General features: G+C 39.5%; 94 protein-coding genes, 2 tRNA genes and 1 riboswitch (2 of these 97 cut by a window edge). Of the genes, 45 read left to right on the forward strand and 51 right to left on the reverse strand.

The features are described from left to right. The 3 genes from BCL90_RS19765 to BCL90_RS19775 form a co-directional block, all read right to left on the reverse strand. Positions 1-892, reverse strand: partial view of a RagB/SusD family nutrient uptake outer membrane protein gene (locus BCL90_RS19765; protein WP_121286345.1) — the 5' portion only. Its footprint begins 629 nt before the window's first position; only the first 892 of its 1521 coding nucleotides appear in the window; it begins with the start codon at positions 890-892; the stop codon falls past the left edge of the window. Positions 893-909: 17 nt separating this feature from the next. After that, positions 910-4428, reverse strand: a complete 3519-nt coding sequence (locus BCL90_RS19770; protein WP_244095155.1) for a SusC/RagA family TonB-linked outer membrane protein — start codon at positions 4426-4428, stop codon at positions 910-912. Between the two features lie 226 nt (positions 4429-4654). After that, complete coding sequence (locus tag BCL90_RS19775; protein WP_121286351.1) at positions 4655-5836, reverse strand: FecR family protein; 1182 nt, start codon at positions 5834-5836, stop codon at positions 4655-4657. 153 nt (positions 5837-5989) lie between these two features. On the opposite strand from BCL90_RS19775, the gene BCL90_RS19780 reads away from it, so the two are divergent. Beyond that, on the forward strand, positions 5990-6580 hold the full coding sequence (locus tag BCL90_RS19780; RefSeq protein ID WP_121286354.1) for an RNA polymerase sigma factor: 591 nt from the start codon (positions 5990-5992) through the stop codon (positions 6578-6580). A gap of 10 nt (positions 6581-6590) precedes the next feature. Here the strand turns inward: BCL90_RS19780 and BCL90_RS19785 are convergent, their stop codons facing one another. Next, entirely contained in the window at positions 6591-8462 is a 1872-nt protein-coding gene (locus BCL90_RS19785) for a hypothetical protein (RefSeq protein WP_121286357.1), read from the reverse strand. Positions 8463-8744: 282 nt separating this feature from the next. Next, entirely contained in the window at positions 8745-9365 is a 621-nt protein-coding gene (locus BCL90_RS19790; protein WP_121286361.1) for a hypothetical protein, read from the reverse strand. 414 nt (positions 9366-9779) lie between these two features. Here BCL90_RS19790 and BCL90_RS26045 point away from each other — a divergent pair, with 414 nt between their 5' ends. Both BCL90_RS26045 and BCL90_RS19795 read left to right on the forward strand, forming a co-directional pair. Further along, positions 9780-10022, forward strand: coding sequence for a DUF1275 domain-containing protein (locus BCL90_RS26045; protein ID WP_244095154.1), 243 nt, complete (start codon positions 9780-9782; stop codon positions 10020-10022). 2 nt (positions 10023-10024) lie between these two features. Beyond that, the gene (locus BCL90_RS19795; RefSeq protein WP_244095159.1) at positions 10025-10519 is read left to right on the forward strand and encodes a YoaK family protein; all 495 of its coding nucleotides are present in this window, start codon (positions 10025-10027) and stop codon (positions 10517-10519) included. A gap of 287 nt (positions 10520-10806) precedes the next feature. Here BCL90_RS19795 and BCL90_RS19800 read toward each other — a convergent pair whose 3' ends face one another. From BCL90_RS19800 to fumC, 6 genes are read right to left on the reverse strand one after another with little or no spacing between them, the layout of a single operon-like run. Further along, on the reverse strand, positions 10807-11553 hold the full coding sequence (locus tag BCL90_RS19800) for a succinate dehydrogenase/fumarate reductase iron-sulfur subunit (RefSeq protein WP_121286363.1): 747 nt from the start codon (positions 11551-11553) through the stop codon (positions 10807-10809). A 19-nt stretch (positions 11554-11572) separates the two neighbouring features. After that, positions 11573-13483, reverse strand: a complete 1911-nt coding sequence (locus tag BCL90_RS19805; RefSeq protein ID WP_208529938.1) for a fumarate reductase/succinate dehydrogenase flavoprotein subunit — start codon at positions 13481-13483, stop codon at positions 11573-11575. After that, entirely contained in the window at positions 13483-14148 is a 666-nt protein-coding gene (locus BCL90_RS19810) for a succinate dehydrogenase cytochrome b subunit (RefSeq protein ID WP_208529937.1), read from the reverse strand. Before BCL90_RS19810 ends, BCL90_RS19805 begins: the two co-directional genes overlap by 1 nt. Before the next feature lie 37 nt (positions 14149-14185). Beyond that, complete coding sequence (locus BCL90_RS19815) at positions 14186-15616, reverse strand: anion permease (protein WP_121286372.1); 1431 nt, start codon at positions 15614-15616, stop codon at positions 14186-14188. 11 nt (positions 15617-15627) lie between these two features. Then, positions 15628-16821, reverse strand: coding sequence for a porin (locus tag BCL90_RS19820; protein WP_121286375.1), 1194 nt, complete (start codon positions 16819-16821; stop codon positions 15628-15630). Next, positions 16818-18254, reverse strand: coding sequence for a class II fumarate hydratase (fumC, locus tag BCL90_RS19825; RefSeq protein ID WP_121286377.1), 1437 nt, complete (start codon positions 18252-18254; stop codon positions 16818-16820). The genes BCL90_RS19820 and fumC overlap by 4 nt, the downstream gene beginning before the upstream one ends. A gap of 162 nt (positions 18255-18416) precedes the next feature. Between fumC and BCL90_RS19830 the strand changes: the two genes are divergently transcribed. Continuing rightward, positions 18417-18812, forward strand: a complete 396-nt coding sequence (locus tag BCL90_RS19830; protein WP_121286380.1) for a tautomerase family protein — start codon at positions 18417-18419, stop codon at positions 18810-18812. Here BCL90_RS19830 and BCL90_RS19835 read toward each other — a convergent pair. The 8 genes from BCL90_RS19835 to BCL90_RS19870 form a co-directional block, all read right to left on the reverse strand. Further along, positions 18789-20330: a L,D-transpeptidase scaffold domain-containing protein gene (locus tag BCL90_RS19835; protein WP_121286382.1), complete on the reverse strand. Its 1542-nt coding sequence runs from the start codon at positions 20328-20330 to the stop codon at positions 18789-18791. The genes BCL90_RS19830 and BCL90_RS19835 overlap by 24 nt on opposite strands. A gap of 155 nt (positions 20331-20485) precedes the next feature. Then, positions 20486-20902 carry a hypothetical protein gene (locus BCL90_RS19840; protein WP_121286385.1) on the reverse strand — a complete coding sequence of 139 codons (417 nt, stop codon included), beginning with the start codon at positions 20900-20902 and terminating at the stop codon, positions 20486-20488. A gap of 25 nt (positions 20903-20927) precedes the next feature. Beyond that, positions 20928-21758 (reverse strand): adenine nucleotide alpha hydrolase family protein, encoded by an 831-nt coding sequence (locus BCL90_RS19845; protein WP_121286388.1) that lies wholly within the window; start codon positions 21756-21758, stop codon positions 20928-20930. A gap of 143 nt (positions 21759-21901) precedes the next feature. Continuing rightward, complete coding sequence (gene glgP / locus BCL90_RS19850) at positions 21902-23557, reverse strand: alpha-glucan family phosphorylase (RefSeq protein WP_121286391.1); 1656 nt, start codon at positions 23555-23557, stop codon at positions 21902-21904. A 325-nt stretch (positions 23558-23882) separates the two neighbouring features. After that, on the reverse strand, positions 23883-24251 hold the full coding sequence (locus BCL90_RS19855) for a BON domain-containing protein (RefSeq protein ID WP_121287279.1): 369 nt from the start codon (positions 24249-24251) through the stop codon (positions 23883-23885). A gap of 85 nt (positions 24252-24336) precedes the next feature. Next, positions 24337-26697 carry a phosphoketolase family protein gene (locus tag BCL90_RS19860; protein WP_121286394.1) on the reverse strand — a complete coding sequence of 787 codons (2361 nt, stop codon included), beginning with the start codon at positions 26695-26697 and terminating at the stop codon, positions 24337-24339. Between the two features lie 271 nt (positions 26698-26968). Continuing rightward, positions 26969-27826 (reverse strand): universal stress protein, encoded by an 858-nt coding sequence (locus tag BCL90_RS19865; protein ID WP_121286397.1) that lies wholly within the window; start codon positions 27824-27826, stop codon positions 26969-26971. Positions 27827-27890: 64 nt separating this feature from the next. Beyond that, positions 27891-30581, reverse strand: coding sequence for a cation-translocating P-type ATPase (locus BCL90_RS19870; RefSeq protein ID WP_121287281.1), 2691 nt, complete (start codon positions 30579-30581; stop codon positions 27891-27893). Between the two features lie 255 nt (positions 30582-30836). Here BCL90_RS19870 and BCL90_RS19875 point away from each other — a divergent pair, with 255 nt between their 5' ends. Continuing rightward, the gene (locus BCL90_RS19875) at positions 30837-32033 is read left to right on the forward strand and encodes a PAS domain-containing sensor histidine kinase (RefSeq protein ID WP_121286400.1); all 1197 of its coding nucleotides are present in this window, start codon (positions 30837-30839) and stop codon (positions 32031-32033) included. Then, entirely contained in the window at positions 32030-33082 is a 1053-nt protein-coding gene (locus BCL90_RS19880) for a response regulator (protein ID WP_121286403.1), read from the forward strand. Before BCL90_RS19875 ends, BCL90_RS19880 begins: the two co-directional genes overlap by 4 nt. Positions 33083-33088: 6 nt before the next feature. On the opposite strand, the gene BCL90_RS19885 is transcribed toward BCL90_RS19880, so the two are convergent. The 5 genes from BCL90_RS19885 to BCL90_RS19905 form a co-directional block, all read right to left on the reverse strand. Then, positions 33089-35722 carry a cation-translocating P-type ATPase gene (locus tag BCL90_RS19885; RefSeq protein WP_244095153.1) on the reverse strand — a complete coding sequence of 878 codons (2634 nt, stop codon included), beginning with the start codon at positions 35720-35722 and terminating at the stop codon, positions 33089-33091. 126 nt (positions 35723-35848) lie between these two features. Further along, positions 35849-36118 (reverse strand): BON domain-containing protein, encoded by a 270-nt coding sequence (locus BCL90_RS19890; RefSeq protein ID WP_121286406.1) that lies wholly within the window; start codon positions 36116-36118, stop codon positions 35849-35851. Beyond that, a complete protein-coding gene (locus tag BCL90_RS25780; protein WP_166792286.1) occupies positions 36115-36267 on the reverse strand; it encodes an SHOCT domain-containing protein in 153 nt (50 codons plus the stop codon). Before BCL90_RS25780 ends, BCL90_RS19890 begins: the two co-directional genes overlap by 4 nt. 22 nt (positions 36268-36289) lie before the next feature. After that, the gene (locus BCL90_RS19895; RefSeq protein ID WP_262707554.1) at positions 36290-36439 is read right to left on the reverse strand and encodes an SDR family oxidoreductase; all 150 of its coding nucleotides are present in this window, start codon (positions 36437-36439) and stop codon (positions 36290-36292) included. 281 nt (positions 36440-36720) lie between these two features. Next, a complete protein-coding gene (locus BCL90_RS19905) occupies positions 36721-37593 on the reverse strand; it encodes a universal stress protein (RefSeq protein ID WP_121286412.1) in 873 nt (290 codons plus the stop codon). A 373-nt stretch (positions 37594-37966) separates the two neighbouring features. On the opposite strand from BCL90_RS19905, the gene BCL90_RS19910 reads away from it, so the two are divergent. The 6 genes from BCL90_RS19910 to BCL90_RS19935 all read left to right on the forward strand — a co-directional run bounded on the left by BCL90_RS19910 (position 37967) and on the right by BCL90_RS19935 (position 43557). Continuing rightward, a complete protein-coding gene (locus BCL90_RS19910; RefSeq protein ID WP_121286415.1) occupies positions 37967-38359 on the forward strand; it encodes a L,D-transpeptidase scaffold domain-containing protein in 393 nt (130 codons plus the stop codon). Between the two features lie 210 nt (positions 38360-38569). Beyond that, a complete protein-coding gene (locus BCL90_RS19915; RefSeq protein WP_121286418.1) occupies positions 38570-39340 on the forward strand; it encodes an MlaE family ABC transporter permease in 771 nt (256 codons plus the stop codon). 6 nt (positions 39341-39346) lie between these two features. Beyond that, entirely contained in the window at positions 39347-40090 is a 744-nt protein-coding gene (locus tag BCL90_RS19920) for an ABC transporter ATP-binding protein (RefSeq protein WP_121286421.1), read from the forward strand. A gap of 11 nt (positions 40091-40101) precedes the next feature. Next, positions 40102-41109, forward strand: a complete 1008-nt coding sequence (locus tag BCL90_RS19925) for an MlaD family protein (protein ID WP_121286424.1) — start codon at positions 40102-40104, stop codon at positions 41107-41109. A gap of 459 nt (positions 41110-41568) precedes the next feature. After that, complete coding sequence (locus BCL90_RS19930) at positions 41569-42405, forward strand: universal stress protein (protein WP_121286427.1); 837 nt, start codon at positions 41569-41571, stop codon at positions 42403-42405. A 408-nt stretch (positions 42406-42813) separates the two neighbouring features. Beyond that, positions 42814-43557, forward strand: a complete 744-nt coding sequence (locus BCL90_RS19935; protein ID WP_121286430.1) for a YoaK family protein — start codon at positions 42814-42816, stop codon at positions 43555-43557. 98 nt (positions 43558-43655) lie between these two features. Here the strand turns inward: BCL90_RS19935 and BCL90_RS19940 are convergent, their stop codons facing one another. Further along, positions 43656-45188 (reverse strand): DKNYY domain-containing protein, encoded by a 1533-nt coding sequence (locus BCL90_RS19940; RefSeq protein ID WP_121286433.1) that lies wholly within the window; start codon positions 45186-45188, stop codon positions 43656-43658. A 275-nt stretch (positions 45189-45463) separates the two neighbouring features. Next, the gene (locus BCL90_RS19945; RefSeq protein ID WP_121286436.1) at positions 45464-47611 is read right to left on the reverse strand and encodes a GH92 family glycosyl hydrolase; all 2148 of its coding nucleotides are present in this window, start codon (positions 47609-47611) and stop codon (positions 45464-45466) included. An 819-nt stretch (positions 47612-48430) separates the two neighbouring features. On the opposite strand from BCL90_RS19945, the gene BCL90_RS19950 reads away from it, so the two are divergent. Beyond that, positions 48431-50623 (forward strand): glycoside hydrolase family 95 protein, encoded by a 2193-nt coding sequence (locus BCL90_RS19950; protein ID WP_166792285.1) that lies wholly within the window; start codon positions 48431-48433, stop codon positions 50621-50623. 520 nt (positions 50624-51143) lie between these two features. On the opposite strand, the gene BCL90_RS19955 is transcribed toward BCL90_RS19950, so the two are convergent. The 3 genes from BCL90_RS19955 to BCL90_RS19970 all read right to left on the reverse strand — a co-directional run bounded on the left by BCL90_RS19955 (position 51144) and on the right by BCL90_RS19970 (position 54172). Beyond that, positions 51144-51338, reverse strand: coding sequence for a hypothetical protein (locus tag BCL90_RS19955; RefSeq protein WP_121286442.1), 195 nt, complete (start codon positions 51336-51338; stop codon positions 51144-51146). Then, positions 51335-52522 (reverse strand): GAF domain-containing sensor histidine kinase, encoded by a 1188-nt coding sequence (locus BCL90_RS19960; protein WP_121286445.1) that lies wholly within the window; start codon positions 52520-52522, stop codon positions 51335-51337. The genes BCL90_RS19955 and BCL90_RS19960 overlap by 4 nt, the downstream gene beginning before the upstream one ends. 225 nt (positions 52523-52747) lie before the next feature. Next, entirely contained in the window at positions 52748-54172 is a 1425-nt protein-coding gene (locus tag BCL90_RS19970) for a glycoside hydrolase family 125 protein (protein ID WP_121286451.1), read from the reverse strand. Between the two features lie 286 nt (positions 54173-54458). Between BCL90_RS19970 and BCL90_RS19975 the strand changes: the two genes are divergently transcribed. Next, entirely contained in the window at positions 54459-55646 is a 1188-nt protein-coding gene (locus tag BCL90_RS19975; protein WP_208529936.1) for a DUF1624 domain-containing protein, read from the forward strand. Between the two features lie 184 nt (positions 55647-55830). Here the strand turns inward: BCL90_RS19975 and BCL90_RS19980 are convergent, their stop codons facing one another. Further along, positions 55831-56208: a C40 family peptidase gene (locus BCL90_RS19980; RefSeq protein ID WP_244095152.1), complete on the reverse strand. Its 378-nt coding sequence runs from the start codon at positions 56206-56208 to the stop codon at positions 55831-55833. 224 nt (positions 56209-56432) lie between these two features. Then, complete coding sequence (gene mutS, locus BCL90_RS19985) at positions 56433-59045, reverse strand: DNA mismatch repair protein MutS (RefSeq protein ID WP_121286457.1); 2613 nt, start codon at positions 59043-59045, stop codon at positions 56433-56435. Between the two features lie 363 nt (positions 59046-59408). On the opposite strand from mutS, the gene BCL90_RS19990 reads away from it, so the two are divergent. Further along, positions 59409-59723, forward strand: a complete 315-nt coding sequence (locus BCL90_RS19990) for an HPF/RaiA family ribosome-associated protein (protein WP_121286459.1) — start codon at positions 59409-59411, stop codon at positions 59721-59723. 235 nt (positions 59724-59958) lie between these two features. Here the strand turns inward: BCL90_RS19990 and BCL90_RS19995 are convergent, their stop codons facing one another. The 4 genes from BCL90_RS19995 to BCL90_RS20010 form a co-directional block, all read right to left on the reverse strand. Continuing rightward, positions 59959-60699: a menaquinone biosynthetic enzyme MqnA/MqnD family protein gene (locus tag BCL90_RS19995; protein ID WP_121286462.1), complete on the reverse strand. Its 741-nt coding sequence runs from the start codon at positions 60697-60699 to the stop codon at positions 59959-59961. A 146-nt stretch (positions 60700-60845) separates the two neighbouring features. Then, positions 60846-61475, reverse strand: coding sequence for a histidine phosphatase family protein (locus tag BCL90_RS20000; protein WP_121286465.1), 630 nt, complete (start codon positions 61473-61475; stop codon positions 60846-60848). Between the two features lie 103 nt (positions 61476-61578). Continuing rightward, complete coding sequence (mqnE, locus tag BCL90_RS20005) at positions 61579-62772, reverse strand: aminofutalosine synthase MqnE (protein ID WP_121286468.1); 1194 nt, start codon at positions 62770-62772, stop codon at positions 61579-61581. A gap of 347 nt (positions 62773-63119) precedes the next feature. After that, positions 63120-63614 carry a hypothetical protein gene (locus BCL90_RS20010; protein WP_244095151.1) on the reverse strand — a complete coding sequence of 165 codons (495 nt, stop codon included), beginning with the start codon at positions 63612-63614 and terminating at the stop codon, positions 63120-63122. Between the two features lie 122 nt (positions 63615-63736). Between BCL90_RS20010 and BCL90_RS20015 the strand changes: the two genes are divergently transcribed. Next, entirely contained in the window at positions 63737-64852 is a 1116-nt protein-coding gene (locus tag BCL90_RS20015) for a trans-sulfuration enzyme family protein (RefSeq protein WP_121286474.1), read from the forward strand. Positions 64853-65042: 190 nt separating this feature from the next. Here BCL90_RS20015 and BCL90_RS20020 read toward each other — a convergent pair whose 3' ends face one another. Beyond that, a complete protein-coding gene (locus tag BCL90_RS20020; RefSeq protein ID WP_121286477.1) occupies positions 65043-66056 on the reverse strand; it encodes a hypothetical protein in 1014 nt (337 codons plus the stop codon). Between the two features lie 213 nt (positions 66057-66269). Beyond that, positions 66270-66380: riboswitch (SAM riboswitch) on the forward strand. Between the two features lie 256 nt (positions 66381-66636). Between BCL90_RS20020 and BCL90_RS20030 the strand changes: the two genes are divergently transcribed. The 3 genes from BCL90_RS20030 (at position 66637) to BCL90_RS20040 (ending at position 70423) form a co-directional block, all read left to right on the forward strand. Beyond that, complete coding sequence (locus BCL90_RS20030; RefSeq protein WP_121286481.1) at positions 66637-67968, forward strand: O-acetylhomoserine aminocarboxypropyltransferase/cysteine synthase family protein; 1332 nt, start codon at positions 66637-66639, stop codon at positions 67966-67968. Positions 67969-67998: 30 nt separating this feature from the next. Next, positions 67999-69057 (forward strand): homoserine O-acetyltransferase family protein, encoded by a 1059-nt coding sequence (locus BCL90_RS20035; protein WP_121286484.1) that lies wholly within the window; start codon positions 67999-68001, stop codon positions 69055-69057. Positions 69058-69178: 121 nt separating this feature from the next. After that, positions 69179-70423 carry a homoserine dehydrogenase gene (locus BCL90_RS20040; RefSeq protein WP_121286487.1) on the forward strand — a complete coding sequence of 415 codons (1245 nt, stop codon included), beginning with the start codon at positions 69179-69181 and terminating at the stop codon, positions 70421-70423. A 75-nt stretch (positions 70424-70498) separates the two neighbouring features. Here the strand turns inward: BCL90_RS20040 and BCL90_RS20045 are convergent, their stop codons facing one another. From BCL90_RS20045 to BCL90_RS20060, 4 genes are all read right to left on the reverse strand, one after another. Then, positions 70499-70843, reverse strand: coding sequence for a hypothetical protein (locus tag BCL90_RS20045; protein ID WP_121286489.1), 345 nt, complete (start codon positions 70841-70843; stop codon positions 70499-70501). Positions 70844-70845: 2 nt separating this feature from the next. Further along, positions 70846-71646 carry a type II toxin-antitoxin system antitoxin SocA domain-containing protein gene (locus BCL90_RS20050; RefSeq protein ID WP_121286492.1) on the reverse strand — a complete coding sequence of 267 codons (801 nt, stop codon included), beginning with the start codon at positions 71644-71646 and terminating at the stop codon, positions 70846-70848. A gap of 115 nt (positions 71647-71761) precedes the next feature. Continuing rightward, positions 71762-72205 (reverse strand): hypothetical protein, encoded by a 444-nt coding sequence (locus BCL90_RS20055; RefSeq protein WP_121286495.1) that lies wholly within the window; start codon positions 72203-72205, stop codon positions 71762-71764. A gap of 26 nt (positions 72206-72231) precedes the next feature. Continuing rightward, positions 72232-73002: a queuosine precursor transporter gene (locus BCL90_RS20060; RefSeq protein ID WP_121286498.1), complete on the reverse strand. Its 771-nt coding sequence runs from the start codon at positions 73000-73002 to the stop codon at positions 72232-72234. A gap of 196 nt (positions 73003-73198) precedes the next feature. Between BCL90_RS20060 and BCL90_RS20065 the strand changes: the two genes are divergently transcribed. Next, positions 73199-74425 carry a multidrug effflux MFS transporter gene (locus BCL90_RS20065; protein ID WP_121286501.1) on the forward strand — a complete coding sequence of 409 codons (1227 nt, stop codon included), beginning with the start codon at positions 73199-73201 and terminating at the stop codon, positions 74423-74425. A gap of 650 nt (positions 74426-75075) precedes the next feature. Here the strand turns inward: BCL90_RS20065 and BCL90_RS20070 are convergent. Both BCL90_RS20070 and BCL90_RS20075 read right to left on the reverse strand, forming a co-directional pair. Beyond that, a complete protein-coding gene (locus BCL90_RS20070; RefSeq protein WP_208529935.1) occupies positions 75076-75765 on the reverse strand; it encodes a PepSY-associated TM helix domain-containing protein in 690 nt (229 codons plus the stop codon). Beyond that, positions 75731-77263 carry a DUF2271 domain-containing protein gene (locus BCL90_RS20075; RefSeq protein ID WP_121286504.1) on the reverse strand — a complete coding sequence of 511 codons (1533 nt, stop codon included), beginning with the start codon at positions 77261-77263 and terminating at the stop codon, positions 75731-75733. Before BCL90_RS20075 ends, BCL90_RS20070 begins: the two co-directional genes overlap by 35 nt. Positions 77264-77534: 271 nt before the next feature. Here BCL90_RS20075 and BCL90_RS20080 point away from each other — a divergent pair, with 271 nt between their 5' ends. From BCL90_RS20080 to BCL90_RS20100, 5 genes are all read left to right on the forward strand, one after another. Next, positions 77535-78680 (forward strand): methionine aminotransferase, encoded by a 1146-nt coding sequence (locus BCL90_RS20080; RefSeq protein WP_121286506.1) that lies wholly within the window; start codon positions 77535-77537, stop codon positions 78678-78680. Positions 78681-78700: 20 nt separating this feature from the next. Next, a complete protein-coding gene (locus tag BCL90_RS20085) occupies positions 78701-79504 on the forward strand; it encodes a nitrilase family protein (RefSeq protein WP_208529934.1) in 804 nt (267 codons plus the stop codon). A 251-nt stretch (positions 79505-79755) separates the two neighbouring features. Continuing rightward, positions 79756-80790, forward strand: coding sequence for a N(4)-(beta-N-acetylglucosaminyl)-L-asparaginase (locus BCL90_RS20090; protein WP_121286508.1), 1035 nt, complete (start codon positions 79756-79758; stop codon positions 80788-80790). 36 nt (positions 80791-80826) lie between these two features. Then, entirely contained in the window at positions 80827-81582 is a 756-nt protein-coding gene (locus tag BCL90_RS20095; RefSeq protein ID WP_121286511.1) for a copper homeostasis protein CutC, read from the forward strand. A gap of 142 nt (positions 81583-81724) precedes the next feature. Then, positions 81725-82249, forward strand: a complete 525-nt coding sequence (locus tag BCL90_RS20100) for a hypothetical protein (RefSeq protein ID WP_121286514.1) — start codon at positions 81725-81727, stop codon at positions 82247-82249. 57 nt (positions 82250-82306) lie between these two features. Here BCL90_RS20100 and BCL90_RS20105 read toward each other — a convergent pair whose 3' ends face one another. The 3 genes from BCL90_RS20105 to BCL90_RS20115 all read right to left on the reverse strand — a co-directional run bounded on the left by BCL90_RS20105 (position 82307) and on the right by BCL90_RS20115 (position 84464). Continuing rightward, the gene (locus BCL90_RS20105) at positions 82307-82699 is read right to left on the reverse strand and encodes a DUF983 domain-containing protein (protein WP_121286517.1); all 393 of its coding nucleotides are present in this window, start codon (positions 82697-82699) and stop codon (positions 82307-82309) included. A gap of 132 nt (positions 82700-82831) precedes the next feature. After that, the gene (locus tag BCL90_RS20110; RefSeq protein ID WP_121286520.1) at positions 82832-83413 is read right to left on the reverse strand and encodes a Crp/Fnr family transcriptional regulator; all 582 of its coding nucleotides are present in this window, start codon (positions 83411-83413) and stop codon (positions 82832-82834) included. Positions 83414-83477: 64 nt separating this feature from the next. Continuing rightward, on the reverse strand, positions 83478-84464 hold the full coding sequence (locus BCL90_RS20115; protein WP_121286522.1) for a D-alanine--D-alanine ligase: 987 nt from the start codon (positions 84462-84464) through the stop codon (positions 83478-83480). A 202-nt stretch (positions 84465-84666) separates the two neighbouring features. Between BCL90_RS20115 and BCL90_RS20120 the strand changes: the two genes are divergently transcribed. The 5 genes from BCL90_RS20120 (at position 84667) to BCL90_RS20140 (ending at position 88095) form a co-directional block, all read left to right on the forward strand. Next, positions 84667-85437 carry a PASTA domain-containing protein gene (locus BCL90_RS20120; protein ID WP_121286525.1) on the forward strand — a complete coding sequence of 257 codons (771 nt, stop codon included), beginning with the start codon at positions 84667-84669 and terminating at the stop codon, positions 85435-85437. Between the two features lie 16 nt (positions 85438-85453). Continuing rightward, positions 85454-86509, forward strand: a complete 1056-nt coding sequence (gene mltG / locus BCL90_RS20125; RefSeq protein ID WP_121286528.1) for an endolytic transglycosylase MltG — start codon at positions 85454-85456, stop codon at positions 86507-86509. Further along, positions 86509-86916 (forward strand): acyl-CoA thioesterase, encoded by a 408-nt coding sequence (locus tag BCL90_RS20130; RefSeq protein WP_121286531.1) that lies wholly within the window; start codon positions 86509-86511, stop codon positions 86914-86916. Before mltG ends, BCL90_RS20130 begins: the two co-directional genes overlap by 1 nt. Before the next feature lie 8 nt (positions 86917-86924). After that, complete coding sequence (locus BCL90_RS20135; RefSeq protein WP_121286534.1) at positions 86925-87914, forward strand: YihY/virulence factor BrkB family protein; 990 nt, start codon at positions 86925-86927, stop codon at positions 87912-87914. A 94-nt stretch (positions 87915-88008) separates the two neighbouring features. Next, a tRNA-Ser gene (locus BCL90_RS20140) sits at positions 88009-88095 on the forward strand. Between the two features lie 270 nt (positions 88096-88365). Here BCL90_RS20140 and BCL90_RS20145 read toward each other — a convergent pair. After that, positions 88366-88770 (reverse strand): VOC family protein, encoded by a 405-nt coding sequence (locus BCL90_RS20145; RefSeq protein ID WP_121286537.1) that lies wholly within the window; start codon positions 88768-88770, stop codon positions 88366-88368. Between the two features lie 33 nt (positions 88771-88803). Further along, on the reverse strand, positions 88804-89553 hold the full coding sequence (locus BCL90_RS20150) for a DUF6597 domain-containing transcriptional factor (protein ID WP_121286539.1): 750 nt from the start codon (positions 89551-89553) through the stop codon (positions 88804-88806). 782 nt (positions 89554-90335) lie between these two features. Between BCL90_RS20150 and BCL90_RS20155 the strand changes: the two genes are divergently transcribed. From BCL90_RS20155 to BCL90_RS26055, 10 genes are all read left to right on the forward strand, one after another. After that, positions 90336-91850: a sulfatase-like hydrolase/transferase gene (locus BCL90_RS20155; RefSeq protein WP_208529933.1), complete on the forward strand. Its 1515-nt coding sequence runs from the start codon at positions 90336-90338 to the stop codon at positions 91848-91850. Positions 91851-91926: 76 nt separating this feature from the next. Beyond that, positions 91927-92961, forward strand: a complete 1035-nt coding sequence (locus BCL90_RS20160) for a hypothetical protein (RefSeq protein ID WP_121286542.1) — start codon at positions 91927-91929, stop codon at positions 92959-92961. Positions 92962-93112: 151 nt separating this feature from the next. Then, the gene (locus BCL90_RS20165; protein WP_121286545.1) at positions 93113-96487 is read left to right on the forward strand and encodes a ferritin-like domain-containing protein; all 3375 of its coding nucleotides are present in this window, start codon (positions 93113-93115) and stop codon (positions 96485-96487) included. A gap of 612 nt (positions 96488-97099) precedes the next feature. After that, a complete protein-coding gene (locus BCL90_RS20170) occupies positions 97100-98872 on the forward strand; it encodes an alpha-L-fucosidase (protein WP_208529932.1) in 1773 nt (590 codons plus the stop codon). A 737-nt stretch (positions 98873-99609) separates the two neighbouring features. Then, positions 99610-99918, forward strand: a complete 309-nt coding sequence (locus tag BCL90_RS20175) for an RNA polymerase sigma factor (RefSeq protein ID WP_121286548.1) — start codon at positions 99610-99612, stop codon at positions 99916-99918. Between the two features lie 77 nt (positions 99919-99995). Further along, a complete protein-coding gene (locus BCL90_RS20180; RefSeq protein WP_121286550.1) occupies positions 99996-100262 on the forward strand; it encodes a hypothetical protein in 267 nt (88 codons plus the stop codon). A gap of 59 nt (positions 100263-100321) precedes the next feature. Then, positions 100322-100699, forward strand: coding sequence for a response regulator transcription factor (locus tag BCL90_RS20185; protein WP_121286553.1), 378 nt, complete (start codon positions 100322-100324; stop codon positions 100697-100699). 597 nt (positions 100700-101296) lie between these two features. Further along, the gene (locus BCL90_RS20190; RefSeq protein WP_244095150.1) at positions 101297-101872 is read left to right on the forward strand and encodes a Crp/Fnr family transcriptional regulator; all 576 of its coding nucleotides are present in this window, start codon (positions 101297-101299) and stop codon (positions 101870-101872) included. 82 nt (positions 101873-101954) lie between these two features. Next, a complete protein-coding gene (locus BCL90_RS20195; RefSeq protein ID WP_121286556.1) occupies positions 101955-102344 on the forward strand; it encodes a RidA family protein in 390 nt (129 codons plus the stop codon). A 319-nt stretch (positions 102345-102663) separates the two neighbouring features. After that, positions 102664-103770 (forward strand): hypothetical protein, encoded by a 1107-nt coding sequence (locus BCL90_RS26055; protein ID WP_244095149.1) that lies wholly within the window; start codon positions 102664-102666, stop codon positions 103768-103770. A gap of 468 nt (positions 103771-104238) precedes the next feature. Here BCL90_RS26055 and BCL90_RS20205 read toward each other — a convergent pair. Beyond that, a tRNA-Ile gene (locus BCL90_RS20205) sits at positions 104239-104312 on the reverse strand. Positions 104313-104538: 226 nt separating this feature from the next. Between BCL90_RS20205 and BCL90_RS20210 the strand changes: the two genes are divergently transcribed. Both BCL90_RS20210 and BCL90_RS20215 read left to right on the forward strand, forming a co-directional pair. Continuing rightward, positions 104539-106632 carry an HRDC domain-containing protein gene (locus tag BCL90_RS20210; protein ID WP_121286562.1) on the forward strand — a complete coding sequence of 698 codons (2094 nt, stop codon included), beginning with the start codon at positions 104539-104541 and terminating at the stop codon, positions 106630-106632. Positions 106633-106706: 74 nt separating this feature from the next. Continuing rightward, positions 106707-107975, forward strand: a complete 1269-nt coding sequence (locus tag BCL90_RS20215) for an Hsp70 family protein (protein ID WP_121286565.1) — start codon at positions 106707-106709, stop codon at positions 107973-107975. Positions 107976-109039: 1064 nt separating this feature from the next. Here the strand turns inward: BCL90_RS20215 and BCL90_RS20220 are convergent. The 3 genes from BCL90_RS20220 to BCL90_RS20230 all read right to left on the reverse strand — a co-directional run bounded on the left by BCL90_RS20220 (position 109040) and on the right by BCL90_RS20230 (position 110415). Then, positions 109040-109816, reverse strand: coding sequence for a helix-turn-helix domain-containing protein (locus BCL90_RS20220; protein WP_121286568.1), 777 nt, complete (start codon positions 109814-109816; stop codon positions 109040-109042). Positions 109817-110024: 208 nt separating this feature from the next. Further along, positions 110025-110222 (reverse strand): cold-shock protein, encoded by a 198-nt coding sequence (locus BCL90_RS20225; RefSeq protein ID WP_121286571.1) that lies wholly within the window; start codon positions 110220-110222, stop codon positions 110025-110027. Between the two features lie 4 nt (positions 110223-110226). Next, positions 110227-110415: a cold-shock protein gene (locus tag BCL90_RS20230; RefSeq protein WP_121286574.1), complete on the reverse strand. Its 189-nt coding sequence runs from the start codon at positions 110413-110415 to the stop codon at positions 110227-110229. 781 nt (positions 110416-111196) lie between these two features. Between BCL90_RS20230 and BCL90_RS20235 the strand changes: the two genes are divergently transcribed. The 3 genes from BCL90_RS20235 to BCL90_RS20245 form a co-directional block, all read left to right on the forward strand. Continuing rightward, entirely contained in the window at positions 111197-113908 is a 2712-nt protein-coding gene (locus BCL90_RS20235) for a PQQ-dependent sugar dehydrogenase (protein WP_121286577.1), read from the forward strand. 673 nt (positions 113909-114581) lie between these two features. Continuing rightward, positions 114582-115217 carry an HAD family hydrolase gene (locus BCL90_RS20240; RefSeq protein ID WP_121287295.1) on the forward strand — a complete coding sequence of 212 codons (636 nt, stop codon included), beginning with the start codon at positions 114582-114584 and terminating at the stop codon, positions 115215-115217. 8 nt (positions 115218-115225) lie between these two features. Next, positions 115226-115343: the 5' end (the start) of a DUF962 domain-containing protein gene (locus BCL90_RS20245; RefSeq protein ID WP_121286580.1), read on the forward strand. 203 nt of this gene lie beyond the right edge of the window; the window shows 118 of its 321 coding nt (coding positions 1-118); its start codon is at positions 115226-115228; its stop codon lies off the right edge, out of view.

A 115343-nucleotide genomic window follows, 5' to 3' on the forward strand; every position in this document is an offset into this window, starting at 1 on the left:
ACACCCACACTACCTCCGGACTTACCGTAACATCGTATATTTTTCCGCCTGAAAAACCACCTGCATCAAAAAATGATTTCATCTGTGTTAGAACGGGTCTTTCAGTCAATACCAGATTTGCGTACTGAATTACTTTATCCATATCTTCTGCCCTTCCCATATAAAGATAGAGCCTGGTTAAAAGACTATAAGCAGCGATATGTCCCACACGAAAAGTTGAGGCTTCTGTAAAATTGGCTTTCAGTAAGCCTGCTGCCTCCAGCAGATCTTTTTCAATCTGTCCGTATACTTCTTTTAACGTATTCCGTACTGGGTATTGGTCGGTAACCACACTATTCAAGATCAGAGGAACGCCCAGGCTCACATTAGGATCAATACCTACCCCACTATAAGGTTGTCCATATAACGTTACCAGTTTCAGATAATAGTAAGCACGTAAGAAAAGTACCTGCCCTAACAGCGCGTTCTTTTGCTCAGCTGAGCCGGAAACTTTCCCGAGGTTGTCAATAACCGTATTACAACCTTTGATTTTAGTGTAGTAGATACTCCAGGAATCAGTACCCAACGAAAGTATGGGGTCGCCATCGAACATCCTGGCATCCCATTTAAATACACGTGTACCGTTCTGCAGGTAAGGAAGATAAACATCATCCGGATTCCCATCAAAGGTTCTTCCCAATCCATTTGATTGTATATCATCTGTCAGTAAATCAACATAAGTGTCGGTTACAATCTGATAGGGATAAGCTTCTCCATTCATCAGGGATTGCAGATCGGCAACCGTCTCTGGCTTAATTTCATCCGGGCTTCTTTCTTCCAGAAACTTTTTACAGGAGGAAAAAGTCAGGGTGCTGAGCAAAAGAAGCAATCCATATATCGTATATTTTGTCATGTTTCTATGATTTAAGATTAAAAACTCACGTTAATATTTAGCGTATAAGCCTTTGTGCGTGGCTGCGCGCCCGTTGCTACCTCGGCATCACGTCCTCTAAAACCCTTACTATTGACAGAAAAGATATTGGACGCACTTGCACCGGCGTTAATTGTTCTGCAACCTATTGCTTTAGCCAACTGATCTGGTAAAGAATAATTAACGGAAAGATTGTTCATACGCAACGTTGAGGCACTCACCACCCTGTCACTGCTATAATTGTACATCTCGTAAAGGGATACATAACGTTGGTTACCTGAACTGTTTACATCTGAACTAGGTAATGAGATGACAGGTACCCTGCTATCTGGCAATCCGGGTAATATTGCCCCTGTACTGCCCGGAACCCACCTGTTTAGTAATTCTGCCGACAAATTCTCATACTCGGTAGGCAGGGTAGCAGAAAGCGGATATGCCGGAGACAGGAATTTCTTCCCACCCAATTGCAGGTATACAGAAGTATTCAGGGTTAACTTTTTGTAACGGAAATTCAGCCCGATACTTCCGGTAAAATCCGGATCCAACTTTCCCATATACTTCATATATGCAGTCGGGTCAGCAGATGGGTCTGTTCCTTCAGCCACATTCAGACCAATAACAGGATAGCCATTACTTTGGTTAATTCCCTGAAAATCAAAAGCCCAAAAGGCAGATACAGGGTACCCCGCTTTCGTCAATGTGCCTCCGGCAGCGGTTTGCCAGCTCACATTCTGAATACCTGTCTTAGTTACTTTATTATAGTTCTTCGCTGAACTTAAGGACATAGAAAAAGTAAAATCCTTCGTACGGACAGGTACGAAGCTCGTAGAAATCTCCCATCCATTGTTTCTCATTGATCCGCCATTTACCGGCATAGATGGGATTCCATATTCGGCAGGTACGTCTAATAAGGAAATCAAATCCTTTCCCCGTTTGTCGTAATAATCAACTGAAGCCTGAATTTTTCCGTCAAAAAGACTCATATCAACTCCTGCATTGATACTGGAGTTTTTTTCCCACCTCAAATCTGCATAAGGCAATGAACTGATGGCCAGAATTTCCTCTCCTGTTAACTCATCTACAGACGCTGTTTGTCTTCCTGTCGGTATTTTGAGTATCAGTTCCGGACTTACACTCGTGAGGATGTTACGCTGGTAACCATAAGAAAGCCTGAAACTGATTTCAGACATCCAATAACTTTTTTCAAACCATTTTTCCCTGGCCATATTCCAGCGGAGGCCCCCAGCCCAAACCGGATTGAAACGCTCATTACTGAATTGACCGAACCGGTTGGACGCATCTGTACGAACGCTAAAACTAGCCACATACTTGTTATCGTAAGAATAGCTTCCGGTAAGGTACAAGCCCATGGTATTTGTCGTCCTATCAATAATACTGCGTCTTTGATTCTCCGTTAACAATACGTTTGGAGTAGGAAATTGCGAACCGTAGGTTAGGGGTATTGGGGCGAAAGTATTGCCCCTGCCTTTCATATAACCATAATTAGTAGAAGAGAAACCCACATACTTCGTACTATTCAGATCCTGACCAAACATGGCAGAAATGGCATGCTTATTATTTAGTAAAGTATTGTACGAGATACTATTCCTCCAGCTCCAGTTCTCATTCCTATTGTTGTCTTCATTATATTCTCCACCCAGAGGCAATTTAGCATTCAGGTAAGCAGCTGAATTTGGCTTCGCCGTTCCATATTCGAAAAACCTGAAATTCCGGGTAATGTATTCCGTTTGGTCAGTAGCGTACGAAGTACCCGTAGTACTGCTTGTATTGTAACTGAAAATCGTCTGGAACCTCAGTCCTTTCAGGATATCGTAATTGGCATCAATACTCGTGTTTGCACTAAGTACTTTGCTGATCAAACCCGTCTGGTCACGTTCATTAATCATATTGTACAAATAGCTACTCTTTGGATTTTGATAAAAGAACGGACTTCCATCCGGATTATAGGCAGGAATTACCCTACTCGCAGTTGAAGCATATTCATAAGGATTCACCAGGTAAAAACCATTTGTGGTCTTTTGAGATCCTGAAAGCCTTGCCGAGATACTTAGTTTAGGACCGACTTTGAAGCTCACACTCATATTACCAGTATATCCTTTACCATCATTTCCGATGGCAGTTCCATTAGTAGCATTATAGCCAAAGGAGGCATAATACCTTGTATCTGTATTGCCACCTGATACACTTAAGGCATGATTGGTGCTTAGTGGTTTCCTAAACAAAAGATCGAACCAATCCGTGTTCTGGGTTTCCATAGCATGCACCCTGGAATTAAACGCTTCATAACTAATACTTTTGTTCAGGTATTGTGACAGTGCACCAGCATAACCTATTTCTGAGTTCACATAAGCCCCTGTGAGTCCACGGTTGAAGATTTCTCTTGAAACATCGACCCTTTGACTGGAATTCATCAGTTCTAAGGTTTGATAATCTACGCGGTCAGCGACATTTAAGCCGAATGAATAGCTGATGGTAGCTGGCGCATTTTGTCCTTTCTTGGTCGTGATTACGATTACTCCATTTGCTGCACGTACGCCATAAATAGCCGTTGCAGCCGCATCTTTTAGTACTGTAATGTCTTCAATATCACTCGGGTTTAACCAGGAAATCGAATTTCCAACAAAGTCGCGGATGTAATCGAAATTATCCCTGGTAATTGTACCAGCGCTATTCAGCACATCGGCTTTGAAGGGTAGCGGGTCTTCCTGTATCACGCCATCAACTACCCATACCGGCTCCTGCGTACCCAAAAGCGTAGAAGTACCGCGAACCCTGGTTTTCTGGCGTGCTCCGATCAATCCGCTTGTATTGGTAACAACTACACCAGGCAGTTTGCCTTGAAGCGCCTGTTCTATAGTGGTAAAACCATTCAGGTACAAATCTTTTGCATTTATTGAACTTGATGCCCCGGTCATGCTATTTTTCTTTAAGATCTGGTAACCGGTATTAACTACCACCTCTTGCAACTCCACAGTTTTCTCTTTCATCACAACCTGGACGTTGGTTTTTCCGTTCAATTTTAACTCAAGGGTTTCCTTGGTAAGATAACTGAAAACAAGTGTTGCATTTTCATCCAGGTTGGGCAGGATAAAACTTCCAACCCGGTTGGTACTGGTGGCCTTATCGGTACCCTTTACCCGGACCGTCACACCGGGCAGGACATTTCCGTAAGTGTCGGTTACCTGACCTGTCACTGTAATGGTATTGAAAAAAGCAGCGATCTTATCTATTGCAGATCTCTCTTTTTCCTTCACAATGATGGTCTTTTCATTCAGGGTATATTCAAAAGGCTGATCTGCAAAACAAAGCCTTAGGGTTTGATCTATAGAAGCATTGCTCACGCGAATGTTCACGGGATTTGCCTTCTTCATCAGTTTAATATCGAATACGAAATCGTAGCCACTCTGCTTTCGTATCTCTATAAATACACGTTCGAGAGGAACGTTATTTTGGTTCAGTGTAATCCGTTGGGCGTAGGTAGCTGCGCTAACTTGCATAATGGCAGTGATTAATAATACGGTGGTTATGCGCATAATCAGCAGAAATTTATGTATCCAACCGGAATGCATACCGGTTCGTGTGGTATAAAATTTATACATTTGTTTGTGGTTTGTTCAGTTGATATGTTCAGAAATTTGTTGGCAAAGGCAGACCATAATAATTAAGCCAGAGGTGTTAGCGCACTTCTGGCCTTTTCAATTAAGGCCTGTGAAAGAAGTAGAGTTATCTCATCACAGTTACCCTCCTCCCTTCCACTTTAAAATGGACCTTACCTGTTAATTCCATTACTTTTAAAACTGCTACAAGGCTTTTATCGCGTGATACCAAGCCGCCAAGGGTTAGGTCGCCTGGTGCGGTTTCATCAAAAACAATTTCCACATCATACCAGCGTGCAATTTTTCTCATGGTCGACTGAAAGTCTTCAGCTTTCAAATTTATTTCAGCACGCTGCCAGTCGGTAGCAGCCATAACATCTACTTCCGCCAGTTTCAGCTTCCCCTGATCCAGCTGAGATTGCTGACCAGGTTTTAACACGGCATTGCTGCCTTCTGAATTGCTAACTTCAACTGATCCTTGTAACAAGGTGGTCTTTACCGACTGCTCATCGGGATAAGCTTTGAGGTTAAAATGAGTACCCAATACACGCAACAATTGCTTGCCGCTCTGCACATAAAAAGGCTGCCCATCACGATGGGACACCTCAAAATAGCCTTCACCGGTCAAAGTCACCCGTCGTTCAGCAACACCAGTAAAACTAGTTGGAAAGCGAAGTGATGAAGCCGCATTCAAATAAACATGCGTACCATCGGCAAGGATGACCTCATATTTACCACCTTTAGGTGTAGTAATGGTGTTGTAACCTTTGCCTGAAGCACCTTTAGCCAGTTCATAACGCAATTGACCTTTTGCAGTCTTGCTGATGCGTAATCCTGGCGCCGGAGTGATTGTACCTATCATCGAATCTGTTAATGCAATTCGTTTTCCATCGGCCAGGGTTAAGTAGGCTTTATCGCCTCCAGCCGGGATATCATTTTTATATGTTGAAGTATAAGTACCGAAAATATTCAGGCGCTCCTTGCCGTAATACAACAGTAGCGACAGGAACAGCAAGGCCGCAGCCGACCAATACCGCATGCTGGTTGTAAAGAAAGATCGGCGTTTTGCTATCGGATTGATTACATTTACCTGCATCGATTCATCTAACTTCGAAAGGATGGCCTGTACCTGAGGAAGAGCGACATCACGTTCGTCATCTTTTTCCAGTTCAGTTCTGATCATTTGAACCAATTCCGCATTTGGTTCATCATCCTCAAAATGATGCAACAATTCCTGCAACTCCTGCGGATTACAGGCATTGTTAAGGTATTTTTGATAAAGTTTGGTGATATGGTTAAAGTTTTTCAAGATCTCTTTTTAACCAATACGTCCGAAAAGGAAAAAGTACTTAGTCTGAAATGAAAAAAAATTAATAATTAATTTTTAATCCCTATAATTGAAGAACTATTATCCTCTAAGGTGACTATTCCGGCATCAAAATGATAACCAAAGGCAACTAAAATGAAAAACAATGAGCTTACAGAGGGAGAACTCAGCCTTTTATTAAAGAAAGGAGACAAAAATGCCTTTGCTCAGCTTTATGAATGCTACAAAAAGCCACTCACTGCTAATTTATTCAAATTACTGAAATCAGAAGCACTCACTTTAGATCTGCTTCAGGATCTTTTCCTGAAAATATGGGAAAACCGCGAAAAGATTGATCCGGAAAAATCATTTCGGGCTTATCTCTTCCGTATTGCCGAGCACATGGTGTACGATTATTACCGTAAAGCAGCCCGCGACACCAAAATGCAGCTCAACATCATCCAAACCAGCACAGAACTCTATTCCTATATTGAAGAAGATTTGCTAATTAAAGAAAATTCTGACTTGCTCAGGGCAGCTGTGGCCATGATGCCACCACAACGCCGACAAGTATTTACTTTATGCAAACTTGAAGGTAAATCCTACAAAGAAGTAGAGCAGATTATGGGCATTGGTCCAAAAACGATAAACAGTCATTTATTCCAGGCCAGCAAGTTCTTAAAGGAGCATTTCAGTAAAGATTCAGGACTCGCAGTTGCAATAATAGTGGCTAGCATGCTCATATAACCACTTGTAATTATTTTGCTTTTGCTTTTTCCTCTTTTTTATGCTCTTCGTATGTTAGTTTCACTTCAAATTTATAGTCAGCCAGGTGATCTCCTTTTTTTGTATAACATTCTATTAAATACGGTTTTCCATAATAGTAGTCTACATTGATTTCCCGTCCCGGATTGTCATCTCTTTTAAAACTCACGGAGGTGATTTTTTTTAGATACTTTCCGGCAGCATTTTTAGCAAACACAAAAATCTTGTCTTTCACAATCGCTTCGTTTACCATCACTTTGTTTCCGGAAACAGTGATGCCCGCAGGAAGTTTATTAACTGGATAACTTGACCTGGCGATATCTGCAAGATTAACCCGGATCAATCCCTTTAAATATTTCGCTTTGGCAGGCAAACGGGCAGGATCATAATTTACGCTGGAACTGCCAAAGTCAACTATTGGGTTGGTGCCATTAAACTCGCCATTATTGTAGTCGATAGAGTCTTTAGGAATAGCTATCTGTTTTCCGTCCTTCTCCTCAAAAAAGACGGCCTCTTTAACCCCATCGTACCGGAACATGTTATTAATAAAAAGGGAGCTCATCATCTCCGGATATTCAAAACTCACCTGCCATTTTTCTTTATCACCTGCTGATGAGGAAGATGTTATGGAAGTTTGATCAATCTTGATTTTACCAGGGAGTTCACCAGCAGACAACTCCATTTTAGCACTTAAAAGTTTGCTCACTGCAGGGTCGTAAGCTGTGGCAAAAGTAGGAATCTCAAATACTTCCTGGTAAGGCGCGGTGCTGTTGTAAGCTCTTTCCTCTGCCTTAAATGGATAAACCGGCAACGAAAAGTTCTTTTTCCGAATGGTAGCTTTTGAATAATCCATCACGTAAACCACCACATCATCTACCGTGCCTTTAAAGTAAGCGGAATAGTATGACATATTTTTATGCTTTTCATCATACTTACGTTGCTCTTTGTCCAGATCCTTTTCTAAATTCGTTACCTTTTCAGGATTTTCTACAACCTCATTTAAAAGTTTTTTGTAAAAATCAAACATTTCGCCTGAACCGCTGGAAGATCCACTTTGGTGCAAAAACTTTTTCGCTTTGTCAGTTGCCAAAATGGTTACTAAATCCATTTTCTCGGTATCCACGGCAGGGTCTGTTTTATTAGGATTTTCAACCTCTATACTTACCGCATGCCCTTTAACTTTTGCTAGTTTCACTTTGATGCCATTCTGCTCTTTAGTGTCGCCTCTTTCATTGCTGGCGAAAGTAAACTTTAAGATGGCTTTAGGGACTTGTGCTTCAACAGAACCGTTTAAGGAAACGGGCTTTGCTGAATAGGATTTTTCATCGGGATAAAGGATGTCGAATCCTTCCTCGTTATTCCAATTGGTTCTTACCACTTGTCTGTTGATGAGGGAGTCATTTTCATCCTCAATAATGTCTGTGCTGGAGTTGTCATTAAATTTCACACTTTTCCAGGATGCCTTTTGGGCAAATGGAAGCACGTAGGGATAATGAAGTTTGAGTTCAATTTTATCGCCACGAGATTCGTCCTTTTCTACTATGATGCCGTCTAAATAATTATTCGCCAAATCGCTTGTAGAACCATAATCGTTGAGAATCACGAATGGATTTTCATCATATACCGTATCCTTTGGCGGACGTTCGTTCTCAAGGTCAATTTCCTGCAGCCAGAAAAGCATTCCTCCAAATTTTTTGGCTTGTTGCCTAAGACTATCGTTTTTAATTGCCGCTACTTTCTTTTCAAAAGCAAGCTTTTCTTTCTTGAGGTCTTCCAGCTTTTCGTCAACTGACTTTGTACAGGAAATGAAAATTGTTGATGTGAGGGAGATAGTTAGAAGTGTAAACAGGACATTTTTGATCATATTAAGAGGGTTATTTATTTAGCTACCACCCTGCAAATCTCCGGCCACAATGACATTTCGATGATTATTATTTTAAAAGCTGTAGTTCAATATAAAAATGAACATTTTTAATTGACGTACCCCTTGTGGAGCACAGCGTCTTGTTTGCCGGATTCAAAGGGATATTTGGTTTGCTGAAAGAAATCCGTCTACAACAGCCAGGCGGACCTGAAATTTATGTCCGGGAACCAACATTACAGCATTAGAAGGGTTAAAGAATGAGCTTGCGCTAAATGCTTTATCTCAAATCAGTTCTAAGGGACGATAACCAGATAAGTCCTCGCCAAAGGGCCTTGCTGTATTCCACCAGCTAACCGTTCTACCCTTTCTTCTCCCCTCCTGGTATGCACCACCTGGCTGCTCACTCAGGAATGAAAATAAAAAGAGATTATGCTCAGGGAAAGCAATTTCCTCATCCTTGATACAAGGGATTTCATTTAATTGCTTGCTGATGTACATGACCAATTGTGTCGGGTTTGAAGCAAAAAGGGGCATGCCTTGAAAATGCAACCGTTTCGCCCTATCGTCAGCGAAAACCTCCACCAATTGATTGGCTTTATATTCCAGTGATATTCCAGAGTCCATGAACACCCTCGAAATATCATCACGGCTATCTCCGATAACCTGCATTGCTTCAAGTACATTATTTAAATCGTCCTGACTGAAGAATTCTTTGAACAGATTATAGGTATCATATAGTTCCTGTTTCTGCTGCTGAAAATTTTCGTTTCTTTCTGCCGTGATCGAACCAAGTTCATCGTGATATGTCTGTAGCGCTGATTTATCCGTCAAAAAACGTATCGGCCCCAAGCCTTTCAGCGGCAATAGTTCCCAAAATGTAGAATGTTGGTTAACGTTACTCATACCACAAAACTAAGTATTATTTGAAAGAAACGATAGGCACTAATGGCGCATTACTTCCCTGCCCGTTCGGTCTGATAAACTAACATACCCGATTTGTTCGGGTTTACTTGTTTAAGTTATAGTGTAGCAGGTTATTGCCCGCATACGCTACAAAACTATAGTTTAATTTGGATAAACCACTAGCTATTTACCCCTTAAGTTTTAGCAATCGGTAAACTAATATTAAACTTTTTTTCGGATAACAAGTTCCTGGCATTTTTAAACGTGATTCTTTTAGCCTGTAATTAGATGTACGAAAAACTGTTGAAAACCATTTTACAGAATCCGGATTCCTGCATACAAAATATAAACGGAGACCATTATTAAATGGGATTGCATTTGAATTTTGTAAATTAGCGGGTAAAGAATCTACAGATGTTCAGACACAAAGGGAAAGGCCATACCTATTCCCATAATCTAAAACTAGCCTCGATCTTATCTACTGTGGCAGGGATTGTAAATATCTCCGGGGTTTTGTCGGTACATACCTTAACAACGAATGTAACCGGACATTTTGCGTTTTTCTCTGAACAGCTTTTCCTGAAGAACTATAATATGGCTTTTACCTATCTGTATTATATACTGTTTTTTTATTCGGTGCCTTTATATCAGGGCTGATTATTAAATGGGCATCAAAATACAGATCCCACAATTCTTATATTTTCCCCATCTCTCTGGAAATCGGCATCATGCTTTCCATAAGTTTGACCTGCTTTTTAGCTTCTACATGGGACCAGAAGTATCCATCAGTTATAGCTTCGGCCTTATTATTTTCGATGGGCCTGCAAAATGCATTGGTAACCAAAGTTTCGCAGTCTGTGGTGAGAACCACTCACCTGACGGGACTTTTCACAGATTTAGGTATAGAACTTTCTCAATTATTGTTTTATAAAGAAAACGCTGTACATAAATCAATACGCATGAGTATTTTCCTTAAAACCATGATCATAAGCGGATTCTTTTTAGGCGGAATGTTGGGTGGACTGGGATATCAGCATTTTCAGCTAAAAATATTATTACTTCCTGTTGTAATGCTGCTGGTTGCCCTATGGTATGACCGCCTGTTATTTCGGTATTATCATCTAAAAAGGAAGTTTAGCGATTCAACCTCATAAAGTCAGTTAACAGATGTGTTTCATTCCTTAAAATGAAGCTCACCAGTCGACCTAATCTCCGTGAGCAACTTCAAATCATTTGTTAAATGATTCGAGTTTTGTCGCATAGGGATCACAGAAGATAGCATTAAAAAACTTAAAAATCAAATGATTGAAATCCTTTTTTTCGTTTGCAGAAAACACCAAAACATGCGATAAATCGCATAAAAAAATTGAGTGATTTGGTGAGTAGTTTTACAGAGTGGCATACTCAATTGGAAACGACTTAAGTTACTTATTTACATAAACTATTTTCTTAACGCCAGTGCTTTATTGTACTCATAATTCATCCGCCCGATGTGCAGGACCGATATTTCCTGAGGGCATTCTACCTCACAGGCCTCTGTATTGGAGCAATGTCCAAAACCTTCGGCATCCATCTGGCCAACCATTTTAATTACGCGATCGGCAGACTCCAGCTTGCCTTGTGGCAATAGTACCAAATGGGATATCTTGGCCGATGTGAACAGCGCAGCGCTAGAATTTTTACAGGTCGCCACGCATGCCCCACAGCCAATACAGGCTGCGGCATCAAAGGCGGCTTCTGCGGTATCATGAGCAATAAGAATACTATTGGATTCTGGCGCCTGCCCGGTAGAAGCTGATACATAACCACCAGACTGAATAATATGGTCAAAAGCAGAACGGTCAATTTTAAGATCCCTCAAAACTGGAAAGGCCGCCGCCCTGAATGGCTCGATATAAACTGTTTCTCCGTCTTTGAAACTGCGCATATGCAGTTGACAGGTTGTAGTTCCACTCAACGGCCCATGTGCCCTGCCGTTTATCATCATCCCGCAGGCCCCGCATATCCCTTCCCTGCAGTCGTGGTCAAATTCGATCACCCGCTCTCCTTTTTTTATCAGCCGCTCGTTCAAAAGGTCGAGCATTTCCAAAAAAGACATCTGCTCGGAAATTCCTTCAACTTCATAGCTCACCATATCTCCCTTTGATTCCCTGTGCTCCTGACGCCAGATTTTCAAGTATAATTTCATGATAAATTCTTATTAAATATTATTTATAACTTCTTACTGTTAATTTTACCGTTTCAAACACCAGTGGCTCCTTATGTAACACTGGCTCACGATCCTCACCTTTCCATTCCCAGGCAGAAACATAACAGAAATCTTCATCGTTCCGAACAGCTTCACCATCCGCAGTCTGGAATTCTTCCCTGAAATGCGCACCACATGATTCTTCCCTCTGGAGGGCATCATAACACATCAATATGCCCAGTTCCAGAAAGTCTGAAACGCGTCCTGCTTTTTCAAGCTCGGAATTTACCTGATCATCACCCGTAATTTTCAGGTCATGGTCAAATGATTTTTTAAGTGCCTCAATTTCGATGATAGCCTGTTCCAAACTTTCTTTAGTTCTGGAAAGACCGCATTTGTCATAAAGCAGTTTACCAAGCGTTTTATGAAAATGATCGGCGGAGAGATGTCCCTGAACATTTAGAAACCTATCCAGCTGTTCTCTGATAACCATTTCTGCTTCTGCAAATGCCGGATGATCAGTAGTCACCTTTTCACTCTTTAGTTCTGTGGAAAGGAAATTTGGAATGGTGTAGGGAGCGATAAAATAACCGTCCACGCAGGACTGCAAAAGTGAATTTGCCCCAAGGCGGTTGGCACCATGGTCGGAAAAATTAGCTTCACCCAAAGCAAATAGCCCGGGAATGGTAGTCATCAGGTCATAGTCTACCCAAAGACCACCCATTGTAAAATGGGCAGCCGGTGAAATCAGCATAGGCTCTTTGTAGGCGTCAACACCGTTTATCTTTTCGTACATTCTGAAAAGGTTGCCATATTTCTCTTCAATTTTATCTCTTCCCTGTTCTTTTAATGCTTTTGAAAAATCCAGGCAAACCGCATTTTTCATTGGGCCTAAGCCACAGCCGGCATCAATTCGTTCTTTTGCTGCCCTTGAAGAAATATCCCTTGGGGAAAGGTTACCGAAAGTGGGATAACGCCGCTCCAGGTAATAATCTCTTTCCTCCTCGGGAATTTCGTTAGGTACCCGGTCATCTCCTGCTTTCCTGGGCACCCAGATCCTACCATCATTCCGAAGCGATTCAGACATCAGGGTTAATTTTGACTGGGTTTCACCAATTTGCGGTAAACATGTTGGATGAAACTGGATCCAGCTCACCCCTGACATATATGCTCCTTTTTTGTGTGCTCTCCAGATGGCTGAAGTGTTGCAGCCCATGGCAAGGGTAGAGAGATAATAAACTTTGCCGTACCCTCCGGTTGCCAATACAACAGCATTGGCGGCATGCCGTTCAATCTTACCGGTTTCCAGATTTCGGGCAATGATACCCCTTGCCTTACCATCAACCAATACCAGATCTAGCATCTCATGCCGGGTATAGGTTTTAACTTTGCCTAATGATTCCTGTCTCATCATTGCCTGGTAAGCTCCGATCAGTAACTGTTGTCCGGTTTGTCCACGGGCATAAAATGTCCGGGATACCTGAACACCACCAAATGAGCGGTTGCTCAGGTAACCTGCATACTCTCTGGCAAAGGGCACGCCTTGAGCAACAGCCTGATCGATCAATGCAAGCGAACATTCTGCCAGCCGATAGACATTGGCTTCCCGGGAGCGGAAATCGCCACCTTTTATCGTATCATAGAACATGCGGTAAACGCTGTCTCCATCATTTTTATAATTCTTTGCCGCATTTACTCCACCCTGTGCAGCCACAGAGTGCGCCCTGCGGGCAGAATCCTGAAAGCAGAAAGATTTAACATTGTATCCCTGTTCTGCTAATGTTGCTGCGCAGGATGAACCGGCCAAGCCGGTGCCAACGACAATGATATCCAGTTTTTTTCTGTTGGCAGGATTGATCAGCTTAGAGCGATCTTTATAATTGCTCCATTTATCAGCAAGATTTCCCTCAGGAATTTTAGCGTCTATCATTATGAATTGAGATTAAAATAAATGTAAATGGGTATTAACATAAAACCCAGGGTGATGGCCAGGGAATAGATCCACCCAACAACGCGGATGGCAACTGCATATTTGCGGTGATATAGCCCAAGCGTTCTGGAAGCACTAAAAAAACCATGAAGTAAATGAAATCCAAGGGCGATGAAAGAGAGTTCATATAGAATCACATACCAGCCTTGCTGAAAAGAAGTGATTACAATAGTATAGAGATCTTTATTTCCTTTTGCATCCAGCGGCAGGTTTCCAAACTTGTAAACGTACCAATAATCTTTAAAGTGGATAATCAGGAAGATTAGAATAATGGTACCCAATATTCCCATGTTCCGGCTGTTCCATGAACTGACTTTGCTGCGTTTATCGTAAACATATTTGCTGCCCTGCGCTTTGATGTTTACCCGGGTAATGATTAAGGCATAAACTGCATGAGCGATCAAGGAAAGATATAATACATAAGAGATGATCTTGATCAGGATGTTCCCAGACAATAAATGAGAATACCAGTTGAACTGCTCCCGTGCCAGCTCAGGTGGCGAAAGAAGTTGAAGATTCCCCAATAAATGGATGATGAGAAAAAAGCACAGGAAAAGTCCTGTGGTAGCCATGACGAGCTTATAAATTAACGTTGTTTGTTTCATAGTTGAATGTTTTCAAAAATTTTGTGCTGATTATTACCTACCAAAGGCCGATAACTTTCCACCACATACCGCCCACGATAAACCAAACCAATAAGAAGAGTACGCTCATAAAAAAGCCTTGCTTCCACCAGTCTTTCAAATCAACGTAAGTACTTCCGAAAAATATCGGTGCCGGACCATGGCCATAATGTGTAAGCGATCCCATTAATGAGGCACATGCACCCAGGAATATGGCGAGCATTGTCCCAGGTACACCCACGGCAATACCTACAGCCAAAAACACTGAATACATTGCTGCAACCTGAGCTGTAGCGCTGGCGAACATATAATGGCAATAAGAGTAGACTAATATGATCACCGGAAAAGCAAGCTGCCAGCTGAGGCCCGTCATCTGGCCTCCCACAAGCTGTCCAAACCATCCGATGAACCCTAAAGAATTCAGGAATGATCCCATCATCACCAGGGAAGAGAACCAAACGATGGTATCCCAGGCACCTTTTTCCGATTTTACATCTTCCCAGGTGAGCACGCCACATAAGAGCAAAATACAAAGGCCGATGAGTGCTCCGGTTGTTGCGTCTATGGCAAACAGGTTACCAAAAATCCACAGCACCAAAAGGATAATAAAAGTTGCGACCATCAGCCATTCTTTTACCGTCATCGGCCCCATTTCCTTTAATTGCTTTGCAGCAATAGCAGGAGCTTCTTTGGTTTCTTTTAACTCAGGTGGAAAAACCTTATATAAAAATAATGGAACCAGAATAAAACAGACCAGTCCGGGAACCAGTGCTGCAATGGCCCAGCTTCCCCATGTGATTGTAACACCAAGGTCCCGTGCGAACTTTTGAGCCATGGGATTACTTGCCGTTGCGGTTAAAAACATGACTGAAGTAATCATATTTGCATTATAACTGCTCAAAGTTAGAAATGCACCTATTTTACGGTGAGTCTCTGCTTTTTCAGGTATTGAGCCCATATTTACCGCAATGGATTTCATGATGGGAAATATTACTCCCCCGGCACGTGCGGTATTACTCGGAATAGCGGGCGCTAAAATAAGATCGGCTGTATTCAGACCGTATGCTAAACCCAATGGGCTTTTGCCAAAAATCTTGATAAAACTGTATGCTATCCGTGTTCCCAATCCAGTTTTAATAAACCCCCTGGCAATAAAAAAGGCAAGACCGATCAGCCAGATGGTTGAATTACCAAAACCACTTAGTGCGTTTAGGATCGATTTGCCCGGATCACCAGGTGCCAATACCTGGGTGGCGGCACAGAGGGTAATGCCAATAATGGCCATGGTGCCCATTGATGCAGCTTTAGATATGATCCCCACAATGGTTGCTACAAAAATAGCAAGCAAATGCCATGCATTAGGCTTCACACCCTCAGGCACTGGGATAAACCAGATCGCAACGCCTACCAAAACGGTAATGATGAGCGATTTTAAATTAATTTCTTTCATGATCGTTTTATTTAAAAGCGTATTTGTAACTGAACATAGCCCAGATTACGGTTATAGGTTGTGGTTAAGGGCACCTGGTTTTTAAACCGGTCAAATGCCACACCCACCTGAAGTGCCGCGTAGAAATCATCAGCAAAAATCAGCGACACATTAGGGATAAGCGTTTGGCGGGAATTACTGGCAAGCTTGTAATTCTCATCAAAGTATTCATACCGACAGGAGAATTCAACCGCCCGGAGCCTACGGCTTTGATGATTATAGCGAAAGGTTGGAAAGAAATAAAAGCCTTGCATCTGATATTCATCCAGATTCGGACGGATCGCCTGCTTATCTGCGTTATAGGCCAGGAAATTCGCACCTTTTTTGTATTCGGCCATGAGCAAGAGATCGAACTTGCTCGATAACGGGATCTTTGCAGTTGCATCTGCTCCATAGGCCTGGCCGATACTACTGCCTCCTAAACTGCCTGTTCCTGCATTTACCCCCAGGGTAAAGTCCTTGATCAGATCTGTTTCCAGCCTTGCATATAAATTTTTCGTATTGTTATCATCCGAAGACTGGTTTTTGTTATTTCCATTATAAGCACCCGCAAAGTATCTGATTTTACCTCCGGGAACTACATTACCGAAAATCGAAAGTCCTGTCTGAAAACTCTGCCAACCGTTTTTACCAAAGGCGTAGTACTGATTTGAAAAGTCCAGCGTACGGATAATGTCAACGGCCATCACATCTTCAATACCAAAAAACGGACGGAACTGACCGGCCTGAATATGAAAATACTGGTTCATCGAATATTTGATATAGGCATTTTCAAGCACTTTATTGCTCGGATCGCTGTTGAACTCTGCCAGGTTAGCCAGGATATTGGCCGAAAAATGATCGTTGATATCTCCTTTCACCATTATCCTTGCCCGTTTCACCAGAAAAGTATTGGAGATCGCTTTCGACGTTGCCGGATCAAAGTTTTTGCCGTTGATGTCTACATTTTTATCTAAAGCGAGTACATACCTGGTTTGCAATACACCTGCAAATGTGAGCTTTCTTTTATAGGCAGAGTAGTTTTTAAGCGTATCGCTCAATCGGGTCTGGTCTTTTTGTTGGGCAAAAGCAACGCTACTGAATAGAAAGAAAAGAATGAATATAAAACCCTGAGATTTCAGAATGGGCATTGAAACAGTTTGCATCATTATAGATTTGTATTTCATGACTTAATTGCCCCGATCATATCTTCAGGGCGTACCCATTCATCAAACTGGGCATCGGTTAACATACCAAGCCTGACTGCGGCCTCACGCAAAGTAATGTTTCCGGCCATCGCAGATTTGGCTACTTTGGCGGAATTGTCGTATCCAATATGTGGATTGAGGGCGGTTACCAGCATGAGGGAAGTTTCGAGGTGTTTTTTGATTCCCTCATAATTGGGCTCTATACCTAAGGCACAGTGCTCGTTGAATGACTGGCAGGCATCTCCGATCAACCTGGCGGATTGCAGAAAATTAGCCGCCATTACGGGCTTAAATACATTTAGCTGAAACTGTCCATTTGAACCCGCGAATGTTATGGCAACATCGTTCCCCATAACCTGCGCGGCAACCATCGTCAATGCCTCATTTTGAGTGGGGTTAACTTTTCCCGGCATGATGGATGAGCCAGGCTCATTTTCAGGCAGATGTAATTCCCCAATGCCACATCTTGGCCCCGAGGCCAGCATACGTATGTTTGATGCAATATGCATCAACGAAACTGCAATCTGTTTAAGCGCTCCATGTGTTTCCACAATGGCATCATGAGCTGAAAGTGCCTCATATTTATTATCCGCTGTGCGGAAGGGCAAACCGGTGAAGTCTGCAATATATTTTGCAACTAAAACATCATATCCTTCGGTTGTATTCATTCCTGTACCAACAGCGGTTCCGCCTAATGCAAGTTCGGATAAGTGATCCAAAGTATGTCTTAATGCTTTCAGACCATGATCCAGCTGGGATACGTAACCGGAGATTTCCTGTCCAAGTGTCAGGGGAGTTGCATCCATTAGATGTGTCCGGCCAATTTTAATGATGTCCATAAAATCTTCAGATTTTACCCTAAGGGTATCCCGCAGTTTTTCAATTCCGGGAATGGTAACATCAATTAAAATTTTATATGCAGCAATATGCATCGCGGTAGGAAAGGTATCGTTTGAAGACTGTGATTTATTGACATCGTCATTGGGGTGGACAAATAATTTTCCTTTTCCGAGTTCATTGCCCTGGAGTACATGGATCCTATTGGAAATGACTTCATTGGCATTCATATTGGATTGCGTTCCAGAGCCCGTCTGCCAGATTACCAGTGGAAATTCATCTGACAATTCTCCTGAAATGATTTCATCACAGACCTGAGAAATCAGATCGCGTTTATCCTCAGACAATACCTCCAGGTCATGATTTGCAAATGCTGCAGCTTTTTTAAGGAATCCGAATGCTTCAATAATTTCTGAAGGCATTGATGCGAGAGGACCAATCTTAAAATTATTTCTGGAGCGCTCGGTCTGCGCACCCCAGTAACGGTTTTGGGGAACCTGTATTTCGCCCATACTATCATGTTCTGTTCTCGAAAATTGAGTTGCACTACTTATTGTATCTGTATCGGATTGCATATGTGATCTATTAGGATTTATGTAAAAGTGGGCAGCTTTTCATGGGTGTGCCATGATGGCAATCATGCAGGATGGTGATATGCATCAGTACGTATTAACTGTAAATCGCCTACTTTGTATATCGCATAGCCAATTCAGGCATTGCATTTAAATATCCACCTCATGCCTTACCTACAATTAGAAGTCATCAGAAATTATCCTTACGCCGTGAAAAAACTATTGGCGAAGCGGATTGGAGAAACCTATTCAAAAATCATGAAAGCTGACGCGAACCGAATCACTATCAGCATCAGGGAACTTGGAGAAGGCGCAATCTGGAGGTGCGGTGATCATGAACCTATGCCAGCTGCGATTATGATGTGTGACATCCGCCAGGGCCGTAGTGTGCAGACTAGAAAGAAGCTTTCCATAGCGCTTATAGATATGTGCAACGAAGTTCTGGGGCTGGAGACCGGTCAGCTTAACATCGAATTCACACAGCACAGTGGCGACGAGATGTATCACCAGCGTTTGGGAAGCTTTAGTTCAGAGTGGTCACCGGATGAGGGTTCTTTGTAGTGAAGGAACTGGGTTCTGTGCTTTCAGGTTTATCTTCAAGTCCGATGCAAGGAGCCTTTCATAACCATACATAGCCATTTCCAGCGCCCGGTCCTGGGCATAAAGGTCATTGTAGATAACCAGTTGGCTATCGATCATTTCGCAGGTGATATAACTTATAGATAGTGATAACGGGGTTTTTAGTACGAAATCCTTTTTTTGATATGCCAAGATTGCTTTACGCATTACGGGTATTTTTGCTTTGTTGCCATCTGCCGATAAGATAAGGGAGGCTAGTTTTTCAACCTTTTCCACGCGGATGCAGCCGTGGCTCAACGCCCTGTCTCTGGCCAGGAACAATTTCGGTTGTGGGGTATCATGTAGGAAAACCTGATACGGATTTTCGAACCGGAATACCAGTTTGCCCAGTGCATTATCACAGCCGGAGGACTGCCTTGCAAAGTATTTTTTTGGATGTGCCTTAATGTACTTTAACTTTTTAGCGCTCACCGCAACATAATTCCCCTTTGCATCATAGATAGCAAAATGATTATTGTCCAGATAGCCCGCGTCTTTAATCGCTTTTGGCAACAGTTCATTCACAAAAATAGTGTAGGGTACTTTCCATTCTGGAGCTGTGGTGAAATATGTTATAGAACTTTCGAGTGTCGGCGTTGGCGATGAGGCCTTACCCACTATGGTTTTAAATATATATACCGAATCTGCAAGATTTAGTTTCGCAATCTGTGCGGGAATATTGATCTCCAGATTTCGTCCTGGCTTACCCGTATTCCAACGCAGGCGTTCCATATTGATCGTCATTTTCCGGACGCTTTTTTCAGGAAATTCATAGCTGTCCTCCAGGTATTGCCCCCGGACAAGATGCATGTATTTTTGCAGATCACCGTATGCTTTGGATATGGGCTGAACGCTCGCTATCTCATTGTAAAAATCTTTGCTCTCCATCAATTGACCCAATTTGAAAACGGCATCAAAATCACCTGGCTCCCCTTCATCAATTTTAGCTGGCGTCAACGATGTATTAAACTTTCCGTAGTGCAGGTGGTTCATAAAAGTGATCATGGCATCAGTCATTAGTACATCAAAGATTGCGCGCTGGGCACCGCTAAGCATTTCTGGCTCCTCAAAAAGAATTTCAATCTGTTTATATAACAGGTTGTTCGCATGAAAATCATTCCGGTCTAATCCAAACTGGTTTACGCAGTCCAGGATCATCATCGCGGGGGCAAGCTGTCTGTTGTGATTTTGCTTTTCCACCCAGGCCAGTTTATAACCTTTTGCTTTGTAAAAGCGTTCCGCAGATTTGGGATAGTTCAGCGTGCCCTGGCATGCCAGGAGCTGCGCTTTGGTCTGCTCAGAAATAAAGGCATCCCCTTTTTCTCCCTCCTTGGTAAAAGTAATGGCAGGATTCTGCGCCAGCGCATTGAACGAAATGTGTATAAGCAGGCAGATCATCCATATAATGAATACCGTTCTATAGCTTTTTGAACGGTTTGCTGTTTTGAAAATATTTTTCATCTGTTTATTTATTAAAAAGGATGGTGAATTTTATCATGATCTTTGAGCAACAAACTTCGGCTTAATCCTTTTCTCCCGAAATGATTAAGGTCAGCCTTTCGGCTGACCTTGCACATCACCACAATTGGACAGAAGACATAAGGCTTTTTATGAGTTTATGATAATTCTTGCTGCGTTTTAATAACCTGCTGTATGAGTAAAAAAAGTTCTTTTTTGAGTGTCATGTAAGTCGTTGTGAGATGGGTCATCGCGTGTTCCATCTGCTCATGCTTGTCTGCCAGGAATTCACCACGGTCAAACACCAGGTCTTCTGTTTGCCCTTCCAGATTTTTGAGGTGTTCGATCAGATGCATATCCGCACTGTACTTATCCTTTTCCAGTTGCAATAGTTTAGTGCCAACACTTTTTAGTGGTTCAAGATATTCAGGACCTGACAGGCGGATAAAATAGTCATCTAAAAGGTGGTGCAGGAAAACGGTTTCGATCTTAAAAAAATCTACATCGGATGCCCAATGCCGGGCTATAGCGTGATATTGACGATACTCTGCGGAGGTGCTGTTTATACCATTCATAAGTGGAATATTTTAATTAAAAGGTTTAAGAAGGAAAAATCAGTATGGGAACAGGATTATATAGTGAGCACTTATCTTTGAAGTATTGCTGCGTGAGGAAATTAAAATGAAAATGCTGGTCAACCAAAACCAGGAGATCTGCCTTCATTTCGCTCACTACTACTTCCAGCGTATCCATAGACTCGCCTTGATCCAGAATATTCAGGAAGAGTTTGTTATAGCCTACATTTAGGCTGACTTCTTGATTAAATACTTCTTCTGCCTGACTGGTCTCCATCAGGGGAAGGCCGCTTGCGCTAGAGTGTGCGATAACCAGATTGGCATCCCAACAGGTGGCAAGGTTTGCCAGAAACTTTACAGTCCCAAGACCGCAGAAACGCAGGTCGGTCAAATATACCAACCGTTTGAGTTCATTCTCTGACCATGAGGAAGGAACGATCAGTAGTGGCACATGAATTTTATGTAACAGATTATTAATGGCAAGATTTACGTTGAGCAAAGCATGGGGCAGAAATTCATCCAAGCCCTTTATTACCATTAATATTTCATTTTCGCCTGCCAGCCTATATAGATCCCCATTTTCACAGGAAAAGCTCAATTCCTGAATTAAGGGTTTAAATCCCGGATGGAGCAATTTTCTTTTCAGAAGATTTTTCATCAGCTTTGAATCCACCGCTACAGCATCCCTGACCTCTTGAAGGGTTTCAGTCCATCCATACTCCTCGGTAGTTAATTTTAGAGCCGGTAAATTAGCGAGGATGAGATTTACCCCAAGACGTTGTGCCAGGACGAGTGCAAATACCGCAGCATGCTCAGATTCTGGACTCTGATCGTTGATGATGATAATGGATTTCATTTGTTATTTGTTTAAGCTATACGCTGACAACAAAGGTCGGTATAGCTTAAAGCAAATGAAATGATGGTGGTCACCTTAATGATTGCGGGTGATCATGATGTTAGCGTTTTGTATGAAAGTAAACCAAAATAACGTGTTTTCTTTTAATCAGCTTGTTGGTACATCTGCTTATAGTAGGCTTCTGCCATTCTCGCTGACTCAAATTCAGGGATAACGCCTTTTATACCATTTTGTACAACATCAAACCACTTTGATGGATGATCGTAGTAAGTAGGTAAAACCGTTTTTTCCAGAACATCCATTAAGTTGGCGTTCTCTGTTTTATCGCTTTGCTCTTCGGAAAGCGAACCATCAGCAGGCGCAATAAGAAAACAGTTTTCTCCATCTATAGCAAACTCAGGAATCCATCCATCTGGAATAGAAAGGTTGATTGCGCCGTTCATTGCCGCAGTCATACCGCTGGTTCCCGAAGCTTCCCGGTACATTTTTGGATTATTAAGCCACACATCGGCTCCCTTTTTTAGAAGTGAGGATAAGCCGAGCTCATAACCTACCAAAACGGCACAATTAGGAAAAGCCTTTGTATTATCTATAATCTGATTGAAGATCTGGTTTGCTCCTGTATCTTCAGGGTAAGGTTTTCCTGCCCAAATAATCTGTATAGAATATTTTGAATGTTTTAACAGATTCTCAAAACGATTCCAGTCATGCATCAGCAGATCAGCCCGTTTGTATGCGGCAAAACGCCTGGCCCATACCAGGGTCAGCACATTTTCATCAAAGAGCTTTCCTGTCTGGTTCGCCACCTCCTTAAAGAGCAGGGATTTCATTTCTTTTTTTCTCGCTGCTACACCAAGAGGATCGCTAGCCCTGAGCTTTCCGGCAAGTATAGCATCCTGCCAATACTTTTGATTCTGTGCATTGGTAATGGATACAATCTCACATATTCCATCATAACCTCCCCACATTTCACGGGCCACATCCCCATGAAGTTTGGAAACAGCATTCGCTTTGCCAGAAAACTTGAGCGCTGCCAACGTATAATTGAATTTTTCGCCTTCCAGTCCCAGCACAAATTTAACTTCATGTTCCTGTATATGATAAAAGAATGACATTTCTTTTAATAGCGAATAATCATGTTCCTCATTACCTGCAAGCTCAGGGGTATGGGTTGTGAATCGCATTCTTTTTTTGATCTCATCGAGATTTTTGTACTTTGAATACAGATAAAAATTAAGTGGCACCGCATGCCCTTCATTCATATGATAATAATCTGGCTGCAGATTGAGCTGATCCAACAGCATTCCCCCACCAATCCCCAGAATGATTGACTGCGCAATCCGGGTGGCCTCGTTTGGGTCATATAACCGGTGAGTGATGCTTCTACTCACTTCATCATTTTCAGGAAGATCAGTACTCAGCAAAAATAAAGGAGCAGTGCCAAATGTGGCAGGCCGCAATAAAAATGCTTTGACTTTAACGGTAGCACTATGTACCGGAACAGAAAGGATAATTCCTGTATCTTCTAAAAACGAATAATCTTTCTGAATGAAGGCTGGAACCATATTGTTATTCTTGTCCCTTACCTGGTCGTAATAGCCATATTTCCAGAGCATGCCTATACCTAACAAATTTTGTTTCAACTCGAATGCGCTTCGAAGATGGGATCCGGAGAGAAAACCCAGGCCTCCGCTATAAATTTTAAGGGATTGGTCAATGGCAAATTCCATTGAAAAATAGGCTACACTGGTTTGATATTCTGCATTGAGGCTATACCCAAAGAGCTCGGTTCTGGTCATAAAAAAGCGTTTTGTTTCTGGATTGTTTTATAGGGGCATAAAGAAGTTGTCATTATGAAGCTTTTTATCATAAGAATCAAATTACAATTTGCTAAAGAGTATCCTACAAAAACCAAACCAATGAATTTATGGCCACTATATTGTACCCTGCTTTTTACAGATTTTTTTGATAAATCTTCCCAAGGGGCGATATGGCCAAAGCATCATGTTTTTAGAGACCTCCCTAAATAAATACCGGCTTGAGATCCAGTTCAATAAACCTAGCCTAAAACGTAAATATCGACGGGAAAAACCGGGTCCAATTCCCTCCTTTTCAATTCCCTTTTCACCAGATTTCATTAGCACTCCTTTCAAAGTGAAAATCCGGACGCACGGGACCTAGGAGATCCATAGGCTGGTCATTGTCATTTTTATAAGAATGTTTACTATCCAGAACCAGGTTTGCCCCCATGTACACGATCAGGTTGCTTTTAAATAAAAACCGGACTTCTATTTTCTGAATAATATTCTTCACCCCTTTCACAGACTTCGCGGCATGTTCCGCGGCAAGTTTTTTGGCGTAGCTATCCACGGATCCCTTTAAGGTTACAACACCATCTTCAACCAAAACCTCTATTTTCTTTACACCTAAAAGGGAATCGGTAGTGATGGCCAGTCTAACTTCCTCCGCTAATTTCTTATCTTTTTTTTTCATTATAATTCCCATTATAAATGGGCCAAATTTGCTCCCTCTCATCATAATATTTCTTTATTTGTATACAGGCTGTAGATAAATCTGATTATCTGGTGCCCTTGAACCGCCAGTTTTTTATTTCTGGCATATCGTCAAGATGGACGTTTATGTATTCTTTATGGCTGGCTAACCTGTCCTCACAAAAGAGGATAAACTCATCGGCCTGTTGCTGGAACCGGGGAACGCGTTTGACCGCTTCCATGGCTAAATGATACCGGCTCATCTGATTTAATACCACCATATCAAATGGTGTGGTGGTTGTTCCTTCCTCCATAAATCCCCGGACATGAAACCGTGCGGGATCGGGCCGTCCATGAACCAGATCATGAATAATACGGACATAACCATGGAATGCAAAAATCACCGGGGCAGCATCGGTAAACAGGTCTTCAAAATATTCCTCACTCAATCCATGCGCGTGATATGCCCGTGGAGAAAGGGACATTAAATCAACCACATTAACAACCCGTACCCGAAGCTCAGGTAGGTGTGCGCGAAGAATTTCCGCTGCGGCGATAGTTTCCTGCGTGGGTACATCACCGGCACATGCCAGGATCACCTCAGGTTCACCAAAATCATTTCCAGCCCATTCCCAGACCGAAGCGCCTTTTTCACAATGCGCTACAGCTTCTTCCATTCCCAACCACTGCAGCTCAGGCTGTTTGCCGGCAACCACAACATTAACATAGTTTTTACTTCTTAAGCAATGATCCATAACCGATAGCAAGGTATTGGCATCAGGCGGTAAATAGATCCTGATTACACTGCTTTTTTTATTGACTACTGTATCGATAAAACCTGGTCCCTGATGACTATAGCCATTATTATCCTGCCTCCATACATGAGAGGTTAACAGGTAATTTAACGAAGCTATTGGTTTGCGCCAAGGGATTTCATGAGTGGTCTTCAGCCATTTCGCATGCTGGCTAACCATGGAATCGACAATCGTCACAAATGCTTCATAACAAGGGAACAGGCCATGTCTGCCCGTTAACAGATAACCTTCCAACCAACCCTCGCAAAGGTGTTCGCTCAATACCTCCATTACCCTGCCATCCGGAGATAATTTATCGTCAGTATCGATAATTTTTTCCATGAAGCAGCGGTCAGTGACCTGAAAAACAGCTTCTAATCTATTTGAGTTCGTTTCATCGGGACAGAACAATCTAAAATTCTTATTGGCTGCATTCATGGTAAATATTTCACGCAAAAATTTCCCGAGATTCCTGGTACTTTCAGCTTCAACCGTACCCGGATGAGCTACTTTGATGCCGTAGTGTTTGAAGTCAGGCAAAATAAGATCCTTTAACAATAACCCTCCATTTGCGTAAGGCAATGCACTCATTCTTTTATTTCCAACGGGCGAGATGCTGCGCAGGTCAGCGTTTAGCGTACCATGCTCGTCAAAGAGTTTTTCCGGCTCATAACTGCGCATCCATGCCTCAAGGGCTTGCAATTTCTCAGGGCTCTCCTTAACTCCGGCCAATGGAACCTGATGCGAACGGAACGATCCCTCGATAGGCAGATTATTCCAGGATTTGGGCCCGGTCCATCCCTTGGGCGTTCTCAATATAATCATAGGCCATTTTCTTTGGTGGATTATACCTTCAGCCCTGGCATTGTACTGGATTTTTCTGATCTTATCATAAACGATATCCAATGTAGAAGACAGCTGACGGTGAACATTGTGCGGGTATTCCCCTTCAACGAAAAACACCTCATATCCATATCCTTTAAAAAGTTCACTTAAAGCGGTATCATCCAAGCGGGAAAATATGGTAGGACTTGCTATTTTGTATCCGTTTAGGTGAAGTATTGGCAACACCGCACCATCTCTTGCAGGATTTAAAAAAGCAACTGAGTTCCAGCTTGCTGCCAGAGGGCCTGTTTCTGCCTCTCCGTCACCAATTACGCAGGCGGCAATCAGGTTTGGGTTATCAAACACAGCGCCAAAAGCATGCATCAGGGAATAACCCAATTCACCGCCTTCATTGATTGATCCTGGTGTGTGGGCACTTACGTGGCTGGGGATTCCTCCGGGAGTAGAAAACTGCCTGAAAAGTTTAAGCATGCCTTTCTCATCCATTGTTACCTCAGGAAAAAGCTCGGTATACGTACCTTCCAGATAGGTATGGGCCACGATGGCAGGTGCGCCATGACCAGGCCCGCACACATATAGAATATCCGCATCGGTATCTTTTATCAACCTGTTCAGGTGGACATAAATAAGGTTTAATCCGGGAGAGGTACCCCAGTGGCCAAGCAATCTGGGCTTAATGTCATCTGGTGTAAGCAGGTTACGCAATAACGGATTGGCCTGTAAATAAATCTGACCAGCAGATAAGTAATTTACCGCTTGCCAATAGCGGTCTATTTTATCGATTACTGCTTCTGAAATTTCTTGCATGGTATTTTGGGATTTAAGTCTTATAACAGATATACTGAGATAAGCTTTACGGATAAGAATTCTATAGGTTATATTATAATTTTAAATAGGTCCGGAAATAAAAACCATAACTTTATTTGGTAAAATTTAATAAATCAAACTGTTGTATAATTGTGTTTCCGGTATGTGAATCAAATATCCTCAACTATTCTAGGCCGGGAAATGATAACGGTCATCTGTAATGGAGATGTTAATCCTGAAATAGAAGATGATGATTGAGCAGTTATGTTATTCATTTCGCCTGATTGAAAATGAGCATTGGGATACTCAGCTGCCCGGCAAGTTTTTTGGTCACACTCCCCTTTAATAACCTGCTAAAGAAGCCATGCTCGCGATGAACTACTACCAATAGGTCCATTCGTTTTTCGGTCATCAGTTTTTCAAAGGTAGATACCTCGTTATCTCCATTTATTTCCCGAAAATGTATACCGGGATAGCCCAGTTCCTGCCTGAGATCATTTATCATATCATAGATCTGTTCCTTCATTGCTACATCTGCTTTCGCGGAAGAAATATGAACTATAGCTATTTCAGCCATAAACGATCTGGCCAGCTTAACAAGCTGACTGAGAAAAACGCTGTCCCCCGGAAGATCGCTGAGGTCTGAAGCAAAATAAATACTGCGGATTGGTTCAAACTTTGATTTTAAAGGGATTATTAAAGCTGGCACTTGCAGAGCGTCGATCATCTGCCTTGCCTGGTCCATTTTAAAAAAACTATCCGTGTTATTATTATCATGGGTGCCCATGGCAAGTAGATCTATCGGTCTATCTGAAATAATTTCAGCAACAACATCCTGAAGGCGTCCAGACTGATTGACAATAGTCAGTTGCGGCTTTTTAATATGGGATTGGTCCCGCTCCTGCAAGTGTAACCTCAGTTTATTCAGATTTACTTCGCTCCGGTCCTGGATGACCTCCGGGGATTCCATTGGCCATAAAACCAGTCCAGCATTTGGAAGTTCTGAAGGAATAGTCACCGCATTACAAAGGGTAATATTGGCTTGGATCTTTTTAGCAAAATCGTATGCATAGGCTGCAACATGGTTTGCATTAGTGGAGAAATCCGTCAGTAATAGTATATTTTTCATAGCAGGTATTTTATATGTTCCGTCTTTGTTTTATGTTTTGTAGGCACTAATTGCATCGCTTGAATTATTTTTGATGGCTTTTACCAAAAATCCACTTGTATAGTTGAACCAATATCAGCGGTAGTGTACCTGCAAAAATTGCGGCGAGCCATGCCTGTAATGGTATAATATTGAGGTTAAGAACCTGCCGGCTTTGAGGAAAAATATAAACCAAAGCGATAAGAGAAAAGCAGAATATGATTGCCATCCACACAAACTTGTTTTTGGTTACCTCGTTTTTTATCATTCCAGAGCGCAAAGAGGACATATTGAATACATGAAACAATTGGGCGGCAGCCAGGGTAATAAATGCAACATTATTGATGACCTCTACTTTTTCACTTACATAGCTCATGCATAAAAAAATCGCGAGCATAACCGAAAGCGTCATGAGCACTGCATAAACCAAAATCACCAGCCAGTTACGGTTAGATATAATTTCAAGACAGGGATCTCTTGGAGCCTTTAACATAATCGATTTATCTCCTTTTCCCAGCCCAAGAGCCAGCGCCGGGAAGACATCAGTAACCATGTTCAAAAATAGGATCTGTAACGGGAAAAGGATAGCACCTGTCCCCAGAAAACCCAGTAGGGTTACAATAATAATTTCACTCAGGTTGCAGGAGATCAGATAGATGACAAAGCGCTGGATATTCTGAAAGATTTCTCTCCCATTGGCAACCGCCCGGGTAATCGATACGAAAGAATCATCCTTCAGCACAATATTTGCAGTTTCTTTAGCCACCTGAGTGCCCCTTAATCCCATGGCAATCCCCACATCAGCCTTTTTTATTGCCGGTGCATCGTTTACGCCGTCGCCGGTCATCGCCACCAGAAAGCCAGCTTTCTGATAGGTATCTACAATTTCCAGTTTCTGTTTAGGAGAAGTTCTGGCAAAGACAGTTGTGGAAAGAATCCTTTCCCTCCATTCCTGATCCAATAAATCTTGCTGGGGTAGAGAATTACCCAATATCACCTCATTATCCTCCTTTTCTGTGATACCTACCTGTTTTGCAATACTTAAAGCAGTGAGTGGATGGTCACCTGTAATCATGACGATTTTTATGCCTGCGGAGCGACAGGTTGCTATTGCACCTTTGATATCACTTCGTGGAGGATCTAAGAATCCAACCATTCCTACATAATTTAGCGCTGTTATAAAATCTCCTTCGGGGATTTCATTCATGCTTTTGAAGGCAAAAGCCAGTACTCTTAGTCCACCTGCTGAAAGCGCTTCTGCATCGGCAAGTATTTTTTCCCGGTCAATGGAAGTGATTTCATTTAAACCAGTTCCAGACTGGATATGTGTACACTTTAAGATTAAACCTTCAACTGCTCCTTTTACCGAAATGAAACATTCGTTACCCTTTAGATCAGCAGTTGCCATCAGTTTAGTTTCAGCGCTGAAGGGAATCTCGGATTTTCTTTGGTAGTTTTCTGCAGAGCCCTCTCCTGAAAATGCAGCAGCTTTGTTCAATCGCAACAAAGCAATTTCAATAGGGTCACCAGATATCTTAGATTTCTCAGTTTGATCACCGGGGGCGTTGTTACAGAGCGTACCGATTTTGACCAGTAGCTCAAAATTTTTCTGACTTCTATTAATACCCCTATCATCATAGACCAGATGTCCTTTTTCCATAGAAACGCGTACTTCTTCTCCGGGGAAGGACAGCACTTTTACGAATATCTTATTTTCGGTCAAGGTTCCTGTTTTGTCTGTTAGGATGACGTTCACTCCACCAAGGGTTTCTACAGAGGAAAGTCTTTTCACGATCGCATCCCTTTTTGCCATGCGCAGCATGCCAAAAGCGAGCGCAACCGTTGCTACAATAGGAAGGCCTTCAGGAAAGGCAGCCACAGCTAGCGCAATGGATGTTTCCAGAATTTCTAACCAGGGTTTCCCCTCAATAAATGCAGTGAGCGCAAAAAAAGCCGTCATGAAAAGGGTAATGTAAATTAGTTTTTTGGTCAGGTTCCCGATTTTGGTATCCAAGGGCGATTTAGTGGCTGCTGAACGACCGACCATCTCGCTGATCTTGCCCAGTTCAGTATTCGCGGCAATGCCGGTAATAATGACCTTTCCATTTCCGTTCATCACTGCCGTACCTTTGTAAACCATGTTAACTGAAGATGATGGATCGGTTTCTGCCCCCTGAATATCGCTTGTTTTAAGGATTGGAAATGATTCCCCTGTCAATGCAGACTCATCCACCTGTAATCCGTTTGATTCGATAACCCGGCCATCTCCAGATACCATGTCTCCAGCTTCAAGCAACAACAAATCTCCAGGGGTTAGTTGTTCAGAAAGCACTTCCATGGTTTTTCCGCCTCTGATGACTTTAGAGACGCTTAGGTCCATTTCTTTCAACGCCCTCATAGAGCTTCTTGCCTGAAGTTCCATAAAAAATCCAATCAGGGCATTTACCAAAATCACGATAAATATGGCGATTGCCTCTAATGCGTTTTTAAAAAAAAGCGATGCAAATGCAGCAACAAAAAGCAGGTAAACGATCGGGCTGTTGAACTGTTCAAAAAACATCTGCCAGATACTTTTGATCTTTTGTATGACGTTAATGTTTAGTCCATACTTTACTGAGCGCGATGAAGCCTCATTATCACTGATCCCCTGCTGGCCATCTGTTCCAAAGGCATTAAAAAGTTCACCAAGGCTTAAAGCCGGAACCGATGTGTTATTGGCAGCCAGGTTGTTGTTCATCTTTATTTTATAATTATCAATACCAGAATTGGCATACGATACCATGTTCAGCAAAAGTACCCTAACCTGTTGCGGTTAGAAATGATAGCCCCTACCCAAATTGATGATGCTCATCACGGGTAGATCAATTCTACCTGCGGAAATGGGCAGGACTCGTCCGTATTGATATTCTTTGAAAGAATAAAAACAAAACAATCTCTTAGGATGATGGTTCTATTAACGCAGAGAAAACATTCAGCTGTTAATCAATAAATTATGGAAAATTCCGTATTGCTAAAAGCAATTATCGACAATGCAATAGACGGATTAATTACTATTGATGACCGGGGGATTGTAGAATCGATAAACCCCTCTGCATGCAGGCTTTTTGATTATGCTCCAGAAGAAGTTATCGGACGAAACATATCCATGCTGATGCCCCAACCGGATAGATCTTATCATGACCATTATCTTTTCAATTATAAAAAAACTGGTAATGCAAACATCATTGGGATTGGCAGGGAGCTGATTGGTATGAAGAAAAATGGAAGTTATTTCCCGTTTCGTCTCGGCGTAAGCGAGGTTAAGTATTCAGGCAGGATAGTTTATGCTGGCTTCATTCACGATCTGACCAGAGAAAAAGAGGCAGAAGGAAAATTACAGGATTATGCGGCACAACTCGAGGTTCAGGTTGAGGAGCGCACATATTCGCTTAGAATGAGCGTAAATGAACTCCAAAAAACCCAGGTTGAACTCAACCATTCGCTCAATAAAGAAAAAGAATTTGGTCAGCTTAAAAGCCGGTTTGTATCTATTGCCTCCCATGAATTCAGGACACCATTGAGTTTGGTTCAGCTGTCAGCATCCCTGATCGAGCGTTATACAGAATCACTGGATCAGAAGAACATCGGAAAACATGTAGTCAAAATTAAAGACGCCGTCCTGAATATCACTGCTATTCTTAATGATTTTTTATCCCTGGAAAAATTAGATAGCGGAATGGTCAAGCCATCCCTGAGTCACTTTAACTTATCGGAAATGGCAGAAGAGATTACCGGAGAGATGCAGGTGGTTCTACGGGGAAAGCAAAAGATCATCTTTAAACACCGCGGTACGGCGCAAAAAATCACTCTTGATCAGAATCTTTTAAAAAACTGCATTATCATTTTAATAGACAATGCCATTAAATATTCGGGGTATAACAGTCAGATTCAGTTTTATACCAAAATAAATGACCATAATTGTACGATCAGGATTTGCGACAATGGGATTGGTATCCCTGAAAGTGATCACAAACATCTTTTCGAAGCCTTCTTCAGGGCACATAACACCGGAAACATATCAGGTAACGGATTGGGATTGAGCATACTATCAAGATACACAGGATTAATGAATGGACAGGTCAGTTTTAAAAGCAGAGTTAACAGGGGAACGTTATTTACACTGACCTTCCCACAAAAAATAATATCATGAGCAAAAAAGTATTGATTATTGAAGATCATGATGAGATCCGGGCGAACCTCGTTGAAATTCTTGAAATGGCATGTTATACTGTATTTCAGGCAGAGAATGGTAAATTGGGCGTTGATCTGGCCATCAGCCATATTCCTGATATCATTCTTTGTGATATCATGATGCCAGAACTTGATGGATATGGTGTACTCTATATGCTCAACAGGCATGAGCAGACGACAGGAATTCCATTTATTTTTTTAACTGCAAAGGCTGAGCATGCAGATCTTCGCAAAGGTATGGAATTGGGCGCAGATGATTATTTAGTGAAACCTTTCGATGATATGGAGTTGCTAAATGCCATTGATATCCGTTTGAAAAAGAAAGCCGTCAATGATCTGTCCCACAAGAATAAAACTGAGGAGTTCCAAATTTTAGTTGAGAAAACGGATGGTCTTGCTGAATTCAAGAAGATTATCGAAGAAAAAAAAAGTAGAGATTTTAAAAAGAACCAGGTGATCTATTATGAGGATGATCATGGTAAAGGTCTCTATTTGGTCACACACGGTAGGGTTAAAACAATAAAATTAGCAAAAGATGGCAGGGAGCTGATGACCGGCATTTATGGTCAGGGGGATTATTTGGGGATTAATGCTGTATTAAGTGATAGCGCTTACGCTGATACCGCTACAGCCCTTGAGGATAGTAGTATTTGCTTAATTCCCTCAGAACAAATGGAAACTATTTTTAATCTATACCCCGAGGTCGCAAGAAAATTTATCCATCTCCTTTCCAGGGACAATAGGGCAAAAGAAGAACAGCTGCTGGAACTGGCCTACCATTCAGTGAGAAAAAAAATGGCCGGCACATTGCTCCGACTTTATGGACAAAGAAAAGTAGATGATGATTTAATAAATATCTCCAGAGAAGACCTTGCCGCAATGGCATGCATGGCCACGGAAACGGTAAGCCGCACTTTGTCTGATTTTAAAGATGAGCAGCTCATTGACAGGAACGGCACAAAAATTACAGTACTTAACCATGAAGGGCTTTCCAAAATGAAAAATTAAGACTTTTTACAGTACGGTGGTATGGCTATTATCATTCTGTATTTCCAGGGTGTTAATTCTTTTAAAAAACTTTAAACCTTCTAACCAGATAACGGAAATAAATCCTGTTACTAAACAAATTAATAACTGCCTGCCTGTTAAGGGAGCAAATCCGAAAAATTGGCTAACTGGCGTGATGTAAATCATAGCTCCGGTCAGGCTAATGGTGATACATATGATGATAGGAACCAGTTTATTCTTATATCTTAACGTTTCCAACACAGAATAGAAGAATGATCGGTTTGCTAAAGTCAGAAAGATATTAGATACCACCAAAACACTGTATGTCATGGTTCGCACAGTATTCTCTTTAAAGCCTGATGAGGTGGCATACTTGTAGATTAAGAGCGCACCAAGCGCGATAACAAGCCCTTGTACCATACTAATAAAAAGCTCTTTAAAACTGAAAAATGTTTCGGTCGGTAATCTGGGTTTTCTTAACATCGCATTTTTCTCCATCGGTTCATTCTCATAGATGATCGAACAGGTTGGTCCCATAATCAGTTCAAGAAATATAATGTGCAGCGGTGAAAAAAGGTTTGGATAGCGCCAGCCCAGTGCAAGGGGGATGAAAACACAGAGGATAATAGGAATATGAATGGAGATGATGTATTGTATTGCTTTTTTCAAATTGGCATAGATCTTTCTGCCCATAGCAATTGCATCGACCATTTTTGAAAGGTCATCTTCCGGAAGAATTAATGAAGCTGCCTGTTTGGCAATCTCTGTTCCTTTTTTACCCATGGCAATTCCGATATGTGCCGCTTTAAGTGCAGGACCATCATTTACACCATCGCCTGTCATCGCTACAATTTCATGATTAGCTTTCAGCGCATTGATAATTCTGAGTTTCGCCTCAGGAAACATCCTTGTAAATATATTCGTTTTAACTACCTCCAGTCGAAGTTCATCATCGCTAAGCTTCATCAGTTCATCGCCATTCATGAAATGATCAGCTCCCCTTAGCCCTATTTCTTTAGCTATGGCGCTTGTAGTTTGAGCGTTATCGCCCGTAATGATTTTAACAGTTATTCCCGCATGATAAAAGTCATTCAAAACAAAACGGATATTCTTTTTTGGCGGGTCGGTAAAAGCAATCAATCCGGCAAACTCCATAGCAAACTCCTGTTGTGTTGCTGGAAAGTGATCGCCTTGAAAACTGGCAGAAGCCACACCAAGCACCCGGTGCCCTGTTGAGGATAATGTTTCTATCGCTTCAAGAATTTCTTCCTTCTGATGAATAGTGAGATGGCAAACGGATATAATTGCCTCGGGAGCACCTTTTGCTGCAATAATGCGGCTGCCACTTTTATCCTCAAAAATATGGGTCATCATGGGCGGCCTTCCACTCAAAGCATACTCCTGACGCATGAAGAAGCGAGGTCTTTCATCATGGATCGCATATTTTTTATATAGATCATGAATGGATATTTCCATAGGATCAAAAGGAATAGGCTCACTGGCCCACATTGCCGTTTCCAATACCGCAAGAGATTCCTGATCTGGAGGCGATTGCAAATTTACAATTGTACGCTTTACTGGCAGGTAGATGCGATCCAGACTCATCTGATTTTCAGTCAATGTACCTGTTTTGTCGGTACATATTACTGTTGCACTTCCAAGTGTTTCTACCGTTTTCATTTGTTTAACCACAATGCCCATTTTAATCAGCCGCCAGGCACCAAGTGCCATAAAGCTGGTAAAGGCCACAGGAATTTCTTCAGGAATGATGCTCATTGCCAAGGTAAGGGATTGGAGCAGGCTGGCCATGAACAGGTGACTGTGTAAAAAGTTGATTCCCCAAACCATCAAAAATACAATGGCACCAAGAATTACCATATTTTTCACAAAATTGTTAACCTGTCTTTCAAGTGGGGTTTTTTGTTCAGGTATTTTTGAAATACTTATGCCTACCTTCCCCAATCGGGTTTCCATGCCAATCGCAGTAACGTTCGCAATGGCAAGCCCACTGATAATGGTGGTCCCGTGAAAGATCATATGATCATTGGTTGCAGCATCCTTGAATACGGATAAAGACTCTCCCGTGAGTAGTGACTCATTAACCGAAAAATCGTTGGAATGAAAAATCAAACCATCTGCAGGAACAGATGTACCTTCTTCTACCACCATGCTGTCGCCGATAACGAGCGATTCAGTAGGAATGTTTAGCAGTGCACCTTCCCGTATCACTTTACAGGTTGGTTTATGGTATAACTTGAGTTTCTCTAAAGCGTTACGGCTTCTGGAATCCTGATACAGAGAAATCATGGAAAGGAAAAGGATTGAGCACAAAAGAAAAATGCCATTTGCAAAGTCTCCGCTAAAGCAATAAATCGCAGTAGCAATAAGCAAAATAATGATCATAGGCTCTTTTAAAAGCTTAAAAATCACTGTAAACACATTGTCTTCTGCTTCGAAACTTAAAATATTTGATCCGTATTTATTTCTGGATTCGAGTACCTGGGCATTCGATAAACCCTCTACGTTGAAATTGTTATCTTCCATTTTCTCTAGGCATGCATTGATAAGTCTAACCAGCTTTACTTTTTTGAAATCTTTAGTATACGCCTGGCCATATTTACCAGTGGCTGGTAAGGCCAAAGGTTCATCTGTTTAAAAAGTTCCATAATTAGATAGCGGCTGGAAATCCAGTCCCGGACAGCGATGCGGCTATTTAAATAGGCCCGGGAGAAGTTGAATAAAGAATGATGACCCGATTTGTTGTGGTTAGGTTGTTGCATGATCGATAAGCAATTCATTGTGTACATTCCATACGCCCGGTGCGTTCCAGGCAATTCTTTCAGCTACATCCTTTTGATACATGGAGTGTACCCTACCACTCAGGGTTACCCTGTTACCAAACACGTTCACTACAATATCATGGCTGTTTATTGCCCAATTCCGCAGCAGTGCATTGTCTATCGCCTGTAATTTCTCGTTGTTTCTAATGGTTATGATTTTTAAAATGTGTGGACTAAAACTTGTAGACATCATCATAATTTTGCGATAGCATCGCGTTCCAGGATTTTTTTGTTCCTCTCGTATTCCTTAAGATCAATTGCCCCATTGGCGAAACGTTCCTGAAGAATATGCATTGCCATACTACCTCCGCCATTTTTAAGCATAGCTGCTATCTGATACTTCATGCCATAGAAAACACTGTTCAGGTTAACCGCTATTATCTGCTGCCACCCCCTCCAGGCTCATATCGGCAATGGTATTCTGCTCTCCACCTATTCCTGCATTATTTATAGCAATATCAAGCTTTCCATAAGTTTGCTCTGCAAAGTGAACCAAGGCTTCCATTTCTGCAGGGATTGCGACATCAGTTTAAAAAAAAGCTGCTATACCTCCAGCTAAATGTATTTCTTCAAGCAAATGTGCCCCTTGTACGGTATCAATATCGGAAATGACCACATTGCGCCCGCGCTGGCAAATAGTCTGACTGCTGCTTTTCCGATGCCGGAAGCACCGCCTGTTATAATTACCGTTTTATTTCTCATAATGTTAAATTATTTTTGAGTAAATCTAGTGTATAGTAAATCGCAGTAGTGGCCCAGCTCATGAGAAAGCATGAACATAAAACAGCTTCTAATCGGTTAGCAAAGTGTTCCACGGTAACCTTCTGGTATTACCAGCAAAGGAAGTTTTGTTTTGCGGGCCATATTTTGGGCATGGCTCCCATTTATAAAGTCATTTAGAATGCCATGTTTCCGGTGAAGCATCACCAATAAATCGGTCTCTCCATGGTCTTTCAACCAGCCAAGACCATTCTCTACTTTTGATTGATACACATTCTCATAATAAATCCGGTCATAATTGATTTTATTTCTAAGTTCACTCATAAATGCACTGATGCGATTCGTAATATCGTGATCAGCATTTCTTCTGATGACATGAACGATGAGCAACTCTGCCTTCAGTAACCCTGCAAAAGCTGCAACAACTTGTATAGATTCCATATCATTAAGACCAAGATCAGTTGCAAAGGCGATTTTATGAATGGGCTTAAATGGCGTTTCTTTTGGAACTAGCAATACGGGATAATCTGCAGCATCAATCACATCGCGGCTACTGCTTCCCAGAATCAGTCGTTTTATATTTCCAGCACCAGAGAGCCCCATTACAACCAAACCTATACGTTGTTGCTGAACAATTTCCTTTAGCAAATCAGTAACTGATCCCAGATCTGATTTTATACTAATCGTCGGACAAACATCGGCCTCTTTCACCGCATGCGGTATACTATCCTGCAGTTCTTTAGCAAGATCTTCAAGACGGACATTAGTTCGCTTGATAAGCGCTTGATAACTTTCTGCTGGCCATAGAATCTCTGTCGGTGAATCCGTAGTAACAGCCGCTGCATTAACCAATACGGTATCGGCCTTAATCGTATGGGCCAGCTCAAGAGCATATCTTGCGGCATTATCCGCAGCTACTGAAAAATCTGTTGCTATAAGTATTTTTTTCATCGGTCTGTGTTTCTTACACACAAATCTTGCTATTTTGTATCAGGAGGGCAATGACGGCCATCAGGCATAATGATGATATCCAACATGTAAGAGTTTTTCTGTGATTTAATAAAAGTGTGAATGATTCAAAATACAAGCAGAATAAGATAACATTTTACATAGCAAAATACGGAAATTGCCTGTTCCATGTTGTTAATCTGCTGTAGTGTATGTCGGCTATTAAGGCCGGGGTACACTACAGTTATATTTCTTTCGGAATAAGAAATACCTGATTCCGCTATTCCATATTTCCCATGATGAATTTTAAAATACACCTGAAGTATCAACATTTCTGTAACATACTGGTCTTTAGCTTATTGATCACCAGACTTCAATGATTGATTTTTACCGAAATAGAAATTATGCTTATGCCTGGTACAATGAAGGGGTAATGATTGAACAGGCCTATCACTTATCCAGCCGAATCCAGAACATTGGAAATGAAGGAATCTACCAGACCGTCCCCTATGCCAGAACACTGGATTCACTGATCAACAATCCTGCGCAACGAACAAAAATGGCCAGCCCTGATGTGACAACAGAACTCATGTTGAGTGCTCAATACTTTTTATTTTCCAGGATGGCATGGCAGGGACAGGATGATTCTTTGAGCAATGAATCCGGCTGGTTTATTCCAAGAAAAAAAATCGCTTACGCACAACTATTAGATAATCTGCTTAATGAATCTGGTTCAAATGGCATATTTCATAGGGTAATTCGGCATTAATCTTCAGATAAAACAAATGAAATGGATTTTAGCCCGCTTAAATCTAAAGTCTGAACCAAACAATATTTTATCTGAGTTAAATGAAAATATCGACAGATAACCAGTCAGCCAATCAATAATGATCCGGAACGACCATGATGATGATGAACATCACGCAATACAAATCTGTGGTCATGGTTATGCGCAAAGCAAGCACATACTTTTGTAACCATGAAGCTATTTCTTCGTTTTAAGAATTTTTTGGATGAGACTGGAAAGGTGGCCAGTTTCACAGGCCGCTTCTTTTCAGTAGGTATACAGCCACGTTATGAAAACCGTGAGCTGCTCAATCAATGCTATAAGATAGGCTACCTCTCATTTCCACTGGTAGGACTAACCTCATTTATTATGGGCCTGGTTTTAACCATGCAATTGCGCCCTTCATTAGTAGATTACGGTGTAGAATCACAACTGCCGGTCATGGTAGGTCTTGCAATCGTTCGGGAAATCGGTCCGGTAATCACCGCATTGATTTTCGCCGGAAAAATCGGAAGCAGTATTGGTGCTGAACTGGGATCTATGAAGGTAACCGAACAAATCGATGCAATGACAGTCAGCGGGATAAAGCCATATAAATATCTGGTAGCGACCAGGGTGTTGGCCACAACATTGATGTTGCCTCTCCTTACCATTCTCGGCGATGGAATATCATTATTTGGTTCGTACCTGGGCGTAAATATAAGATCAGTAACAAGTATTGACCTATTTTTCCTTCAGGTTTTTAAAAGTCTCGATTTTAGCGATGTTTTACCAGCCATTATAAAAACCCTATTTTTTGGCTTTGCGGTAGGGATAGTCGGTTGCTATAAGGGATTCAGTTCAAGCAAAGGCACCCAAGGTGTAGGTGTTTCGGCAAATTCGGCTGTTGTGCTTTCCTCCGTAATGATTTTCGTTATCGATTTACTGGCTGTACAGATCACTGAACTAATGGGATTAAATTAATCAATAATGGAACCGAAAAATAACAAGCCCATCATCGTCATAAAAGATCTTGTCAAATCATTTGGAGACAAAGTGATATTAGATGGATTTAACTTGACTGTAGAACGGGGAACCAATGTGGTTATCCTTGGAAAGTCTGGCTCTGGAAAATCTGTTTTGATAAAGTGCATTATTGGATTGCTTAAGCCTGAAAGTGGGAGCATTTTCGTGAATGAAGATAATATAACCGCACTAAGTGAAGATGAACTGGATGAAACACGCACTAAAATCGGATTTTTATTTCAAAGCAATGCCTTATACGATTCGATGACGATCAGGGAAAATCTGGAATTCCCATTGCTCAGGCATTGGGTTGACATCACCCGGGAAGAAGTGGATCGACTGGTGAGTGAAGCTTTAGAAAACGTAGATCTGTTGCACACTATAGACATGATGCCTTCAGAACTGTCAGGAGGAATGCTAAAGCGTGTTGCCCTTGCAAGAACTATGATCCTACGCCCGGAAATAATTCTTTATGATGAGCCAACAACCGGGCTTGATCCGGTAACCTCCAGGGAGATAGAAAACCTTATTTTAAAATTACAGGAAAAGAATCATACCTCTTCTATAATCATATCTCATGACATGAACTGCGTTAAAAATACAGCTGATGTGGTAGTGCTGTTGCTGGAGGGGAAAAGCTATGCTCAGGGAAGTTTTGAGGAACTAGCGCAATCTACAGATAAAAATATTAAACAGTTTTTTGATTAAATAAATATGTCATGGCAAATGAAAAAATAAACAGTGTTAAATTAGGGGCATTTGTGCTATCGGGTTTAATACTAATGATACTGGCCTTTTTTATCATTGGTAAGAATAAGAATCTATTCGGCAATGACTTTCAGCTAAAAGCAAAATTCACTAATTTAAATGGTCTCACTACAGGCAATAACGTGTTATTTTCAGGCTTTCAGGCTGGAACCGTGAAAGATATAGCGCTTTTAAATGATAGTACGATTGAGGTTACCATGCAGATCGATGAAAAGGTAAAGGCCTTTATCGGTAAAAATGCAGTAGCGGCAATAGGTACAGAAGGCTTGATGGGAAATAAGGTAATCAACATCACTCCGGCAGCAGGCAAAAGTATTAAAGTTGAAGAAGGAGATGTTCTACAGGCAAAAAATATGGCAAATATGGATGAGATAATAGATAAGCTTTCTCAGACCAACAATAATGTAGCGACCATATCAGAGGTTTTAAAGGGGACAGTGATGCGTGTTGACAGCAGCGCAATCCTTAGATTGATTAACGATGAAACCATTGGAGAAAGTTTAAAAGCATCGTTGCTGAATATCTATAGTACCACTAAAAATGCCAGCAAAATCAGCCTTGATTTAAATCAAATGGTTATGAATATCCGAAAAGGTAAAGGAGCAGCTGGCCTTTTACTGACAGATACAACCATTTCTGCAGACCTGAGGGATGCTATCCGTCAAACCAAAATAGCCGTCGGAAACGCAAATTCCATGACGCGGGAACTGGATGGGATGATCAAGTCTATAGACCACGATCTCAATTATGGGAACAATTCATTTAATACCCTCTTGAAAGATTCAGTTATGGCGGGAAACATAAGCCAGACGATGGAGAATCTGCAAAAAGGAACTGATGGATTCAATCAAAATATGGAGGCATTGAAACATAACTTCTTTTTCCGTGGCTATTTCAGGTCTCAGGAACGACAAAAGAAAAAAGAAGCCAAGCTTGCAGAACAAGCCGCACAGCAATAAATGCTTCTCTACATTTATTACGGTGCGGCCGACGAACGCATCGCATGCGTATCAGTAAGTTTATCAGGACTGCTAAATGAATTATTATCTTGCATATCTGCTGATAGCACAATCCAGGAATGCTAAACGTATCCATCAATTTTGATATTATTACCAACACAAAAAAATCTAAATGAAAATTTGGAGTAAAGTGACAAAAGCAGGACTTTCATAATATCTAGTGAGATTTGCCAGAAATAATAAATGTAGATTGAAAAAGCAGTCCTGCTTTGCATTTTCCTATATTATGGCGATTGCATACTCGGCATTTCAATGCAGCTTTATGCCGACACTCCTATTTAGATCATGATTATTTATGATAAAAATCATCTTCTGACAGTTAGATATTGTTGAAATTGCAATTATGCTGGAGCAACTTATTAGAGTTAATGGATAAGTAAAAAACCAGTTTAAACAGCGATGAAAAAAATAATGGTAACCACGGATTTATCCAGCAATTCGAAATCAGCGATTAGAATGGCTATAAGATTAGCAAAATTAAGGAATTCATCACTGAGTGTTTTGCAGGTATGCCACATTCCCAAACCATATAGCTGGACGCAAATAGCATTCGAAAAGTTTTTAAAAAAGAGCATGAATAAGCTTACTTCAGAACTCAGTTCTTTTGTATATAAAATATGTCGTTCAATGGGATTGGAGCCATTCAAATTTAGATCTGTAGTGATTAACTCACTGGAGGTTGTAAGCACGATAATCGATTATGCTGAAAAGGAAAAATTTGAATATATCCTGATCGCTACCCGGGGAGCAGGTATAGTTAAGAAGCTTTTTGGCACCCATACCAGTGAACTGCTGTCGATTTCTAAAATCCCAGTGATAAGCGTACCAAGCAGTTATCGCTACAGACCAATTAAAACGATAATTTATGCAACTGACATGGAAAACTTTGAAGAAGAACTTCCAGGGATTATTGATTTTGCTGCTCCGGTTAATGCCTCAATTCAAATGCTTTCTATCACCCAATCTTTTGAAGGAATAAACAATCCTAAAGAAACGGAGATGCATCTCGTAAAAAAGTTCAACTTCCAAATAAATTTTGTCCAGGTTAATCGAAACATTGTTAATTCACTGATTGAAGATATACACCTGTCAATAAAAACAAAACCGAACTCTATGCTCGCTTTATATTCCCATCATGACCGTTCGGGATTCGAGAAACTGCTGTTTCCCTCTAATGCTGAGCAATATTCGTTCTATTCTAAAATCCCAATCATTGTATTCAATAAGATCCATTGAGTAAATAACTGGCATTTTGCTAAAAGTGGTTCCTCCCTATTTTGGTCTGAAATTGATTAAAATGTAATCTCCTAAAAAGGCGCTCCATAAATTCGCCTCTAAACGAGCTTAGTATCATTCATTGGGTAAAACAGTTAGCAAACTACCAAAAAATGGGTAAGAACCCAATAGTGTGCACAGATTTAACTGCAAACTGTCCATTCTGCTTTTACAATTAGATTTTTTTTTTCGGATAACAAATTCCTGGCATTTTTAAACTTGATTCTTATAACCTGTAATTAGATGTACAAAAAACTGTTGAAAAGCATTTCACAGACTCCGGATTCCTGCATACAAAATATAAACGGAGACCATTATTAAATAGGATTGCAATTGAATTTTGTAAATTAGCGGGTAAAGAATCTACAGATGTTCAGACACAAAGGGAAAGGCCGTACCTATTCCCATAATCTAAAACTAGCCTCGATCTTATCTACTGTGGCGGGGATTGTGAATATCTCCGGGGTTTTGTCGGTACATACCTTAACAACGAATGTAACAGGACATTTTGCGTTTTTCTCTGAACAGCTTTTCCTGGAGAACTATAATATGGCTTTTACCTATCTGTATTATATATTGTTTTTTTTATCCGGTGCCTTTGTATCTGGGCTGATTATGGAATGGGCATCAAAAAACAGATCCCACAATTCTTATATTATCCCTATCTCTCTGGAAATCGGCATCATGCTTTCCATAAGTTCGACCTGCTTTTTAGCTCCTACATGGTATCAGACGTATCCATCAGTTATAGCTTCGGCCTTGTTATTTTCTATGGGACTGCAAAATGCATTGGTGACAAAGGTTTCGCAATCTGTTGTGAGAACCACCCACCTGACGGGACTCTTCACAGATTTAGGTATAGAACTTTCTCAATTATTACTTTACAAAGAAAACTCAGTGTATAAATCAATACGCAGGAGCATTTTCCTTAAAACCATGATCATAAGCGGATTTTTTTTAGGCGGAATGTTGGGTGGACTGGGATATCAGCATTTTAAACTAAAAATATTATTACTTCCTGTTGTAATGCTGCTGGTTGCCCTATGGTATGACCGCCTGTTATTTCGGTATTATCATCTAAAAAGGAAGTTTAGCGATTCAACGTCAAAATAAATATATTTTATGAATTGATTTAATACCCTTGCCCGCTTATAATTATGATGTGTTTTATCACTAATATCACATCATAAGGGATTTTAATTTCGGGTTCATCACATTCTTTTTTCATTGCCTTTCTCCCTCTTTAATTCCTGATTTTTGATACGAGAAGGCTTCATATTTACACCCAATTTCCTAAGTACCCATAATAATAGTTGAATACCGATAAAAGAAGCTATAATAATCCATAATATCCCTCCAAACCCGATTGAAAATTTCGTATTAATTTCAACCAATTCTGTGCGTTTCACTTTAATCATGCGATCCGTATCAACAAGATTACGAATGTCGTCTGTGCGAATTTGCGGGGCAAACAGGGCGGCAACTGTAGACTGATCATTAATACGGTAAATGGTCTGAGGGATCAGTTGAGAATCACCAAGCTGGTCGAAGTAATAATAAGTGTTTCCATTTTTCCATACAGCGCCATAATTGCCGCCAACCATGCCTATTTTTTGCCAGCTTCCTTTAGTGGGTTCATCCAACCTGTAAATATGGGTTGACTCGGATTTAAGTCCAGGACTTTTATTTCTGCCCCAGACTTGACTGGCCTCAGTGTAAAGAATTTGATGACCATCTGAGAAAATCAGCGGTGCAATTTCTTTGAAATTGCCTTTATTGAAGGGATTATCCCTAGTTCTCAAAACTTTCTTTTCTTTCTTATCAAAGTAAAAAATCCCATCCTTGCTTAGGAATAAAGAATGATAAACATGTGCCCCATTTAGAGACAATACCCGATAAGGGCTGTGCTGCTTGTCGAAGGCTATATCATTAACATAGACCATACCTTGTTTGGGATCTATAAGATAATCCTCCTGGTTTTGAGCGTCAATAACTATGGCATGTAAATCAGTATGGTCTTGAAGTGGCAATCTGGTATTTTTGTAATACACATATTGGCCATCTGCCAGGTAGTTTTTATTTTCACGAATATCTCCATCATTGTACCATTCTGAGATTTGTCTGAGGCCCGTAGCATGTGCCTGAGGAAGAATTTTACCCTGGTAGTAAGCTAAGTTTCCGTTAGTCGCAACTTCAGTTTTCAGGATGGCACGATAAGGAACAGGACTGGCATTAAGTATAGTGAGCGGGTAAATATAGGTCTGGGGCTTGTCTCCAATCCCAAGGCCATATAAACTCATCAAACCTAATTCTGAGAAAAATGATAAATCCTCATTTCTCACACTCATTGAAGCACAGTAACAGGTTTGCTTTCCATCGGTAAAATAATCATTGCCGATTGCCCTGGCTGTAGCCGGATTGAAATCTTTAACAATCAGGTTGCCGCAGTATGCATGATTTTTATCTATGCCAAACTGTCGATTTTGGTAGCTGTCATCAACCAGTCTGAAACTATTGGCATCAGCCTCCTGAACTAAATAGTCTCCATTACTAGGCACAGATGCATATATCTGATTCTGATACAGGGTAAATACCCCACCTATTTTCTGTCCTTTATTATATATTACATTACTATCCGGCCCCCTGGTTTCTGAAAAAAGAATAAATATCGAAAATGTTATGATAAAAATTAATAAAACAATGAATGCCGTTTTTCCGACACGCTTATTAATGCTTAGGTTCATTTTTTAGGTTATGGAGTAAGAGACGAAAAAATAGCGCATTTCTTAATGTATTTAATATCAATCAAGAAGTTATTATCAGGTAGAACAACGTAATTGATAAAATGTTTAAGGTGTGCAATTAAGGATAAAATAGTTGAAGCATTTAAATATCCACCTAAAAATAAACAACAAAACTTGGCTTAATCCCTATCTTTGACCTTAATGAACAAAAATAAACTAGCGCATTATTCTTCTAAATTACCCTTCTTTTCCCATTTCCTTTTAGTATTCAGGCTTTATTTAGTACCGATTTCTACCCTACCCCCATTTTTAAACAGATCGTGAGAAATAAAATAACCCTGGTTTATTTTTCCATCTACTTTAATCTCTGTAATGCCTCTTCCCTTACCAGGCTTGCTGATGGTTAATACTTTACCACTACTGGTTTTCCATTTTACCTCGTCAAAAAGTGGCGCGGTAACGATGTAAGTTGGATCGGTTGCCGAGAATGGATATAATCCCAACGAAGAAAACACATACCAGGCAGACATTTCGCCGGCGTCATCCATTCCCGAAAGCGCCAAACCATCGCTTCCTATGCCATATAGTTCATTTAGTATTTTATCAATAATTTTTTGTGATTTTTCTGGCTTGCCAATAAAAGTATAAGCAAAAGGAGCTTCATGATCTGGCTGGTTGCCCTGGCAGTATTGACCAATCATCGTTTCAACATTACGAGCAATATATTTCGGATTCCAGGGTACAGTAAATAAGGAATCCAGTTTGGATTCGAAGCCTTTTGCACCACCATATAACTCAATCAAACCTTTCATATCATGAGGAGCATAAAACGAAACCTGCCAGGCATTGGCTTCCCTGTACATATATTCGTAATAAGGATATTGCGGATTAAAAGGTTTAATCCAATCGCCATTTTCTAATCTGCCCCTCATAAACCGCGTAGCCGGATCGAACACATTTTTATAATTTTTAGACCGGCTCATCAGGACATGATAATTACTGCTATCGCCTAATTTTTTAGCGATTTGGGCCAGCGAATAATCATCATAGGCATATTCCAGCGTTTTAGAAACCCCTGCCCTGGCTTTGGTTTCTACATGTGGATTTTTAATATCAGGATCTGAAATATACCCTTTCTCAATATATTCTTTCACGAAAGGGCGGGCACCACCATCCACATTGGCATTACGCAACAAAATCTGGTAGGTCCCTTTGATATCGAAATCATCTATTCCCCTTAAATACGCTCCCGCAATAGAAGAGGCACCATGGTCGCCATGAAAAAAAGTAGGAATAAAACCCGTTTTGTCGCCAACATCTTTCATGGATTTAATTACATCCAGTGTTACTTTAGGCGTAACTAAGCCTAAAAGCACATCTTTATTTCGATAGGTATCCCAAAGCGATGGTTCAGTATAGTAATTGAAATTTCCTTTTACCACATTGCGTTTTGCATCTCTGAACTCACCATTAACATCACTCCTTAAAGCTGGCCATAAAAAAGACCGGTACAAGCAAGAATATAACATTTGTTTTTGTTTCTCAGTTCCACCTTTAACCTGAATGGTTGATAAAAGCGCCTCCCATTTCTCTGTAGCCTCATGGCGGATCTGCATAAATGTTTTATTGCCGATTTCTTTTGCCAGATTTTCCTTAGCATTGGCTATACTCACAAACGATAAGCCGATCTTAAGTTCTACAGGTCCTTTATTTCCATCTGCAAGATGAAGAATGGCATAACCTGAGCGTTTGCCGGCATCGGTAATATCAAGTTTATCTATCTTTCCGTTCACCACTGCATAAAAGTATACGTTTTCGCCCCCTTGAAAACCTTGTATGGCCGATGGACCATCTTGTGCGATATTCCAGGTGTTAACGCCACTATTGGCTTTACCCATACTCAATAGGATTTGTTTGTCGGAATTATTTTTGTAGGTATATTCATGAAAACCACATCTTAAGGTTGAAGTAAGCCTGACGTTTACCTGGTAATCATCCAAATAAACCTGATAAAATCCTGGTGCCGCACTTTCCTTTTTGTGCGAAAACTTTGATCCATATTTACCTTGTGGGTTTGATAGCGGTAAAACAGGAATATTACACAGGTTCCAGTGCCCTTTATTGGTGTGTGCAAAACCATAAATGGTATCGTCTTCGTACTCGTAGCCTGCACCAGAGCCAAATTCCGTAACCGGACTTAATTGTACCATCGCATTAGGCAACGAGCTACCCGGAAAAGTTAAACCTGCCCACGATCGCCAACCCTCTGGCAATTCATAGCCTAAAATTTTCGGATCGGTTAAAGGCGCCGTGCCAATAAAAGTGTTTACGTATTGGGTTAGTTTGGTTTGGGCATGAGATTGGTGCAGGCTCACAACAACTACCATTAGGAGAATGATTAAGGATTTGGTTAGCAATTTCATTTACATAAAACGTTTTAGTGTTATATCAAATATATAAAATCTATCAGTCCTATCCACAAAATATCAGAATAGTTACCATTCACATATTCCATCAGAAATTCGTCATCAGATAGCTATCGGATGCGAGGAGGCACGACGAAGCAATCTTACAACAGTCGCTACTTGCACTCGCATTAGGATTGCCCCTTACCTTATAATGACGTTTATGTAGACAATGATATTCAGTATTATTTTTTTGACCATATAAGACATTTAAGAACCATATAAGCTTACGTGTTCTTATATTTCTTATATGGTGTGAAAGCCTAAAGGATTATTTAATGTACTAGGTATTCTTACTGTCTAAGGTGGTTAATTAAACAGCATAGTCTTTAATTTTTACGACCACCATAAACATCTTAGCTCTCTTGAGTTTTACAGGATGTAAAATCTTAAACCTATAATTTAGAAAGCGCATATAGGACGTCATTCCTATTTTTTTCAGGCCACTTGACCTGATGGTTACTCGCAAATAAGACTTCTTGCAGTCTTTCAAATGTTTTAAAAATCGACTATCAATGATCTCAGCTTTTATGAAGAAAATTCAAACCCAAAATGTTAAGATCTGGAGATCTTATAGCAAATCTAATGCTTAAATAGTTGAATAATTTGCCAAATATCTGGATGCTTTATTGCCTGACTTTACGTGCCTCCTATTCTATTTTATATATCTTTGATTTACACACTAATCAAATAACCAACATGCTTTTAAATTACAGGCAATATATGGTTTGCGCCGTATTATCGTGCTTACTACTCCTCTGCTTTACTAACAGGCTATTGGCCCAAAAAAAAGAAAATCCTGCTTTTACAATGTGGGACAATAAACCTGCACAGAAATGGATGACGGAGGCCTATCCCATTGGCAACGGTCGCATTGGCGGGATGATTTTTGGCGGTGTTGATCAGGAACACATTCAGTTTAACGATAACACTTTGTGGACAGGTGATGAAAATGACCGGGGCACGTATCAGGCCTTTGGCGATCTGTTTATCGATTTCAATAATAAAGACCAGCCATTTACCAATTACAGCCGTAAACTGGATATTGACCATGCAGTACATACCATTAATTACACACAAAACGGCACCCAATTTAAACGTGAGTATTTTTGCAGCTTTCCGGATAAAGTGATGGTACTGCGTTTTACCGCTAACCAAAAGAAAGCTTACTCGGCCATCATTAGCTTAAAAGATGCACATAACGGCACGATAACAGCTAGTGGAAATACCATTCAGCTTACTGGTAAACTACCAAACGGCATGACTTACCAGGCTACCGCTGTAATTAAAGTAGAGAATGGAAAGCTTGAAGCAGTAAAAGATGGTGAAAGCGAAAAATTAAAAATAACAGATGCAGATGCGGTTACCTTAATTTTTACTGCGGCTACCAATTACATCAACAAACGTGAGCAAAACTGGAAAGGCGAAGAACCTGTGCCTAAAATTGAGCGCGTATTAAATGCAGTAAAAGCTAAAAGTTACAATAAACTTTTAAAAAATCATATCCAGGATTACAGCCATTTATATAACCGCCTGGCTATAAATCTTGGAACGAGTAATGCCGACACCCAAAAGCAGCCTACCTATCAGCGGCTGATCAATTATAAAAAGGTAGCCGACCCTGCACTCGAAGCTTTAATTTTCCAATATGGCCGGTATCTCTTAATCAGTTCGTCAAGGCCGGGTGGTTTACCGGCCAATTTGCAAGGTCTCTGGAACGAAAGTAATAACCCGCCATGGGGCAGCGATTACCACTCGAACATTAACATCCAGATGAATTATTGGCTGGCAGAGCCTACCAATCTTTCTGAGTGCCAGATTCCGTACCTGGATTATATTAACAGCATGAGAGAAGTGAGTGCTATAGCCACCCGCAAGCAATATCCCAATACCAGAGGCTGGACGGTAAAAACAGAGAACAATATTTTTGGTGGCATGAGTTTTCTATGGAACACTCCTGGAAGTGCCTGGTATGCACAAGCACTGTGGGAGCATTATGCTTTTACAAAAGACAAAAATTATTTACAAAATTTTGCTTACCCGATTATAAAAGAAATCGCTGAATTTTGGGATGACCATTTAAAAAGAAGACCTGATGGAACACTGGTATCGCCAATGGGCTGGTCGCCTGAACATGGCCCAACTGAGGATGGGGTGACACATGATCAGCAAATTGTGTTTGATCTGTTTACCAACTATATTGAAGCTGCTGAAGTTTTAGGTATTGATGCGGATTACAAAAAACACATTGCCGATTTAAAAGCACATTTATTAAAACCTAAAATCGGAAAATGGGGTCAGCTGCAGGAATGGGAAACTGATCGTGATGATCCAAAAGACCAACACAGACACATTTCACACCTCTTCGGTTTACATCCGGGGAGAGAGATCAGTACCATTAAAACGCCAGAACTGGCAAAAGCAGCGCGGGTAACCTTAACTGCCCGGGGGGATGAATCAACCGGCTGGTCGATGGCCTGGAAAATGAATTTTTGGGCACGTTTACAGGATGGAAACCATGCTTATAAAATCTTACAAAACTTTATCACACCTGTTGGTGGTTCAGGTACCGATTATAACAAAGGCGGTGGAATTTATACCAATCTATTCTGCGCACACCCACCCTTTCAAATTGACGGAAACTTTGGCTATACTGCAGGTATTTCGGAAATGTTGCTGCAAAGCCAGACTGGCGAATTACAGTTTTTACCAGCTTTACCTGATCAATGGGCAACCGGAAGTATTCAGGGTTTAAGGGCCCGTGGTAATTTTGAAATTACCGATTTGCAATGGAAGGATGGTAAAGTTGTGAAGTTGTCCATCAAATCTTTGTCTGGCGAAGACTGTATCGTGAGATCTCCCAATGCATTAAAACATGAAGTTAAGGGCATTGATGAGCAAACATCAGGAAAGGACTTTAAATACAGTTTTAAAACGCAAGTTGGGAAAGTGTATGGTTTTGAAGGATAATCTAGTCGTCATTGCGAGTAACCATCAGGTCAGTAGCCTGAAAAAAATAGGAATGACGTCCTGTACGCGCTTTCTAACGTATTAGGTTTAAGATTTTGCATCCTGCAAAACTCATTGAGCTAAGATGTCTAAGGTGGTCGTAAAAATTAAAGACTATGCAGTTTAATTAACCACCTTAGACACCTAAGAACATCTAATTCATTAAGTAATTCACACCATATAAGCTTATATGGCCCTTAAATGTCTTATATGGTCAAAAAAATAATCCTAAATATCAGTTGTTTAAATAAACGTCATTATAACAAGGCCTTTTCAGCCGACAGCCCGCCCCGATTTTCGGGGAAGCAATCTTTCTAGCAGGAAAGATTGCTTCGTCGTTCCTCCTCGCAATGACGACCTTACTAATGGATTCTGTCTATGGTAGCTGAACCAGGATTTTTAGCAGTTTTAAATACCAATAGATTTTTATGCTCTATTACATTTCATAACTATCGATCAAAATAACCGACTGTAACAAGCATTAACAAACCTGCTTAAGCTTTTTAATAATAATGTGGCTATCTTCCAGTTGAAAAAGAAACATTAAAAACTCATCCGTTTCACTGATTTCAATACTTTTAACAGTGCCAGATTGGCTCTTTCCATCCGTTATAACCTCTCCTACCTTAATTTCTAAAAGTGTTGATGTTGGCAAACTATCGTTAACAGTTATCATTTTTGTGAAGGTAAGCGCAAAGTAAAACAGGTTTGTTCAGGCGTAGAAGATACATCAAGGGTACCATCATGCGCATTGGCAATTTCTGAGGCAATGTAAAGACCTAAACCCAGGCCTTTCTGATTGGGTTCTACCTCACCTCTCGAAAACGGTTGAAATAGGCGGTCCATAGCAGCGGTTGGTATTTGTTTGCCCTGATTCGCTACGCAAAGATTAAACTCTTCGGTATTGCTAAATGCGGTTATTTCTACGGCAGAATCTGATGGGGAATAATTTAAAGCGTTAGCCAGCAAATTAGAAAAAAGCTGTGCCAGTCGTTTCCCATCAGCATGAACAGGGTGATCAAAATTAAAGTTCACCTTAATAGCTCTTGATGGCCAAATGGCCTGCAACTCTTCGACCACCTGAAGCAGCAATTTCTCTAAATCTTCGTCTGGTGTTTTAGTAATGGTAATGCCCTCGCCTAATCTTCCACTGGCAAAATCGAGCATGTTCTCGATCAAACCATTCATCCTAAAAGAAGAATCTTTTATAATTTTAGTGATACGGCCACTGCGTTCATCTACATTCAAACGCGATAAAAGCTGTGCACTGTTTGAAATTGCATTTAGTGGATTTCGTAAATCATGACCCAAAATAGCAATAAACTGATCTCTTAAAACAGCTATCTCCTGTTCTTTTTTTAATTCTCTCTCTGTTTTCGCAAGTTCTTCCAGTGCGTCTAAATGAAAGGCAATTAAGTCGGCAAACATGGTAAACATACCTGTAACCGTTGGATTTTTCAGTTTAGCAGGTTTAGGATCAATGGCACAAAGTGTACCGAAAAACATACCATTTTTTAACTTTATGGGTACTGAAATGTAACTCTGAAAACCATACATTAACGGCGTATGGTGATGTGCAAAATCGGGATCTTCTGCCACATGGTCAATAATAACAGCCTGTTTATGCTGCCTGATCTCGTTACAGATGGTCGTTTCAAGTTTAAGTTCGCCTCCCACAGCTAACCCGAAATTTATTTCATCACGAACAGCACAAACAGTCCATGTATCTGATGTAACCCTGGCCACTGCCGAAAAGCCCATTCCTGTGGTTCTACAAACAATTTCTAAAATATTTGCAACTGCAGGAATCTTACTTATAGATTCGATATCGTTAAGGATGGTTTTACTAGAATTTTGCAATACTAAAGGCTATAATTTTCAAGCAATTTACAAATATTTACATGATGCAAAAACAGTAACCGCTGTTTTAACACAGCTTTTACATAAATTGATCGCTTTATTCCTAATTTGCGTAGAAAGTTCCGGATTAACATCAAATTTTAAATATAAAACAAAACCGTATTGATTAGAATTGAACAGAATATCAAAATCAGTCAATAACACCAATCAATACGGTCGGGTAGATTAAGCTTTTAATAAAGCTGGTTTCTCATGATAAGTTTTCCAAAGCAGCTCACCAAATAAGGTGTTAGACCAGGCAAACCACGCCCTGGTAAAGTTTGCAGGATTGTCTTTATTAAAAGCTTCATGCATGAAACCTTTGCCAGCATGCGTTTTACGCAAAGTATCTATACAATATTTAATCTCTGCATCATCTTTCGATGTTAAGGCGCGCATGGTAATGCTCATTGGCCAGATCATGTCCTGACCAACATGCGGACCACCAATGCCTTCTCCAGCGGTACCTTTAAAGAAATAAGGATTATCTTTTGAAAGCGCAAATTTCCTGGTGTTTTGATAAATCGGATCTTCAATTTTCATTGCCCCTAAATAAGGTAAACCCAATAAACTTGGTACGTTCGAATCGTCCATTAAATACGAACTGCCAAAACCATCAACTTCGAAGGCGTAAATTTTGCCGTATTTCGGGTGATTTACAACAGCATGTTTTTGAAGCGCAGCATTTACCTCATCGGCAAGATTTAACAAGTTACTTTCTAATGTTTTATCGCTGTTTAGGGCCTTAATCATTTCTGCTGCCTGCTTTAAGCTTGATACGGCAAAGAAATTAGACGGAACAAGGAAAGGAAAAATGGTGGCATCATCACTCGGACGAAATGCTGAACAGATCAATCCAACCGGGTTTACCGGAAAACCATAACCCGCCATTGGTAAAGAATCTGTAGGTTTTGTGGTTTCCCTTTGGAAATGGTATGGGCCTTTATCTGTTTTGCGCTGTTGCTCTTTAAAAGTTTTTAAAGTGGCCTCAATTCCTTTTTTCCAGTCGGCATCGAATGGTGTTTTATCACCTGTTTTTTTCCAGTAATGGTAAGCTAAACGGATAGGATAACACAATGAGTCGATTTCCCACTTGCGTTCGTGTACACCTGGCTGCATAGCGGTTTCATCAGTTTTCCACTCGCCTACTTTATTGGCATCGCCATAAAAAGCATTAGCATAAGGATCTTTTAAAATGCATTTAGTCTGGTGGATAATTACACCGGCAATCAGTTTTTTTAGCGGCTCGTCTTCATTTACAAATTGAAGGTAAGGCCAAACCTGGGCAGAACTATCACGTAGCCACATGGCATCAATGTCACCTGTAATTACATAAGTATCTGGTCTGCCATTTTTTTCTGAATGATAAACCGTCGTATCTAACGTATTGGGGAAACAGTTTTCGAACAGCCAGGCCAATTCAGGATTTTTAACATTTGCCTGGAAAGTTTTAATGGCAGTATCTACAGCTTTACTTTGAAAATGTCGTTTCGCGGCAGCTACACGTACCACAGGAAATTCTGGTGCAAGATCGGCAGCAAAAGAAAATTTCGATGCAACAACTCCTGCCCCTAACAAGCCTGTGTTTTGTATAAATGTTCTTCTTTTCATTATGATGTATTATGATATTTTGGTTTAATTTTTATGGAACGGAACGCATTCTATTATCAATCATATAAATGGTAATGATAGCATATTATTCGGTTAGTCCTTAACAAATATTATGATAATTTTTCGAACATCAAAATCATGATGGTCAATTAAACCATTCCTAAATCGATTTTCTTACAGAGTATATTGAAATAGATTCAGTTCACATTCTGATGTACTAAGGTAATCAAGTATATCTGTAAAAATAATTCTGAATGCCTATATTTAAACATCCAAACCTATTGTTATGAATGCTGATCACATGACCCTATCAAAGCGAATTTTATCCATCGATATATTACGTGGGTTAGTGATGATTATTATGGCGCTTGATCATACGAGAGATTTCTTTCATATCGGTGCCATGACAGGCGATCCGCTAAATCCTGAAACCACTACCGGGATGTTATTTTTTACCCGCTGGATTACCCATTTCTGTGCACCGACCTTTGTTTTTTTATCCGGATTATCGGCCTATCTGTCTGCGCAAAACAAAACACCAGGTAAAGCAAGCTCCTTTTTATTGAAACGTGGTTTATGGTTAATTGTAATCGAAATCGCATTAATTACACTCGGTTTAACCTTTAATCCATTTTACAATTTCATCATCCTTCAGGTAATATGGGCAATTGGCACCAGTATGATATTCCTCGGATTGGCCAGTCGAATTTCGTATAAAACTGTGCTCATAATTGGTTTAATATTGGTTTTCGGGCATAACCTTTTCGATTTATTTCCTACTCCAGCAGACCCAAATGGTGGCATGATCTTAAAAATATTTTTCACGGCGTCGGGAACTATTTTACCGGTTTCAAGTACTCATCTTGTTGGTGTATTTTATGCCATCCTGCCCTGGACAGGTGTGATGTTTGTGGGTTATGGAGTTGGTGCATGGTATAAAAAAGGCTACGCTGCCGAGCGCAGAAAGCGCAATTTATTAATTGTGGGTTTGCTCACTATATTTGTGTTTATCTCTTTGAGATTGATCAATATATATGGCGATCCTGCTCCGCGAAAAGAATATCACGACTTTTTTAAGAATTTGCTTGCTTTTTTTAATGTAAGCAAATATCCACCATCGTTACAGTATACCGCCATGACTTTAGGTCCGGCCATGTTATTTTTGGCTTTCACTGAAAACCTGAATAATTGGTTTACCAGGATAACTGCTGTGTATGGCGCTGTACCTTTCTTTTATTATGTACTGCACTTTTATCTGCTTCATACCCTACTTGTAATTGTATTTTTTGCCACAGGGTACACAGGTAAGGATATTGTACAAATTCCGTTCTGGTTTAGACCGGCTACATTTGGTTTTGGTTTGCCAATAGTCTATTCAATATGGTTTTGTGCAGTAGCAGCCTTGTATTTACCATGCAGATGGTTTAAACGATACAAAGAAAACCACAAACAGTGGTGGTTAAGGTATGTTTAAACAATTAGAATTAAAGATAAGCGGATTACAAAAAAACATAAATGGATAACGAAAAAGATGAAGTTTGTTTTAACCAAGGATGTCATTCTGAACAAAGCGAAGAATCTTTCCTGTAGTATCACAAATCACTGGTTAGTGCTCATCTGTTAGAGATTCTTCATTGCATTCAGAATGACAGTAAGAATTAATTTACCGATCCCGATTTAACCAATACCTTCTGATAAGCTGGAAGAGTTATATCATCAACAACTATTCCCCTGGTAGTACTGGCATGCACAAAAAAACCATTATTGAGGTAAACCCCAACATGATCTACATCATTGCCGCCAAAAGAGAAAAATACGAGATCTCCTTCCTTTAAACTATCAATGTTTTTACGTTTTACCACATTGGCCTGCTCACGCGAAATACGGGGAAGTGTAACCCCATATATTTCTTTCTCCAGTAAAAAAGCAAAACCAGAACAATCAACACCATTTTTATCCAATCCGCCAAACCGGTACCTCACCCCTGTCCAATCGGTGATGAAACGATAAAGCGGTTTGCTTTGTAAATTTGCCATTGCATCTGCCGCTTTCGAAGCTTTTGTATCACTTTTGACCGTATATTTTCTTGTTCCGCAAGACGAAAGAAAAAATATGATTGCTATTAAAAATAATATATTCCTTTTCAGGTGGAAGTTAAAAGGTATAAGGTTCAAGGTAAGCTGCATAAATAATATATTAATGTATTAGAGATTAAAGATGTTTTGTCCTTAAACCTTACACCCCAAACCTCTAACCTTTCCTAATTTTTTATTAACCGCTGTATTTCGTCTAATTTTAACAGCGCCTCAACAGGTGTTAACGCGTTTACATCCAAATTATTGAGTGTATCGCGGATTTTCACCAAAACAGGATCATCAATCGCGAACATCTGTAACTGGTAAGCCTGGTTCTGTACTTTTTTAATGCTGTCTTTTATACTTTGCCCTTCGGTCCTGTCTATTTCCAGTTTCTTCAGGATCTCGTTGGCACGACCGATTAGTTTTGTTGGCATACCGGCCATTTTCGCTACGTGTATCCCAAAACTATGTTCACTACCACCAGGAATCAGTTTCCTTAAAAAGATCACCTTATTGGTCATTTCTTTTACCGATACATTAAAGTTTTTAATGCGCGGCATGGTATTGGCCAGCTCGTTTAGCTCATGGTAGTGTGTAGCGAATAGGGTCTTTGGTCGCGCTGTTGGGTGCTGATGCAGAAATTCGGCAATTGCCCAGGCAATTGAAATGCCATCATAGGTACTCGTTCCGCGGCCAATTTCATCAAGTAAGATCAAACTATCATCCGAAATATTGTTCAGGATGCTCGCGGTTTCATTCATTTCGACCATGAATGTACTCTCTCCTGAAGAGATATTATCAGATGCGCCTACACGGGTAAAAATTTTATCTACAATACCCACTTCTGCATCCTTGGCAGGAACAAAGGAACCCATTTGCGCCATCAGTACAATCAGCGCAGTTTGCCTTAAAATGGCCGACTTACCCGCCATGTTGGGACCGGTAATCATAATAATCTGCTGACTCTCGGTATCGAGGTATACATCATTCGTAATGTATTCCTGCCCTACAGGCAATTGTTTTTCAATTACCGGGTGGCGCCCGCCTTTAATATCAAGCACCTTATTCTCGGTAACTTTGGGTTTGTTATAGTGGTTTTTAACAGCCAGCTGTGCGAAACACAATAAACAATCGAGCTGTGCAATTAAAAATGAATCAAGCTGGATCGGTTTAATGTAACTGGCTGTTTCATACATCAGTTCATTATACAATCTAATTTCAATAGCCTGTATCTTTTCTTCCGCACCTAAAATCTGATCTTCGTATTCTTTAAGTTCAGGTGTAATGTAGCGCTCCGCATTTACCAGCGTTTGTTTACGGATCCAGCCCTCCGGCACTTTATCTTTATGGGTATGCGTAACTTCTAAATAATAACCAAAAACGTTATTAAAGGCGATTTTTAGTGATGGAATACCTGTTGCTTCTGCTTCGCGTTTCTGGATCTGCACCAGGTAATCTTTACCACCAAAGGCAATTTTACGTAAGCGGTCTAAATCTTCGTCAATTCCATCGGCAATTACATTCCCCTTAATCAGCAAAGCTGGTGGCTCGGGCTGCAATTCCCTTTCAATCCTATCGCGGATAGCCAAACATGGATTTAACTGATCTGCTATTTTAATCAGGAAAGGATTTTTAGAATCGGCAGCCAGTTTTTTAACTGCTTCGATATGGTAAAGCGCACGTTTTAAGGCAACCAGTTCTCTTGGACCAACACGTTGCAGGCCCACTTTAGAAATGAGTCGTTCTAAATCACCAATCTGTTTAATGTTGTTTAAAAATTCGCCTTGTAGTTCCTCATGTTTTACAAAATACTCCACCATTCCAAGTCGTTCCTGAATTGGTTTCAATTCTTTTAATGGCATAATAATCCATTTCTGCAACAAACGCGCACCCATCGGGGTACAGGTATGATCCAGAATATCGAAAAGGGTTACCGCATTATCATTAGGTGAATTCACTAATTCCAGGTTGCGAATGGTGAAACGGTCTAACCACATGTAACGGTCTTCCTCAATACGGCCAATCGAACTGATATGCTGTAGATTCCGGTGCTCAGTTTCGCCCAGGTAGTGTAAAATCACACCAGCTGCTACAATTCCGCTTTGCAAACGCTCCACCCCAAAACCTTTTAGCGAAGAAACTTCAAAGTGTTTCATCAGGGTTTCGTTACCGAAATCGGTGGTAAAAGGCCATTCATCTAACCCAAAAGTATAAAAACGATCACCGAAGTTTTCGGTAAAAACCTGTCTCTTAGATTTCTGAAAAATAACCTCTGTCGGCTTAAAGCCTTGTAAAAGTTTATCAATATAATCGCTGTTACCTTGAGCGATTAAAAATTCACCTGTTGAAATATCTAAAAATGAAACGCCCAGTTGTGTTTTATCAAAGAAAACGCAGGCCAGAAAATTATTCGATTTTTGGTTTACAATATTATCGCCATAAGCTACACCAGGGGTAACCAACTCGGTTACACCACGTTTAACAATGGTTTTTGTGGTTTTAGGGTCCTCGAGTTGATCGCATATTGCCACACGTTGACCAGCCCTAACCAGTTTAGATAAATAGTTATCCAAAGAATGGTGCGGAAAACCGGCCAGTTCCAATGCACCGCCATTGGGCCCTGTACCCCTTCTGGTAAGTACAATGCCTAAAATCTGTGCCGTTTTAATGGCATCTTCGCCAAAGGTTTCATAAAAATCGCCAACCCTAAATAGTAAAAGTGCACCCGGATACTTCGCTTTAATTGCGTTGTACTGCTGCATTAACGGGGTTTCTTTATTCGTGTCTTTAGCCAAAACTGAAATTAATTTACAAAAGCCATAAAGATAACACGAATAAGCATTTTACAACTGTTTTGTTGAAAAGTTAAAAAAAAATTGGTTGTTTAACCGGTTAACTGTTTAAATCGGTTAATCGTAGGATATCACAGTTAACCAATTTATATAGTTTAAACAGTTAATTATTATTTGGAAATGAAGGGTTCTGCGCATTTCGGGTTATACAGTCCTGTTATCCGCTTTACTTCGTTACACTCGTGTCGCTTCTACCAGGTTTAGATACAATGGTCCGTTATAAGCCAATTGTAAAATCAACACTAATTAAAAACGTTTCTTATAGTTGTGTGTTACGTTTGTATAATTTAACCTAATATTTTAATTATGACGATCCAACTGAATACCGACAAAAATTTAACCATACACCAGGAATACGACGAAAAAATCCAAACCCAGTTAAATGAAGGTTTGAGCAGATACAGCGATTTAATTACGCGCTTAGAAGTTCATCTATCTGATGAAAACGGCAGTAAAGATGGTTTAGACGATAAAAGATGTTTGTTGGAGGCCAGAATAACCGGAAAAGAACCTTTAGCCGTTACCAATATGGGCAATACCTACGATTTAGCCATTACAGGCGCTTTAACCAAGCTGAAAAGCGCGCTTGAAAAAGTGGCTGGAAAAATGAAAAGTCACTAAATTTCTTCATCGTGAACGTCATTCCCGCGTAGGCGGGAATCTTAAAGCACGAATAGTAAATGCATTATGATTCCCAATTCAAGTTGGGAATCATGCTTTTTAAAGCCTGATTTACAACTCGGCAATATAGTCAATCGTCCTTTCGAGATAAATGAAACGCAGTCGAGAAATCTATTACAGATCTCTCCATTTCTCTATGCTACATCCGATAGCTATTGGATCGAAACGATTCTATTTATATAGTTACTTTTTCCAATTCTTCAATATATCCTAGAAACAGATTGAGCGCTTTCTTTCTTTCATCTGTAACCTCAAATTGAAGTTTATGGTATAGATAATCTTCCAGATCGAAATTCAATACCTCCGGTAACTCTTGCAAAACTTCTTTTCTATGATCAAGGCCAAATTTTAAAGCGGCATTAAATTCATCTTTAAAGTCCTGCGAAATCTCTTTGTTGGCCACCCAGGCTGCATACATAAAGGGTAAACCGGTAAAGTTTTTCCACTCCTCACCCATATCATAAGCGTAAGCAAAATCGTCTTTTTTACCAAATGTCCTGTCTCCTATTAAAACAAAGGCATCTGTTTTTGCAGTTGGATCAGTCGTAAATTCCACTTCTTTTTTCCAGTAGAATTTCAGTAAAACTTTGGCTAAATTGTTTGATGTACGGGAATGGGCATCCAGCCTTACTGTTTTAATTTCCTGGGCAGGAACTTCACTAAAAATGAATACCGAATTTACACCACCATCACTTCCGATACAATAATCGGCTACAATATTGGCATTTGGAACCAGGGGAATAGCTGCTACAGGCATTAAGCCAATATCAGCCTGACCGTTAATTACTTTAGCTGCACAATCAGAAGGGATATCTAAACTTAAATCAATTTTATTTATGATGTCAGAATGTTCTAGTCCGTATATAAAAGCTTTAGTGTTGGTGTAAGCAACAGCCGATATTTTAATCTTATTCAAGGTGTTATATTTTGCGCTTCGCGTTTGGCGATAAGCGTATTATTCAATTACTAAACCGTCTAAATGGATGGCTTCCGCCATGGTTCGTGTCCTCACGAACTATTACTTATTTCGTTTCGTTTTCTGGAGAAACGAACCGGGGCCGTTTATTCCCCAATTACTAAACTATCTAAATGAACGGCATTATTAAATTCGAGTACGGTAAATTTTCCATCTTCAAAACCCATTTTATAAAGTACGGTGTTCTGGTGTGGGAATTCGGTCATCAGGCTTAATGGTTTGTCTAATAATAAGCAAAGAAAAACACGCATTGCTCTACCATGCATGCAAAGTAAAACTGTTTTTTCTTCAGGTCTCGTCATCAAAACTTCCATGGGTTGTTTCAAACGCTCGTAAACATCCTGCACGCTTTCGCCACCTTCAAAATGAGCCGTATAATCTCCATCTTCCCAGCTTTGCAACATCTCACGGAAAGCCTCACGCGCATCTTCAGTATTTGGTTTTCCTTCCCAAACACCCCATGCCAACTCATCTAATCCCGAAAGCTTTTCCCAGGGTAATTTAGCATCAATAAACTTCTGAACAGTTTGCCAGGTACGTTTTAAATCAGAAGTGTAAATCTTATCAAAAGGAATATCCTTATATTTTTGATAAAAAACCTCTGCCTGTGCCCTTCCTAAATCATTTAAGTCAGAATTTACACCTCTGCCCTGTACTATGCCTTGTCTGTTCAATTCCGTTTCGCCGTGGCGTATGATGTATATTTCTTTAACCATTAAATGGGATTTTTTGGATTATAAGATTGCAGGATTAACGTTTTTTATTTATTATTTTTTTGACTTTGCGAAAAGATCTTAAAATCCTGTCATCATAACAATCTTAATTCACTACTGGTAATTTATAATATTGCGGCTTCTTCTCTTCCTCAAAAACAACATGCTCGAAATCCGTAACCACATTATATAACGTATCGCGTTCTATTGCTTTTCTGCCTACTTGTTTGATCAAATTCACCAATTCTTTAGTACTCATTGCAGGTGTTTGCTCTTCTGCACCGGCCATAGAGTATATTTTTGTGGTATCATCTAAAGTTCCGTCAATATCATCCACACCATAATTTAAGGATAACTGAGCGGTTTCGCGACTGATCATTGCCCAATACGCTTTAATGTGATCGAAGTTATCCATATAGATACGGGCAATGGCATAATTTCTTAAATCTTCAATTACTGATGATTCGGGCACATTGCTCATCTGGTTATGCTGATTTCTGAATTTTAGCGGAATAAAAGTCTGGAAGCCACCTGTTCGACCCTGCAATTCACGGAGTTTTTCCATGTGGTCTACGCGGTGCCAGTATTTTTCGATATGTCCATAAAGCATGGTCGCATTACTGCGCATGCCCAGTTTGTGCCATTCTTCATGTATATCGAGCCATTGCTGACCAGTACATTTATCTTTTGCAATCTGCTCCCTGATTTCAGGGTGAAAAATCTCTGCCCCACCACCTGGTATCGATTCCAATCCGGCTTCTTTCATCAAACGCATACCTGTTGCATAATCGATTTTAGCCTTTTTGAAAATATAGTGGTACTCTACAGGCGTTAATGCTTTTACGTGTAAATCCGGACGGTGTTGTTTAATGGCTGTGAACAAAGCGGAATAAAATGCCACATCGTATTGTGGCAGCACCCCCCCTACAATATGTACCTCCGTTACCGGTTCACCATCGTATTTTTTAACGATATCGAGCATTTGCTCCATTGTTAAGGCCCAGCCTTCTTCTTTTTGCTTGATTAAACGAGAGTAGGAGCAAAACTTGCAATCGTAAACGCAAAGATTGGTAGGTTCTAAGTGAAAGTTTCGGTTGAAATAAGTTTTATCACCGTGTTTTTTCTCACGGATGTAATTGGCGAGGACACCGAGGTAACCTAGTTCAGCCTGTTCATAAAGGTAAACACCTTCATCAAATGTAATCCGTTCTCCGTGAAGAACTTTGTGTGCTATGTTTTGTAATTCAGTTGATAAATTGGTATCAGCTAATATTTGTTCAACTTGCTCAGTTGTATTCATTCCTGATTTATTTTGAACAAAAATACAATAATGGGGCGATTTGAAAATCATTTTCTTGTAACAAACCGTGATTTTTGAATGTCAATCTTAATAATTAACCACAGATGAACACGGATAAACGCAGATATTGATTGCTTTTATTTTGTAAAATCTCTTGGCATCGTCATCTCGACTGGAACGTAGTGGAATGGAGAGATCTATCTTTATAGATTTCTCGACTTCATTGCACTTCGCTCGAAATGACGACACTTTAGAGGAAACTATTAATTAAATAGATCAGTAACGGTTACAAAAAAAGCACCTCTTTTCAGAAGTGCTCTTATTATGCTTTTCACAGGTAGATAAAATTATCTTGCAGCAGGCGTAAAGGTTAATACGATGTTTGCAGTTTTACCACCAAATTCGATTGGCGATTTCAAAATCATTTGTGTGCTGGAAAGATCAGTTAATACTAAACGGTAACCTTCTGTTACGTTTTTAGCTTTATCACCTTCAAATATTTTTTTGAACTGGAAAGTCTGGTCTTTAGGTGCAGCTGACCAGAAGATAGTCTGCATTACCGAACCACAAGCGCTTGATGCTGGTAAAGTGTAAGAACCATTACCACTATTGGTTAAATTCCATGTACTTCCCTGGAAACATTTATACGATTTCTCTCCAAATAATCCTTGAACAGCGCCATCAGGCAATCCTTCTAAAGCTACATTACTCACCACCCATTCGCGAACAACTGTACCTCTGCTACCTGTTACGCCTGCAGTTACTCTTTTTGCAGTATTACAACTTTGTAACATTACTAAAGTAGAACATGCTATTGCGATAGCTATAAATAATCTTTTCATTTTTTGTTTAATTAAATTTCGACAAACTTGTTACATAAATCTTGCCAAAACCATTACGAACCTTAAATTAGCGCCAAATTATTAAATTGCTCCCGATATCATTTCGATCAACATTAATTATCATGAAACCCGAAACCCTTGCTATTCACGCTTCTAATCTTGTAAAAAGTACTACAGGTGATGTTACGCCCCCGATTAATCTATCAACCACTTTTTTTCGTGGCGAAGATGGTGGTTATCCCGGTGGGCACATGTATAGCAGGGTAAGTAATCCAAACCGGTCTGCTTTAGAAAACACTATAGCAAAATTAGAATATGGCGAAGATGCTGCTGCTTTTTCTTCGGGTAATACCTGCGGATTAGCGATGTTCCAGGCTTTAAAACCAGGTAGCCACATTATTGCACCAGATGATATGTATTGGGGTATAAAAAAACAATTACTTACTATTTTTAACGATAGTTTGGAATTTGATTTTGTTGATCAAACGGATTTAAATCTGATACAATCGAGCATTAAGCCAAATACCAAATTGATTTGGATCGAAACCCCTTCTAATCCATTATTAAAGGTTACAGATATTGAAGAAATTGCCAAAATAGCTAAAGCCAATAAGGTTACACTGGTTTGCGACAGCACCTTTGCCTCTCCAATTTTACAAAATCCAATTTTGTTGGGCGCCGATGTGGTGATGCACAGCAGCACCAAATATCTTGGTGGCCATAGCGACGTGCTTGGCGGAATTTTGGTAACGGCCAAAAAAGATGAATTATGGGAGCGCATCAAAAATATACAACAAACCGGTGGTACGGTACCCTCTCCTTTCGATTGCTTTCTGTTAACCCGGAGCATTAAAACCCTGGCTTACCGCATGAAAGGCCATTGCGAAAACGGAAAGATGGTAGCTGATTATTTAAATGAACATCCAAATGTTGAAGCCGTTTTTTATCCTGGGTTGGAAAGTCACCCACAGCATGAAATTGCCAAAAAACAGATGAAAGATTTTGGCGGAATGATGTCGTTTTTAGTTAAAGGCGATGTTGAAGCCGCTCATAAAGTGGTCAATAAAGTTCAGTTATTTGCGCAGGCTACCAGTTTAGGTGGTGTAGAGAGTTTGATTGAACACCGTTATTCAGTAGAAGGACCGGATAGTAAAACACCCAAAAATTTACTCCGCATTTCAGTAGGCTTAGAGCATTTAGACGATATTATCGCCGATTTAGCGCAGGCGTTGGGTTAAAATATAAAACCTATGAGGTCTTTAAGACCTTATAGGCTTCTAGTTATTTCGAACCTTTGTTGCTAAACCCGATTGCAGCGATATCCTTTTTGGCTGTCACCCTGAGCGAAGTCGAAGGGTAGCCAAAAAGATAAAGCGTAAAGCGGGACTGCAATCTCCTAAGGACTACAGTACCCTAATTTTCCAAAACTTACTTAGGATTACAAATCGTGGTTAACTTCAACGAATAATTTGCCTCCAATGGTTCGTTAGTTTGCGCTAAACGTTGCGAACCTGTATTGGCAGGACAAGCAATATCCCCTGCTGCATCATAAACCAATTTATTTCCATCTGCTAATAATCCTTTTGGTACATAAACCTGCACTTTGGTAATTGAATAACCAGAAGGAAAATAACGCACATAATAACCGTCAGGGTGTTTCGTCCAGATGCCACTTGGCACATCACTTCTTGGTGGAGCCATACCCGCTATAATAGCATATCTTTCCATATCGGCATAAGTATAATTCCCAGATGAAACCAGTTGGCGGATATTATTTTCTGCTTCAAAAACAGCTTTCACTCCTGAAGGTAACTGGTCTTTAGCTTTTTCCATTACATCGAAAGGTAAAACGCCTAAAGCGCCACCTTCCAATTGCGTAAGTTGTTTTGGCGTTAACAATTTCATTGCAGTTACTTTCACTTGTCCGTTAAAATCGGCAAATTTTGTTCTGGCAATAATGGTCCAAAGTAAAGCCTGGATATCATGCTGTTCTACTTCAGGATGTTTCTCTGCACTTTTTAATATCGCAACTACAATTTCTTCTTTCGAGCCTAAAACTGGTGCAAACATGTAACCATCGCCCTTTGATGGCGCAAAAGTTCCGGCTTTCAGGCAGTAGCTTTTGTTGGTCATTTCGTACAAACCTTCACAGAGTACAAAACCGCCATCTGGATTTTTAGGCAGTAAATACAAGGGCTGAGCTTTTAAATTGAATGAATTAATAAAATCAGGCAGTTTTTCGCCTTCCCTGTTTACATCCTCAAAGTTGGTGGTAATGGCAGCTGGCTGTTTTAAAAACCTATCTACGCCTAAAGCTTTAGCACCCTGAGCAGTACCGACTTTCAATAATTTATCTTTTAAACCTCCGAATTGGGCGTTTGCATTAGTTAAACACATCCCCGTGAATAGCAGGCCTAAGCCTAGAACTGTTATATTTTTCATCATAATTATATTTAGATAGGTCACACAAACTTAGAATTTTAAGTGTTAATTTTTATATTAAAAGTTTTAATTTGCCGCAATACAATAAAATACATTACTCATTTCCAAACGATTAACAAAAATTCAAAATTTTATTTTGTGAATTAAAATTAAATTCAGACATTTGAAATATTATTTGGCAGAAAGCTAAATAAAAGTCAATCTTCATAGGTTGATTTATAAAGAAGTGGCGAGAGACTGGCTCGATGACCCACTGGCAACCCTCAGAAAGAGAAGGTGCCAATTCCTGACCGGATAACATGGTGTTATCTGGAGATATAAATTAGAACTGATGAAAACATTAAATCTTCAATCGCTAAGCGAACCCAGTGCAAGCCTTAAAAAGATAGCAAAAACTTCTATTTCTACTTTTTTCGATAGGTGTGCAATTACTTGTATGTGCTGTTGCATACAGTAATCTAAAAAATCTTCCTTTTTTGTTTCTTTCAAACTGGAAGGTCCCGAAACATCGGGATACGCCCTGCTAGGTTTTAAAATCAACCTAAATCACTACGTCTCATCAATAAATAAAACAGAAATCATGTCAACATCATATAAATTTGAAACTTTACAATTACACGCTGGCCAGGAAATAGATCCAACAACAGGCTCGAGGGCTGTGCCAATTTACCAAACTACTTCTTACGGATTTAAAAACGCTGAGCATGGTGCCAACTTGTTTGCTTTAAAAGAGTTTGGCAACATTTACACCAGGATTATGAATCCGACTAATGATGTTTTCGAAAAACGTATTGCAGCTTTAGAAGGCGGTGTAGCTGCTTTGGCGGTAGCTTCAGGACAGGCCGCACAGTTTATCGCATTGAATAACATTTTAGAAGCCGGCGATAGTATCGTTTCTTCTTCGCACATTTACGGCGGAACTTATAACCAGTTTAAAGTTGCTTTTAAACGTTTAGGTATCCATGTCGATTTTGCTAATCCAGATGTTCCTGACGAATTTGAAGCTAAAATTACCGACAAAACGAAAGCCATTTATCTCGAAACCATCGGCAACCCGGCATTTAGTGTTCCTGATTTTGAGAAAATTGCTGCAATTGCAAAGAAATACGATTTACCTTTAGTTGTTGATAATACTTTTGGCGCAGGAGGTTATTTGTTTAAGCCTTTAGAACATGGAGCAAATATTGTTGTAGAATCGGCAACGAAATGGATTGGCGGACACGGAACAAGCATTGGTGGTGTGATCATTGATGGCGGAAACTATAACTGGGGCAATGGTAAATTCCCTCAATTCTCTGAACCATCAGCAGGTTATCATGGTTTGGTTTTCAGCGATGTTTTCGGCATCGGCGGACCATTTGGCAACATCCAGTTTATCATCCGTGCACGTGTGGAGGGATTAAGAGATCTTGGTCCTGCCCTATCCCCTTTTAATTCTTTCCTTTTATTGCAGGGCTTAGAAACCTTATCGCTCCGTGTACAACGCCATGTTGATAATGCTTTAGAACTGGCTACCTGGTTAGAAAATCATCCATTGGTTCAGGAAGTACAATATCCGGGATTAGCGAGTAGCAAATATAATAACCTGGCAAAAAAATATTTAAGTAACGGCTTCGGTGCAGTTTTATCTTTCGAATTAAAAGGAAGTAAAGAAAATGCCACACAGGTTATTGATAATTTAAAACTGGTTTCTCACCTCGCAAACGTTGGCGATGCAAAAACGTTGATTATCCAGCCATCGGCAACCACACATCAACAATTGAGTGAAGATGAGCAACTGGCCGCAGGTGTAAAACCAAACGCATTACGGGTTTCAGTCGGTATTGAGCATATTGATGATATTAAGGCCGATTTCGAGCAGGCTTTTGCATCTATTCACGCTCAGGTTTCTACAGATAGTTTATTAGCCTAGTCCCGTTCATTTTCTGAATACAACATAACAATGAGTACAGCATCAACGTATAATTATAATAAACAGTTCAAATTAGAGAGCGGAAAAAAAATCCGCAACCTGCAAATTGCTTATCAAACTTATGGCAAATTAAATGCAAATAAAGATAATGTAATTTGGGTTTGCCACGCACTGACTGCCAATGCTGATGTTTTTGAATGGTGGGAAGGTTTATTCGGTCAGAATGCTTTGTTCAACCCGGAAGATCATTATATCGTTTGTGCCAATGTTTTAGGTTCGCATTATGGCAGTACCAACCCATTAAGTACCAATCCGGTAACAGGTTTACCTTATTACCTTTCGTTTCCGCAGTTTACGATCCGCGATTTAGTATCGGCACATCAGTTATTGGCTTCACATTTAGGTATTGATTATATTAAATTATTAATCGGTGGTTCTTTGGGTGGGCAACAAGCTGTAGAGTGGAGTATTTCGGAACCGAATAAAATTGAAAACCTAATCCTGATTGCCACCAATGCGGCCCATTCTCCATGGGGAATTGCGTTTAACGAAAGTCAGCGTTTAGCCATTACCACAGATAGAACTTTTTATGCCAACCAACCGAATGGAGGTAGCAAGGGTTTAAAAACTGCCCGTAGTATTGCACTTTTAAGTTACAGAACGTATAGTGCTTATGGCAGTACGCAGGTAGAAAGTGTAAACGATAAGACTGACAATTTCAGGTCGTCTTCTTACCAGAACTATCAGGGAGAAAAGCTGATCAACCGCTTTAATGCTTACAGTTATTATTATTTAACGAAAGCTATGGACAGCCACAATGTGGGCCGTAACCGAAAAAGTATTGGTGATGCACTAAACCTAATTACGGCAAATACTTTGGTAATCGGGATAGAAAATGATGTTTTGTTTCCTTTATCGGAGCAAAAATATCTGGCAGATCATATCCCTGGGGCAGAATTTTGCGCCTTGCATTCTGATTATGGACATGATGGTTTTTTAATCGAAACAGATGCTTTGACTAACGTCATCGGAAACTTTATGAAGGAAAGCCGTAATAAAAAAATCATCAAATTACAGCATACTGCCTAAAAAGGTAGAGGGTTGAAGGTATAAAGGTAGAAGGTATAAAACTCGATACCAGAACAAATTTAAAAAAATAAGAACAGCGATATCGGTGTAATCCACCTATCTGTATAATCACTTTATAATAATGAGTAAGAATTTAAAAATCGGTTTATTTGGTTTCGGCGTTGTAGGGCAAGGTTTATTGGACATTATCCAAAGCCAGAACCTGAACCTGGAGATCATTAAAATCGCGATAAAAGACCCAAGAAAGAAACGTAGCCTCAATAAGGATCTGTTTACTACGGACCGCAACGAAATACTGAACAATACAGAAATTAATACAATTGTAGAATTGATTAATGATGCCGATGCTGCCTACGAAATTGTAACTAATGCGTTAAAAAACGGTAAAAATGTAGTCTCGGCCAATAAAAAAATGATCGCCACACACTTAAAAGAACTGGTAGATTTACAACAGGAATATGGCACTTCCCTATTGTACGAAGGTGCTGTTTGTGGCAGTATTCCAATTATCCGTAATTTAGAAGAATATTACGATAATGAGTTATTCCATGCTTTGAGTGGGATTTTTAATGGCTCATCTAATTATATTTTATCAAAAATATTCAACGAAGGACAAAGTTACGATTCGGCATTAAAAGAAGCGCAGGATTTAGGTTTCGCAGAAACCGATCCAATTTTAGACGTGGGAGGTTATGATCCAAAATATAAACTGGCCATTGCTACCGTACATGCTTATGGTTTATTTGTAAATCCTGATGCGATTTTAAACATTGGTATACAGAACCTTTCTGATTACGACATTAAATATGCACGTGAGAAAAATTTCAAAATTAAGTTGGTTCCCACAGCACGTAAGGTCAATACAAAAGATATTGTGACCTATGTACTCCCTAAACTGGTAGCTAAAGATGATTTTCTCTACAACGTAGAAAACGAGTACAATGCAGTTGCAGTTCAGGCAGCTTTTGCTGATAAACAGTTTTTCTATGGTAAAGGTGCGGGTGGCCACCCTACCGGTGCTGCAGTACTATCTGATATTGCTGCTTTACGTTACGATTATCGATATGAATACAAAAAATACCATTCGGAAAATGGTGTAAAACATACAGAAGAAATTCTTTTAGAAGTTTATTTGCGTTATGCGGATGAATATCTGATTACATTATTAGAGTTTGACAACATCAGCGAACGTTATGCGGCCAGCAGCTATAAATATGTGGTTGGAACGGTTAAATTAGAAAGCTTGATTAAAAACCGCGACTTACTATTGGATGAATCTGTTTTTGTGGCCTACACCGGCAGACAGATTTACAAACAGGAGCAATTGAGTGAAAATGTTTTTGCCGAGGAACTGGCAAGCCTATAACTTATTTTTAAGGTTATTTTTTTTATTTGTTTTGTTGTTAAGTACAAAGGCCGGAGCGATTCCGGCCTTTTGCGTTTACTTAAAATTTTCTAAAATACGCTGCCTGTCTTCACTTTCCTTATCGTTTTTATGATAAAGTTCAATAAAAACTATCTTTTTTTCTTCTTCGAAATAAGCATATATTAACCTCAAACCAGAGTTTACCCCGCGGCCTTTTAAACTATCGCAGGTAATTTTTTTAATCTTAATTACACATGTGGTAATGCCTAAATTATCAATACGAAAACTAAAAGGATTGCGCTCATCAGGCTTTACCCTTAAAATTATCTTTACATCTTCCAAATCAGATTGCAGACTACGATATCGCTTCAAAAGCTTTTTTAGATCCTTGTCAAATTCGTTTAGTGATTCAAAAATCATAGTTAATCGTTATCATCTTCATCATACACACGAACAGAATAAGGTAGTTCCCGATAGAAAGCTAAATTATAGCTAATATCCTTGCCTTCTTCTGTAACTTCCCAAGGTAAATCTTTATGCGAATAATCACTTATAGCCGTAGCCGACCAATCGCTCATTTGTTCGATTACTTTATCTATAACATCTTTTTCACTTGCCTTGAGTAAGGTTAAATCAGCTTTTACAAGTGGCAGATAGCGCTTTTGTGGATAACCTTTAAATTCTGTTTTTATTCGCTGAAGCTGATTCGCATCTATCATTTGATTGATAATCGCATCTAACTTTTGAGGAATAGGGCCATAAGGCAGCTTTTTATACTTCGCACCTGTTAAATGCTCTTCATATAATTCGTAATAATTAAAATCAGAAAAATAAAGGAGTTTATACAGTACGGTTTCACCAACGTTAGGTTTGCCAGCGCAGTGCTCTAAAATGTAAAGCAAAACGTTTTTAAACTTATTGATATTTAAAGTAGGGACAGAAATGCGTTCTTCTACGAGCTCTTCGTTTGTTTCATCAGGTAATTTTAAGCTTTGATTGGTTAGAAAATCTTTGGTCATAAAATCATCGAGAGAAAAACCCAGAACTATAGATAACCGTTGCATTTCGCTTAAGCTAACACTCCTGTTTCCCAATTCTATTTGTGCCAGGGAGGGCCTTGAAATCGCAATGTTTTTTGCCAGATCCTCCTGAGAGAAACTTTTTATTAAACGCAGTTTAGCTATTCTCTCACCGATTTCCTTTTTAGATAGTTCGTACCCCATAAATCAAAGATACGCTTTGTTTTAAAACAAAACAATAGCATGATCTATTTAAGAACAAGCAGTTATAACAAACAGAAATCAAATCACTAACGTTTTAATCCTGGATATTTTATAGTTACTTTACCTTAATGTATTTCTCAATAATCACCCGGTCTACCCCTGCTGCTTCCACCTTCTCTATACCTTTCTGAATCAAGGTATCGTTATGGATGGCAAGTTTGAACTTAAAAGTTTTACCCTCCCAGTTTTTATCCTTATAATATTCCAGATGCTCGGTATAATCATCTTTATCTAAAACAAAAGTTCCACCTCCGGCATCAAAGTTAGTACTATCTTTAACATCAAGGCTGTGCCTTAAAAATGCAAAATGGCTGTGATTGAGAATTTTGATCATTTTCAGTTTACCCGAATAATCTGTGGTTTTACTTTTTCCATTTTCAATGGTTGTAGCCGATAGTAACTGCCATGTGCCCTGAATATTAAGCTCCTGATCATTTGCGTTTCTACCAGCACAAGAAAATAGTGAAAGTACTACGAGTAGCACTAAAATATTTCTCATAAATTTATTATTTGGCTGTTTTAATATTACCCTCTGCCCGCCATTTTAATTAATTTGTGGGCAAGATCTTTACCCAGGTATCCATCAATAATGGCATGTACTCCATATAAAATTGGTGTCATTAAAATAGCCACCGCGAATTTATAAGTATAATTCACCAAACCTATTGCGGCAACCATTTGCCAACTGTAGTGGTACTGAGGATTTAAATAAAAGGCGATAAAGATGACCACAAAGCTATCAATCAATTGCGATACCAGCGTTGAGCCCGTAGCACGCAGCCACAGTGCGCGTTCGCCTGTTATCTTTTTAATCCGGTGAAAAATCAAAACATCTGATAGCTGTCCTATAATAAAAGCCGTAATTGAACCTACAATAATCCACATGCCCTGACCAAAAATCCCTGCAAATGCATTGTTCATATTTAAGTCTTCACCATTAATTTTTTGGTGTACCCAAAAATCGGCAGCGCTTAAATGCATAGAGCCCCAAACTACAAGAAAGGCAAATGCGATTAAAATTGAAGTGAGGATAGATAAAAAACGGACTTGCTTTACACCAAAATATTCATTTATAATATCCGTCATAATGAAAATGATTGGCCAGGTTAATACTCCTGCCGACATGACAAAGGAGAGATGCGGAACGCCCAGTAAATTAATATCGAACTTTTTAAAACCCAGCGTTTCTTCGACACTGAATAGCTTAACTCCAATAAACTCTGATAATATAGCATTTGCCACAAAAAAGCTACCCAGAATGAGTAGTAAACGGCTTTCTTTTGTCTTAAAAGTCATAGACTATAAATCTATAAATAAATAGCAGATTTAGTATAACAATCATCATATTTTTAACACAGATGCACAAAGATTACGTAGCCACCTGTTTTAATAGTTCAATATAAAAATTTGATTTTTACAATCGTTCGACTGTAAAAATAGGTTAGCAACTTAAATCTCACAATCTTTGCACCATCAAAATCCGGTAATCTTCATGGCTAAAAAACAACACTTTTATCTCATACTCATTTTAGGTTCATTGGCGGCACTTGGCCCTTTCTCCATCGACATGTACCTTCCTGGTTTTGTTGATATTGCAAAGGATTTAGGGAGCAATGAATCAACTGTAGCACTTTCACTTTCAAGTTTTTTTATCGGGATTTCTGCCGGCCAGTTGTTGTATGGTCCGCTTCTGGATAAATTTGGAAGAAAAAAACCTTTATATTTTGGTTTAGCGCTATATATTTTTGCTTCTTTTTTATGTTTGGCTGTAACTGATGTAAATCAATTGATTGTTTTACGTTTCGTTCAGGCCATCGGGAGCTGTGCCACTGCAGTAGCTTCTATAGCAATGGTTAGGGATTTGTTTTCTGTAGAAGAAAGCCCGAAGGTATTTGCTTCCTTAATGTTGGTTATCGCTGTTTCACCTATGCTTGCCCCAACCGCAGGTGGTTACTTAATTTCGGCATTAGGCTGGAAATATGTATTTGTGTTTTTAGGATTGATGGCTGTTTTAATGCTCCTGGCTTCCATTTTCAAACTGCCCGAAAGTTATAAGCCTGATCCGAATTACTCCTTAAAACCTAAACCCATTTTAACCAATTTCTTTACCGTTTTAAAAGAACCTCAATTTTATACTTATGCTTTAATTAGTTCAATTACCTTTTCGGGATTATTCGCCTACGTATCGTCCTCGCCTCAGGTATTTATGAAAATTTATGAGGTAAGCAAAACCGGTTATGGCTGGATTTTCGCTTTGCTTTCTGTAGCATTTATCGGATCGAGTCAGGTAAATAGCTTAATACTTAGATGGTTTACCAGTAAAAAAATTGTCACCTATGCACTTATTGCTCAATGTATTTTCAGTTTAATCTTTTTGATTTTTGCGTTAAACAATTGGCTGAGTTTATATTCTACGATAGGCTTTATTGCATTTTTTTTGGCCTGCTTAGGTTTAATAAATCCAAATGCTGCTGCCTTGTCGCTCGCACCATTTACCAAAAATGCCGGCAGTGCATCGGCATTAATGGGAGCCTTGCAAATGGGATTAGGTGCTTTAGCCTCGGTAATGGTAAGTTTATTTAGCGAACACTCAGTTGTACCGATGCCTTTGGTAATGACAGCCGCGGCCTTTATTGCTTTGTTTTGTTTATTGATTGGCAGAAGATTTATTACAACTGAAGTGGAGACATCGAATGATACTGCTGTTGTAGCGCACTAGCATTTACCACTAAGACACAAAGGCGGTATCATAAATAGTTGTCATCCTTACAATTAATTAATCGTTTAAAATCAAGACGTATAACTGTCTTCTTATGTCCCATGGCTCGGTCTTGCCTCGGCTCGCCGCCGCCGAAGGGCTCTTTCTTTTTGGCAGCAAAAAGAAACAAAAACTGCCGGCTGAAAATTTTTCTTTCGAAGCTAGTATGTTGGCTTAGGCAGTGCAGCCCGAAAAATTTGTTAGGCCGGGTTTAGGTAGAACGGAGATACCGTACTATGGCCTTAGTTGGGTGGAAATGCGAAAGCAGTTAAATAATGTTTATAAAGATTTGTAAAACAAACGTCAATGATAGGATCAATTATTGTATAAAAATCAATATGAATGACAGATGGAAAAAGCAGGTAAATGGCCCTGAAGTGTCGTCATTTCTACGGTAGCGGATAAATCTTTAATTCAATAACTTGCTACCAAGATCTCTCCATTTCGTTGCACTCCATTCGAGAAGACGACCATTCTATTGGAGTCTGTCAATAACAGCCTGTAGAAGGACCTCTTTAAATACCTCGCAAATCGTTTTGAAAAGCTCAACCTGACAAGTTCGAATGGAATCACAAATATGATACGGTCTCTCCGTATGTTGGAGCATAAAACTATGGTACAAATAACCTGTAAATCAAATAGCAAACAATTGTACCTACTGTTGCGATAATGAAACCGCTTAATCGCTTCTTTTTAATAAAACAGATTAAGATAATCCCGGAGATAGACACCAAGGTCATCAGCACTGCTGAAATATCGATAATCCACGACCAGGCCTTACCCGAATCTCTTCCTTTGTGTAAATCGTTAATCACAGCTACAGCACCAAACCTGGTTGTGGTTAATTCGTATTTCCCGGTTTCGCGATCTATAAAAGAATCGGCAAGGTAACCAGGTCCGTTAAAGGTTAAGCTCAGTTCTCTGTCATCCATTCTGAAATCGCTCAACGCACCTTTAACCTGATGTTTGCTCCTAAAAAACTCAACAAGTTGTAACTTATTGATCTTATTGGTATCAGGTTGATTTACCCATTTTAAGTTTACTGAACCAGAATCTTTGGTAACCACTTCCTTACCGGAAGTAAACCAATCTGCATGATTTAAGGTTAAGCCCGATACTGCAAAGAACAGCAGGATTGTAAAACTCACCATCGATAAATAAATGTGCAGCCAGCGTGATAAACCAGCTAACCGCTTTTTCCCCTTCCCCTTTCCGCTATCTTTTTTAACCTGCTTTTTTCCGAGGCCACCGGGTATAGCCGTTATCTTATTTTTTTGCGGTTCCGATTTTTCTGTAGTCAAGAGATGCTGATGTTAGTTCTTTATTTGGTGTTAATTCTATTTTTTTTGCTGAGCCGGTAAATTTCATTTCCTGAGCAATTACCTGATAGGTTCCGTGCTCGCGGGCTACTTCAATAAAAACGGTATAAGTGCCTGCTTTTACCAATTTCCCGCTATCGTCTTTTCCATCCCATGATAAGCTATATTTACCAGGGCCACGTGTAGCAGAACTAGTTGAGCTTAGTTTTCCTTCTGCTCCTTTTTTAAACTCATCGCCATTGGCACGGTTCCACGATTTTAAATCTGGCAACCAACGTGGTTTGTTATACCAAATAGCCAGATTACGCACAGGTGTTTTAACTGCATCTTCAATCCAAACGGCCACAAACGGACGACGAACACGTTTACCATCAGTAGATTCGATATTGGCAATTTCCAAATTTACAACCAACTCATATTTAGGATTCCAAAGTTTATCAGCTTTGCTCACTTTTTCTAAAACAGCAACTGGCTTATTTAAAGCAAGCTCGTAATCAGCCCATTTTTTGCTTCTGATTTCTGTGCCATCTTTCGTGATTAACAAATATGCGATATCATTTCTTGTTGCAGTTAATGCTTCAATCCCGGCTAAGGAAAGTACATTAAAAGAAGTAGCCAAAGCTCCTGCTTCGCTGGCATCAGGACCGATAACCGTTGCACTAATTATTTCTGAAGCAGGTTTTCCTGTACGTGGATCAACGATATGCGAATACCATTTGCCGTTTACCTTAAAACCTCTGCGGTAATTACCACTGGTTGCCACAGCCATATTTGATACTTTGATGGTTGTTAACGCAACATCGTTTTCAGCATCAGCTTTAGGGTTCGCTATTTCAATAGTTTCCGGCTGGTTTCCTTTGATAACCATATCGCCACCAATATTCACCACCACGTTTTCAATTCCTGGACTTTGAACAGCTTTTTCGGCAGCTTTATTAATGATATAACTTTTTGCAAAAGAATTTAATGCCAATGGCGCATCATCTAAACGCGTTACGGTTTTATCCTGCTCATTTAAGATGTAATGTTTTTGTTTAACCAAGGTAACTGCATTTTGTAATGCTGCAGCTGATGGTAAATGGTTTTCGGCAGCTGCCTTTTTCCAAACATCTCCTATTACTTTAGCTGATGCATCAAGCGCACCGTTAGTTAATATTTTATAGTTTTCAAACTGTTTTAGAACCTCAAACAAATCCGCCGAAACTTTAGTGGTTTGTTTACCATTGCTCATCCATTTACTAAACTCGCTGTTCGCTTTATATGCACTTAAAATATCATCAAGCCTGTCGATCTCGTTTAATGCACGCCTTTCGGCTAAATCTGCATCTGCCTGGCTAACTGCTTTAAATTTTAATTCTAATGATGTACCCAATACATTTTCATAATTGGAAACATATATTCTCAGGGCTTTTTTAGGATTAACAAACGCAGATGCACTTATTACCAATAAAACGGCAGCAGTTAAGTGTTTAAACTTCATATTTAACGGATCATTGAGATTTTAATGCAAAGAAAAGGCTTTATTTGGAATAATTTTAAATAAGCAGCATTATATTTGAAATAATACAAAATACATGTTAAAATTTATTGATAACCAGCTGTTTTTAGCAAAATTGACTTTATTTAACAAGGGGGTTCAATGATTCTTAAAAGTTATTTCCCGATGCACAACAGCAATGGCACGAACATGAGCAACGCCTTTGGCATAGCTTTTTACGCTTTAAGCTTTTTTTCCTATTTTCGCTTATAAGATGCTTCATATACAATCTAAACTTCCTGGCGTAAGTACCACCATTTTCTCGGTGATGAGTAAACTTGCCACAGAACACAATGCCATTAATCTTTCTCAGGGATTTCCTGACTATGCCTGCGATCCAAAACTAATTGAATTGGTAAATAAAGCCATGAAAGATGGTTTTAATCAATATGCACCAATGCCGGGTTCTACTTTTTTAAAAGAAACCATTGCAGAGAAAGTTGAAAAACTATATCACATTAAGTATAACCCTGAAACAGAAATTACAGTTACAGCCGGTGGAACGCAGGCTATTTTTACCGCATTAGCAGCCATTATCAATGCAGGTGATGAAGTTATTATTTTCGAACCGGCTTACGATAGTTATGCACCTACCGTTAAACTTTTAGGTGGCCTGGTTAAAACCTACGAGCTTGCGCCACCTGGTTATGCCATTGACTGGGATATGGTTAAAAAGTTGTTTACAGCCAAAACCAGAATGATCATCTTAAATACGCCACAAAATCCAACTGGTAGTATTTTATCATCAGATGATATGAAATCGCTTATTAAACTGATTACAGGTACCGACATTTTAATCCTGAGCGATGAAGTTTATGAACATTTAATTTACGATGAACAAAAGCACCAAAGTGTAATGCTCTATCCGGAATTAAAGCAAAGAAGTTTCATTGTAGCTTCATTTGGCAAACTTTTGCATGCTACCGGCTGGAAGCTGGGCTATTGTTTGGCGCCCGAGAGATTAACCGAAGAATTTAGGAAGGTACACCAATTTAATGTTTTCAGCGTTAATAGTCCCATGCAGCAAGCCATTGCCGATTACATTAAAGAGCCAAAAAATTATAGTGAAATAGGAAATTTCTTTCAACAGAAGAGAGATTATTTCAGAAATCTTCTGGCCGAAAGTCGTTTTAAACTTTTGCCGTGTAATGGATCTTATTTTCAATGCGCAAGCTACAGTGACATTAGCGATGAAAAAGATACTGACTTTAGCATGCGGCTAATTAAGGAATTTGGAGTGGCCACCATTCCGGTTTCTGCATTTTACCAAAAAGCAACCGATCATAAAATTATCAGGTTTTGCTTTGCTAAAGAAAACGCTACACTTGCCTTAGCGGCCGGAAAATTAAAAAACGTTTAACCAGACCAAACCAATATACCATGGAAGCACCTGTTTACACTCAAATAGAAAACCTGAAAGTAACTGTCTTTCAGGCCTACCTTTTTTGGGAAAACATTGAGAAAAACCTCTTAAATCTGGCACTTAGATTATCAATGGGTGTAAGGGAAAAAACCGATATTATTATTTTACCCGAAATGTTCAATACTGGTTTTAGCATGAATTCTGAAGCTTTAGCTGAAGAAATGGGTGGTAAAACGATGCAGTGGATGCAAAAAATGGCACACCTATACAACTGTGTGGTTACAGGTAGTATCATTATAAAAGAAAACAATCAATATTTTAACCGCTTGATCTGGATGGAACCAGATGGCAAAAATCAACATTACGATAAACGTCATCTGTTTGGCATGGGAGATGAAGATCAGCATTTTAGTCCCGGGAAAGAAAAACTTATTGTCGAACTTAAAGGATGGAAAATTAGGTTGGCCATTTGTTATGACTTGCGCTTTCCGGTTTGGTTGCGTAATGTAGACCAGGAATACGACATCTTACTCTTGGTTGCCAGCTGGCCAGATAAACGATCGGCACATTGGAAAGCATTAATCCCAGCAAGGGCAATAGAAAACCAGAGTTATGTGATTGCTGTAAACCGCGTTGGACATGATGGAAACCAGATTTACCACAGCGGATTATCGATGTGCTTAGATCCTTACGGTAATACGGTTTATTATAAACCTGAAGATGAAGATTTATATACATTCAGCATCAATTACGAAGAACTGGTTAAAGTAAGGAGGCAATTTCCTTTTTTAAAGGATGCAGATCGGTTTACCATTAGTTAAATTAATAACCAATAGTCAATCAAATAATTCAACTGAAGCGATCGTTTCAACAATTCAGCAATCACAACAATCTAACAATTAAATAATAACCAATAATTAAATTGCAATTTCAAACGGAAGTAAAACGATTAATGAACTAGACCAATCTTCAAATCGCAATTTTCAAACAGGATCGTTCGATTTAACAAAATAACAATTCGACAATCAAACACAATTAACTATTTAGCCAATTTCAACAATTAACCCGAAAAATGTTTAACCGCCGTAAATTTATAAAAGCATCTGCCCTATCGGCCGGATTGCTGGCTATTGATAAAAGTAGTATTGCTAATGTAATTCCGAATGAAAAAAGAAAAACAGGCAATTTCCCGATCGTAATTTCTACCTGGGATTTTGGAATTGCGGCAAATGCCGATGCATGGAAAGTACTTTCTTCCGGTGGACGTGCCTTAGATGCAGTAGAACAAGGCGTTTGGGTGCCTGAAGCAGACGAAAAGAATCAATCTGTCGGATACGGCGGTTTGCCAGATCGCGATGGCCACGTTACCCTTGATGCCTGCATTATGGACGAACTCGGTAACTGCGGTGCTGTTTTGGCATTGGAACATATTAAACACCCCATCTCCGTTGCACGTAAAGTGATGGAAAAAACCCCGCATGTGATGCTGGCTGGCGATGGTGCTTTACAATTTGCTTTAGAACAGGGATTCAAAAAAGAAAACTTACTTACTCCTGCCAGTGAAAAGGCATGGAAAGAATGGTTAAAAACGGCTAAATATGCCCCTGTAATGAATATCGAAAATAAGCTCTACGAGAAAGCGGCACCGCAAAAACTTCCGGGCAACCAATACAACCACGATACCATCGGCATGCTCGCTATTGATGCTAAAGGAAATATTTCAGGCGCGTGTACAACCAGCGGCATGGCTTATAAATTACATGGAAGAATTGGTGATAGTCCGATTATTGGCGCCGGTCTTTATGTAGACAATGAAGTTGGTGGTGCAACTTCAACTGGCGTAGGTGAAGAAGTAGTAAGAAATGTGGGCTCGTTTTTAGTAGTAGAACTCATGCGTCAGGGTTTTACACCCGAAGCCGCCTGTAAGGAAGCGGTAATGCGCATTATTAAAAAGAAACCCGAAACGGCCAAAAATATACAGGTAGGATTTTTAGCTATTAATAAAAAAGGCGAATATGGTGCTTATGCCATTCAACAGGGGTTTAGTTATGCGGTTTGTAATGCAGAAAAACAAGATCTTTTAATCAAAGGCAAAAGTTATTATTAATATGTTCAGTTTTCCACAAGATAAATCTAATATATAATGAGTGAAGAAGCAATTGCTTGCTTAGAAGTATGTGCTAATTCTTACCAATCGGCATTGGCTGCCCAAAATGGTGGAGCAGGAAGAGTGGAGCTTTGCGATAACCTGGCAGAAGGTGGCACCACACCAAGTTACGCGCAAATTGCTTTGGCTAAGAAAAATCTATCCATCGAAGTTTGGCCGATTATCCGTCCGCGTGGAGGCGATTTTTTGTATTCTGATATTGAGTTTGAGTTAATGAAAGAAGATATAAAAATATGTAAATCATTAAATTGTGACGGCATAGTTACCGGAGTACTTAATACTGATGGCACTATCGACAAAGAGAGATGTGCTGAACTGGTCGGGTTAGCCAAACCTATGGAGGTAGCTTTCCACAGGGCATTTGATATGAGCAACGATATGGATCAGGCACTGGAAGATTTAATCTCACTCAACATAAAAAGAGTGCTCACCTCCGGAGGTGCCTCTTCTGCAATTCTAGGGGCAGAAAAACTAGCGCAGCTGGTAAAAAAAGCTAATGGCCGGATTACCATTATGCCTGGTGCGGGTATAAATGAAAACAACATTAAAAACCTTATTGATCAAACCGGTGCCACGCAATTTCATGCTTCAGCAAAGGAGTTCGTGCCAAGTAAAATGGAATTCAGAAACACGGAAACCAAAATGGGCAGTATTGAGGACGAATATCGATACGAACTCACCTCTGTAGATAAAGTTAAAACACTAGTGAATGTTATTCAAACCATAAGATAATCCTCATAAGTTCCTGATTTTAAATAAAAAATCATGATTTCCTTATTGATTTAAGAAAACAATATTTTAACATAGAATTTATAATTTATCGCCAATCTACTATGACTTTTTTTTCTATTTTTGCGTAAAAAAAACATAATATATGAAGAAAATCATCATTTTAATTGCTCTTATTTCAACATCTTTATTTGTAAAAGCCCAAGTAGATGTTATTTCCAAGCACAACGGCGAAACAGTGAAAGGTAAAGTTGTAAAGGTTGACGAGTATGTTATCGTATTTAAATACGATGGCGAGGATGCCGACAATACAATAGGAAAATATGCTATTGAAAAAATAGTTTATGGTAAAAGCGGCAGGGTTGAAAATGTAACTGAAAAAATTACTGTAGCCACTGAAGAAGACTGGGAAAAAGTTGTTATTTTAGAGGACAAATCATCGGCAACTGGTTTAAAAAAGGTTGAAGATATCAGAGGAAAAACCGGATTAATTAATTATCATACTGGTAATTCTGGTGATAAAAAAGCAGAAAAGAAATTGAAAATGGAGGCTGCTAAAATTGGATGTCCATTCATATTGATGACTGATGACAAAAGTACCGTAGGTTCTTCATCTAACAGGATGGGCGGTTCACAAAATATTAAAAAAGGTATTGCGTACAAATACTAACATAACTATCAATATAAAAGGTGGGCAAAATTCGTTTGCTCACCTTTTATATTTTTATTAATCCCCACTCCCCGGCACATAGTGTAAACCGGGGGTTAAATAATGTAGTAAAACCACTCTCGAGTACCGGTAATTAATTGGTGACAACAATAAAACACCTGCCAGGATTAAACCAACATAATACCACAGGTTTTCATAAATTAAAGGCAAACCCAAAGCATACGATGCCACACCAATGGTTATGATTTCTGCAACGTTCATAGCATAACTTACAAACATGGCTACATAGAAAAACCCTGGCTCGCGCTCAAATTTTAAGTTGCAATGCGGACAGTTAATATTGGTTTTTTGTAGTCTGAAAGAATAAGCACTCCCTGTAAAAATATCTCCTTTGCGGCAACGTGGGCATTTACACTGTACAAAAGCCTGGAATTTCGATAACTCAGCCATAATCTTCTAATTTGATAATACAAAGGTAAGCCTAAAATTAGACACTAATTTATGATCTAAGTCATGTTTGAGAATCGTTTATCAGTTCACTCGTCATTGGTTTATTAGTCGTTCATGCTACCCAATAAAACGCTAAACTTTTACAATCTTCCCTTTAATGGTTTTGATCAGGCCCTTCTCCGCTAATATTTTAGTGCTACGGATAACGGTTTCCACCCTTAAGCCAGTCATGTCGGCTAATTCCTGTCGTGTTACTTTTAAATTTTCACCTACAGCAATATCGCCAAGGAGATAATTGATAATCGTTAACAAACGATGATCAGCCTTTTCACTCGCCAGTTCCTCCAGCATCATCGATTTATAAAAAAGGCGGGTACTTAAAGTACGGATTAGCTCCATGCTAAAATCGGGCTCATTTTTAATCAGTTCAAAAAAATCCTCTTTATTTACCGCAATAACCTGCGAATCTTTATTGGCAATGGTAAAGGCCAAATAAGGACGATCAATTAATAAAGCAGGTTCACCGAAATACTGCCCGGTTTTAAAAACGCCCTGAATAAATTCCTTTCCCTCATCACTCACGGTAACCATTCGCACCTCGCCCGATTTGATAAAATACACGTAACGGGGCTGCATACCCGGCTCGTAAATAACTGAATCTTCTGAATAGCTTTTGAGTTTTAAACCTTTATCAATCAGTTTTTGGAAGTTCATTATTGTTCAGGTAAATCAGTATAAAGATTCTTCATTGCATTCAGAATGACAAAACTCACAAGTACTACCCCAGCGTTTCTTTCATTAAAAGGGTATAAAATGCTTTAAGCGTAATACCCATTGCAGCTACCTGCTGTGGAATAAAACTGGTTGCTGTTTGTCCGGGAATGGTATTGATTTCGATAAAATAAAATTTGCCGGTTCCTTCCTCTAGGAAATAATCAATACGTACCACTCCCCTGCAATTTAATTTCTGATATACTTCCTTCACCACCTTTTGCACACGGCTCACCTCCTCGGCACTCATTCTACCGGGAGTAATTTCTTCTGTTGCGCCAGGCGTATACTTTGCTTCGAAATCGAAAAACTCATTTTTCGGGATTACTTCTGTTGCAGGTAAAACAACAACTTTGCCCTCGGCGCCGAAAATGCCGATCGAAAACTCCCTGCCACTTACAAACTCTTCTATTAAAATCTGACTATCTTCTTTAAATGCTTTTTCAATGGCCATTTCCAGATCATCAGCATGTTTTACCTTAGTCATGCCAATACTACTGCCCCCGCTGTTGGGTTTAACAAAATATGGCAATCTTAAATCCTGCTTAATCTGATTTAAATTATAGTTGCCACCCTTAAATATCTGCACAGATTTTGCGGTGTGCAGGTTATCAATGCCTTCTACAACGGCTTTGGTATAACCTTTATTCATGGTGATGGATGAAGTTAATGCATCGCAGGCCGTATATGGGATACCTAACATATCGAAATAGCCTTGTAATTTCCCATCCTCGCCAGGTGAACCATGTATGGCAATAAAAACGCCATCAAACTTAATTTTTCTTCCTTCAAGTGTTAAGGAAAAATCATTTTTATCAATTTCAATCTTAACAGAATCGGCAGGTTCATAAAACCAGCCCTTTTCGTTCAGCATAATCTTATACACATCGTATAAATCCGAGTCGATATTCTGCGCAATAGTAGCTGCACTTTTTACAGAAACAACCCATTCGCCTGTGGTACCGCCTGTTAACAATGCTATCGTTTTCTTCATGTTAAAAATCCTTTTTATAAATAGAAATTGAATATAAATATATCCTCAAAAATATAAATATCTTTGTGCTTTAGTATTATTGAAGGAGAATTATTGAAGGAGTGAGTAATTGAATGATTGGGTGAAGAAATTGATTCGATAATTCAATCCATCATTAAAATAGTTACATTTGAGCTTGTACGCATAACCCAAATTAAGATTCATGTCTAAATTTATAGATTATTTAAAAACCAAATCGTTTAGAAACAATATTTTAGCTGCGATAGTAACCGTTGTTGTGCTTCTATTGGTTGCTTTTTTTAGTTTAAGATATTACACCAAACACGGACAGGGCCTAAATGTACCTATGGTAAAAGGGTTATCTTTTGAGCAGGCCGTTCAGAAACTGGAAAATGCCGGATTAAAATATGAAGTAGATTCTGTTTTTATTATGGATCAGCCTGCCGGAATTGTAATTGACCAGGATCCTGACCCCAATACATTTGTAAAAGATAACCGGACCATTTATTTAACCATTAATGCAGGCAAAACACCGAATACAAAATTCCCTGATATAGCGTTTAAAACTTTGAGGGAAGCACAGGCCATTATAGAAAGTTCGAGATTAAAGCTCGGAGATACAACCTATAAGCCAGATGTAAGTCGTGATGTGGTTTTAGAAGCCTCCTTCGGTGGTCAACCGATTACAGCCGGACAGATTGTGCCTGTTGGCTCAAGGATTAACCTGGTTTTAGGCGATGGACGTGGAAATGAAGAAGTAGATATTCCACAGCTAATGGGTTTAACCATTGATGAAGCTAAATTTAGCCTAAGGGGTTCAAACCTGAGTTTAGGCAACATTATTTATGATGGACCTATTACCGATAGTGCTGCTGCTGTGATTATTAAACAAGATCCTATGCTGGCTGATTCGTTAACCAAAGTGGCCATAGGCACCAGGATTAATATTACACTATCTAACAAACAACAATAAAAGTATTATATTACAGATGACTGAAGTAGAAAAAAAGAACATGAGTACAGGCAAAAAAGTAGCAATAGGCATTGCACTTGTTGTTATTCTAATTGCCGGTTACTTTGCGTTAAATATTTACAGGCTATACTTTGCCCCTAACGTTACCGAAAATCAAAAATATTTATACATTAAAACAGGAAGCAGTTATGACGACCTGACTGCAACGCTGAAAAAGCAAGGTATGTTAAAAAGCATTTCTTCTTTTACTGCAGCTGCCGGAAAAATGAGTTTAGCCACAAGTGTTAAACCCGGACGTTACCGCTTAAAAAAAGGAATGACCAACCGTACGTTGATTAACCTGATCAAAGCCGGAAACCAGGATCCCGTTAAATTGAAATTCCATAACATCCGTAAGAAAGAAAACTTTGCAGCCTATCTGGCCAGCAACCTGGAAGCCGATTCGTTAAGCTTTATCAATGTGTTAGATTCTACAGCACTGATCAGTAAATATGGTTTTAACCAGGATAATGTATATGCCATGTTTATCCCGAATACTTATGAAATGTACTGGAATATTTCGCCAGTTGATTTCTTTGAGCGCATGCATAAGGAATACGATAAATTCTGGACAGCAGACCGCAAGCAAAAGGCAGCAAGTTTAAACCTGACCCCGGCACAGGTTTACACTTTAGCTTCTATCGTAGATGCAGAGGCACTTTACGACAAAGAAATGCCAATTATAGCGGGTTTGTACTTAAACCGTTTAAATAAAGGCATATTGCTGCAGGCCGATCCGACAGTAATTTTTGCAAACAACGATTTTACAGTAAAAAGGGTAACCGGCAAATTATTGCAGGTACAATCGCTTTACAACACATATAAATATGCAGGTTTGCCTCCCGGTCCCATTATGATGCCTAGTATAAATGCTATTGATGCTGTACTAAACCGCGATAACAACAATTACATTTACATGTGTGCGAAGGAAGATTTTTCTGGTTACCATAATTTCGCTGAAAATAAAGCTCAGCACGAAATCAATGCTAGGAAATACCGTGAAGCGCTAAACAAAAGAAATATATTTAAATAATGTATAGCCACAGTACAAAAATCAGGGTTCGTTATGGCGAAACCGATCAGATGGGCTATATGTATTATGGCAATTACGCACAATACTACGAAGTTGGCCGGGTAGAAATGTTGCGCAGTTTGGGCATGAGCTATAGCTCAATGGAAGCTGATGGCATTATGATGCCAGTTTTAGAATTAAAGTGCAAATATATTAAACCTGCCCTTTACGATCAGGAAATTACTGTAAAAACAATTATCAAAACTTTACCAGGCATCAGGATCTTTTTTGAGTATGAGCTGTATAACGAAAAAGAAGAACTCATAAACATTGGGGCAACAACCTTGGTTTTTGTTGACATGGCGAAAAATAAACCGACAAATCCACCCGAAAATTTTATGGAAAAATTATCGGTGTTTTTTAATTAACCAATACAATGGAATGGTTACACAGGCAATTATTACATCTTAAACTCTATTCTACATTTATAGAATGGACGAAAGAATGCATTCTGCCTGGTTTTAGTCCATTACCCTTGTATACTGTAGCTACGTTTTTCTTTCGTGAAATTGGAAAAGATGCATTGGTAAACAAGTCATCATCTTTGGCATACAGTTTCATGCTGGCCATTTTTCCGGGGATTATTTTCCTGTTTACTTTAATCCCTTTTATACCCATAAAAGGTTTCCAGGATCAGCTTTTAAATTTAATTCAGCTGGTACTGCCCCACAATGCTTTTGATGCCTTTGAAACGACATTGAAAGACATCATTAAAAAGCAAAATACGGGTTTGTTATCTTTCGGTTTTTTATCAGCACTGTTTTTTGCTACCAATGGGGTTAAAAACCTGATGAAGGCTTTTAATAAATCATCATTGATTATCGAAACCAGGGGCTGGATAAAACAACGTTTTATTGCGCTTGTACTCACCATAATTATCTGTTTTTCGATCATCATCTGCATTAGTGCCATGGCCTTGGGTGAAGTTCTGCTGAACAAGATTAACGACGAACTGCACTTAAAAGATAGTTTTTTGGTTTATACCATTAAATTTACCCGTTGGGCATTATTGGCGATTTTGTATTTCATCACCATTTCTATTTTATACCGTTACGGCCCATCGCATACTAAAAAATGGCGCTTGTTTAGCGCAGGTTCATGGCTGGCTACTATACTTGCCTTTCTTACCATCTGGGGATTTTCTTTCTACATTAACCATTTTGCTTCCTACAACAAAGTGTATGGTTCTATAGGAACATTAATCGTAGTAATGATCTGGCTTTACCTCAATTCATTAATTTTATTGATCGGTTTTGAGCTCAATGCCAGCGTTGATGTGAGCAAAAGAAGTGTGAAGATTATCCGCCCCACCTTCAATTTGTTCAAAAAATCGGAGCCAATTGAAGAAAATATACAGAAGAAATAATTTTTTCTCCCTCTGTGTTAAGTAATTATCAAGTTTATATAAAAAAAAAGCATTCTGACTTTGCAGTTTTAAGCCGAGTTTGTACTTTTGCAGCGGAGAGTTGGCAGAGTGGTCGATTGCGGCAGTCTTGAAAACTGTTGACTTGTTAAAGGGTCCGCGGGTTCGAATCCCCCACTCTCCGCAGAAAAATTAAAGCCTGAAATCATAAGATTTCAGGCTTTTTTCGTTTTTAAAAACATATTCTAGCGCAAGTCTTAGCGCCTCGGGCTTAAGCCATTGCCTGCTGAATTGTGCTTTAGTTAAATTCAATGTATTAATCTTTAAAAGTCCCAATTAGTTAGGTGTTATGAAAGTACAAGTCAGCCAACCCATCACCCGCAAACTAAGACTTGCGCTAGTAAGGGTAATCAGAGATCGTCATCGTTTTGAGACATGGTAAATTAAATGACCGTTAATCATCAGCTTTTTCTGCCAGTTGAGAATATAACTCGATTAAATTACCTTCGGGGTCTCTGAAGTGTACAACTCTGGTTCCCCAATCTGACATCGATTTCGGCTCTGATAAAAAATTCACTTCCTTATTTCGAAGTGCTGAGTACACCTTATCCACATTGTCTACCTGCAAAATAATTACAGTTTTGTCTTGTACAGCGTCATTTTTGTTTACCACTTTATTTATAGCAGTATTCATAAGCTCAGCTTTAAACAAAGCAAGTACGGAGGTGCTTCCAATATTGAAACTTGCATAATTGTCGCCTAAACCACCCCAAGAGCATTCCAACCCCAGAATGTCGTTGTAAAATGTAAAGCATTTATCGAAGTTGTCTACTAATAGCCTGATGTTACTAAATTTCATTTTGCCTTTCTTTAATTTTTTAATGATACAAAATTACTTTTCTTCCATCGTGGCTAATTGTAAAAATCGGTCGTTTTTGTTTTCAAAAAGCTTTGTTGGATTATTCCCTGTAATTTCTTTCATATCTTTAATGAAATGTGATTGGTCAAAATAATTTTGTTCGGGAAAGAACTGCCCTTTTTTAACAGATGAAAAGGATGCGAAACATTTCAAAATCTTACAATATGATTTTAAAGGGATACCAAATCTGTCCTGGAAGTAACGATTGATCTGTCTGCTACTCCAATATACGTGCTGAGAATATCCATCAACTGATAGTTCGCCATTGGTCTGATATAGCAAATTGAACAAATTCTCCTTTCTAATGTCAATACCTTTTTGATCGGATATAGCTGAAAAAATTGTTTTATTCAACTTTTCAATGATTGTTTCTACATTATTGAATGAAAGCTGGTCTAATTGCCAAAACCCGCTATTCACTACTTGTTCACTATTTAAAATTGCAGAAATTTTTTGCTTTAAAATGTAGTCGGCCGCTAATAATTTGAACCGTATCCCAAAAAGTTGTCTGCCAGGTTCGATGGAAACATCCACTGGTTTTGTCCACAACCCAGTCAGCGAAATTTCTTGTTGTTTGTAACGCTCAAGTGAAACGATAAGGTCAAAATAGCCGTCAGGCAAAATTGTAAAGTCCAGTTTTTCAGCTGTGGAATTATCAAACCACCAATAGCTTTTTATAAATTTAGCTAGTAACCGGCCGGGAGGAAATTCTTTATATATCAATTATTCTGGCTAAGATTTTATTATCGGCGTTAAGAAAACGAACAATATGTTTCTGCGTATCACAAAACTACAATATTTAAATTTGGGACATTAGTAAGTTAATTAAAAATCTTATGCTTCACAGGGAAATAAAAATCTAAATCAATTGATGGAACAGAAACAAGATGAATGATGTTCCAAAAATGAAAGATCATATTCCAGCGCAAGTCTTAGCGCCTCGGGCTTAAGCAATTGCCTGCTGAATTTTACTTTAGTTAAAAGTAATGTATTAATCTCTAAAAGTCTAAATTAGTTAAGTTGTTATGAAAGCACAAGTCAGCCACCCCCATCACTCCGCAAACTAAAGACTTGCGCTCAATGTCATTAAGTTAAACCCTCGGCTTAGGTACGCATAATTTAACCACAGATAAAAAGGATGCACACAGATATAAAAATCCGTGTTTATCTGTGTACATCTGTGGTTAAAAAACTTAACTTAATGACATTGGACTTGCGCTAGTAAAGGGCATCGGGCGAGTCTTTTTTAGTTGAAACAGACCGTAAGATAAAAAACCTTTGTTTATAGATGTTCAAATACTTAAAATTAAGTATTTGACTGTGTTTTTTTCCTGACTACATTTAGTATACCAAACGAAGAAGTGTAAAGTTTTACCTTGAATTTCTATTTCATTTTTTCTTACGGGCTTGCAATTGGCAATACCCTTTAAAACCTATGGTTGTTGAGGGTTATCCAACAATTGACAGAACCTTACATCCTTTTCATAATAATAAACAAATAAACAATGAACTTAAAAGAAAAACTTAATGAAATTGGGCAAAAGCCTGACATGATTCTTATTGTTACTGATGAGCAACGTGCCACACAACATTTTCCGCCTGGATGGGAAGAGAAAAATCTCCCAACGCTAACTTTTCTAAAACAGAATGGATTTAGTTTTGACAGAGCTTTTTGCAATACCTGTATGTGCTCCCCAAGCCGGGCAACCTTATTTACAGGAACATATCCTGCCAAACATGGTGTAAGCCAAACGCTAACCGAAGGAGGTCTTTTATCTCCGCAAGAACCAACACTAAGTAATTCTTTGCCCAATATAATGAATGTACTTTGGGCAGATGGATATGATGTGCAATACAGAGGCAAATGGCATATGAGTAAAGGAGTAGCGCCTAATGGAACTAAAACAAATTACGAAAGTTTAACCGCTGCAGATATTTCATTATACGGAGCAATGGGATGGGTTGCTCCAGATGCCGGCGAAGATGTTAATCCCCTTAATTTTGGTGGTGGATATGCAAATCACGATGCAAAATATACAGCCGAAGCCATACAATATTTGAAGGAAGTAAAAGCGCAAAGAGCTGCTGGAAATCATAAACCGTATTGTCTTATTCTTTCACTGGTCAACCCGCATGATGTATTAGCGTATCCAAAATCAGCAGGGACTTCAGGATACTATCCCGAAAGCTGGTTGGGCAGAGAAATTGGACTTCCTGATACCATAAATGAAAATTTACTTGAAAATAAAAAACCAATGGCACAGGAACAAATTTTACTCAATATGGCATTAAGTCTGGGCGAAATTGCTAGTGCAGAGGATAAACTAAACTACATTAATTTTTATGGTTATTTATTAAGTCATGTTGATAAAGAAATTGGATATCTGATTGAAGAATTATACAAAGAAGATGAGCATGGAAATAAATTGGCAGATGCTGCAATTGTTACTTTAACATCTGATCACGGAGAAATGGGTTTGGCTCACGGAGGATTGCGACAGAAAACTTTTGTTGCTTATGAAGAAGCATTAAGAGTACCACTTGTAATTTCAAATCCAATTTTATTTAAGGATCAGAAAATAAAACAATCAATGGCATTGGCGACATTGGCCGATATTATGCCCACTTTTATTGATATTGCAAATGTATCAAATCCACCTACAGGACTTGCGGGTACAAGTTTACTTCCTGTAATGGAGAATAATACTCCTGTTCAGCATAGTATCTTATTTACTTATGATGATATTAAGGCAGGCTCTAATAGCAGCTGGACGATTGTAAAAGCTGCTAATCGTATTCGTTGTATCAGAACAGAAAAGTGGAAATTCGATTATTACTTTGATGCTTCAACAGCTTATTTCAAACAATATGAACTGTATGATTTAGTCAATGATCCGTTAGAAAGTACCAATCTTGCTTACGATCCGGCATATAGCGAAATCAGAAAAGATTTAGAAGCGCAATTGCATCAACTTGAGATAGAAAAACTCTGGGTCAATATGCCAAAAGATGTTTATTAGTAATACGACATTCGACTAAAAACACCTTTAAAATCTAAAATACAACCACTCAAATAGTAATAATAAAAGCAAAATTATGTCACAAAATATAAAATCAGAGGTAAATACAGTAAGTTATGCAGATTTTAATAATCCTGCCGGGCAAACAACCATACAAGGAATCAGAGGAGTTTCGGGATCTGAAAATGTATATATCGCAGGCAGTTTAGTAGGTTCGAATAATCTTGTTCAGGGATTAATTTATGAGGGAACAATTAAAGGAAGCGGTAACGAAGGAAAGTGGTATAATGTTAATTTTCCGGGTTCACCAGAAGCTACCGTTATTAATACTTCTTGCTACGGACCTAATAACGGACCTCATGGTACGATACAGTTAGTTGGATCTTATAAAATATCAGCCTCTACCGGTAAAGCCCCTAGTGGAAATCTAGGATTCTTTTACGAGGGTCCTGTTGATGGTTCAGGAACGTGGGTTCAGGTGTCACCCAATGACGGGAATACAAATAATGTATTTGTTCATAGTGTAATGGGTGGTCTTGCTGTTGGAAATTATGATGTTGATAATGATAAAAACGGATACGCATTTCTCTATGACATAGTCAATAAAAAATGTACAGACTTTAAAGTACCCGATTCATTAACCACTACTTTGTATGGCATTTGGCATAATGGTGAAGATAGTTATACTATGGCAGGAGGATATACAAGCCCAAAATTCGGCAAAATAAGTCAGGCCTTTTTGGTTGATTATAATTCTAAAACGAAACAAACCAGTAATTTGAAATCATTTAGCTATAAAAACGAAACAGTTTTGTCTATAATAACTCATTTTGAAGGCATTACAATTTCTAAAAAGGGTGGTTATAATATGCCATCGGATTGGCTTACAGTAAATGGAGAAAAAAATGGAGCATCATTTGTTTCTGTTAGTAGAAATTCTGACGGATCATTTGGAGAAGCAAATTGGATAGATATCGATTTTCCAGACTCAAGTGTTACAAGTGCTAATACAGTATATCAAAATAATATTTTAGGTATTTACGTAGTCGTAGATAGTACTGATACAAAAACAGTATCTTCTTTTGCTGCAAAAGTAAATATCGAACAATAGATGGTAATGTAATTTTGAGTTTTTGTCGCATTTATAGATAGGTTTTAGAATCTAAAGATTTTACGAAAGTCACTAAATCAATCAAAAATTATATAAATTTATGTCCTTAACCAGATAAATTAAACAAACGCATCTTAACCAATTACGCTCCATGAAAAACAATGAACTGAACATGCTCGTGGGCATGTTGCATCAGGCCTCCAAGCTTGAACATTGCCTGCTGGATACTTATCTGTATACGGCATCAACCATTAAAAGCCTGCCAGAAGAATTTGCCCTACTGAGCAACGGCAAACCCAACCTGAGGAAAGCTATCCAATTTGAAAAGGCCCGCCAGTGGAAGCAGAGTATCCTTGGTGTTTCACACGAAGAGATGATGCACCTCCACTACGTGCAGTGCTTACTGCGCGCGCTTGATGAGTCTCCAAGCTTTGCCCTGCCAGACCGGAAAAAAGACACCGGTAACTGGTTTATCTCCAACTGGGACATTTACCAGCCCGGGGAGACCCAGGATGAGGGTACCGAAATCCCCCTGGAAGGATTAACCAGTAAGCAGATCAAACAGTTCATTCTTTTTGAATCGACAGATTCTCTACAGGATTCAAGCCCGTTCGGTGACCAGAACAAAGCCCTGTTCCAGAAACTCTATGAGTTTGAACTGGATTTTCATCTCGAAGGGATCCTGTACAACATCGCCGACCAGCAAAAAAGAGACGACATGAAAAAGGCGTTGAACGATATCTACCTCAACCTGGCACCAAGTGACGAGGGGATGTTAAAGGCTGCCCTTCTGGAAGCCTTGCCCGATGCAGAGGAAGACCTTAAATATGTGCGTTTTCAGTCAATCGGAGACTTTTACACCAAAGGGATCCTTCCCCTCTACCAGCAGGCCTTCGACACCGGCAAGGTTAAAAATTCAAACCTTGGTTTCAACAACGAAATGCAAGGTTTTGCTGCCGGTGAAGGATTTCTGCCCGTTGGCCCTGTCTACAGGAGCAAAAACTACACAGAATTTTCAACGGCAAACGCACAAAATGCATTACGTTACTTTAAAAATGTAGAAAGCATCGTAAATGAAATTGTGGAGGAAGGAGAAGGATTTGAAGGATTTGAAGCCACAGCAGAACGTTTTTTGGCCAAAGTAACCGAAATTGGCGGGACAAGACACTACCTTGATGCCTGGAAAAAGGACAAAAGGAATGCCCGAACCAAAGGATACAGCACGCCCCCATGGCTTGCAGATGCAGAACTGTGTCGCCAATCACACCTATACAGGTTTGTGATGATCTATATGGATATGGAATTTGAACAGCAGCTCTGCAAAAATGTGGGCACTACTTTCAGTGCAAACCGGGATCCGCTGCCAATAGATATGGACAACCACTCCCTAAAAAAATTGGTTGCCGAAATGCCCAAACAATTCAATGCCTGTTACCTGGTGATGCTGTCATGGCTTTCCCGTATTTATGAGGTCAAACTCTGGGAGACCGACAAAGACCGGAGACTGGCAATTGAGATGATCGCCACCTGGCCGATGATGTCCCTGTCTATCAGACCGTTCTTAGAGCTTATCTCCTTTTTTCCAGTTGACCTGAAGGCAATGTTCAGGCTCGATAAGGATGCGCTGCCAGGTTTACCGACAGACGCAACGCAACTGGCAGATTATTTTTTAGATAACGAGCGAAGCGAAGCCATCAATAAACAGGTCGATTATCTGGCACTCCGCGTACTGGCAAATGTATCTGATTGGGCCAAAGAACAGATTGAGGTGGTTAAAGCCAATTTTAGCGGTTATCAGGCAGAAATGATCATTACGAGGCTTTCCGGACTTTCGAGATTGAACGAGTTCGAAAAACAGTTTCCTTTCCGCGAACATGGCGGTTATTCCAACACCATGCCCGACCTGAACTATCAGCAGGAATTCCCAGATGCAGGACTGTTTAGTGAAAACCCTTCAATGCTTGGCCAGGAACCTAAAGATCCGAATGAACAGGACAGGATATTCGAAGACACACTGGTACTCAAGCTGCGCTTCGGCGGTTTCGGCCTGGTCCAGCTTTCTACAGACCCTGACCCACCGACTGATGAGTCCGGCTGTACTGGAACGCATATGCTGCATGCCGCAGACGGGGAACGGACGCTTGACCGCGCATTGGTATGGCAAGACCTTCCCGGACAAAAAAATATCCTAAGGGAACCAAGGGAAAAATTGCCCCCTATAGGTGTCAATATTATTGATCTTACCCTACAGGTAACTGCTAACAGCGGGGCAACAGCCGGATACGTGCCTTTACAGATCATGCAATCCACTGGTGCGGTGCAGACTTCGGGCGTACAACAATACCTGGAGGTTAATGGTCTCAATGACCTGGTGAAATATGATTCTTCGGATGTGCTGAGCACGGGGAGTTCCCTACGCCTCAACCTGCTTGAAAAGGACGGCATAAGGCCTTTTTTAAACGGAGACAACCATCTGGTATCAAAAGACGGGGAACCGATTGATCCCTTCATCATTTCTGTCACCAACGATCAACACCAGAATATCTTCCAGCGCGAAATTTACAATGAAGGCAAAACTTTGCTTGAAATGGATCCATTGCAACGGGTGGAAACTTCGCGGTGGCCAACAGGATTTGATGCCAACCTGGATGATATCCCAACCTGGCTAATCGACCATCTTCCTGCAGATTACACCCAGGCGCTGATGCAGGGGCCACCGACCTACCTGGCCAGCAGGGCGGATGTTTTATATGAAGAACTGAACCTGCTTTTGAACAATGGAGCAGTCATGGATCAGAATAAGGTTGATCGGTTGATTTCTTTCACAGAACGCCTGTTTTTGATCACCGTGCCAAGAGGAACCACAATGGGCTGGCTTTCTATTTTGCTCAACTATGGTCACTCGGTAAGCGGTATTCTGAAATCATCCGAAAGCGATAATCCGATTTATGATCTGATTGAACGCGAACTGAATCTCAAAGTGAGCTGTGAACCAGAAGAAAAAGACCGCACCAAAGCGAATTCAAGATGGGTGGTCAAATACACTAAGGGAATTATGGATACTGATGCGATAACCGATTTAGTTTACGGGGAGCTTTATATTCCTTTACAGGTGATACCCGATGGGAGAAAGTTCAACATCAAAAAGAAATGGGTATTCGCCCCGGGAATGAAAGACCTCGTGGCCGGTTATACCTGTGATTTCTCAAAACCGTTCTGGGACACTTTCATAATAGAAGGTAAAGTGAGATCCATCACATTACCCAGCGGTATCAAAATAATAGAGACATTGGCTGAACATGATACTTATAGCTACAGTTATACGGCCGATGGGGTAACAGGAATCGATGGCTACACAGGTTCATTTAAGGTGAGCGTGATGGATGACAACCGTGTGGAGCTACTTTTGGAGGTCAGCTTCGGCTTTGAAAATACAGCTGCATTTAAAACAATGACTACCATTGTAGGGGGCTTCTTTAGCTCCACCTCAGCTGCACTAAATGCTCATTTCTCTCCGGAGCAATAATAAGCTAATAATATCCATAGGGCTGCCGGTCCGGCAGCCCTATAATAAGATACTTCCTGAGAATCAGCGCTTGTATAAATTGCTCCTTCCCTATCAAAGCATACAGCTTGTCTGGCAAGCCAGGCATCATTTAAGATTTACAAGCCTTAATCATTTACTACCCGATTTGAGAAGCAAACAGGTGCGAAATCCAGGAAATGCCTAAAGGATGATAACCCATTCCAGCGCAAGTCTTAGTGCCGAGGGCCTTAGCCGTCGCCTGACTTGCGCTTTCTTTACATCAATCTTGATCACCCTTGCTTCTTTCGTAATCTGTCGCCCCATTCTAGCATAAGTCTTAGCGCCGTCGTCTGAATGAGCTTTCATTAAATCAATACATTAATCTCTCTAAAAACTCCAATTAGTGAGGTGTTATGAGAGCACAACTCAGCCAACCCGTCACCCCGCACACTAAGACATACGCTAATAAAGGTAAAACAAACAAGAGGCTTGCAATCATATTACAATTGATTTTATAGATTAAAAATAAGTGTTATATTGAAGTTTATTAATCTTGACCTCATCAGCATTTGTGTTGCTGAGGTCGATTAGATTACAATATTAATTTAATTCATGATGAAAATTTTAAAAGCCAGTATCTGCTTTGCTATTATTTTACTTTGTTTTACAACAATACGGGCACAATCAACAAATAAAAAAAGTGCTGTAAAGGCAGTCACTCCAATACCACAGATACCTCCTCCAGGAGCAATAGATAGTACGCCAATGGGCGACTGGAACTCATTTTCTGAAGTAAAACTTAATTTACCTATTTACCCAGGCCCCTTCAAGCCTACCTGGGCATCTATTGAATCCAATTATCCGGGAGATCCAGCCTGGTTAAGAGACGCGAAGTTTGGCATCTGGGTTCATTTTGGGCCACAGGCATCTGGTGAAAGTGGAGATTGGTATGCGCGCAGGCTATATACTCCAGGTACCCCCGCATATAAAAAACATCAGGAAAAATATGGTCATCCATCAGAAGCCGGATACAAAGAAGTTCTTCGTGATTGGAACCCTAAAAAGCTGGATCCGGCAAAACTGGCTAAAATATATAAAGATGCCGGAGCAAAATTTTTAATGATCCAGGGTGTACATCATGACAACTATGATTTATGGAACTCGAAATATCAGCCATGGAATTCTGTCAATATCGGACCTAAACGAGATCTGTTAAGGGAATGGGCAAAAGCATGCCGTGCAAATAATATCCGCTATGGTGTTACCTTTCATCACGAATATACCTGGTGGTGGTGGCAAACAGCATTCGGCAGCGATACTGAAGGTGCAAAAAAAGGAATCCCTTATGATGGTAATCTTACGCTTGCGGATGGAAAAGGTAAATGGTGGGAGGGTTACGACCCACGCATGCTCTATGGAATTGACTTGCGTGAATACAAGGGGGTGGCAGAAAAATCGCACAGTCCCTGGTCGCCGCCTTCGCCGGGAATATTCAGCAAACACCTGGATTATGCCAAATGGTATGCAACAAATTGGGCAATGCGCATGATGGATGTGGTAGAGCACTATGATCCTGACTTTATTTATACAGATGGCACGGTACAGGGGCCTTTTACGGGTAATGGTACAGGTACCGGTTATAAGGCTGATGCTATGCAGAGCGTAATTGCAGACTACTACAACAGAACCCTGGCACATCGTGGAAAGGTGAATACCTTCAGTATTGTCAAGTTCCGTGACAAAACCAACGGTACAGTTACTACAGAGGAATTCGCTATTCCGGAAAACATTAAAACAAATCAGCCCTGGATTGCAGAAGCGCCTGTTGGAGATTGGTATTATGCACCCAACTTTACCTATGATTCCGGCATGATGATCAGATATGTGATTGAGGCAATCGCCAGAGACGGCAATGCTGCACTTTGTGTTTCATTACTGCCAGACGGTTCATTGGATGAAGGCAGTTTAAAGATGCTTAAAGAAGTAGGTATATGGATGCGCAGGAACGGGGAAGCGGTATACGGAAGCCGGTCCTGGAAAATCCCGGGAGAAGGGGAACAGCAAAACGGTAAGCTAAAAATGCTACCTGGCGGAAAATTGGGAAGGAAACAGGCAGAATTCAAATTCAGCAAAGAAGATTTTCGTTTTACGATAGGTAAAAACGGGTCACTTTATGCTTTTTGCATGACTGCACCAGAAAAAGGAGCTGGGTTAAAAATCAAATCCCTTGGTGTGGAGCAGAACTATTTAAATAAAGCAATAAAAAATGTAAGCTTGGTAGGATATAAGGGTAAACTGGAGTGGAAACAACAGAATGATGGATTGATTATAAATTGCCCTTCAGAAATGCCTTATGTGACCGCCGTGGTATTTAAAGTAGATTAATTTGTTTGAATGGGTGTGTTTTGATCTGGTCGCTCCTATTCAATTAATACAGGTGAGGAAGTGTAAACCCCAATGTCATTAAGTTAAGGTTTTTAACCACAGATGTACACAGATAAACACGGATTTTTATATCTGTGTGCATCCTTTTTATCTGTGGTTAAATTATGCATACCTAAGCCGATGGCTTAACTTAATGATTTATTACCCATTCCAGCAAAAGTCTTAGCGCTAAGTGCCTTAGCCGTCGCCTGACTTGTGCTTTCGTTACATCAATCTTGATCAACCCTTGCTTCTTTCATCATCTGTCGCCAATTATAGAACAATTCTTAGCGCCGTCGTCTGAATGAGCTTTCATTAAATCAATACATTAATCTCTCTAAAAACCCATTCTAGCGCAAGTCTTAGTGCCGAGGGCCTTAGCCGTCGCCTGACTTGTGCTTTCGTTACATCAATCTTATATTAAAACATCTTAAAGTCCAGCATTCAACTTTGGTATTGTTCCACCCATAAATAGTATCATTTTATGAATTTCCCCAGGAACTGATCGGAAGGAAATGCTATAAAAATCATTTTATTTTTTGCTGAAAATTTTATTGAAACAGTATCCTCCAGAAGAAAAAACACCCCCTATTTTCCGATCCGCGGCTTATACGCGAACCCTTGCTTAGGTAGAAAATGGCCATGCCAAATGGTATATGCTTTGTTGAAAGTTATTACATCTTAAAAAATATCTACCTATGAAACAATACGAATTTACGAACAACATCAAGCTTCATGCAGGCGCCCTACGTTCACATGCATTAAAGTTTACGAACGACATTGATGATGCAAATGATCTCTTGCAGGATACGTTGGTAAAGGCCACGCGGTTTGCCGCAAAATTTGACCAGAGAGCCAATATAAAGGGCTGGCTTTTTATAATCATGCGCAATACCTTTATCAGCAGGTATAGAAAACAACAGCGCGAACGGGAACGCGTTTTACAGGTTGAAGAAATCTCATCAGCAACTCTGTACAAGCGCAACCGCAAACCACGCCAAAAATAAGTTTGCAGGGAATGTTCTTTTTCATTAATTAAAACTTTCGGCCTTTTTATGCTGTTTATTTTCATAAAACTAAACCTATGTCAGATACAGAAAAAAACGAAAAACAAGAAAGACAAACGGATCAAAGAAACGATTCCGAGCAGCTAAACCAGATTGCATTAGGTAATACAGACATAGAAATCACTCCTGAGCGCGATAACAATGATCTTTTAAGTTTGCCAAAAACTTCGGGTACAGGTTCTAATCCTGCGGCCGCTAACCCTGAATCACTTATTGTACACGAGGATAAAAAAGAAAAGAGATATGAAGAGGATGCAAAAGACAACGCAACTTCAGGTGAATAATGTTAAATTGTTCCTTTACGCTATAACAGTCATCAGTTTATGAACAGAATTAAATTAATATGAACAAACTGATCGGAATACTTGAAGATGATCAGGGCATTAGGGATATATTAGAGTTTCTCCTTTCAGAAGAAGGTTATGAGGTAGAATGCTACACTACCGTGAATAATTTTTTAACCAAAAAAGATTCCAGTCCGGATCTTTTCATATTGGATGTAATGTTACCTGATGGCAATGGCCTTGAGGTATGCAAGATATTAAAGTCGTCACCAAAAACTTCAGCCACACCAGTAATTATGATGAGCGCACATGCCGATATGCAACAGATGAACAGTGGTTGCCGGGCAGAAGAATTTGTTAAAAAGCCATTTGATATTTTCGCAATGCTGGAAAAGATTGTACAATTATTAAATAAAGGTAATCCAACTACCCATTAATTATAGCTTTAGGGATGTTAAAAAAAGAATAAGGTACAGCCTCCCTTTCCTTTATGTTGTATTAGAAATTATTTTCTCAAATACTGTACTTCTTTAAGATCTGCCGTTCAGTAATGCAGTTTTTTTCGGCCCAATTTCTGGATTTGCTCTTTAGAATTGAGCAGGAAAATATGATTCAATTTTAGAAAAATCATCTTTGGAAGTGATTTTTACGAGTGGTTCTCCCCCGGTAAAGATCGCGGCCACAATCAACAAAATTCTTTGAGTGGTAAAGATTCCCCATTTGTCATTTTGGCACTCAGCTTAGGCGAGCTATCATTATTCTGTTTTTTATGTATGTTTTGTTACGCAAAAGTTTAGATACCCCGGATCAATGGATTATTATCCTTTTCCACGTTCTTATCATCTCTGAATGCCGCGCTTTGTTCTGGTGTCTTCGGGTCACTGCTGAGACTTGCCTTTCCGGCGATTCCACGGTAATTAATTGTTCTCTTGACCTGCTAACTGAAATGCAAAATTTAGTTGTACATCGTTGTTGTATAACAGGCTATTGAGTCTGTATCTTTATGCAAATAATTATTACTAGTTTGTATAGGTTTGATCAATAATCCAAAGAAAATATTAAGGGACCATATTGAAAAAGTGGTAAAACTTACAGACAACGAATTTGATTTCGTCATAGGTCATTTTGCGTTACAATCCTTTAAGAAAACCCAATTCATAATTCAGGCTGGAGACCACGTTAAAGATGTCTTTTTTATTTTATCAGGACTTGTAAAGCTCTTTTATATGGACGAATCCGCAAAGCAGCACATTGTATCGTTTGCCATGGAAGATTGGTGGGAGACTGATTTCAATGCCTATTATGCTCAACGTAGGGCCGTTTTCTCTTTGGCGTGTCTCGAAAATACCGAGACCTACTCGCTATCATTGGAAAACTTCAATAGGCTTTGTAATGGTCTGCAAAAAATGGAGCACTTTTTCCTTATGAAGTCTATCGCTGGCCACATTGGATCACAAGAACGCATACTGTCTTTTCTCACTTCTGATGCTCGAGCGCGATATGAAAACTTGATCAATAAGAGCCCAGGTTTACTGCAACGTGTACCAAAAGCAACGTTGGCTTTATATCTCGGTGTCTCCCGGGAAACTTTAAGTCGGCTTGGTTCTTAATATTTAAAATCTGTGATGTTTGTCACGCCTACTTCCAGGTGGGTATGTAGACTTTTGCATTAAATAATGCAAAAATACATATATGGAAAAGCGAGAAATTAACCCATGGACCTGGCAGGATGCCAGATCATATAGCCAGGCTGTTGAAGTAAGGAATGTAGAAAGCACATTGTATATTTCCGGACAAACGGCCATAAACGATGACGGCATTTCGAGTGATGCAGATATCAGAAGCCAGTTGGTTCAGACTATCGAAAACCTGGAGAAAGTGATTCATTGTGCCGGGTACGAAATGAAAAACATTGTTCGCCTCAATATATATACAACTGAATCTACAGCGCTTTTTGAAAATTTTGACGTACTGCAAGCCTGGATAATTAAAAATAAAATAAAACAGGCTAGTACGGTATTTGAAGTTAAAAGTCTTTTTGAAACGTTGAAGGTAGAATTAGAAGCAACCGTAGTTAAGTAAATAAATATTTATACAGGAAAGTACTTCTACTTATCAACTGTCTTCTAAGCCTGATAAAAATTAAGGCAAATAAATAAAAACAAAACCCTCTTTACGGAATGTAAAGAGGGTTTGTGGGCCCACCTGGGCGCCTTCTCGAACCATTTCCTATCTGATTTATGTTCAATCGATGATTTATTAAAATAAATTGAACTATTTTTTGAGGACTAACATCTTCCACCAAAATAATTCAGTGGCCAATTTTTGATTAAATGTCCATTTACAAACTAAATTTGGTTTATAAGAATTAAATATCAAGATTTGAGTAAATATTCAAATAATGCTCCAAGTAAGAAAATCTCTTTTTCTTTTCCTATCTATTGCTTTTATAGCCGTTTTAAATTTAAATATTTTCGGTCAGAACGTTACAGAATTCAAAGAAGTAGACAAGTTTAAACTATCTGACTATAATGTAAAAGTCTATTTCAAAGATCCTTTACTTGAGCTGATCAAAACATATCCCGATTTTGATGGCAAAGAAAATCAAATCAAACATAAACTTCTTTCAGATTATCTCTTCCACAATAGCTTATATATTTTTCAAATAAGTAAGAAAAAAAAAGTGCAAAAAAATTACGAACTATTTGGAAATCCTCAGAAGCTACGAAAGAGGAACTATTTCAATTTAAACGTACTGAAACCTGATGGAACTTTAGAAAAAAGCATTGATAAAGTTAATCTCGGCGGGAGATTCTTTGAACACATGGTCCTTTTTCAATCTGAAAGGGGTAAACAAGCAGTAGGAAAAGGCGTTCAAATCTGGGGGTATTTCGATAAAATTGAACCTTACGAAACGTTTAAAAATAGAATTACAGATCTAATTAAAATGGATATTGAAAATTCTATCTCTGACGATTTGCTCGAAAAAAAAATGGCACCGATAGAGCCTTTATTTGATTACCAAAAATTTGGTCTATCTCACGTAAAAGGCCGCAAACTTACGGTTACGGTTCTTCAATATGACTCTTTGGGCAATGTGGAAAACAAATATCCAAGAATAGAAAGCGATGAAAATCTCTATTTATCTTCCACCAGTAAAGAACTGATCTGGGTAATGGCCTTTCCCTTTTTTTCCGCTCAGGACAGCAGTATCCAGAATGAAAATAGAATTAAGATAAGCAGTAAACTTGAAAATATAAATCATTATCTCAAAGACATCAATGTGATGATTAATCCGACAACCAAACAAGTTGAAAGAATATTAGGCAAGTTAATTATTCATAGCTACTCTAGTGAGGGACATTCCACTTCAGATGTGCTTTATCAAGCTGAATTTGCTGCTATAGGTGAATTTACATTACCTAAAACGATTAAATACTGCGCTTTGGATGATAAGGAATTTAAAAGACCTACATTAACCATTGAAGTTGAATATGAATTAAAATAAATCAAATCATACCATTGTACAGGACGTGACACATCTTTATATCCCTGAATAAAACGGTTTAACTGGTTCACAGGAATTTTTGTTCCTGTATCGTAAAGACCAAGGTGGTTTTTAAGGTAATTTGTCACTAACAGCTCATACGGTTGATGATATATGCGTTCAAGTAAGAGAATAAGGATTGTCATGGCGTTGCCGTTATATTCGTACTTGGTACCGGGTAAGGTGTCAAGCTTAAATTTAAATAACTGTATTAGAAGCAAAACTATTAGACAATGAAAGTCCCAAAGTAAACCTAGAAAATCAACTAAAACAGCTGTCAATGTTGTTTTAAACTTAGATTTACTACCTAGAAATGGTACAGTTGCCATAAAAAGAGAAATAATTGGTTCGATCTTCCCAGAAAAATTGAGTTTCGACGGAGAGCAACAAAAAACCCCTCTAAGTCATCCTTAAAGGGGTTTAAAGCAGTGGGCCCACCTGGGCTCGAACCAGGGACCAAAAGATTATGAGTCTTCTACTCTAACCAGCTGAGCTATAGGCCCGGAAAAAAGGTATTCCTTTTTTGCGAGTGCAATGTTACAAATTTGAATTGAAATTAGGAAAATGTTTTCACCCTTTTTTCATAAAAAGAAAGAATATAAACTCATTTTCAAGCGCTTAATTTTAATTTTCATTTTACACACCCGCGTTTCTCATTAAAAAATGTTGATAAAACGCCTGCTCACCTGTCCTCAAATCAATTTCGAATAGGTTAATTTTGTAATTGATATGAATACGCCCGACCCGGACAACCAACTTCTTCTCGATTTTTTAGCCACCACCAATCAGCCTGTTTTTTTAACAGGTAAAGCTGGAACCGGTAAAACAACCCTGCTACGCAAGATTAGGGATACCACAAAAAAGAATTTCGCCATTGTTGCACCTACCGCTGTTGCAGCAATAAATGCTGGTGGCGTAACGCTCCATTCCTTTTTTCAAATTCCGTTCGGTCCCCTGGTTCCGGTTGTTGATGAAAACGCTGAAACTAATTTTAAATATTCAGACGAAAAAACAAGGCTCTTACGTTGCCTTGATTTATTGATCATTGATGAGATTAGTATGGTTAGGGTTGATCTGATTGATTTTGTCGACCGGACGTTAAAACGTGTTAAAGGCTCTAACCGTCCTTTTGGTGGCGTTCAGGTGTTAATGATCGGCGATCTGTACCAGCTCTCTCCTATTTTTCACGATGCCTGGTATATCCTGGGTAGTTATTATTCCAGCCCCTACTTTTTCGATAGCCTGATTTTCAGGTCTACGCCAATGCTTACGTTCACTTTAGATAAAGTTTACCGTCAATCAGACCCCGTATTTCTTGACATTTTGAATGGAATGCGGGAAAACAGTCTCGACGCCGGCCTTCTTGCCAAACTGAATGAGCGTTACGATCCATCTTTAGATCAGGAATGGAAAGATGATTACATCACGCTCACCACACATAACCAATTGGTTAATGAAATTAACCAGGGTTGTTTAGAAAAATTGCCAGGTGAGATTTTCGAATTCAATGCAGATGTAAGTGGCGATTTCCCTAAAGATGCCTACCCTACCGACGAAAAACTTCAGCTAAAACTAGGTGCACAGGTCATCTTTATCAAAAATGATTTTTCAGGTAAAAAGCAATTCTACAACGGAAAAGCGGCAAAAGTTACAGCAATCAGTCAGGATTCGATAAAAGTAACTTTCACCAACGGTGGCAGGGAAATCGAAATAGAAAAAGAAATCTGGCAAAATGTTAAATATAGCCTGAGCAACGAAGAAAATAAAATCGACGAAACCAGTACCGGATCCTTCTCGCAATATCCATTTAAACTGGCCTGGGCCATTACCGTGCACAAAAGCCAGGGATTAACCTTCGACCAGGCAATAGTTGATGTGAGCACCGCATTCACCCACGGACAGGCTTACGTAGCACTAAGCCGTTGCAGAAGCCTGGAAGGACTGATCCTGAAATCGCCTGTGGTTTCCGAAAATATCATTACCGATGCAAAAGTAATCAGTTTCACTAAAGCTGCTCATCAGGATAAACCTACTGCTGAACTGCTGGCACGTTATACGCAGCAATATGCCTGGGGATTGATTCATGAGCTTCTGGATTTTTCGCTGATTGCCAAAGATTGGGAGAAACTCGGTCGCTCCAAACTGATCGATAAAGACGAGAAGAATGCTTTTTTGGCTATTTACGAACAGGGAAACCAGATCTTTCAACACGAGATCTTTAAAGTAGTCAGAAATTTCATTACAAAGGAATTCTCGAAAATAAGCACCAATGAAAATCCTGCAAATGAAAGTGCTTTTATGGAACGTTTGCAGAAAGCCTCAGATTATTTTATTCCAAAACTTGAACAACTCATTACCTTAACGGCAAAAATTATAGCCATAAACTTTTATAATGATACGCACTCTGACAAATTACTTACGGTATTAAACGACTGTAAAGATGCACTCCAGATCAAGCTGGCTTTATTTAAAATTTCGTGGAACCCCTTTTCGATCAAAAATTACATCAATACCTTGCACGCCGCTGGCAATAAACAACCCGAGAAAAAACCAGTTAAATCGAGCATCAAGCCAAAAGAGATTTCCAATCCTCAGGTGTATAAAAACCTGGTCGAATGGCGCAAAACAATCGCACTGCAACGTGGCACCCAGGATTATGCGGTACTGTCTGACTTAGCATTACTTTCTATTGCCGAAAAAATGCCCAGAACTACCGACCAACTGGCAGCACTTAAAAGCGTAGGCATTGGCAATGCAAAAGAACTGGGCCAGCAAATTACGCGTATTGTAAACGCCCATTTAGGTACAAGTGAATTATTTTAAAAATTTTAGTTCTTAACACAATTTTTTAATACTTTCGCAACCCCATTTTAGCCGCCAACCACAGCATAACAACCATGAGTAAGTTTTTATACGGAATCGATTTTGGAACAACCAATTCGGCACTTTCTATTTATGATGAAGAAAAGAAGGAAATTGTAGACACCATTTCTATCCCTTCATTGATTTATTTTACAGAAGTAAAAAGTCTTGTTGATGGCGAAAGCCATATCGTTGGCGACAAAGCAATAGATGCTTATTTAAGTGACAACATGAAAGGTCGCTTCATCAAATCTATCAAACAAATCCTCTCAAGAACTACTTTTACCGAAACCCGTATCCATAATAAAAGATATACGGCTTCTGATCTGGTAACTTTAATTTTAAAAGATTTAAAAGCGAAGGCCGATCAGATTGTTGGTGAAGACTGTCACAAGGCCATTATCGGGCGGCCGGTTTTCTTTGATGATGACAATACCATGAAAGATAGCCTGGCGCAAACCAGGTTAAAAAAAGCTGCTGAAAACGCTGGCTTTACTGACGTGCGTTTTCAATTCGAACCTATAGGGGCAGCCTTTGCCTACGAAAAAACAATTAAGAAAAAAGAACGTGTTTTAGTAGCCGATTTAGGTGGAGGTACAACAGATTTCACCTACCTGATCCTTGATCCGGATAAAGTTGGCAGCAAAGACCGTAAAAATGATATGATTGCCTCTGGTGGTATTTATATTGGTGGCGATAGTCTTGATTCTGCATTTATGTGGGATAAAGGCACACCATATTTTGGAAAAAACACCATGTACGAGGCCACGCCAGGCAAGGTTTTAAATGTGCCGAAATCGCTTTTTGCCAATATCTGTACCTGGGATAAAATGAACTTTTTTAACGGTTTAAAAATTCAGAAAGAGATTGAGGAATATTATTATTATTCTGGAAACGATCCGAAATTCAAAAACCTGATCACCCTGATCGAAAATAACCTGGGTTATTCTTTGTTCAGATCGATCGAGAAAACAAAAATCGAACTTTCTGACCAACCTGTTTCTACCTTTGCCTACAGCAATATGGAGATTGAGATTAACGAAAACATTTCGCTCGAACAGTACAATTCGATTATCGGAAAAGACATCAATAAAATCAATGCTTACCTGGATCAGTTTATGGAAACATACAAAATCAACCCGGAAGACATTGACTGTCTGTTTTTAACCGGAGGAACATCAATGGTTTCAGCCGTGCAAAACCTGTTTAAAACTAAATTCCCTCATATTCCGTTAAACTCTGGTGATAATTTTAAAAGTGTAGCCAAAGGACTGGCCTACAGTGGTTATTTGTTCGAAAATTAATGAGCAAATTACCATTCCAGGCTGTAGCGAAGAACCTGTCACATAGCTGCACTTTCTATCCCGTCAAAGGCCTATCGTTTGGACACATCTTTTTTTAAGAATAGTTTAGGCATTTTGCTAACCAACTTTAATAAAGCACGGATTTTAACCAAGTACGCCGTCAATCCCAAGAGCCGGAAAAATCAAAAAAACAGCTGCTGTCTAGTTCAATTAGCACTAACAAACCTGAAACGCAGTGGTTTTGTGTTCATAAATGATGATTTAATTTAAAAAAATATTGAACACAAAACGAAGTGCCGTTGTTTTTTTGATGTGCATGGGATTGTGCAAAAGGCTCATTGGCGGATTGACGAAGCGTTTTGGGTACTTTGGCGCTCCAAAGTACCATGCCCCGCGGCATAGAGCGTTAGAAGAATGTTATATTGTGTCCACACGATAGGTAAAAGGCCGAGGATAAAGAAATATTGACTGGATCCGGAGCGCAATGCCTGTACAAAACATTCAGTTACTTCCCGTCTTTCGCTTTTACGCTTCGCTGCCTCGTACCTCGTTGCTGCAGGGTAACACTCCAACCGGGGCTATTAAACAATGCAGCATTTCATTTTTAGGGTATGCAAGGTGCAGAACATACCTGCAATATTACCTATTACTTGTTTCGACTATTGCAATTCCAAATATCTCCCCCGAAGGGTCGTCAATCTGTGTGAATCTGTGGTTAAAAACCTTAAATTAATGACATTTGGGTAGCGCTCCAAACGGGAATAAACTACAAATTACCAGATTATATTTTATTTTAGCCATGAAAAATACGGCTAACGCATACTGTAAACGCTAAAATACAATTACGTAACATTTTTAGGAATATTTTCCTTTCTTTAGATTAAGATTTTATAATTTAGCTGACGTAAAATTGGTGCGGCTGATAAAATAGATGCAGTAAGCAAAGCTTTACGCGTTAGGCGCGAAAACAATTAATGTGGTGAGGTCTGGAATACCTGTTTTCTTGAAGAGATAAATCAAGCAGATGAAATTTCTTTGGCAGACGCACCAATTTTTCATTCAATTTAGGCCAGGCGGCTGAATTGCAATACCGACATACCTCTGTGACGTTTAAAACTCTTGTTAAAATTAGTAGTTTGTTCGAAACCCAATAGTTCAGCTATTTCATCAATCGTGTACTCACTATGAATCAATAATTCTTCCGCTTCGCGCATAATGCGATCTTTTATAAGCACCGTCAGGCTTTTTCCAAGCACTTTATCTAAAAATTTATTTAGCTTGCCAGCACTCATCCCCATACCTTCCGCATAAAATTGGATCGATCTTTCCTGCCTGAAAAATTGTTCTAAAATTGCCCTGAATCTCAATACCTGCTGTAAATCATCTAAGGTTAAGGCAGCAAGATAGCCATTTAAACCAGCTGTATAACCTAGAAATAAAGACAAGTACTGTGCTAAAAAAGGTATATCTTTTTTAACATTGATTTCTCTCTTTAGCTGATCAAGCAAACTATAAGTTTTAGTCGATCTGTGCGAATCGAGATCCCTGAAGGATAAATTTAAAAAGAGGTTCTTAGCCTGAGGATCTAAATGCTGAAGTAAAAATTCTGCATATAGTAAACTACTAAAACTTAGCCAATAACCTGAAGTAATCTCTCCATCGAGCCTTACAAGGCCTTCTTCCGGAATAAAAAAAATCCTGCCTTTTAACAGGGGATAATCTCCGGAATTCATGCATAAAAAGCCATTCCCTTCACGCACAATTAACATACGCATAGGGTATATTGCCTGCAACGCACGCTCTTTTTTAAAAAAACCGTTAATTGGCTCTAGTTGTATCATAAAAATTTAAGGGTAAACAACTGTAAGATCAAATTCATCAAATTTGGTTACAAGCTGCTAAAATAAATTATTATCATGACAAATGCCTCCTGAAAAACAGACTAAGAATCAAATCTAAAAAAGCATCAATCTTTCGATTCCGTATTCAAATTAACATGATGCGAAACAATATATGCAATCGCATGCAAAAATATTAGACAGTATCTATCTATGCAGATAGCACAATTACCTTAGTGGCTTCGATGCCATCTGGTGTAAATTCAATATCAAATTGAACTATATTATTGGGTTTTATGGGATCTACTACACCATGAGCAAAAACACTCACTTCTCTTCCCCCATTTGATGGTGTAATACTTCCAACACCTTCTTTTTGATTATAAAACTTTACTGTGCCTAACCTCATAGAACTATTGAATCAGTTTTACATTAACGGCATTAGGACCCTTTTTCCCTTGCGCCATTTCGAACTCAACACGATTATTCTGACTTATTTTATCAATTAAACCTGTAACGTGAACAAAAACTTCGTCTCCGTCTTCTGTTATGATGAAACCAAATCCTTTAGATTCATTATAAAATTTTACTGTTCCCTGCATTTTTATTTAGATTTTACTCAATAAACATACAAAAAACTAAAAAGGTTTAGCTATTAAATAAAATTTTAGATCTGATCAATAGATCAGGCCATGAGTATTGATGATTTATGCTGACCAGAAAAGGGCGCATACAAATAAATAAAACCAAAGGCAGCATTCGAAACTTTCTTATCGATTATCATCCATTTAGCGCCGATAATTAAGAGTTTGAATTTAAAAAACCATGCAACAGCCATATTCTGCCAGTATCTAAATCTGAATTTATCAGTCCCATACGCTAAGCTTCCTAAATAATAAAGGATTGTAAGAATACCAGGAATAGATCCGGTCTTTAGTAAATACCAGTTTTTTTCAATATCAAATAAACCTCCATAGAGAAATTTTCTACCTGAAAAAGTATTTGAAAATTGAACTAACCCTTTTTTCCGCTAAAAATCACATAGAAAACACTAAAACCACCTAAAAGGAAAACTATTCCAAGAATCAAATTTACTTTATCACCCATTTTGTTAAGTTACAGATTAAAATGACAATGACAATAAACTGACAAAAAATAATTAAAAAAACAACTTATGGTTGTACGATTTTGAACCTGACCTTCACTATTAGGAATGATGTTTATCAGATGATGAATTCAAAGCAAGTATTACAACAAGCTTCATTTTATAATGCTATCAATCCATAACAAATCTATTCTCCTATTTTTCGCATAAATTTTGATACAATGCCTTAGGCTATAAAACTATCTCCTATATTTATTAAAAATCAGTCAACAAAATAAATGAAAACAACTTTTACCCTATTGTTATCTGCCATTGCATTTGTACTTATATCGGCAACAACACTGAACAAACACATATACGAAAGCAAAACTTTCGATTTTTTCCAAAAACATAAAATAGACACACCAGACCAGGACCGCTTTGTGAAGGTTACCCTTGCGCAGGGAGAATTTACAGAACCTACCGAAATGACCGTACTTCCAAACCTTGATATTTTGGTTGCCCAACGTAGAGGTGAAGTATTGATTTATAAAAATCAGACTAAAAAAATTAAAGAGGCAGGCAAACTCGATGTTTATTTTAAAAGCAATACCCCTTATGTAAATGCAGAAGAAGGTTTATTGGGTATGGCTGCAGATCCAAAATTTGCGGTAAATAAATACATTTATCTTTTTTACAGCCCATTTGATAAATCTGTAAACCGGTTATCAAGGTTTAAGTTGGTTAACGATCAGATTGTAAAAGAATCGGAGAAAATTGTACTTGAATTCTATTCTCAGCGTGAAATATGCTGTCATACCGGAGGATCTATTGCTTTTGGATCAGATAACCTGCTATATGTATCAACAGGCGATAACTCCACCCCATTTGATGCGCCAAAACAACAATATGTAAACAAAGGCTATGCCCCGCTCGACAACAGAAAGGGATTTGAACAATACGACTCCAGGAGATCGGCCGGTAATACGAACGATTTAAGAGGAAAAATACTTAGAATCAAGGTAAATGAAGATGGTACCTACAGTATTCCTGACGGTAACCTTTTTCATAAAGACAATCCGAAAACCAAACCTGAAATTTATGTAATGGGAAATAGAAACCCTTACCGCATTTCTGTAGATCAGAAAACCAACTTTTTATACTGGGGCGAGGTTGGACCTGATGCGCCGGACGATGACGATTTGAGAGGTCCAAGAGGTTATGATGAAGTAAACCAGGCACGAAAAGCGGGTAATTTTGGCTGGCCTTTGTTTATAGGCAATAACTACCCATACAAGGCCTACGATTATACCAATGGTACTAACGGAAATGCATTTGATCCGGCAAAACCGATCAATAATTCGCCAAACAACACCGGTTTGGAGCAACTGCCCCCAGCACAACCTGCTTATATCTGGTATCCTTACGGAGAATCGAAAGAATTTCCACAGGTTGGTGCAGGTGGCCGAACAGCAATGGCCGGTCCGGTGTACTATGCCTCAACAAATTCACCTTACCCAGCCTATTATAACGGAAAGCTAATTATTTATGAATGGGTACGTGGATGGGTTAAAGCGGTAACCATGAATGCACAAGGTGATTATGTAAGCATGGAGCCATTTATGGCTAATGTTTCTTTAGCAGCACCTATTGACATGGAATTGGGTCCCGATGGAAAATTATACATTCTTGAGTATGGCAAAGGCTGGTTTACCAAAAACCCTGATGCCGCAATTACCAGAATTGATTACCTGAAAGGCAACCGTCCACCATTAGTTGAAAGCCTGAATATTGCAAAAACAAGTGGTTTATTGCCTTATAAAATGACAGCAACCGTTACCGCTAAAGATCCGGATGGCGATCCTTTAACCTACGTATGGAATGTTGGAAAAGGCGTTACCAAAACCACCACTGCGCCGACCCTACAGTATACCTTTGCTAAAGCGGGCGAATATCCGGTAAGTGTTACCGTAATTGATAATAATAAAACTTCAGCAAAAAGTCAGGTGATACCGGTTTTTGCAGGTAACGAACACCCTGTTGTAAATATAGATTTAACAGGTAACAAAAGTTTTTATTTTCCTAATAAACCAGTTGATTATAAAGTTTTAGTAAGTGATAAAGGCGCTAAAGTAAATACTAACCGCATATATATATCAAATACGTATACAGAAGGAACCGATTTAGCTGGTGCACAATTAGGGCACCAGCAGGCAGCACAAACCATGATTGGTAAAGCACTCATGTTGAAATCTGATTGTAGCACCTGCCATAAAGAATCAGCTGTTTCTATCGGCCCAGCTTTTGATAAAATTGCAGCAAAATATAAAAACGACCCTAAAGCGGTTGATTACCTGGCTTCAAAAGTGATTGGCGGTAGCCATGGCGTGTGGGGAGAAGTACCAATGCCTGCACACACCGCAATGAAAGAAGCTGAAGTGAAAAAAATCACAGAGTGGATTATGACTTTAGGCAATAAAGAAGCGGTTAAAGCCTCACTTCCAACTACGGGCAAAATCATTCCGCCAGCTGCTACTGATAAGAAGAAATCAGTTTTAACTTTAAAGGCAACTTATACCGATGCAGGAAGTACAGCATTAAAAAAACCGTTAACCACAACAAAAGTGATCAACCTGAGAAGTAATGTAATTGATGCGGACGATATCAAAGATTTTGGGGGCTTTGAGCGAAAAGATATTTATGGTGGTGAAAAACTTATTCTGACTAAGGATAACGGCTGGATAGCCATTAAAAATGTTGACTTAACCGGTATTTCAGGTTTTAGTTATTCATTCTTAAACCTCGATCCCGGATCAGATGGTGAAATCGAAATCAGATTGGACGATAGTAAAGGTATTATGATCGGGAAATCTACTTTTAGAAAAAGTGTGCCTATTAATATGATTTCGGATGGAAAAACCCATGATATTTATTTCGTATTTAAGGTGATAAAAACAGGCGATAAAAAGAGCCGGGCCATTATCCAATCGATTACGGTAGAACCTAAATAGGTCTATAAATAAAATTATTTTGATGTTGGCGTCATTCCCGCCTGCGCTTATGGTGTGGACACATCTCTGTTAATTTACATTTGTTTTTTAGCTTCTTTGCCTAGGTCGATCGTCATGCTGAATTTATTTCAGCATCTTTCCTTCTAATAGCAAGCTTTAATATCTTAAAAAAATATACTTTGGAGATAAATGTTGTTTTTTCCGCTCTATGCCGCGGTGGCATGGTACTTTGGAGCGCCAAAGTACCCAAAGCGCTTTGTCAATCCAGCAATGAGCCTGTTGCACAATCTCACACGCATCAAAAAAACAGCGACACTTCGTTTTGTGTTCAATTTTTTTTTAAAATAAAATCATCGGTTATGAACACAAAACCACTACGTTTCAGGTTTGTTAGTGCCGTTTTTACTGTTTTGCAGCTGTTTTTTTGATTTCCCTGGCTCTTGGGATTGACAGCGTCCTTGGTTAAAATCCGTGCTTTATTAAAGTTGGTTAGCAAAACGCCTAAACTAACTTAAAAAATATGTGTCCACAAGATAGGCCTGCGCGGGAATGACGCAACTATAAATATCACTCGGCAATTACGCACTTCTGGATTTTTATTGTAAAAATTACTGATTTCATACCCTTCGTTAATTCAGCAATAATATCTTTGCAGGAAATCCTGATGATTGCCATGCAAAACATTAAAAACATTATTTTCGATTACGGAAACGTAATATTTGATATCGATTTCAGAGTTGCTCAGGCTTCTTTTCAAAAACTGGGCATTACAGATATCGAAAATTTCTTTGCGCACAAAGCGCATAACCAACTGTTTGATGACTTTGAAACTGGTGCCATTTCTCCGGCCGAATTTAGGGCAGGAATTAGAAATGCCGCAGGCAAACCCGAATTAACCGACCAGCAGATTGATGAGGCATGGAATAGCCTGTTAATTGGCACGATACAAGAAAATCACGATTTACTGCTTGAGGTAAAAGAAAAATACCGTACTTTTTTGTTAAGCAATAACAACGAAATCCACTACGATTGGATTATCAATTACCTGAAAGCAACTTTCCAGATTAATAATTACGATGCTTATTTCGAGAAAGCTTATTTCTCGCAACACATGAAACTGCGTAAACCCAACACCAATATTTTTGAGCAGGTGTTAAAAGAAAATAACCTCGATCCAGCCGAAACCTTATTTATCGACGATAGTCCACAACATATAGAAGGCGCTAAAAAAGTGGGATTAAATACCCTATTAATGACCGAAAAACCAGCTCAATTGGGTACTTTTCTAAAAGCAAACGGAATTTTGTAAATTAATATATGTCAGAAAAAAAGTTTAAGTCGCTAAAAGAGTTCTACCCTTTTTACTTGTCAGAGCATAAAAATACCACATCGCGTATCCTGCATTTTATCGGTACCGGCTTGGTTTGCCTGGCTT

Source organism: Pedobacter alluvionis, from assembly GCF_003664035.1.
In the GTDB taxonomy this organism is placed as follows: Bacteria; Bacteroidota; Bacteroidia; order Sphingobacteriales; family Sphingobacteriaceae; genus Pedobacter; species Pedobacter alluvionis.

Bases quoted from the DNA above. Each gene is read 5' to 3' on its own strand.
- BCL90_RS20055 (WP_121286495.1), bottom strand. From the start codon at position 72,205: ATGAGAAATATTTTAGTGCTACTCGTAGTACTTTCACTATTTTCTTGT.
- BCL90_RS20155 (WP_208529933.1), top strand. From the start codon at position 90,336: ATGAACTTAAAAGAAAAACTTAATGAAATTGGGCAAAAGCCTGACATG.
- BCL90_RS19880 (WP_121286403.1), top strand. From the start codon at position 32,030: ATGAGCAAAAAAGTATTGATTATTGAAGATCATGATGAGATCCGGGCG.
- BCL90_RS19865 (WP_121286397.1), bottom strand. From the start codon at position 27,826: ATGAAAAATATACTATTACTGACGGATTTCTCCACTAATGCAAACCAT.
- BCL90_RS19875 (WP_121286400.1), top strand. From the start codon at position 30,837: ATGGAAAATTCCGTATTGCTAAAAGCAATTATCGACAATGCAATAGAC.
- BCL90_RS20085 (WP_208529934.1), top strand. From the start codon at position 78,701: ATGGAAGCACCTGTTTACACTCAAATAGAAAACCTGAAAGTAACTGTC.
- BCL90_RS20105 (WP_121286517.1), bottom strand. From the start codon at position 82,699: ATGGCTGAGTTATCGAAATTCCAGGCTTTTGTACAGTGTAAATGCCCA.
- BCL90_RS20065 (WP_121286501.1), top strand. From the start codon at position 73,199: ATGGCTAAAAAACAACACTTTTATCTCATACTCATTTTAGGTTCATTG.
- BCL90_RS26045 (WP_244095154.1), top strand. From the start codon at position 9,780: ATGTTCAGACACAAAGGGAAAGGCCATACCTATTCCCATAATCTAAAA.
- BCL90_RS19830 (WP_121286380.1), top strand. From the start codon at position 18,417: ATGCCTTACCTACAATTAGAAGTCATCAGAAATTATCCTTACGCCGTG.
- BCL90_RS19930 (WP_121286427.1), top strand. From the start codon at position 41,569: ATGAAAAAAATAATGGTAACCACGGATTTATCCAGCAATTCGAAATCA.
- BCL90_RS19990 (WP_121286459.1), top strand. From the start codon at position 59,409: ATGACGATCCAACTGAATACCGACAAAAATTTAACCATACACCAGGAA.
- BCL90_RS19860 (WP_121286394.1), bottom strand. From the start codon at position 26,697: ATGCAAGAAATTTCAGAAGCAGTAATCGATAAAATAGACCGCTATTGG.
- BCL90_RS20100 (WP_121286514.1), top strand. From the start codon at position 81,725: ATGAAGAAAATCATCATTTTAATTGCTCTTATTTCAACATCTTTATTT.
- BCL90_RS20120 (WP_121286525.1), top strand. From the start codon at position 84,667: ATGTCTAAATTTATAGATTATTTAAAAACCAAATCGTTTAGAAACAAT.
- BCL90_RS19855 (WP_121287279.1), bottom strand. From the start codon at position 24,251: ATGAAAAAAAAAGATAAGAAATTAGCGGAGGAAGTTAGACTGGCCATC.
- BCL90_RS19810 (WP_208529937.1), bottom strand. From the start codon at position 14,148: ATGAAACAAACAACGTTAATTTATAAGCTCGTCATGGCTACCACAGGA.
- BCL90_RS20210 (WP_121286562.1), top strand. From the start codon at position 104,539: ATGAATACGCCCGACCCGGACAACCAACTTCTTCTCGATTTTTTAGCC.
- BCL90_RS20110 (WP_121286520.1), bottom strand. From the start codon at position 83,413: ATGAACTTCCAAAAACTGATTGATAAAGGTTTAAAACTCAAAAGCTAT.
- BCL90_RS19925 (WP_121286424.1), top strand. From the start codon at position 40,102: ATGGCAAATGAAAAAATAAACAGTGTTAAATTAGGGGCATTTGTGCTA.
- BCL90_RS20015 (WP_121286474.1), top strand. From the start codon at position 63,737: ATGAAACCCGAAACCCTTGCTATTCACGCTTCTAATCTTGTAAAAAGT.
- BCL90_RS20185 (WP_121286553.1), top strand. From the start codon at position 100,322: ATGAACAAACTGATCGGAATACTTGAAGATGATCAGGGCATTAGGGAT.
- BCL90_RS20040 (WP_121286487.1), top strand. From the start codon at position 69,179: ATGAGTAAGAATTTAAAAATCGGTTTATTTGGTTTCGGCGTTGTAGGG.
- BCL90_RS19975 (WP_208529936.1), top strand. From the start codon at position 54,459: ATGAATGCTGATCACATGACCCTATCAAAGCGAATTTTATCCATCGAT.
- BCL90_RS20225 (WP_121286571.1), bottom strand. From the start codon at position 110,222: ATGAGGTTAGGCACAGTAAAGTTTTATAATCAAAAAGAAGGTGTTGGA.
- BCL90_RS19845 (WP_121286388.1), bottom strand. From the start codon at position 21,758: ATGAAATCCATTATCATCATCAACGATCAGAGTCCAGAATCTGAGCAT.
- BCL90_RS20135 (WP_121286534.1), top strand. From the start codon at position 86,925: ATGGAATGGTTACACAGGCAATTATTACATCTTAAACTCTATTCTACA.
- BCL90_RS20010 (WP_244095151.1), bottom strand. From the start codon at position 63,614: ATGAAAAGATTATTTATAGCTATCGCAATAGCATGTTCTACTTTAGTA.
- BCL90_RS20050 (WP_121286492.1), bottom strand. From the start codon at position 71,646: ATGGGGTACGAACTATCTAAAAAGGAAATCGGTGAGAGAATAGCTAAA.
- BCL90_RS26055 (WP_244095149.1), top strand. From the start codon at position 102,664: ATGCTCCAAGTAAGAAAATCTCTTTTTCTTTTCCTATCTATTGCTTTT.
- BCL90_RS19920 (WP_121286421.1), top strand. From the start codon at position 39,347: ATGGAACCGAAAAATAACAAGCCCATCATCGTCATAAAAGATCTTGTC.
- BCL90_RS20000 (WP_121286465.1), bottom strand. From the start codon at position 61,475: ATGGTTAAAGAAATATACATCATACGCCACGGCGAAACGGAATTGAAC.
- BCL90_RS19935 (WP_121286430.1), top strand. From the start codon at position 42,814: ATGTTCAGACACAAAGGGAAAGGCCGTACCTATTCCCATAATCTAAAA.
- BCL90_RS20020 (WP_121286477.1), bottom strand. From the start codon at position 66,056: ATGAAAAATATAACAGTTCTAGGCTTAGGCCTGCTATTCACGGGGATG.
- BCL90_RS19785 (WP_121286357.1), bottom strand. From the start codon at position 8,462: ATGATCAAAAATGTCCTGTTTACACTTCTAACTATCTCCCTCACATCA.
- BCL90_RS19870 (WP_121287281.1), bottom strand. From the start codon at position 30,581: ATGAACAACAACCTGGCTGCCAATAACACATCGGTTCCGGCTTTAAGC.
- BCL90_RS19820 (WP_121286375.1), bottom strand. From the start codon at position 16,821: ATGAAATACAAATCTATAATGATGCAAACTGTTTCAATGCCCATTCTG.
- BCL90_RS19835 (WP_121286382.1), bottom strand. From the start codon at position 20,330: ATGAAAAATATTTTCAAAACAGCAAACCGTTCAAAAAGCTATAGAACG.
- BCL90_RS19955 (WP_121286442.1), bottom strand. From the start codon at position 51,338: ATGATAACTGTTAACGATAGTTTGCCAACATCAACACTTTTAGAAATT.
- BCL90_RS20030 (WP_121286481.1), top strand. From the start codon at position 66,637: ATGTCAACATCATATAAATTTGAAACTTTACAATTACACGCTGGCCAG.
- BCL90_RS20045 (WP_121286489.1), bottom strand. From the start codon at position 70,843: ATGATTTTTGAATCACTAAACGAATTTGACAAGGATCTAAAAAAGCTT.
- BCL90_RS20165 (WP_121286545.1), top strand. From the start codon at position 93,113: ATGAAAAACAATGAACTGAACATGCTCGTGGGCATGTTGCATCAGGCC.
- BCL90_RS20090 (WP_121286508.1), top strand. From the start codon at position 79,756: ATGTTTAACCGCCGTAAATTTATAAAAGCATCTGCCCTATCGGCCGGA.
- BCL90_RS19910 (WP_121286415.1), top strand. From the start codon at position 37,967: ATGATTGATTTTTACCGAAATAGAAATTATGCTTATGCCTGGTACAAT.
- BCL90_RS25780 (WP_166792286.1), bottom strand. From the start codon at position 36,267: ATGAAGTATCAGATAGCAGCTATGCTTAAAAATGGCGGAGGTAGTATG.
- BCL90_RS20240 (WP_121287295.1), top strand. From the start codon at position 114,582: ATGCAAAACATTAAAAACATTATTTTCGATTACGGAAACGTAATATTT.
- BCL90_RS19970 (WP_121286451.1), bottom strand. From the start codon at position 54,172: ATGAAAAGAAGAACATTTATACAAAACACAGGCTTGTTAGGGGCAGGA.
- BCL90_RS20235 (WP_121286577.1), top strand. From the start codon at position 111,197: ATGAAAACAACTTTTACCCTATTGTTATCTGCCATTGCATTTGTACTT.
- BCL90_RS20080 (WP_121286506.1), top strand. From the start codon at position 77,535: ATGCTTCATATACAATCTAAACTTCCTGGCGTAAGTACCACCATTTTC.
- BCL90_RS20215 (WP_121286565.1), top strand. From the start codon at position 106,707: ATGAGTAAGTTTTTATACGGAATCGATTTTGGAACAACCAATTCGGCA.
- BCL90_RS19980 (WP_244095152.1), bottom strand. From the start codon at position 56,208: ATGGCAAATTTACAAAGCAAACCGCTTTATCGTTTCATCACCGATTGG.
- mqnE (WP_121286468.1), bottom strand. From the start codon at position 62,772: ATGAATACAACTGAGCAAGTTGAACAAATATTAGCTGATACCAATTTA.
- fumC (WP_121286377.1), bottom strand. From the start codon at position 18,254: ATGCAATCCGATACAGATACAATAAGTAGTGCAACTCAATTTTCGAGA.
- BCL90_RS19815 (WP_121286372.1), bottom strand. From the start codon at position 15,616: ATGAAAGAAATTAATTTAAAATCGCTCATCATTACCGTTTTGGTAGGC.
- BCL90_RS20195 (WP_121286556.1), top strand. From the start codon at position 101,955: ATGGAAAAGCGAGAAATTAACCCATGGACCTGGCAGGATGCCAGATCA.
- BCL90_RS19800 (WP_121286363.1), bottom strand. From the start codon at position 11,553: ATGAAATTATACTTGAAAATCTGGCGTCAGGAGCACAGGGAATCAAAG.
- BCL90_RS20175 (WP_121286548.1), top strand. From the start codon at position 99,610: ATGAAACAATACGAATTTACGAACAACATCAAGCTTCATGCAGGCGCC.
- BCL90_RS20115 (WP_121286522.1), bottom strand. From the start codon at position 84,464: ATGAAGAAAACGATAGCATTGTTAACAGGCGGTACCACAGGCGAATGG.
- BCL90_RS19905 (WP_121286412.1), bottom strand. From the start codon at position 37,593: ATGAAAAAAATACTTATAGCAACAGATTTTTCAGTAGCTGCGGATAAT.
- BCL90_RS19915 (WP_121286418.1), top strand. From the start codon at position 38,570: ATGAAGCTATTTCTTCGTTTTAAGAATTTTTTGGATGAGACTGGAAAG.
- BCL90_RS20170 (WP_208529932.1), top strand. From the start codon at position 97,100: ATGATGAAAATTTTAAAAGCCAGTATCTGCTTTGCTATTATTTTACTT.
- BCL90_RS20220 (WP_121286568.1), bottom strand. From the start codon at position 109,816: ATGATACAACTAGAGCCAATTAACGGTTTTTTTAAAAAAGAGCGTGCG.
- BCL90_RS19790 (WP_121286361.1), bottom strand. From the start codon at position 9,365: ATGAGTAACGTTAACCAACATTCTACATTTTGGGAACTATTGCCGCTG.
- BCL90_RS20060 (WP_121286498.1), bottom strand. From the start codon at position 73,002: ATGACTTTTAAGACAAAAGAAAGCCGTTTACTACTCATTCTGGGTAGC.
- BCL90_RS19780 (WP_121286354.1), top strand. From the start codon at position 5,990: ATGAAAAACAATGAGCTTACAGAGGGAGAACTCAGCCTTTTATTAAAG.
- BCL90_RS19890 (WP_121286406.1), bottom strand. From the start codon at position 36,118: ATGATGATGTCTACAAGTTTTAGTCCACACATTTTAAAAATCATAACC.
- BCL90_RS20145 (WP_121286537.1), bottom strand. From the start codon at position 88,770: ATGAAATTTAGTAACATCAGGCTATTAGTAGACAACTTCGATAAATGC.
- BCL90_RS20180 (WP_121286550.1), top strand. From the start codon at position 99,996: ATGTCAGATACAGAAAAAAACGAAAAACAAGAAAGACAAACGGATCAA.
- BCL90_RS20035 (WP_121286484.1), top strand. From the start codon at position 67,999: ATGAGTACAGCATCAACGTATAATTATAATAAACAGTTCAAATTAGAG.
- BCL90_RS19840 (WP_121286385.1), bottom strand. From the start codon at position 20,902: ATGAATGGTATAAACAGCACCTCCGCAGAGTATCGTCAATATCACGCT.
- BCL90_RS20095 (WP_121286511.1), top strand. From the start codon at position 80,827: ATGAGTGAAGAAGCAATTGCTTGCTTAGAAGTATGTGCTAATTCTTAC.
- BCL90_RS19945 (WP_121286436.1), bottom strand. From the start codon at position 47,611: ATGAAATTGCTAACCAAATCCTTAATCATTCTCCTAATGGTAGTTGTT.
- BCL90_RS19770 (WP_244095155.1), bottom strand. From the start codon at position 4,428: ATGCAAGTTAGCGCAGCTACCTACGCCCAACGGATTACACTGAACCAA.
- glgP (WP_121286391.1), bottom strand. From the start codon at position 23,557: ATGACCAGAACCGAGCTCTTTGGGTATAGCCTCAATGCAGAATATCAA.
- BCL90_RS19940 (WP_121286433.1), bottom strand. From the start codon at position 45,188: ATGAACCTAAGCATTAATAAGCGTGTCGGAAAAACGGCATTCATTGTT.
- BCL90_RS20075 (WP_121286504.1), bottom strand. From the start codon at position 77,263: ATGAAGTTTAAACACTTAACTGCTGCCGTTTTATTGGTAATAAGTGCA.
- BCL90_RS20160 (WP_121286542.1), top strand. From the start codon at position 91,927: ATGTCACAAAATATAAAATCAGAGGTAAATACAGTAAGTTATGCAGAT.
- BCL90_RS20130 (WP_121286531.1), top strand. From the start codon at position 86,509: ATGTATAGCCACAGTACAAAAATCAGGGTTCGTTATGGCGAAACCGAT.
- BCL90_RS19805 (WP_208529938.1), bottom strand. From the start codon at position 13,483: ATGATAGACGCTAAAATTCCTGAGGGAAATCTTGCTGATAAATGGAGC.
- mltG (WP_121286528.1), top strand. From the start codon at position 85,454: ATGACTGAAGTAGAAAAAAAGAACATGAGTACAGGCAAAAAAGTAGCA.
- BCL90_RS20230 (WP_121286574.1), bottom strand. From the start codon at position 110,415: ATGCAGGGAACAGTAAAATTTTATAATGAATCTAAAGGATTTGGTTTC.